The organism is Rhizobium sp. WSM1328, assembly GCF_057653715.1.
In genome coordinates this window covers 4,534,727-4,647,363 of record NZ_CM172788.1, presented here as the reverse complement: position 1 = coordinate 4,647,363, position 112,637 = coordinate 4,534,727, and the positions used below count along the sequence as shown (strand labels likewise).

Annotated in this window: 110 protein-coding genes and 2 tRNA genes (1 of these 112 cut by a window edge); 65 read left to right on the top strand and 47 right to left on the bottom strand. The window is 61.7% G+C overall.

Going from position 1 to position 112,637, the window contains the following annotated elements:
• The 3 genes from AC2444_RS22940 to AC2444_RS22930 all read right to left on the bottom strand — a co-directional run.
• Positions 1–805 carry the 5' portion of an EamA family transporter gene (locus AC2444_RS22940; protein ID WP_012759777.1) on the bottom strand. The gene continues 107 nt to the left of window position 1, outside the view, so 805 of the gene's 912 nt are visible here — the first part of the coding sequence; its start codon is at positions 803–805; the stop codon falls past the left edge of the window.
• 72 nt (positions 806–877) lie between these two features.
• Positions 878–1,453, bottom strand: a complete 576-nt coding sequence (gene recX / locus AC2444_RS22935) for a recombination regulator RecX (protein WP_012759776.1) — start codon at positions 1,451–1,453, stop codon at positions 878–880.
• A 9-nt stretch (positions 1,454–1,462) separates the two neighbouring features.
• The gene (locus AC2444_RS22930; protein ID WP_012759775.1) at positions 1,463–2,488 is read right to left on the bottom strand and encodes a histone deacetylase family protein; all 1,026 of its coding nucleotides are present in this window, start codon (positions 2,486–2,488) and stop codon (positions 1,463–1,465) included.
• Positions 2,489–2,621: 133 nt separating this feature from the next.
• Here AC2444_RS22930 and AC2444_RS22925 point away from each other — a divergent pair, with 133 nt between their 5' ends.
• Positions 2,622–3,233 carry an HAD family hydrolase gene (locus tag AC2444_RS22925; protein ID WP_012759774.1) on the top strand — a complete coding sequence of 204 codons (612 nt, stop codon included), beginning with the start codon at positions 2,622–2,624 and terminating at the stop codon, positions 3,231–3,233.
• Between the two features lie 15 nt (positions 3,234–3,248).
• Here AC2444_RS22925 and AC2444_RS22920 read toward each other — a convergent pair whose 3' ends face one another.
• A complete protein-coding gene (locus AC2444_RS22920) occupies positions 3,249–3,767 on the bottom strand; it encodes a GNAT family N-acetyltransferase (protein ID WP_012759773.1) in 519 nt (172 codons plus the stop codon).
• A 24-nt stretch (positions 3,768–3,791) separates the two neighbouring features.
• Positions 3,792–4,358 carry a helix-turn-helix domain-containing protein gene (locus AC2444_RS22915; RefSeq protein WP_012759772.1) on the bottom strand — a complete coding sequence of 189 codons (567 nt, stop codon included), beginning with the start codon at positions 4,356–4,358 and terminating at the stop codon, positions 3,792–3,794.
• A 151-nt stretch (positions 4,359–4,509) separates the two neighbouring features.
• Here AC2444_RS22915 and tenA point away from each other — a divergent pair, with 151 nt between their 5' ends.
• The 4 genes from tenA (at position 4,510) to AC2444_RS22895 (ending at position 7,705) form a co-directional block, all read left to right on the top strand.
• On the top strand, positions 4,510–5,208 hold the full coding sequence (tenA, locus tag AC2444_RS22910; RefSeq protein ID WP_012759771.1) for a thiaminase II: 699 nt from the start codon (positions 4,510–4,512) through the stop codon (positions 5,206–5,208).
• Positions 5,209–5,284: 76 nt separating this feature from the next.
• Positions 5,285–7,117 (top strand): translation elongation factor 4, encoded by a 1,833-nt coding sequence (gene lepA, locus AC2444_RS22905; RefSeq protein WP_012759770.1) that lies wholly within the window; start codon positions 5,285–5,287, stop codon positions 7,115–7,117.
• A 58-nt stretch (positions 7,118–7,175) separates the two neighbouring features.
• The gene (locus AC2444_RS22900; protein WP_012759769.1) at positions 7,176–7,406 is read left to right on the top strand and encodes a type II toxin-antitoxin system CcdA family antitoxin; all 231 of its coding nucleotides are present in this window, start codon (positions 7,176–7,178) and stop codon (positions 7,404–7,406) included.
• Entirely contained in the window at positions 7,406–7,705 is a 300-nt protein-coding gene (locus tag AC2444_RS22895; RefSeq protein WP_012759768.1) for a CcdB family protein, read from the top strand. Before AC2444_RS22900 ends, AC2444_RS22895 begins: the two co-directional genes overlap by 1 nt.
• A 2-nt stretch (positions 7,706–7,707) precedes the next feature.
• Here AC2444_RS22895 and AC2444_RS22890 read toward each other — a convergent pair whose 3' ends face one another.
• The 3 genes from AC2444_RS22890 to AC2444_RS22880 form a co-directional block, all read right to left on the bottom strand.
• Positions 7,708–8,160: a GFA family protein gene (locus tag AC2444_RS22890; RefSeq protein WP_012759767.1), complete on the bottom strand. Its 453-nt coding sequence runs from the start codon at positions 8,158–8,160 to the stop codon at positions 7,708–7,710.
• 84 nt (positions 8,161–8,244) lie between these two features.
• Positions 8,245–8,793, bottom strand: a complete 549-nt coding sequence (locus AC2444_RS22885) for a sugar O-acetyltransferase (RefSeq protein ID WP_012759766.1) — start codon at positions 8,791–8,793, stop codon at positions 8,245–8,247.
• 11 nt (positions 8,794–8,804) lie between these two features.
• Positions 8,805–9,581 (bottom strand): type 1 glutamine amidotransferase, encoded by a 777-nt coding sequence (locus AC2444_RS22880; RefSeq protein WP_171815707.1) that lies wholly within the window; start codon positions 9,579–9,581, stop codon positions 8,805–8,807.
• A gap of 90 nt (positions 9,582–9,671) precedes the next feature.
• Here AC2444_RS22880 and AC2444_RS22875 point away from each other — a divergent pair, with 90 nt between their 5' ends.
• Complete coding sequence (locus tag AC2444_RS22875) at positions 9,672–9,965, top strand: Rdx family protein (RefSeq protein ID WP_003544579.1); 294 nt, start codon at positions 9,672–9,674, stop codon at positions 9,963–9,965.
• 9 nt (positions 9,966–9,974) lie between these two features.
• Here AC2444_RS22875 and AC2444_RS22870 read toward each other — a convergent pair whose 3' ends face one another.
• Entirely contained in the window at positions 9,975–10,394 is a 420-nt protein-coding gene (locus AC2444_RS22870) for a BA14K family protein (RefSeq protein WP_012759764.1), read from the bottom strand.
• 169 nt (positions 10,395–10,563) lie between these two features.
• Here AC2444_RS22870 and AC2444_RS22865 point away from each other — a divergent pair.
• The 8 genes from AC2444_RS22865 (at position 10,564) to AC2444_RS22830 (ending at position 16,748) form a co-directional block, all read left to right on the top strand.
• Positions 10,564–10,650 (top strand) — tRNA-Leu (locus tag AC2444_RS22865).
• Between the two features lie 237 nt (positions 10,651–10,887).
• Complete coding sequence (locus AC2444_RS22860) at positions 10,888–11,172, top strand: hypothetical protein (protein ID WP_012759763.1); 285 nt, start codon at positions 10,888–10,890, stop codon at positions 11,170–11,172.
• A 515-nt stretch (positions 11,173–11,687) separates the two neighbouring features.
• Positions 11,688–12,461 carry a glucose-1-phosphate cytidylyltransferase gene (rfbF, locus tag AC2444_RS22855; protein WP_012759762.1) on the top strand — a complete coding sequence of 258 codons (774 nt, stop codon included), beginning with the start codon at positions 11,688–11,690 and terminating at the stop codon, positions 12,459–12,461.
• Positions 12,452–13,516: a CDP-glucose 4,6-dehydratase gene (gene rfbG, locus AC2444_RS22850; protein ID WP_012759761.1), complete on the top strand. Its 1,065-nt coding sequence runs from the start codon at positions 12,452–12,454 to the stop codon at positions 13,514–13,516. The genes rfbF and rfbG overlap by 10 nt, the downstream gene beginning before the upstream one ends.
• Positions 13,513–14,748 carry a class I SAM-dependent methyltransferase gene (locus AC2444_RS22845; protein WP_012759760.1) on the top strand — a complete coding sequence of 412 codons (1,236 nt, stop codon included), beginning with the start codon at positions 13,513–13,515 and terminating at the stop codon, positions 14,746–14,748. Before rfbG ends, AC2444_RS22845 begins: the two co-directional genes overlap by 4 nt.
• The gene (gene rfbC / locus AC2444_RS22840) at positions 14,745–15,287 is read left to right on the top strand and encodes a dTDP-4-dehydrorhamnose 3,5-epimerase (RefSeq protein ID WP_012759759.1); all 543 of its coding nucleotides are present in this window, start codon (positions 14,745–14,747) and stop codon (positions 15,285–15,287) included. Before AC2444_RS22845 ends, rfbC begins: the two co-directional genes overlap by 4 nt.
• Entirely contained in the window at positions 15,284–16,522 is a 1,239-nt protein-coding gene (locus tag AC2444_RS22835; protein ID WP_012759758.1) for a glycosyltransferase family 2 protein, read from the top strand. Before rfbC ends, AC2444_RS22835 begins: the two co-directional genes overlap by 4 nt.
• A gap of 76 nt (positions 16,523–16,598) precedes the next feature.
• The gene (locus AC2444_RS22830) at positions 16,599–16,748 is read left to right on the top strand and encodes a hypothetical protein (RefSeq protein WP_157628347.1); all 150 of its coding nucleotides are present in this window, start codon (positions 16,599–16,601) and stop codon (positions 16,746–16,748) included.
• Positions 16,749–16,756: 8 nt separating this feature from the next.
• On the opposite strand, the gene AC2444_RS22825 is transcribed toward AC2444_RS22830, so the two are convergent.
• Positions 16,757–17,335, bottom strand: coding sequence for an acyltransferase (locus tag AC2444_RS22825; RefSeq protein WP_012759757.1), 579 nt, complete (start codon positions 17,333–17,335; stop codon positions 16,757–16,759).
• A gap of 82 nt (positions 17,336–17,417) precedes the next feature.
• Positions 17,418–18,170: a cephalosporin hydroxylase family protein gene (locus tag AC2444_RS22820; protein WP_012759756.1), complete on the bottom strand. Its 753-nt coding sequence runs from the start codon at positions 18,168–18,170 to the stop codon at positions 17,418–17,420.
• Positions 18,171–18,455: 285 nt separating this feature from the next.
• Here AC2444_RS22820 and AC2444_RS22815 point away from each other — a divergent pair, with 285 nt between their 5' ends.
• Complete coding sequence (locus AC2444_RS22815) at positions 18,456–19,604, top strand: DegT/DnrJ/EryC1/StrS family aminotransferase (RefSeq protein ID WP_012759755.1); 1,149 nt, start codon at positions 18,456–18,458, stop codon at positions 19,602–19,604.
• A 32-nt stretch (positions 19,605–19,636) separates the two neighbouring features.
• On the top strand, positions 19,637–20,395 hold the full coding sequence (locus AC2444_RS22810; protein WP_012759754.1) for a cephalosporin hydroxylase family protein: 759 nt from the start codon (positions 19,637–19,639) through the stop codon (positions 20,393–20,395).
• 330 nt (positions 20,396–20,725) lie between these two features.
• Here the strand turns inward: AC2444_RS22810 and AC2444_RS22805 are convergent, their stop codons facing one another.
• Positions 20,726–21,058 (bottom strand): hypothetical protein, encoded by a 333-nt coding sequence (locus tag AC2444_RS22805; RefSeq protein ID WP_012759752.1) that lies wholly within the window; start codon positions 21,056–21,058, stop codon positions 20,726–20,728.
• 59 nt (positions 21,059–21,117) lie between these two features.
• Positions 21,118–22,731 (bottom strand): GumC family protein, encoded by a 1,614-nt coding sequence (locus AC2444_RS22800; protein ID WP_012759751.1) that lies wholly within the window; start codon positions 22,729–22,731, stop codon positions 21,118–21,120.
• 134 nt (positions 22,732–22,865) lie between these two features.
• Between AC2444_RS22800 and AC2444_RS22795 the strand changes: the two genes are divergently transcribed.
• From AC2444_RS22795 to AC2444_RS22740, 12 genes are all read left to right on the top strand, one after another.
• Positions 22,866–23,915 carry a glycoside hydrolase family 5 protein gene (locus AC2444_RS22795; RefSeq protein WP_012759750.1) on the top strand — a complete coding sequence of 350 codons (1,050 nt, stop codon included), beginning with the start codon at positions 22,866–22,868 and terminating at the stop codon, positions 23,913–23,915.
• Positions 23,916–23,917: 2 nt separating this feature from the next.
• Entirely contained in the window at positions 23,918–25,189 is a 1,272-nt protein-coding gene (locus AC2444_RS22790; protein ID WP_012759749.1) for a hypothetical protein, read from the top strand.
• A gap of 45 nt (positions 25,190–25,234) precedes the next feature.
• Positions 25,235–26,254, top strand: coding sequence for an acyltransferase family protein (locus tag AC2444_RS22785; RefSeq protein WP_012759748.1), 1,020 nt, complete (start codon positions 25,235–25,237; stop codon positions 26,252–26,254).
• A 215-nt stretch (positions 26,255–26,469) separates the two neighbouring features.
• Positions 26,470–27,354: a formyltetrahydrofolate deformylase gene (gene purU / locus AC2444_RS22780; RefSeq protein WP_012759747.1), complete on the top strand. Its 885-nt coding sequence runs from the start codon at positions 26,470–26,472 to the stop codon at positions 27,352–27,354.
• A gap of 113 nt (positions 27,355–27,467) precedes the next feature.
• Complete coding sequence (locus AC2444_RS22775) at positions 27,468–30,389, top strand: aminotransferase (protein WP_012759746.1); 2,922 nt, start codon at positions 27,468–27,470, stop codon at positions 30,387–30,389.
• A gap of 521 nt (positions 30,390–30,910) precedes the next feature.
• Positions 30,911–31,105: a hypothetical protein gene (locus tag AC2444_RS22770; RefSeq protein ID WP_003544544.1), complete on the top strand. Its 195-nt coding sequence runs from the start codon at positions 30,911–30,913 to the stop codon at positions 31,103–31,105.
• A gap of 228 nt (positions 31,106–31,333) precedes the next feature.
• A complete protein-coding gene (locus tag AC2444_RS22765) occupies positions 31,334–32,329 on the top strand; it encodes a P1 family peptidase (RefSeq protein WP_012759745.1) in 996 nt (331 codons plus the stop codon).
• A 114-nt stretch (positions 32,330–32,443) separates the two neighbouring features.
• A complete protein-coding gene (locus tag AC2444_RS22760; protein ID WP_012759744.1) occupies positions 32,444–33,364 on the top strand; it encodes a LysR substrate-binding domain-containing protein in 921 nt (306 codons plus the stop codon).
• 149 nt (positions 33,365–33,513) lie between these two features.
• On the top strand, positions 33,514–35,043 hold the full coding sequence (locus tag AC2444_RS22755) for an ABC transporter substrate-binding protein (protein WP_012759743.1): 1,530 nt from the start codon (positions 33,514–33,516) through the stop codon (positions 35,041–35,043).
• Between the two features lie 274 nt (positions 35,044–35,317).
• Positions 35,318–36,265, top strand: coding sequence for an ABC transporter permease (locus tag AC2444_RS22750; RefSeq protein ID WP_012759742.1), 948 nt, complete (start codon positions 35,318–35,320; stop codon positions 36,263–36,265).
• A 3-nt stretch (positions 36,266–36,268) separates the two neighbouring features.
• The gene (locus tag AC2444_RS22745) at positions 36,269–37,132 is read left to right on the top strand and encodes an ABC transporter permease (protein ID WP_012759741.1); all 864 of its coding nucleotides are present in this window, start codon (positions 36,269–36,271) and stop codon (positions 37,130–37,132) included.
• Positions 37,133–37,168: 36 nt separating this feature from the next.
• The gene (locus AC2444_RS22740) at positions 37,169–38,560 is read left to right on the top strand and encodes an amidase (RefSeq protein ID WP_012759740.1); all 1,392 of its coding nucleotides are present in this window, start codon (positions 37,169–37,171) and stop codon (positions 38,558–38,560) included.
• Here AC2444_RS22740 and AC2444_RS22735 read toward each other — a convergent pair whose 3' ends face one another.
• The 3 genes from AC2444_RS22735 to AC2444_RS22725 form a co-directional block, all read right to left on the bottom strand.
• Complete coding sequence (locus AC2444_RS22735; protein WP_012759739.1) at positions 38,561–39,418, bottom strand: C40 family peptidase; 858 nt, start codon at positions 39,416–39,418, stop codon at positions 38,561–38,563. It abuts the gene before it with no gap.
• Between the two features lie 11 nt (positions 39,419–39,429).
• Positions 39,430–39,780: a MarR family transcriptional regulator gene (locus AC2444_RS22730; RefSeq protein ID WP_003544522.1), complete on the bottom strand. Its 351-nt coding sequence runs from the start codon at positions 39,778–39,780 to the stop codon at positions 39,430–39,432.
• A 170-nt stretch (positions 39,781–39,950) separates the two neighbouring features.
• Positions 39,951–41,342 carry a leucyl aminopeptidase gene (locus AC2444_RS22725; protein WP_012759737.1) on the bottom strand — a complete coding sequence of 464 codons (1,392 nt, stop codon included), beginning with the start codon at positions 41,340–41,342 and terminating at the stop codon, positions 39,951–39,953.
• 144 nt (positions 41,343–41,486) lie between these two features.
• On the opposite strand from AC2444_RS22725, the gene AC2444_RS22720 reads away from it, so the two are divergent.
• Positions 41,487–42,323: a tetratricopeptide repeat protein gene (locus AC2444_RS22720; protein WP_012759736.1), complete on the top strand. Its 837-nt coding sequence runs from the start codon at positions 41,487–41,489 to the stop codon at positions 42,321–42,323.
• 48 nt (positions 42,324–42,371) lie between these two features.
• Here the strand turns inward: AC2444_RS22720 and AC2444_RS22715 are convergent, their stop codons facing one another.
• From AC2444_RS22715 to AC2444_RS22670, 10 genes are all read right to left on the bottom strand, one after another.
• Entirely contained in the window at positions 42,372–43,004 is a 633-nt protein-coding gene (locus AC2444_RS22715) for a LysE family translocator (protein WP_012759735.1), read from the bottom strand.
• Positions 43,005–43,201: 197 nt separating this feature from the next.
• Positions 43,202–44,188, bottom strand: coding sequence for a type II secretion system F family protein (locus tag AC2444_RS22710; RefSeq protein WP_012759734.1), 987 nt, complete (start codon positions 44,186–44,188; stop codon positions 43,202–43,204).
• A 15-nt stretch (positions 44,189–44,203) separates the two neighbouring features.
• Positions 44,204–45,211, bottom strand: coding sequence for a type II secretion system F family protein (locus AC2444_RS22705; RefSeq protein WP_012759733.1), 1,008 nt, complete (start codon positions 45,209–45,211; stop codon positions 44,204–44,206).
• Between the two features lie 5 nt (positions 45,212–45,216).
• Positions 45,217–46,692, bottom strand: coding sequence for a TadA family conjugal transfer-associated ATPase (locus tag AC2444_RS22700; RefSeq protein ID WP_012759732.1), 1,476 nt, complete (start codon positions 46,690–46,692; stop codon positions 45,217–45,219).
• A 132-nt stretch (positions 46,693–46,824) separates the two neighbouring features.
• Entirely contained in the window at positions 46,825–48,102 is a 1,278-nt protein-coding gene (locus AC2444_RS22695; RefSeq protein ID WP_012759731.1) for a CpaE/TadZ family protein, read from the bottom strand.
• A gap of 14 nt (positions 48,103–48,116) precedes the next feature.
• Positions 48,117–48,872: a CpaD family pilus assembly protein gene (locus AC2444_RS22690; RefSeq protein ID WP_080518567.1), complete on the bottom strand. Its 756-nt coding sequence runs from the start codon at positions 48,870–48,872 to the stop codon at positions 48,117–48,119.
• Entirely contained in the window at positions 48,869–50,368 is a 1,500-nt protein-coding gene (locus tag AC2444_RS22685; RefSeq protein ID WP_012759729.1) for a type II and III secretion system protein family protein, read from the bottom strand. The genes AC2444_RS22690 and AC2444_RS22685 overlap by 4 nt, the downstream gene beginning before the upstream one ends.
• A 10-nt stretch (positions 50,369–50,378) precedes the next feature.
• Entirely contained in the window at positions 50,379–51,194 is an 816-nt protein-coding gene (gene cpaB, locus AC2444_RS22680) for a Flp pilus assembly protein CpaB (protein ID WP_012759728.1), read from the bottom strand.
• Between the two features lie 110 nt (positions 51,195–51,304).
• Positions 51,305–51,817 (bottom strand): A24 family peptidase, encoded by a 513-nt coding sequence (locus tag AC2444_RS22675; RefSeq protein WP_012759727.1) that lies wholly within the window; start codon positions 51,815–51,817, stop codon positions 51,305–51,307.
• A 124-nt stretch (positions 51,818–51,941) separates the two neighbouring features.
• Positions 51,942–52,130 (bottom strand): Flp family type IVb pilin, encoded by a 189-nt coding sequence (locus tag AC2444_RS22670; protein ID WP_012759726.1) that lies wholly within the window; start codon positions 52,128–52,130, stop codon positions 51,942–51,944.
• A 380-nt stretch (positions 52,131–52,510) separates the two neighbouring features.
• Here AC2444_RS22670 and AC2444_RS22665 point away from each other — a divergent pair, with 380 nt between their 5' ends.
• The 7 genes from AC2444_RS22665 (at position 52,511) to AC2444_RS22635 (ending at position 58,033) form a co-directional block, all read left to right on the top strand.
• A complete protein-coding gene (locus AC2444_RS22665; protein ID WP_003544493.1) occupies positions 52,511–52,921 on the top strand; it encodes a pilus assembly protein N-terminal domain-containing protein in 411 nt (136 codons plus the stop codon).
• 113 nt (positions 52,922–53,034) lie between these two features.
• Positions 53,035–53,670 carry a TadE/TadG family type IV pilus assembly protein gene (locus AC2444_RS22660; RefSeq protein ID WP_041935612.1) on the top strand — a complete coding sequence of 212 codons (636 nt, stop codon included), beginning with the start codon at positions 53,035–53,037 and terminating at the stop codon, positions 53,668–53,670.
• Entirely contained in the window at positions 53,670–54,251 is a 582-nt protein-coding gene (locus tag AC2444_RS22655; protein WP_012759724.1) for a TadE/TadG family type IV pilus assembly protein, read from the top strand. The genes AC2444_RS22660 and AC2444_RS22655 overlap by 1 nt, the downstream gene beginning before the upstream one ends.
• A gap of 178 nt (positions 54,252–54,429) precedes the next feature.
• Positions 54,430–55,650: a phosphopentomutase gene (locus tag AC2444_RS22650; protein ID WP_012759723.1), complete on the top strand. Its 1,221-nt coding sequence runs from the start codon at positions 54,430–54,432 to the stop codon at positions 55,648–55,650.
• Positions 55,647–56,615 (top strand): adenosine deaminase, encoded by a 969-nt coding sequence (locus AC2444_RS22645; RefSeq protein WP_012759722.1) that lies wholly within the window; start codon positions 55,647–55,649, stop codon positions 56,613–56,615. Before AC2444_RS22650 ends, AC2444_RS22645 begins: the two co-directional genes overlap by 4 nt.
• 93 nt (positions 56,616–56,708) lie before the next feature.
• A complete protein-coding gene (upp, locus tag AC2444_RS22640; protein ID WP_012759721.1) occupies positions 56,709–57,338 on the top strand; it encodes a uracil phosphoribosyltransferase in 630 nt (209 codons plus the stop codon).
• Between the two features lie 125 nt (positions 57,339–57,463).
• Positions 57,464–58,033, top strand: coding sequence for a TIGR02281 family clan AA aspartic protease (locus AC2444_RS22635; RefSeq protein ID WP_012759720.1), 570 nt, complete (start codon positions 57,464–57,466; stop codon positions 58,031–58,033).
• A gap of 6 nt (positions 58,034–58,039) precedes the next feature.
• Here AC2444_RS22635 and deoA read toward each other — a convergent pair whose 3' ends face one another.
• The 9 genes from deoA to AC2444_RS22590 all read right to left on the bottom strand — a co-directional run bounded on the left by deoA (position 58,040) and on the right by AC2444_RS22590 (position 66,726).
• Positions 58,040–59,347, bottom strand: coding sequence for a thymidine phosphorylase (gene deoA / locus AC2444_RS22630; RefSeq protein ID WP_012759719.1), 1,308 nt, complete (start codon positions 59,345–59,347; stop codon positions 58,040–58,042).
• A gap of 1 nt (position 59,348) precedes the next feature.
• Positions 59,349–60,125 (bottom strand): deoxyribose-phosphate aldolase, encoded by a 777-nt coding sequence (deoC, locus tag AC2444_RS22625; protein WP_012759718.1) that lies wholly within the window; start codon positions 60,123–60,125, stop codon positions 59,349–59,351.
• A 114-nt stretch (positions 60,126–60,239) separates the two neighbouring features.
• On the bottom strand, positions 60,240–61,040 hold the full coding sequence (locus AC2444_RS22620) for a purine-nucleoside phosphorylase (RefSeq protein ID WP_012759717.1): 801 nt from the start codon (positions 61,038–61,040) through the stop codon (positions 60,240–60,242).
• Complete coding sequence (locus AC2444_RS22615; protein ID WP_003544464.1) at positions 61,037–61,426, bottom strand: cytidine deaminase; 390 nt, start codon at positions 61,424–61,426, stop codon at positions 61,037–61,039. The genes AC2444_RS22620 and AC2444_RS22615 overlap by 4 nt, the downstream gene beginning before the upstream one ends.
• A 1-nt stretch (position 61,427) precedes the next feature.
• Positions 61,428–62,399 carry an ABC transporter permease gene (locus AC2444_RS22610; RefSeq protein WP_012759716.1) on the bottom strand — a complete coding sequence of 324 codons (972 nt, stop codon included), beginning with the start codon at positions 62,397–62,399 and terminating at the stop codon, positions 61,428–61,430.
• A gap of 10 nt (positions 62,400–62,409) precedes the next feature.
• Positions 62,410–63,513 (bottom strand): ABC transporter permease, encoded by a 1,104-nt coding sequence (locus AC2444_RS22605; protein WP_012759715.1) that lies wholly within the window; start codon positions 63,511–63,513, stop codon positions 62,410–62,412.
• 7 nt (positions 63,514–63,520) lie between these two features.
• The gene (locus AC2444_RS22600; protein ID WP_012759714.1) at positions 63,521–65,032 is read right to left on the bottom strand and encodes an ABC transporter ATP-binding protein; all 1,512 of its coding nucleotides are present in this window, start codon (positions 65,030–65,032) and stop codon (positions 63,521–63,523) included.
• An 88-nt stretch (positions 65,033–65,120) separates the two neighbouring features.
• The gene (locus AC2444_RS22595; RefSeq protein ID WP_012759713.1) at positions 65,121–66,113 is read right to left on the bottom strand and encodes a BMP family lipoprotein; all 993 of its coding nucleotides are present in this window, start codon (positions 66,111–66,113) and stop codon (positions 65,121–65,123) included.
• Between the two features lie 295 nt (positions 66,114–66,408).
• Positions 66,409–66,726 carry a hypothetical protein gene (locus AC2444_RS22590; RefSeq protein ID WP_003555860.1) on the bottom strand — a complete coding sequence of 106 codons (318 nt, stop codon included), beginning with the start codon at positions 66,724–66,726 and terminating at the stop codon, positions 66,409–66,411.
• Positions 66,727–66,955: 229 nt separating this feature from the next.
• Here AC2444_RS22590 and AC2444_RS22585 point away from each other — a divergent pair.
• Positions 66,956–67,045: transfer RNA gene (locus AC2444_RS22585), tRNA-Ser, on the top strand.
• A 103-nt stretch (positions 67,046–67,148) separates the two neighbouring features.
• Here the strand turns inward: AC2444_RS22585 and AC2444_RS22580 are convergent.
• A complete protein-coding gene (locus tag AC2444_RS22580; RefSeq protein WP_012759712.1) occupies positions 67,149–67,625 on the bottom strand; it encodes an Lrp/AsnC family transcriptional regulator in 477 nt (158 codons plus the stop codon).
• 41 nt (positions 67,626–67,666) lie between these two features.
• On the opposite strand from AC2444_RS22580, the gene AC2444_RS22575 reads away from it, so the two are divergent.
• The 3 genes from AC2444_RS22575 to AC2444_RS22565 all read left to right on the top strand — a co-directional run bounded on the left by AC2444_RS22575 (position 67,667) and on the right by AC2444_RS22565 (position 69,392).
• Positions 67,667–68,287: an RBBP9/YdeN family alpha/beta hydrolase gene (locus AC2444_RS22575; RefSeq protein WP_041935611.1), complete on the top strand. Its 621-nt coding sequence runs from the start codon at positions 67,667–67,669 to the stop codon at positions 68,285–68,287.
• 242 nt (positions 68,288–68,529) lie between these two features.
• Entirely contained in the window at positions 68,530–68,739 is a 210-nt protein-coding gene (locus tag AC2444_RS22570; protein ID WP_012759710.1) for a KTSC domain-containing protein, read from the top strand.
• Positions 68,740–69,152: 413 nt separating this feature from the next.
• Complete coding sequence (locus AC2444_RS22565; RefSeq protein ID WP_012759709.1) at positions 69,153–69,392, top strand: CrpP-related protein; 240 nt, start codon at positions 69,153–69,155, stop codon at positions 69,390–69,392.
• Here AC2444_RS22565 and pncB read toward each other — a convergent pair.
• The 7 genes from pncB to AC2444_RS22530 form a co-directional block, all read right to left on the bottom strand.
• On the bottom strand, positions 69,374–70,678 hold the full coding sequence (gene pncB, locus AC2444_RS22560; protein ID WP_012759708.1) for a nicotinate phosphoribosyltransferase: 1,305 nt from the start codon (positions 70,676–70,678) through the stop codon (positions 69,374–69,376). The two genes, AC2444_RS22565 and pncB, sit on opposite strands and share 19 nt — an antisense overlap.
• 187 nt (positions 70,679–70,865) lie before the next feature.
• The gene (locus AC2444_RS22555) at positions 70,866–71,213 is read right to left on the bottom strand and encodes a hypothetical protein (RefSeq protein ID WP_017995701.1); all 348 of its coding nucleotides are present in this window, start codon (positions 71,211–71,213) and stop codon (positions 70,866–70,868) included.
• Positions 71,214–71,300: 87 nt separating this feature from the next.
• Positions 71,301–72,260 carry a 2-hydroxyacid dehydrogenase gene (locus tag AC2444_RS22550; RefSeq protein ID WP_012759706.1) on the bottom strand — a complete coding sequence of 320 codons (960 nt, stop codon included), beginning with the start codon at positions 72,258–72,260 and terminating at the stop codon, positions 71,301–71,303.
• An 8-nt stretch (positions 72,261–72,268) separates the two neighbouring features.
• Complete coding sequence (locus tag AC2444_RS22545; protein WP_012759705.1) at positions 72,269–73,906, bottom strand: ABC transporter ATP-binding protein; 1,638 nt, start codon at positions 73,904–73,906, stop codon at positions 72,269–72,271.
• Positions 73,903–75,051: an ABC transporter permease gene (locus AC2444_RS22540; protein WP_012759704.1), complete on the bottom strand. Its 1,149-nt coding sequence runs from the start codon at positions 75,049–75,051 to the stop codon at positions 73,903–73,905. The genes AC2444_RS22545 and AC2444_RS22540 overlap by 4 nt, the downstream gene beginning before the upstream one ends.
• A complete protein-coding gene (locus AC2444_RS22535) occupies positions 75,051–76,139 on the bottom strand; it encodes a microcin C ABC transporter permease YejB (protein ID WP_012759703.1) in 1,089 nt (362 codons plus the stop codon). The genes AC2444_RS22540 and AC2444_RS22535 overlap by 1 nt, the downstream gene beginning before the upstream one ends.
• Positions 76,140–76,289: 150 nt before the next feature.
• Positions 76,290–78,122, bottom strand: a complete 1,833-nt coding sequence (locus tag AC2444_RS22530) for an extracellular solute-binding protein (RefSeq protein ID WP_128449202.1) — start codon at positions 78,120–78,122, stop codon at positions 76,290–76,292.
• A 265-nt stretch (positions 78,123–78,387) separates the two neighbouring features.
• Between AC2444_RS22530 and mepA the strand changes: the two genes are divergently transcribed.
• From mepA to AC2444_RS22500, 6 genes are all read left to right on the top strand, one after another.
• Positions 78,388–79,464, top strand: coding sequence for a penicillin-insensitive murein endopeptidase (mepA, locus tag AC2444_RS22525; protein ID WP_128449204.1), 1,077 nt, complete (start codon positions 78,388–78,390; stop codon positions 79,462–79,464).
• A 126-nt stretch (positions 79,465–79,590) separates the two neighbouring features.
• Positions 79,591–79,971 (top strand): methylglyoxal synthase, encoded by a 381-nt coding sequence (locus AC2444_RS22520; protein WP_012759700.1) that lies wholly within the window; start codon positions 79,591–79,593, stop codon positions 79,969–79,971.
• A 17-nt stretch (positions 79,972–79,988) separates the two neighbouring features.
• Positions 79,989–81,014: a glucokinase gene (locus AC2444_RS22515; protein ID WP_012759699.1), complete on the top strand. Its 1,026-nt coding sequence runs from the start codon at positions 79,989–79,991 to the stop codon at positions 81,012–81,014.
• 150 nt (positions 81,015–81,164) lie between these two features.
• Complete coding sequence (locus AC2444_RS22510) at positions 81,165–82,952, top strand: ABC transporter ATP-binding protein (protein ID WP_012759698.1); 1,788 nt, start codon at positions 81,165–81,167, stop codon at positions 82,950–82,952.
• A 15-nt stretch (positions 82,953–82,967) separates the two neighbouring features.
• Positions 82,968–83,792 carry a 4-hydroxy-tetrahydrodipicolinate reductase gene (dapB, locus tag AC2444_RS22505; protein ID WP_012759697.1) on the top strand — a complete coding sequence of 275 codons (825 nt, stop codon included), beginning with the start codon at positions 82,968–82,970 and terminating at the stop codon, positions 83,790–83,792.
• Positions 83,793–83,813: 21 nt separating this feature from the next.
• On the top strand, positions 83,814–84,449 hold the full coding sequence (locus AC2444_RS22500) for a 2,3-bisphosphoglycerate-dependent phosphoglycerate mutase (RefSeq protein WP_012759696.1): 636 nt from the start codon (positions 83,814–83,816) through the stop codon (positions 84,447–84,449).
• A 39-nt stretch (positions 84,450–84,488) separates the two neighbouring features.
• Here AC2444_RS22500 and phnF read toward each other — a convergent pair whose 3' ends face one another.
• Positions 84,489–85,226, bottom strand: coding sequence for a phosphonate metabolism transcriptional regulator PhnF (phnF, locus tag AC2444_RS22495; RefSeq protein WP_012759695.1), 738 nt, complete (start codon positions 85,224–85,226; stop codon positions 84,489–84,491).
• 118 nt (positions 85,227–85,344) lie between these two features.
• Here phnF and phnG point away from each other — a divergent pair, with 118 nt between their 5' ends.
• The 14 genes from phnG to phnN all read left to right on the top strand — a co-directional run bounded on the left by phnG (position 85,345) and on the right by phnN (position 97,518).
• Positions 85,345–85,821: a phosphonate C-P lyase system protein PhnG gene (phnG, locus tag AC2444_RS22490; RefSeq protein WP_012759694.1), complete on the top strand. Its 477-nt coding sequence runs from the start codon at positions 85,345–85,347 to the stop codon at positions 85,819–85,821.
• On the top strand, positions 85,821–86,429 hold the full coding sequence (gene phnH, locus AC2444_RS22485; protein WP_012759693.1) for a phosphonate C-P lyase system protein PhnH: 609 nt from the start codon (positions 85,821–85,823) through the stop codon (positions 86,427–86,429). Before phnG ends, phnH begins: the two co-directional genes overlap by 1 nt.
• Positions 86,430–86,433: 4 nt before the next feature.
• Positions 86,434–87,540, top strand: coding sequence for a carbon-phosphorus lyase complex subunit (locus AC2444_RS22480; protein ID WP_012759692.1), 1,107 nt, complete (start codon positions 86,434–86,436; stop codon positions 87,538–87,540).
• Positions 87,537–88,412, top strand: coding sequence for an alpha-D-ribose 1-methylphosphonate 5-phosphate C-P-lyase PhnJ (locus AC2444_RS22475; RefSeq protein ID WP_012759691.1), 876 nt, complete (start codon positions 87,537–87,539; stop codon positions 88,410–88,412). The genes AC2444_RS22480 and AC2444_RS22475 overlap by 4 nt, the downstream gene beginning before the upstream one ends.
• Complete coding sequence (gene phnK, locus AC2444_RS22470; protein ID WP_003544413.1) at positions 88,409–89,185, top strand: phosphonate C-P lyase system protein PhnK; 777 nt, start codon at positions 88,409–88,411, stop codon at positions 89,183–89,185. The genes AC2444_RS22475 and phnK overlap by 4 nt, the downstream gene beginning before the upstream one ends.
• Positions 89,186–89,211: 26 nt before the next feature.
• Positions 89,212–89,919, top strand: a complete 708-nt coding sequence (gene phnL / locus AC2444_RS22465) for a phosphonate C-P lyase system protein PhnL (RefSeq protein WP_012759690.1) — start codon at positions 89,212–89,214, stop codon at positions 89,917–89,919.
• The gene (locus AC2444_RS22460) at positions 89,916–90,533 is read left to right on the top strand and encodes a DapH/DapD/GlmU-related protein (protein WP_128449206.1); all 618 of its coding nucleotides are present in this window, start codon (positions 89,916–89,918) and stop codon (positions 90,531–90,533) included. Before phnL ends, AC2444_RS22460 begins: the two co-directional genes overlap by 4 nt.
• Positions 90,534–90,650: 117 nt before the next feature.
• Positions 90,651–91,502: a phosphonate ABC transporter ATP-binding protein gene (phnC, locus tag AC2444_RS22455; RefSeq protein WP_041935610.1), complete on the top strand. Its 852-nt coding sequence runs from the start codon at positions 90,651–90,653 to the stop codon at positions 91,500–91,502.
• Positions 91,503–91,588: 86 nt separating this feature from the next.
• Positions 91,589–92,494 carry a phosphonate ABC transporter substrate-binding protein gene (gene phnD, locus AC2444_RS22450; protein ID WP_012759687.1) on the top strand — a complete coding sequence of 302 codons (906 nt, stop codon included), beginning with the start codon at positions 91,589–91,591 and terminating at the stop codon, positions 92,492–92,494.
• Between the two features lie 128 nt (positions 92,495–92,622).
• Positions 92,623–93,582 carry a phosphonate ABC transporter, permease protein PhnE gene (phnE, locus tag AC2444_RS22445; protein ID WP_012759686.1) on the top strand — a complete coding sequence of 320 codons (960 nt, stop codon included), beginning with the start codon at positions 92,623–92,625 and terminating at the stop codon, positions 93,580–93,582.
• Between the two features lie 7 nt (positions 93,583–93,589).
• Entirely contained in the window at positions 93,590–94,933 is a 1,344-nt protein-coding gene (gene phnE / locus AC2444_RS22440) for a phosphonate ABC transporter, permease protein PhnE (RefSeq protein WP_012759685.1), read from the top strand.
• A 140-nt stretch (positions 94,934–95,073) separates the two neighbouring features.
• Positions 95,074–95,769 (top strand): DUF1045 domain-containing protein, encoded by a 696-nt coding sequence (locus AC2444_RS22435; protein WP_012759684.1) that lies wholly within the window; start codon positions 95,074–95,076, stop codon positions 95,767–95,769.
• Between the two features lie 13 nt (positions 95,770–95,782).
• A complete protein-coding gene (locus AC2444_RS22430; protein WP_026157533.1) occupies positions 95,783–96,922 on the top strand; it encodes an alpha-D-ribose 1-methylphosphonate 5-triphosphate diphosphatase in 1,140 nt (379 codons plus the stop codon).
• Positions 96,919–97,518, top strand: coding sequence for a phosphonate metabolism protein/1,5-bisphosphokinase (PRPP-forming) PhnN (gene phnN / locus AC2444_RS22425; RefSeq protein WP_012759682.1), 600 nt, complete (start codon positions 96,919–96,921; stop codon positions 97,516–97,518). Before AC2444_RS22430 ends, phnN begins: the two co-directional genes overlap by 4 nt.
• 113 nt (positions 97,519–97,631) lie before the next feature.
• Here the strand turns inward: phnN and AC2444_RS22420 are convergent, their stop codons facing one another.
• Complete coding sequence (locus AC2444_RS22420) at positions 97,632–99,977, bottom strand: DNA translocase FtsK (RefSeq protein WP_012759681.1); 2,346 nt, start codon at positions 99,975–99,977, stop codon at positions 97,632–97,634.
• A 254-nt stretch (positions 99,978–100,231) separates the two neighbouring features.
• Positions 100,232–103,231, bottom strand: a complete 3,000-nt coding sequence (gene polA, locus AC2444_RS22415) for a DNA polymerase I (RefSeq protein WP_113546637.1) — start codon at positions 103,229–103,231, stop codon at positions 100,232–100,234.
• Between the two features lie 544 nt (positions 103,232–103,775).
• Here polA and AC2444_RS22410 point away from each other — a divergent pair.
• Complete coding sequence (locus AC2444_RS22410; RefSeq protein WP_003544385.1) at positions 103,776–104,192, top strand: MarR family winged helix-turn-helix transcriptional regulator; 417 nt, start codon at positions 103,776–103,778, stop codon at positions 104,190–104,192.
• 118 nt (positions 104,193–104,310) lie between these two features.
• Here AC2444_RS22410 and AC2444_RS22405 read toward each other — a convergent pair whose 3' ends face one another.
• Entirely contained in the window at positions 104,311–106,650 is a 2,340-nt protein-coding gene (locus tag AC2444_RS22405; RefSeq protein WP_012759679.1) for a bifunctional diguanylate cyclase/phosphodiesterase, read from the bottom strand.
• Positions 106,651–106,864: 214 nt separating this feature from the next.
• On the opposite strand from AC2444_RS22405, the gene AC2444_RS22400 reads away from it, so the two are divergent.
• The 4 genes from AC2444_RS22400 (at position 106,865) to AC2444_RS22385 (ending at position 112,585) form a co-directional block, all read left to right on the top strand.
• Positions 106,865–108,253: a dipeptidase gene (locus tag AC2444_RS22400; protein WP_012759678.1), complete on the top strand. Its 1,389-nt coding sequence runs from the start codon at positions 106,865–106,867 to the stop codon at positions 108,251–108,253.
• Positions 108,254–108,641: 388 nt separating this feature from the next.
• A complete protein-coding gene (locus tag AC2444_RS22395) occupies positions 108,642–109,316 on the top strand; it encodes an SH3 domain-containing protein (RefSeq protein ID WP_012759677.1) in 675 nt (224 codons plus the stop codon).
• Between the two features lie 504 nt (positions 109,317–109,820).
• Positions 109,821–110,042: a hypothetical protein gene (locus AC2444_RS22390; RefSeq protein WP_012759676.1), complete on the top strand. Its 222-nt coding sequence runs from the start codon at positions 109,821–109,823 to the stop codon at positions 110,040–110,042.
• A gap of 203 nt (positions 110,043–110,245) precedes the next feature.
• Complete coding sequence (locus tag AC2444_RS22385) at positions 110,246–112,585, top strand: transglycosylase domain-containing protein (protein WP_012759675.1); 2,340 nt, start codon at positions 110,246–110,248, stop codon at positions 112,583–112,585.
• Positions 112,586–112,637: the final 52 nt, after the last annotated feature.

The window sequence follows — 112,637 nt, the reverse complement described above, 5'->3', positions numbered from 1 at the left end:
CGAGAGCGCCGAGCGCCGGTTCGAGGCTCATCAAGATGCCGAATGATGCCGACGGCATGCGCCGCAGCGCCACCATCTCCAGCGCATAGGGCAAGAGCGGCACAAGAATGGCAAGGCCGAGAACCTCGACCAGTCCCTTCAGCGTGAAAGCGCCCCCTGTCTCGGCAAGACCGAAAGGAGTTGCGACGAGGCCGGCAACGAGCAGTGACATCGAGAGACCTTCCAGCCCCTTGAAGGCGGCGCCGACCTTCTTCGTCAGCAGAATATAGACCGCCCATCCCACAGCCGAGCCGAGGGCGAAGAGGACGCCTGAGGAATTGCCGACCCAGCCTTCGCCGTCATGGGCGAGGAAGAGAATGCCGGCCGCAGCGATCAACGGCCAGGTGAGCCGCCAGGTCAGGCCATAGCCGAAGACGGCGACCGAGAGCGGCCCAAGAAAATCGATGGCGATCGCCAGACCGAGCGGCAGCCGCTGGATCGCAGCGAAGAAGCAGAGCGTCATGGCAGCCGTCGTCGTGCCGAGCAGCAATGTCGCCCGCCATTGGGCGCCGCTATAACGCAGCACCGAAGGCCTGATGACGGCGGCAAGGATGATCGCCGCGAAAGCAAGCCGCAGCCAGGTGGCGCCGGCAACGCCATAGGTCGCAATGGCTGACGAAGACAGTGCCGCGCCGAACTGGATCGACGACATCGACATCAGGCACATCGCGACACCGGCCGCCAAGCCGCCCGAAGCCGACGATACGCCCGGCTGCGCAATCAAGGCTGCGCTATCCGTGCCGGTCTCGATATTCTTGATGTCCATGTGGCCCCCGATCCTGGCGCGGTTCTAAGCCGAAGACGGGGGAGAACCAAATTCAATCTTTTCATGCCGGGATCAAGAGCGCTGATGCTGAGGCACCAAAGATCGGCCGGCGAGGATGACCTCTTCCGCGTCTTCGAAGCTCATGTCGAAGATCTTCCTGCCGATATCGAAGCTGAAGCCGTTGCGGGCGAAAGCCGAAAGCTCTTTGGCCTTTCGCTTTTCGTCAAGCTCGACCCGGCGGAAGGGGCCGAAGGCGCGCTTGCGGGCAAATATCGCTGCGGCATAGAGATCGTCAGCCTCTTCAAGTGCAGCCCCAACCTTGTCGCTGGAGACGCCCTTGGCAGCTAGCTTCTGGGCGATCGCGCGCTTCGATTTACCGCCGCGCACGGCAGAGCGCGTGCTGATCTCCGCATAGGCGCTGTCGTCGAGCACCTTGTTGTCATAGGCAAATTTGACCGCGAAATCGGCGATGGCCTTGAGTTGCGCCGCGCTGATATCCTCGAATTTCTCCTTCGCCTTGCGGCTGATGGCGTCAAACAGCTGCTTTTCCGTCATCATCCGTCGCTCCAGGCGATAGATAGCGGAGTTGCGCGCCCAGCTCAGCATGCGGGATGTCGGGATATCGGATGGAACGGTCTCGTCGGTCATCGGCGGTGATCAGGCTTCCAGACCCTTGAGGACGTTGGCGACGTTAAGGCCGATCTCCGGCACGCCGTAACCGCCCTCCATGCAGGCGAGCACCGGCAAGCCGGTGGCTGATATCATCGCGCCCATGCGGGTGAAATCGTCCGAGGTGAGGCTGAAGAAGGAGATCGGATCGCGCTCGAAGGTATCGACGCCGAGCGCCACGACGACCGCCTCGGCGCCGAATGTCTTGATGCGGGTGAGCGCATCGGCAAGGGCCGAAGACCAGACATCCCAAGGCGTGCCCGGCGGCATCGGATAGTTGCGGTTGCTACCTTCGCCCTCGCCCTCGCCTTCCTCGTCGGCATGGCCGAGGAAATAGGGAAAGGCATGCATGGGATCACCATGCAGCGAGGCGGTGAAGACATCGCCGCGGCGATAGAAGATATCCTGGGTGCCGTTGCCATGGTGGAAATCGACATCCAGCACCGCGACTTTCCTCGCACCGCTATCGAGCAGCCGCTGTGCCGCGACGCCCGAATTGTTGATGAAGCAATAGCCGCCGAAGAGATCGATGCCGGCATGGTGCCCGGGCGGGCGGCAGAGCGCGAAGGCGAAGCGATTGCCCTGCGTCAGCCAGTCGGCGCCTGATATAGCACAGCGCATGGAAGCGATCGCCGCCTCGTAGGAGCCCTTGGTGATCGAGGTATCGGCGGCATTGGCGTAGTGGCCGATCGCGCCGACGATATTGTCGGGTACACGCTGGCTGGTGCGGCGAACGGCAAAGGAATTGGCGATCGCCTCGCCGGTGAAACCAGCCGCCACCCAGCGGTCCCATACGGTGGCGAGAAAATCCAGATAGGCGGGATCATGTACTTTTCGAGCCGTTTCCAGTCCGTGCGGATCGGGCGCCACGACGTCGGTGAAGCCCGCCTGCTTGACCGCCGCAAGAATCCATTCGGCGCGGAACGGCGCCTCGAAGGGCGTCACCAGTTGGCCGGCGTGCAGCTCGGTCCTGGCATCGCGCAGCTTGTGATCTTCGGAATAGATGACGCGCATTTCAGATCTTGCCCTTGATTGACAATGGAGATTTACACGGCTCGGCCCCGACAAAAAAGCCGCGCGACCTCTTGATCGTCTGGAATAATGACGCCACCTTCGCCGGTGATTTGAGAACGAGGAAATTTTCCGCATGAAAGTGCTGATGGTCGATGTCGACGGCGTGCTCATTCATGGTCGCCCGACCGATGGCCTGCCTCTCTTCACCTATCTCGAGCGCGATCTCGGGCTGCGCCTCGACCTGCTGCAGCAGGAATTCTTCCAGACCCACTGGGGCGATATCATCATCGGCCGCGCGGCGCTGGAGCCGAGGCTCGCCGGCGTTCTCGCAAAGATCGCGCCCCACCTCAGCGCTGAAACGCTGATCGACTACTGGTTCGAAAACGATTCCCGCCTCGATCGCAATCTGCTGGAAGAACTCGCCGCTCTCAGGCAAAGCGGCATCACTCTCCTGCTGGCGACCAACCAGGAGCATAGGCGGGCGCGCTACCTGATGGAGCAGATCGGCCTTAACGCACATTTCGACGACATCATTTATTCCGCAGCACTCGGGCACAGCAAACCTTCGCCTGACTTTTTCCGAATGGCGACCGAGCGGGCCGGCGTGCTGCCCGGCGAAATCGCTTTCATTGACGATATGGCGGTGAATGTCGAAGCGGCGCGGCAATTCGGCTGGAATGCCGCGCAATGGACGGCGGGCGCGACGCTTGGCGGCGCGTTTCCGGTCTTCGCCAGGCCGGCATGAGCGGGACCGGCGCAATCAGGCGAGCCGTTTGTAGAACAGGGTGGTGGCGCAGAAGCCGCCTTCCGGCCACAGCGCATAATCGGGGATGACGCCGACGCGCTGCCAGCCCAAGCGCGGATAGATCGCCTCGGCATCGCTGCCGGTTGCCGTGTCGAGCACGAGCAGGGTCTTGCCGCGGCTTGCTGCCTCGCGTTCGGCGGCATCCATCAGCAGCCGGGCGAGCCCCCTGCCGCGGGCCGAGCGATGCACCAGCAGCTTCTTCAGATCGCCGCGATGCGGCTGGTTCGGCATCTGCGCGGCACCCACCTGGACGGTGCCGACGATCCTGCCGTCGAGTTCAGCGACCAGTAGCAGATTGCCGCCGGTGGCAACGGCATCGGCGACATCACACCAATAGGGCTCGGCGTCCTCAGGCCCATAGGGCTGCATGAAGCCGACGGAGGCACCGCCCGCGACGCAATCGACAAGCACTTGCGAAAGGGCCGGAACGGCAGCGCGGGCCTCCTCGGCGGAAAGGATACGAATAGCGGGCATACTGTTCTCCTGAAATGAAAGCTGTTATCGGCCGCCGCGATCGAGCACGACGCAATAGCGTGCCGGCATATTGCCGGGATTGTGGAAGACGTGACCCTCGCCGACCGGCATGAAGAGGCAATCCCCCGGGCGCAGCCGGTAGACAGTCTCAGCCGCCGTCATCTCCAGCTCGCCGTCGAACAGCCAGATATGCTGCGTCATGCCATGGACGCTCGCATGCGGGGGGAAGCTGACGCGGGCGCCGGCCGGGAATTCAACCTCGACGATATCGACATCCGAAGCCGTGCCCGGGGGTGAAACAGACCGGCGCATATATCCCGTCTCCGGATCGCGCCAGACCTGCTGTTCCTGCCTCCGGGCGAGCGGCGAGGCCTGCCCGTCTTCCGCAAAGAAGGCCGACAGCGACAGGCCAAGCGCGGCGCAGATCCTGGCCAGCAGCGAGGCGGTCGGGCTCGCCTCCGCCCGCTCGATGCGCGAGATCATCGCCCGGCTGACGCCGGAGGCCGCAGCAAGATCATCGAGCGTCAAAGCCTTTTCCTGCCGCAGCGTGCGGATGCGGATGCCGATCGCCTGTTCGAGTTCCGGTTCCATTTTCCCGTCCAATTTACCAGTCCAATGATTCCACTATAAGAGAAATACATTATCTGATAATGGAATCAAGTGCCTACGAAAAGCGGCCAAACGCGCCTTGCTTTCGCCGCTGCGCCGTCCATATATGGCGGCGTAATCCGAGGAGAGAGTGATGGACGCCAGCACGCAGAGCACGGAACTGACGGGAAGCTTCACGGCTGCCGCCTGGGACAGGATCGCGCCGATCATGGCTGAAATCGAGGCCTTGCCGCTGCTGCAGCGGCTTTCGGACGGCACGCTACCGCCGGAGGTTTTCCGCCATTACATCCTGCAGGATGCGCTCTACCTCAAGCATTATGCGCGATGCCTTGCGATCGTCGCGGCCAAGGCACCCGACAATGCGCAGGTCCTGCGCTTCCTCGGTTCGGCACAGAAGGCAATCACCGTCGAGCAGGGCCTGCATGCCGGCTTCCTCACCCAGTTCGGCATCACGTCTGCCGACGTCACATCAGCCGAACCCTCGCCTGCCGGCTTTGCCTATACCAACTTCCTGCTTGCCACCGCCTATCACAGCTCCTACGCGGTGGCGCTGTCCTCCATCCTTCCCTGCTTCTGGATCTACTGGCATGTCGGCGAAGCGATCAAGAACCGGCCTGCTATCGAAGGCAATGCTTTCCAGGCCTGGATCAACACCTATGGCGATCCGCAATTTGCCGCCGGTGCCCGCGAAGTGATCGCGCTGACCGACATCGCCGCCCGCGCCGCATCGCCGGTGGAGCGGGCGCAAATGACCGATGTCTTCGTGCGCGCCTCGCAATATGAATGGATGTTCTGGGATTCGGCCTGGCGGCTGGAGACGTGGCCGGTCTGATCGGCGCCCGGCACAGGACGAAATAGCGTAAACAGCAGGATAATTACCGCTTTGCGGCAGGGGGCGGCGCTGCTATATGGCGCGCATGAGCACCAATTCCACCACTCCGCTGTCCCATATCCGCAACTTTTCGATCGTGGCCCATATCGACCACGGCAAATCGACGCTGGCCGACCGCCTGATCCAGACGACGGGCGGCCTTGCCGAGCGCGAAATGTCCGAGCAGGTGCTCGACAATATGGATATCGAGCGCGAGCGCGGCATCACCATCAAGGCCCAGACCGTGCGCCTGCATTACCAGGCGAACAACGGCGAGAAATACATTCTCAACCTGATCGACACGCCCGGCCACGTCGACTTCGCCTATGAAGTCTCACGGTCGCTGTCGGCCTGCGAGGGCTCGTTGCTCGTCGTCGACGCCAGCCAGGGCGTCGAAGCGCAGACGCTTGCCAACGTCTACCAGGCGATCGACAACAACCACGAGATCGTCACCGTCCTCAACAAGATCGACCTGCCGGCCGCCGAACCCGACCGCATCAAGGAACAGATCGAGGAGGTGATCGGCATCGACGCTTCGGAGGCGGTGCTGATTTCGGCAAAGACCGGCCTCGGCATTCCCGATGTGCTGGAAGCGATCGTCCACAGGCTACCGGCGCCGAAGAGCCCCGGCGGCGAAAAGGCGCCGTTGAAGGCGCTGCTCGTCGACAGCTGGTACGACGCCTATCTCGGCGTCATGGTTCTCGTCCGCGTCATCGACGGCGTGCTGACCAAGGGCCAGACGGTGCGGATGATGGGCACCGATGCGAAATACCAGGTGGAGCGCGTCGGCGTGCTGACGCCGAAGATGGTCAATATCGACCGCCTCGGCCCCGGCGAGATCGGCTTCATCACCGCCTCGATCAAGGAAGTGGCCGATACCCGCGTCGGCGACACGATCACCGAGGACAAGCGGCCGACGGCCCAGGCGCTGCCGGGCTTCAAGCCGGCGCAGCCGGTGGTGTTCTGCGGCCTCTTCCCGGTCGACGCCGCCGATTTCGAGGATCTGCGCGCCGCCATGGGCAAGCTTCGCCTCAACGACGCCTCCTTCTCCTTCGAAATGGAATCGTCGGCGGCTCTCGGTTTCGGCTTCCGCTGCGGCTTCCTCGGCCTGCTGCATCTGGAAATCATCCAGGAACGGCTGGAGCGCGAGTTCGACCTCGACCTCATCGCCACCGCACCCTCGGTCGTCTACAAGATGTTTATGACCGACGGCACGGAGCGCGAGTTGCACAATCCGGCCGACATGCCCGATGTCGTCAAAATCTCGGAAATCCACGAGCCGTGGATCCGCGCGACAATCCTGACACCCGACGATTATCTCGGCAGCATCCTGAAGCTCTGCCAGGACCGGCGCGGCATCCAGATCGAGCTTACCTATGTCGGCACGCGTGCGATGCTGACCTACGACCTGCCGCTCAACGAAGTCGTCTTCGATTTCTACGACCGGCTGAAGTCGATCTCGAAGGGTTATGCCTCCTTCGACTACACGCTGACCGACCACCGCGAGGGCAACCTCGTGAAGATGTCGATCCTCGTCAACGGCGAACCGGTCGACGCGCTGTCGATGATGGTGCACCGGACGGCCGCCGAAAAGCGCGGCCGCGACATGTGCGAGAAGCTCAAGGAGCTGATCCCGAAGCACATGTTCAAGATCCCGATCCAGGCGGCGATCGGCGGCAACGTCATTGCCCGCGAGACGATCTCGGCGCTGCGAAAGGACGTGACCGCGAAATGCTACGGCGGCGACGCTACCCGCAAGCGCAAGCTGCTCGACAAGCAGAAGGCCGGCAAGAAGCGCATGCGCCAGTTCGGCAAGGTGGAAATTCCGCAGGAAGCGTTCATCGCAGCGCTGAAGATGGGCGACGAATAACGCTTCTCAACGGTATTTTATGCGCATATCATCTGCGCATAAAATTGAGGAGATCGTTATGGCTCAGCAGACGAGAAAAGCAGCGAACCTGTCTCTTGACGAAAATCTGGTCTCCCAGGCGCGCGCGCTTCAGATCAACATATCCCGGGCGGCGGAAGACGGCATCGCACAGGCCATAAAGGCGGAGCGCGAGCGGCTTTGGCGTATCGAGAACGCTGAGGCTATCCGTCTGGAAAACGAATATGTTGAAAAGCACGGCTTGCCCTTCGCCAAATACCGTCAGTTTTAATGGCACGCTTTCACGTCTATCGCCTTAAAAGCGGAAATCTCCTGGCCATCGATCTTCAAGCCAATCTGCTTGACGATCTGCCTTCGCGCGTCATGGTTCCGTTGCATCCAGTACAGGAACTGAGCTGGTCGATCTCGCGACTGAACCCACGCTTTCCTATTGAGGGTGAAACCTATGTGATGGCCACCCAGCGCATGGCATCGGTCCCGACCGCGGAAATTGGAAAAGTGGTGGCGGATCTATCGGGCAAAAGCGATGCCATCATCGGCGCCACGGACTTTCTCTTCCAGGGCTTCTGAGATCAACTTCGCGCCATATACTCCTTCACCAGCCCCTCATAGGCCTCCATCTCGGGCAACGCCTCGTAGCTGTGCACCGCGCCAGTCTCGGCGAAGGACAGTTTCTCGCTCGTCCATGTCTCGATGAAGGGGGTGAACCAGCTCGGATCGTCGAGCATGGTCGCGCGCAGATTGACGAACCAGTCCATGCCTTCCGGCCGGGTGAACATCCAGCTCATGCAATGCGGGCAGAAATAATGCTTCGTGATGCCATGCAGGCCGCCGATCACCGGCTCGCCTTGGGTCACCTCGAAGCCTTCGCTCGGGATGGCCGCACTCAGCGAATAGGCGCTTGATGTCATCTTCTGGCACCCGGTGCAATGACAGGCCATGGTGAGCAGCGGCGGGGCGCTGATCTTCAACCGCACCCGGCCGCAACGGCAGCCGCCTTCGGTGGGTAAGGTTCGCTCGCTCATGATGTCCTCCCGTTTTGCCTTTTGATCTAGCGGAACTTTCGTCGCTGTCGAGATGGCGAGGTCATCGCGGCCGCTTTGCCGGCGTTATCGGATGCGGGCTGGATTGCCGACCACGGTTGCGCCGGCCGGCACATCCCTGGTCACCACTGCACCGGCGCCGACGATCGCACCGTCGCCGATCGTGACGCCGCCGAGGACGATGGCGCTGCCGCCGATCCAGACGTCATTGCCGATCGTCACTGGCCGGGCGATCTCGATGCCGGTGCTGCGCAGTGCCGGCTCCTTGTGATGCTCGGCGCAATAGATCTGCACTCCAGGGCCGAACATGCTGCGATCGCCGATGCTCACACGGCCGGAATCGAGAATGGTGCAGCCGGCATTGAAATAGACGCGTTCGCCGAGAGTGATATTGATACCGTAGGAGCAGTGAAACGGCGCTTCGATGAAGACATTGAGTGCTGCATGCGCAAAGAGCGCCCTCAGGGCCGGCGCGACGGCGCCACGCTCATCCGGCGGCAGCGTGTTATGCGCGTGGACGGCTAAGCGCGCCTGCCGGCGCAAGAGATCAAGCTCGTCATCGAGGCAGCAATACCATTCGCCCGCCGCCATCTTCTCGCGTTCGCTGGCCGGCATCGCATCACCCCTCAAGCCGAGGCCTGCGACAGCATTTCGACCTCTTCCCGCTCGATCAGGCTGACCCAGGCGCGTGCGATGGCAAGGCCCGCGGCATCGGCTGCACCGGCGTGTCTTGCCGCCAGTTCGGCATGGTTCTCCAGCCAGCCCGGCGCAATGCGCGCGATCGTATCGGGAAATTCGGCCTTCCATTGCGCGACGACCTCCGAATTGGCCTCGAAATGGAACTGGGTGCCATAGACGGCGCGGCCGATGCGGAACGCCTGGTTCTCGGCAACGGGGCTCGAGGCGAGGCGCACCGCACCCTCAGGCAGGGAAAACGTGTCGGCATGCCATTCGAAGATGGTGAATTCGCCGCCAAGCGCCGACAGCAGCGGATCGGCCCGGCCCTCGGCGGTGACGCCGATCCCGTGCCAGCCGAATTCGCGGGCGGCGCCCAAGAGATTGTCGGCGCCATAGGCGCGGGCAAGGATCTGGCTGCCGAGGCAGATGCCGAGCACCGCCTTGCCGGCATCACCGAAGCGGCGCGTGAGCCGGACGAGTTCCGGCAGATAGGGGTGGGTTTCGTCATCCAGCGCGCTCTGCTCGCCGCCGAGAACGACCAGCGCGTCATGGCCCGATATATCTTTCGGCAGGATGCCATCCTGCCATACCCGGAACCATTCGATCTCCGCGCCCGCCTCTTCGAGAGCAGCGGCAAGCGCGCCGAGGCCGGTATTCCGCATGTTTTCGATGACTGCGACGCGCATGGGCTCTTCCTGGTATGGCCGATCACGGGAAGAGACCATGGCGGAAGGCGGTGCGCAAGACGCTTGTGAGAGGGCGATTGCGCGCACGCGCCACAGGGCTTAAATCTCAGCAAACGAAAGGATATCGCCATGACCGAAAAAGCCCGCGTCACGATCCTCTACTGCACCCAGTGCAACTGGCTGCTGCGCGCTAGCTGGATGGCGCAGGAGCTGCTGCATACCTTTTCCGACAGCCTCGGCGAAGTGGCGCTGATCCCCGCCACCGGCGGCAATTTCGAGATCCGCGTCAATGGCGATCTGATCTGGGAGCGCAAGCGCGACGGCGGCTTTCCCGGGCCGAAGGAGCTGAAACAGCGCGTCCGCGACATCGTCGAGCCCGGCCGAGATCTCGGCCATGTCGACCGCGCCTCGCTCGAAAGCTGATCACGACGATCATCGGTAGGGCGAGCGGCAGGTCTTGTAGATGCCCTCATACGTCAGGAAACGATCCGTCCTCGGATTGTAGGAACGGTATTCGTTGCTGCACCAGGCAGCATGGCTGTTCATGTCACGCGGCTTCGGCTGCACCCTTTGCACCGGTGGCGGATCATAGGTCAGCTGCGGCCGGCCGGCAGCGCCCGGCCGGTAATAAGTTGGCCCCGCGCCGCGTGGACGGTAGTTCGGCTGGACATAGGCGGGACGATGCCATTGCTGCGGCCCGAAACCGAAGCAGCCGCGAAAATCGCAGAGCGTCGACCCCGTGTTCAACGGCCCAATCCCCGGCTTGCCCAGCTTCAGCGAATCAGCCCCGGCGATGGCGGGCGCGAGAATGGCGAGAAGGCCGGCGAGCAGAAGCGTGCGGGGAGCAAGCATGAGGCATTCCTTTCGGGTATTTCCCTTATATAGGGCGCACCAGCCGGAGCGCTATGCCCGCCCTCCGGCGCTCCCGCCCATGTGATCGGCTGCTTTTTCACTAACTGTCAGAAAAACTTCAAAAACCCAGTTGACAGTCAAGAGCCACCCCCTTACATCGCTCTCCGTCGCCCAGATGGCGGAATTGGTAGACGCGCCAGCTTCAGGTGCTGGTACCCGAAAGGGTGTGGAGGTTCGAGTCCTCTTCTGGGCACCATTCCATTCTTGATCGCTACCAAGATCAAGGAGTTAAGCCTTTTCAGCTAGAGTTGCGCAGGTGCGTTGCAACAAAGCCCGTCGCGATGCGATCAAAGGCTTGTTCGCTCAATAGCTCCCAAGATCTCTCCGAAGCCCTCATTTCTAGATGTTTATTCCTGCCGCTCTTGATAGCTGGCCTGCATTGACTCCCTCACTCTCAAATGCGAACATAAAGCGAACATATGGAGTCTTGCTGATGATCCGATTCGCCACAACCCCAGCCAGCACCCCCGAGCCTATAAAGGCCCGCGAGGTGTCAGCTGCCAAGCCGGCCATTGAAATGCCGCCGCCGAAGCCGGTCATTGAGGTAGCCGCTGCGGGGCCTGCGGCCGGTCTGCTGGTGCCCAGCTCCGTGGCAGACGAGCTCGGCTCCGACACTCGGCCGAAAACCACCAAGCCAGCACGCCGTGCGGCAACAAAGCGTAAGCCCAAGGTCGTCGAGGCAGACGACGCTTCCCTCCAGCTTCGTCTGGAGGCATAACCGCACACGATCCGGCCAAGGTTTGGCGGCGCGGGGGGACTCCCACCATAATCTATATAGCACTTCGGAATCCCGAAATTGGCTGCGGGATTGAAATCATTGGATGTTTCTCCACGGCGACAGCCCGCGAAAGGCGTCGAATTTCGGAATCCCGAAGCGGGGGAATTTCGGGTTCCGAAGTGGGATTTTTTCTTCCCGCCGACGCGCCCGCCTTTGTCGGCAGCAATTGGCGGGCAGTATCTGACGCTCTCCTATCAGGATCAGCCGCTTTCCGTTCGGATGAATTGGGCCGCTTGGTGCTCCTCGTAAAACTGGAAGGACGTGCCTTCGGCCATTACTCAACGCATGGCCTGCGACACGCGCGGCTGCCCGTTCCGACACCCCCGCAAGCCTCGCACAAGAACGAAATCGGATACCGAGACAAGGATGAACATACGGCCGTTCCGCCTGTAAAGAGCCGGGCGGCTCTGAGGGTGGTCGGGAAACCTGACTAGACACTCTGGAGTTCGCTTGGGATGAAAGTCGTAATTCTCGCCGGTGGCCTTGGCTCTCGTCTTGCCGAGGAGACCAGTATCCGACCCAAGCCTCTGGTCGAAATCGGCGGCATGCCGATCCTCTGGCACATCATGAGCATCTATGCCCATCACGGGCTCAATGATTTCATCATCTGCGCAGGCTACAAGGGCTATTTGATCAAGGAATATTTCGTAAACCTTGTTCTGCACCACAACGACATCACCGTCGACCTCGCCTCCAACAGCATCAACTATCACGGCGGCACACGACCGAACTGGCGCGTGACCGTGGTCGATACCGGCATGCATTCGATGACCGGCGGCCGTCTCGGGCGCATTCGCGACCATCTGACGCCAAGCGAACCCTTCTGCATGACTTATGGCGACGGCGTCGGCGACGTCGATATCGCCGCCGAAGTCGCGTTCCATCGCAGCCATGGCCTCAAGGCGACGATGTGCGCGGTCACTCCGCCCGGACGTTACGGCGCCACGAATATCGAGGGGCAGTTCATCACCTCCTTCATCGAGAAGCCGAGGGGCGACGGCCAGCGCATCAATGGCGGCTTCTTCGTGCTCGACCCGTCGGTGGTCGATCTCATCCCGGGCGACGACACGATCTGGGAAGCCGGACCGTTGGAATGGCTCGCCGCCAACAACGAGCTCGCCGCCTTCAAGCATGATGGCTTCTGGCAGCCCATGGATACGCTCCGCGAGCGCAACCACCTGGAAGAGCTCTGGAATTCCGGAAAGGCACCGTGGAAACTATGGGCCTGACGGACTTCTGGAACGGGCGGCGGGTTTTCCTGACCGGACATACCGGCTTCAAGGGATCGTGGCTTTCCCTGTGGCTGGAGCGGCTCGGCGCTGAGGTTACCGCGGTGTCGCTGGTGCCTGAGACCGAACCATCGCTCTATCGGAAGCTTGCTCCCTGGGACGATCGCGGCCATCACATCGTCGATATCCGCGACGCCGAGGCGGTTCTTAATCTCTCCAGGCGCTTCCAACCGGAGATCGTCATCCATATGGCGGCGCAGGCTCTGGTGCGGCGTTCTTATGAGAACCCGGCCGAGACCTTTTCGACCAACGTCATGGGAACGGCAAATGTTCTCGACGCGGTCAGGCAGACGCCCTCCGTCAAGACCGTGCTGGTCATCACCTCCGACAAGGTTTACGCCAATAATGGCAGCGGCATACCCTTCGTCGAGACCGATGTGCTCGGCGGCAAAGATCCGTACAGCAACTCCAAGGCCTGCACCGAACTCGTCTGCCAGAGCTACCGCGACAGTTTCTTCAAGGGGCGCGATCTCAGGCTCGCCACGGTCCGCGCCGGCAATGTCATCGGCGGCGGCGACTGGTCGAAGGACCGGCTGATCCCGGATTTCATCCGCGCTTTCGAAGGCGGTGAACCGATCATGCTGCGCTATCCCGCGGCGATCCGCCCCTGGCAGCATGTGCTGGAGCCGCTTGGCGGTTATCTGAGCTTCGCTGAGGTGCTGACGCAGCAGCGCGGCAGGGATCTGCCGGATGCACTGAATTTCGGTCCGCATCCCGAAAGCTTCGCCACTGTTTCCGAACTCGCCGAAGCGCTCGGACGCGCGCACTGCGTCGAAGACGTGTGGCGGCTTGCGCCAGGCGAACATCTGCCGGAAGCTCCGGCGCTGACGCTGAGCTCGGCGCTTGCGCTCGACACCATCGGCTGGCGCCCGCGGCTCAGCCTGCAACAGACAATCGACTGGACTGCCGCCTGGTACAAGGCCAACCGCGAGGGCGTAGACATGCGCGCCTTCTCGCTCGGCCAGATCGCGGCATATGAGGAAACAGTATCATGACAGCGCACAATTGCCGGTTCTGCAACGCTCCGCTGAAGCATCGTTTCGTCGATCTGGGTTCGACGCCGCTCGCCAACGCCTATCTGACGGAAGAGCAGCTCAACAAGCCGGAGCCCTCCTATCCGCTGCGCGCCTTCGTCTGCTCTGAATGCTGGCTGGTGCAGGCCGATGCCTTCGTTCCGCCGGAGGATATCTTCAGCCACTATGCCTATTTCTCCTCCTACAGCGACGGCTGGGTGGAGCATGCCCGCCAGTTTACGATCATGGCGCGCAAGCGCTTCGGTCTCAGCGAGACATCGCAGGTGATCGAGGTGGCGAGCAATGATGGCTACCTCCTCAAGCATTTCGTCGAAGCCGGCGTGCCGGTGCTCGGCATCGAGCCGGCCGAGAACGTCGCGGAAGTGGCACGGCAGATCGGCGTTCCCACGGAAGCGCGCTTCTTCGGCAGGGAAACCGCTGCCGATCTCGTCTCCCGCGGCCTTGCCTCCGACATTGTCATCGGCAACAACGTGCTGGCACATGTGCCCGACATCAACGATTTCGTCGGCGGACTTTCGGCCGTACTGAAGCCGGACGGCGTCGTCAGCGTCGAATTCCCGCACCTTTTGCGGCTGATGGAAAATATCCAGTTCGACACTGTCTACCACGAGCATTTCTACTATCTGTCGCTGCTCGCCGTCGAAAAGGTCTTCGCGGCGCACGGCCTCAAGATCTTTGACGTTGAAGAATTGCCGACCCATGGCGGGAGTCTCCGCGTGCTTGCCTGCCGCGCAACGTCCATGGTTCACGCAATCGGCCGCGGACTTGCCAAGGTCCGCACCGATGAGGCAGCCGCCGGTTTCGACAAGGTTGAAACCTACGAAGCTTTCCAGAGCCGCGTCGCACCGATCAAGAATGGGCTGCTCGCCTTCCTCGCGGAAGCCAAACGCAGCGGCAAGAAGGTCGCCGCCTATGGCGCTGCCGCCAAGGGCAACACGCTGCTGAATTTCTGCGGCGTCGGCACCGACCTCATCGAATATGTCGTCGACCGCAATCCGCACAAGCAGGGGCATTTCCTGCCGGGGAGCAAACTGCCGATCTACGCCCCGGAGAAGATGGACGAAACGCAGCCGGATTACGTGCTCATCCTGCCTTGGAACATCAAGAACGAGGTCATTGCGGCCAACAGCAGGGTCGGTGCCTGGGGGGGACGCTTCGCGGTCGCCGTGCCGGAACTGACGGTGCTCGGTTGAAATTCCTTCCGACCGCGGTTTCGGGCGCCTTTGTCGTGGAAGTCGACGCGCGCTCCGACGACCGGGGAATGTTCGCACGAACCTTCGACGCGCAGACCTTTGCGGCGCAAGGTCTCGTCCCCGTCTACCCGCAGTGCAATATCTCGCAGAACCACAAGCGCGGGACGCTGCGCGGTATGCACTACCAAGCCCAACCGCGGCCGGAGATCAAGCTGGTGCGCGCCACGCGCGGCAGGGTATTCGACGTGGCTGTTGATCTGAGGCCGGATTCGCCGAGCTATCTCAAATGGGCCTCCGTCGAGCTCGATGCTATCAGGCACAATGCCTTCTACATACCTGCCGGATGCGCGCACGGCTTTCTGACGCTCGAGGATAATTGCGAGCTCTTCTACCAGATGTCGGAAGCCTATGTGCCGGAACTTGCCCGTGGCGTCCGCTGGGACGATCCCGCCTTTTCCATCGGCTGGCCGTTCCCGCCGAGCATCATCAGCGAGCGCGACGCAGCGCTTGACAGCTACGGCCAGGAGACAAGCCTTTGAGCGGTATCAAACTCAGCATCTGCATCCCGACCTATAACCGCGAAGCCTATCTCAGAAACGCGCTGACCTACTGCGAGAACGATTACAAGTTCGACTTTCCCTTCGAAATCGTGATCTGTGACAATGCCTCCACGGATGGCACGCAGCAGGTGGTCGAGGAATTCATCGCCCGCGGGCTGCCGATCCGCTACTACAAGCGTGAAACCAATGCCGGCGCCGCGGCAAACGTCACGAGCGCTCTGCGCCTCGGCAAGGGCGAATACCTCATCTATCTCGCCGACGATGACATCCTGATTGCCGATGCGGTGGCCGAAACCATCAGATATCTCGACAACAATCAGGAGGTGACCTGCGCCCATGCGCCGTGGTTCCTCTACGACGAAGTCGCCAAAACCGACATCACGAAGTTCTACAATGTCAACGAGGATCGGAAGTTTCCGCAGGGAAGTTTCGGCGACGTCTTCCAGTATATCTGCGAACGCCACATCTTTCCGGAAATCGCGATCTACCGCTCGTCGACCCTGCGGTCGGCCTGGATCCCGCGGGAATTCTGCTTCTATCCGTTCCCGTTCCTTGCGCATTTCCTCGATCAGGGCGCGGTCTCCTTCCTGCAGCGCCCGTTCTACCGTTCCATCGCCAATTCGGCGATCGTCCGCGACCGTCCGCAAGAAGGCACCAACGACGTCATGACGAGCTGGGATCGCTATCGCGGCGGGCTTGAATATTTTCTCTATACGGGAGCCAGGCGCGGGGCGCTGAACCTGACGCCCGAGACGCATCTCAAGTATGACGAGATGTGCAAGATCTTCACTCTCAATCGCATGGCGGTCGCCTTTCGCTTCTGGGCGGAGCGCAAGAACTTCATCAAGGCCTATGAACTCTATACCCGCATCATGTGGGGCGGGATGCTCGACCACCCGGAAATTCGCAGTTTCCGTGAAAGGCTGCCCCTGATGGTCGCCATCCAGACGCTGGTGAGCGAAGTGAATTCGGCAATCGGCATCGATACGCTGCTTCTCGGCGGTTTCCCGGAAATCACCGCGCTCGAAGGCCTGATGCGCGAACTCGGCCTCAGCGAAAAGGTGAAGGTGACGGTGAAACTCAGCGGCAGTCCGCTGGAAAGCACCGCCGTCTTCGTCAGCGCCGACAACGACCGGGAGTATTTCGTAGCACTCGGCTACCTGCCCAATCTCGTGTTCCACCAGCACGATGTCGCCCGGCATATCATCATGTGAGCCTCGCGCCAGTTTCAAAAACTAGCGTCGTGGCGGGCGCCTGCGTTTTGATTTCAATTCAACAGAAATTAGCGGCATGACAGACAGGATCTTCTACACCAAGCCTTCGATCACCCAGCTCGAAACGGATTATGCTGCCGATGCCGCCGCCACCGGCTGGGGCGCGAGGTTGCCGTCCACAATCTCGACCGCTTCAGCGCGTGGATCACGCTCTGCGGGGCGATAGCTTGCCTATCAGGCCTGTGATGCTCGCAGTTCTTTCTCAAGGATCAGAAGATTTTGAGATCTATCGCGTAAACGCCTGACGGGGATACCAGCGTATACTCCCCATGCAGGGAGAGACTTATTTACGAGAGATAGGCTACCTACAGAACTTCCCTCCTCAATTGTTACCTTAGGCAAAACGACCGAGTTGGAGCCGATAATCACATGTTTGCGGAGGACGACTTTCCCAGCAGGGCCGCCAATAAGATGGCGCGGCAGAGTCGGGTTGGTCATCTTTTCACCCGTGTAGTCATCGCTTGAGGTGTAGATTTTGACACCTGGTGCCAAACCCGAAAAGTCCTCCATGACGAAGCCGTCACTCCCAGATATATAACACTGTGACGCGATGTGCACATTACATCCAATCTCAACGTGTTCCCTACTTGCCACAATGATGGTGAAATCATCGATCCGCGCGTCATCCATGATGGAGATATTCTCCACGAAAAAAAGTCCGGCGGTTCTTTTAATCTTTACGTTCGACCCAAGATGCCGGAACGGCAGGGATCTTAGTTCAGTCTCGTCGTAAAATGTCGAGCCTAAATGCATCCGATACCTCCATACTCCGTCGGCCCCAAAGTACGTCGACTAATCGACGAGAATTTTTGATTTGATCGCATCAATCGCATGCTTAGGACCGCACACATCGAAGATAGCCGCCCGGAGAACTGGAGAGAACGAGCTTTCCATTGATGATGGTATCCAACTCGAAACGATCCGTTTCCTGCAAGTAATCATTGAGGGCAACCAAGGGCTCATCGCCAGGTAAGAGAACCTTGGAGCGTTTGGTCGGGACCTGGGAAGGTTCGTAACGGCCAAGGATCGTATCGGCAACGACGAGATACTGGCCGTCTGTCACCAGCGGCGCGTAATTGCGTAATTCATCCAGTACATGCGCCTTGCTATGATCGCTGTCGAGAATGACCATGACCGAGGCCCCTTCAGGGATAGACGCCTTGACCTTCGCCATGGTTTCGGCGGAGGTGGATGGCCCTTCGATCAGTTCGACGCGATGCGCCATCGGATGGGATTCGATCGCCTGACGGTTATGGGCGCGAATGTCGATATCTACGCCGACCACCTTGCCCTTGCCAATCAGTTGTAGCATGGCAGCCTGGAAGATCATCGATCCGCCACGCGCCACGCCCGTCTCAACGATCACGTCTGGCTTGGTGGCCCAGATAACTTCCTGGGTGGCCATCACATCGGCGGGCATTTGGATGATTGGCATGCCCATCCAAGACCACAGATAGGAATAGTCGTATTTGTCCAGGCTCACCAGAGTATCGAGCGTCTGACGGAAGACATCCGTGTCACGACCTAGAGCGAGGCTCATTTCGCGCTTGCTGGCCTCGAACTCCTGCCTATCATCCTTGGTGGTCATGAACTTTACAAACCTTCCTACCTGAACAAGTGGCGCATTTGCGGCGGACGTCCTTGCGAAGGGCAAGCGGGCACAAATGTCTCATTTTCCATCTTTCATCGGAACCTTATGTGAGGCTGGAGCGATCACGGTCAACAGCGTAGCACTCGGGCTACCTGCCCAATCTCGTGTTCCACGAGCACGATCTCGCCCGGCACATCATCATGTGAGCCTCGCGCCAGCTTCGAAAACTAGCGTCGTGGCGGGCGCCTGCGTCTTGATTTCAATTCAACAGAAATTAGCGGCATGACAAACAGGATCTTCTACACCAAGCCTTCCATCACCCAGCTTGAAACCGATTATGCCGCAGATGCGGCAGCGACCGGCTGGGGCGCACACTGCTACGACTACATCAACCGCTTCGAACGCGACTTCAAGACCTATCTCGGCAGCGGCTTCGCCATCGCGACCTCGAGCTGCACCGGCGCCATGCACATGGGCCTGGCCGCGCTCGGCGTCGGCGAAGGCGACGAAGTGATCCTCGCTGACACCAACTGGGTCGCCACCGTCTCGCCGATCGTCCATCTCGGCGCCAAGCCGGTTTTCGTCGACGTGCTGCCGGATTCCTGGTGCATCGATCCGGGCGAGGTCGAGCGCCATATCACGCCGAAGACGAAGGCCATCATCGCCACGCATCTCTACGGTAATCTCTGCGACATGGACGCACTGCTGGAGATCGGCAAGCGGACGGGCATTCCGGTGATCGAAGATGCGGCCGAAGCGGTCGGCTCCGTCTGGCACGGCCGCCGCGCCGGCTCGATGGGCGCCTTCGGCACCTTCTCATTCCACGGCACAAAGACATTGACGACGGGCGAAGGCGGCATGTTCGTCACCAACGACGCCGCGCTTTACGAACGGGTGCTGACGCTCAGCAACCACGGCCGAGCGCGCGGCCAAACCAAGCAGTTCTGGCCCGACGAGATCGGCTTCAAGTACAAGATGTCCAACATCCAGGCTGCCATCGGCTGCGCACAGCTCGAACGCATCGAAGAGCTCGTCGCCCGCAAGCGGGAGATCCTCGCGGCCTATATGGTCCGGCTTTCCGCCCTGCCCGGCATCTCGATGAACCCGGAATATAGCGGCACGATCAACGGTGCGTGGATGCCGACCGCAGTCTTTCATCCGTCGACGGGTACCACCCGCGAGATGATGCAGCAGGCCTTCGAGGCCGCCAATATCGACGCGCGCGTCTTCTTCTATCCCCTCTCCAGCCTCTCCATGTTTGAGGATCGGCCACAGAACGTGAACGCCTGGAGCATTCCGGGCCGCGCGATCAACCTGCCCAGCTATCACGACATGAGCGAAGCCGATATCGACCGGGTGGCGGCAACGCTGCTCGATGTGGCGGCCGGGCGGATCTATCACAACAGCACAGCATTGCGGCAGTCGGTCTAAGACAGCCCTACAGCGAAGGACAAAGAATAGTCATGACCACGAAGGACGATCGTCTCGAATTCGAAGCCCACAAGCGGGAAATGTCGCTTGCGCTCGGCAAGGATGAGGCAAGTTTCCAACAATCGCTGAACACGCTGATCGGGCTCGACAAGTTCGACTATTCCTATCTCTGGTCATGGATGGGCGTACCGATCATCCAGCTTCCGGTCGATATCCTGGCGACCCAGGAAGTCATCTGGGCGACCAAGCCCGATGTCATCATCGAAACCGGCATCGCGCGCGGCGGCTCGCTGATCTTCATGGCGTCGATCCTCGCCGCCATGGGCAACGACGCGGCCAAGGTTGTCGGCATCGACATCGACATCCGCGCCCATAATCGCGAGTCGATCGAATCCCATCCGATGTCGAGCCGCATCAAGATGATCCAGGGCGGTTCGGTCGACGACGACGTGCTTGCCGCCGTGAAGGCCGAGATCCCGCCGGGGGCCCGGGTGATGGTGGTGCTCGACAGCGACCATTCCTACGAGCATGTTCTGGCGGAATGCCGCGCCTACGGTCCGCTGGTAACGGAAGGCTGCTACCTCGTCGTCGCCGACACGTTCATCGGCCACCTGACCGAGGAACAGGCCTTCACAAAGCGCTCCAAGGTATGGCTGCGCGGCAATGAGCCGCTGAAGGCCGTCACCGACTATCTGGCGGAAACCGACCGCTTCGAAGTCGATCCGGTTCTGAACGGCAAGCTCGTGCTGTCCTCCTCTCCGGGCGGCTACTGTGTCTGCCGCAAGGCGTGAGCGGAATCAGGGATAGTCGTTCATGGCGCAGGTCGATATCGTCAGTCTCAAGGACAAGTCGGATCCGGCCAGACGGCTCCGACTTGGGTCGAAACCGCCGCGTTGCACGTCTTCTGCCACAATGAAAAAGCGATCGGCCTATAAAAGCGGCTGGGCTTTGCGGCAGCCGAAAGCCTGCCGCTGCGGCGCGCGGAGGAAGGGGGCATGGTCAAGTATTCGATCGTCGATCGATCGGAAGCGAATGCCGGCTTCGACTATCTCAGGATGGAGCTTCCGATCGAATGTTTCAGACAGGCGCATCCATCGGCTTTGCTGACCGCCTGAAACCCCTCACCGCACCGGCTGATAGTGGCCGCGGAGCGGAACCTTGTCGTCCATCGAGATGAAGCCGTCGCGTTCGCAGACATACATCAGCGTCGGCATGCCGCCCGAACGGAAGATCTCGTCATAGCGGCGGCGGATCTGCACGGTTTCGGTGCGGCAATTGTAGGATTCCTCTTCCTTCTTGTCCGGCTGCGCCTTGACGCCGGGAAGACCTTTGTAGGGATAAAGAGGTTGAACGCCCGGATCGACGGATTTCGTCCAGTCGACGGCAAAGGCGGACGCCGGGGCGAGGCTCGAGACGGCAACGAGCAATATCAGAAGCATCATCATTGGCCGCATGGGAACTCTCCTGCCGGCAATAGGCCGCTTCCCCGATGTAGGAAAACCGACGACCGTCATCAAGCGGCCGCAGCGGGAGACTTCCTGAAATAACTTCTGATGACGGGATGGCTGAAGAGGCCGGCGAGAATCGCAAAGCCCGCGCCGACGACGAAACCGGCGAGAAAACCGCCGATGACGCCGGCAACCAATAGAATCGTCTTTCCGGGACCGTCTCCCTTGACCGGCGGCTCGGCCGGCGAAATGACGCGAATGTTACTCCGGTTGAAGTTTTGCTCCTCGCTCGTCTGGCTAGAGCGTTTCAGCACCGTCTCGTAAATATCGCGCGCCGCCGTCGCCTTGCGCTGCAATTCGTTCAATTCCACCTGCTTGTCGGAGGTACTCGCCTGCAACGCCTTCTGCACGGCAAGTTCCTTGGCGATGCTGTCCTCGGCGGCCTTTGCCTGCTCGTATTCGCCCCTTGCCGAGGTGACGAGACGCTGCAATTCGCCCTTGATTTCGCCGCCAATGCTCTGCAGCGAGGAGCGGGCGGCCTGCAGGCGCGGATGACGCGTGCCCATCTGGCTTTCGAGGCTGCCGACGGCGGCGGCCTGGGTGGCATATTGCTGACGCAGGCTGACGAGCGGCGAGGTGACGCCGCCCTCCGCCTGGTTGCCGGCGACGATGTCCTCGACGCGGAGGTTGGCGACGGCATCGGCGCGCGCCTTTGCCTGGATGGTCTTTTCCTGTGCCGTCACCAGCATCGTGTTCAGCGAAACGAGCCGCTGATCGGAAATCAGGTTGCCCTCGGTCGCGGCCATGTCGTTGTCGGCGCGGAAGGTTTCGACAGCCTGCTCGGCCTCCAGCACCTTCTGGCGCAGGTCGTTGAGGCGACCGTCGAGCGTTGAGGAGGTATTTTCGTAGATGCCGTTCGAGGCACTGTTCTCCTCCTCGGTGAAGGAGGTGACGACCTGGTTGGCAAGCCTTGCGGATTTTTCGGGATCGTTGGTCGTGGCGGCAAGCGAGACGACATAGGTGCTGGCCTCACGGGTGATGACCAGCGCCTTCTGCAGAGTGCCGATCACGGCGGCGCCATCCGTGCGGCCGCCGGTGAATTCGGGATCTTGGTCGAGCTTCATGGCTTCGGCGACGCGGCGCAGCACATTGCCCGAGGTCAGGATCTGCACCTGGCTGTCGATCAGCGCCGAGATCATTTCCGGCGAGGGACCCGACGATTGCGCGCCGGCATCGGCAAGGCCGATCTGGCGCGGATCGAAATAGAGGCTGCTGATGGCGGTGAATTTCTGGGCGATGCGCGGCGCCACCGCCCCGCCGGCGAGGGCTCCGAGAAGCGCCAAACCCAGCACGATCAGTCGCCGGCTCCAGATCGCGGCGATACTGGAGCGGAGGTCGAGAAGCGGTGCGGCCGGCGCGGACTCTGCATTCGGCGGCGCGTCCGCGACAGGCTGTCTTGCAGGCTGAGGCTGAGGTGCCGGACGCTCATATTGGCGGGTTTCCGCAATGCTTGCCGGCGGCACGAAGGGGGGCGGGGCAGGTTCGGGCGATGGCCGGACGAAATCATCCGGGCGGACGACGGGACTGCGCATGCCCACGCCTTCCGGCGCAGTCTGAGACGGCTCAAAACTGCGCCAGCCAGGGAGCCGGCTTATCCTGTTCCTGTCATACTGGTTCATACGCGCACTCGTGTCCCGCCCAGCGTGAAAGACTGAAGCCGAGGTGCCGATACTTTAGAAATTCTTAGCTAACGGACCGTTAAAATAACGTCAGCGACGCCGATGTTGCGATTTGCCGCGATTGCGAGGATGCCATGAGGACGACACGACATCTGACAGCGCTGCTGTTTGCGGCCGCTCTCACCCCGTCGCCGGTCCTTGCGGCTGAGGCCCCTTGCTACCGCGGCGTCAATTTGTCCGGCGGTGAATATGGCGAGCGCGGCGGCATCTACGGCACCAACTACACCTACCCGAGCGAAGACACGATCGGCTATTTCGCCAAGAAGGGCATGACGATTATCCGGCTGCCCTTCCGCTGGGAGCGGCTGCAGCCCGCACTCGGCGGGCGGCTCGACGAGGATGAGCTCAAGCGGATCAAAGATACGATCGGCCTGATCCGCAAGCACGGCATGGCGGTTCTGCTCGACCCGCATAATTTCGGCTATTACGACAAGACCCAGGTCGGCACAGCGCCGGCGACGGATGCCGCCTTCGGTGACTTCTGGGCAAGGCTCGCCGTCGAATTCGCCAATCAGGACGGCGTTCTCTTCGGCCTGATGAACGAACCGCACGACATCAAGGCGACCGACTGGCTGGATGCGGCCAATGCGGCGATCCGCAGCATCCGCGCTGTCGGCGCGCGCAACCTCATCTTGGTGCCGGGCACCGCCTGGAGCGGCGCGGGCAGCTGGGAAAAGGATGTGATCGGCGGCGCCAACGGCACGGTGATGCTCGGTGTGCGCGATCCGCTCAATTTCTACGCCTATGAGGTCCACCAGTATCTCGATGCCGATTCCTCCGGCACCCATCCGACCTGTGAAGGTGCGTCCGCCGCGGTCGCGGCGATCAACGGCGTTACCGCCTGGTTGAAGCAGAACCACAAGCGCGGTTTTCTCGGCGAATTTGGCGCCTCCACCGACAAGGACTGCATGAGCGGGCTGACCGAAATCTACGCCACCATGTCCGGCAATAGCGATGTGTGGCTCGGCTGGTCCTACTGGGCGGCCGGCGATTGGTGGCCGGCGGACGAGCCGTTCAACGTCCAGCCGCGCAAGGGCCCTGAGCGGCCGCAGATGCGGCTTCTTGCCGAGGCGGCAAAAGCCGGTGCCGGCATTTGCTCCGCCGTCAAACCCGCGGGGAAATGAGCATGGCGGTCGTCGATCAGAGGACAGCGACATTCACTGTGGCCGGCACTGTCGCCGGCAGGGCATCGCGCACCGATCATACGGTGCTCTGGCTCGGGCTGCTCTCCGTGCTCTACAACGGCATTCTCGCCTTCATCAACCACAACATTGTGCCGCTCTCGATGACGCATGTCGCCGCCAGCGAAGGCCTGATCATGGCGAGCGCCATCATCTATATCCTGCACAAGGGGATCTACGAGACCGATCTGCCGGCCTTCCTGTTCCTGCTGTTCACGCTCGTCGTGACCATCTATGTCAGCGTGCTCAACCGCATGCTGTTCATCGATCACTTCCGCAACGTGCTGATCATCTTCTGCTTTACCGGGCTCGGCGGCTGGAGCAACGAGAAAACGATGAAGCTCGCCTTTCGCTGGGCAAGTCTTGCCGTCATGATCTTCCTGATCTTCGAGATCGTCAGCGTGCCGTTCTATGTCAGCATCGTCCACCCGTCCGATTATTTCGCCAATACGCGCGGGCTGCTGCCGCTGAGCTACAATACGACGGGCCTCTTCCAGAACGCGCTCGGCTTTCCCGAGCGCTTCTCTTTCGGCATCATCGACCACCGTTCCTCCTCGATCTTCCTCGAGCAGGTGTCGCTCGCCAATTTCTGCGGCGTGATCGCGGTCTACCTGATTTCGATGTGGGAGAGGCTTGGCCGCTGGGACCGGTTGCTGATGGTCGGCACGGCCGTGCTGATCCTGGTGACGAACGACACGCGCACGATGCTGATCTTCTGCTGTGCCTGCATCGTCGGTTACTTCGTCTTTCCGAAGATCCCGAAGAATTTCAATCTGGCGCTGATGCCGCTGATCGTCGCCGCCGGCTTCCTCGTCTACGTGATGAAACCCAACGCGACGGGCGACAATTTCACCGGCCGCATCAATCTGACGATGAAGAAGATCATGGAGCTCGATCCGCTTGCCATCCTCGGGCTTTCGGTCGACCGGGTCGCCGAATTCGCCGACAGCGGCTATGTCTACCTGATCTACGCGGCGACGATCTTCGGCGTCATCGCCTTATGGCTGTTCGTCTGCCTCTTTCCCGCCGGGCGCACGGCGGCGCAGCGGCGCTGCGCCCATTCACTTTCTCTTTTCATTTTTCTGAATATGATGATTGGGGGAACCGCGGTCTTCTCGATGAAGATCGCCGGTCTCCTGTGGTTCGTCGTCGGATATATGCGTTTCCACGACAGCCCGCGCATCCGGCAGGGTCGTCCGGCAGATGTATTGAGTTGACCGCAGCGGCGCCTGTCCGCGCGAGCCCGAGGGAGCACACGCTCGATGCTTGTCCAGCTTCAATATCTGCGCGCCATCGCGGCGCTGATGGTCGTCTATTTCCACGCGGTATTGCAGCTTGCCAAGGTCAATCCCGCGGTCGACGCCACCGCCTTCGTCTATGGCGAAACCGGCGTCGACATCTTCTTCGTCCTGAGCGGCTTCGTGATGTGGCTGACGACGAGCGGACGAGCGATGAGCCCGGTCGATTTCGCCCGGCGGCGCATCAAAAGGATCGTGCCGCTCTACTGGCTGGCGACGCTGTTTTCGGCGACTGTGGCGCTGGTCGCCCCGTCATTGCTGAAATCGACGGTGTTCGACCTGCCGCATCTCATCGCCTCGCTGTTCTTCCTGCCATGGGCCAATCCCGCCGATCCCAGCACGATCACACCGGTGGTCGTTCCCGGCTGGACACTGAATTACGAAATGTTCTTCTACTTCGTCTTTGCGCTTCTGCTGCCGCTACAGGAAGCTCGCCGCATCCCGGCGATGTTTGCCGTCTTTGCCGTCATCCTGATCGCCTGTCGGCTGCTGCCGGAAACGACGGCGACCCGGTTCTACCGCGAACCGATCATGCTGGAGTTTCTCGCCGGTGTCGTGCTCGGCTGGCTCTACGGACAGAAGGTGCTTCTGCCGAACCGCTGGGCTTGGGCGGCCCTTGCCATGGGCTTTGCGTTTCTGTTCATCAACGAGGCGCTGATGCCACCGGAAAGCCGGTTCTATGCCTGGGGAATCCCGGCGATCTTCATCGTCTACGGCGCGATCTCCATCGATTTTTCCAGGCTGCCGGTAGTGGGATGGCTGAACTATCTCGGCGACTGCTCCTATAGCATCTATATCACCCACGCCTTCACCCTGGCTTTTCTCAGGGTCGCCGCGGACCGTCTGCCGATCGGCATCCTGCAGCAGCCGGTGCTCTTCGTGATGCTCTCGCTGGTGCTCTCGTCGATCGGCGGTGCGATCATCCATGAGATCACCTCGCCGCGCCGCCGGAAGGTTGCGGTGGCGAGCCGGCCGCCGGCCTAAAACGCTAGAAGGCGAGATTACGCATCCAAGCGGCGCTGACGGTACAGTTTTTCGCGCAACTTCTCCTAAGCTTCAGACTTGGCAATGAGAGAACTTGCGCAAAGGTGATGGTTTCTCTTGCAATTTGTCGCATGAATGAAAGTGCGCCGGCCTGTTCGCGGTCCGGGCTTTGATCTAAGCACGGCGGCGGCCTTGGAGAGGGAAGAGGGAAAGACATGACAAGTTACGTATTGACGGTATCCTGCAAATCGACGCGCGGCATCGTGGCGGCGATTTCGAGCTATCTGGCAGACAAGGGCTGCAACATCGTCGACAGCTCGCAGTTCGACGATCTCGATACCGGCAGGTTCTTCACGCGCGTCAGCTTCATCTCCGAGGAAGGCGTGCCGCTTGCCGAACTCAAGGAAGGCTTCGAGCCGATCTGCAAGCGGTTCGCCATGGATGCCGAGATCCATGACGGCAGTGCCCGCATGAAGGTGCTCTTGATGGTGTCGCGCTTCGGCCATTGTCTGAACGACCTGCTTTACCGCTGGAAGATCGGCGCCCTGCCGATCGATATCGTCGGCGTCGTCTCCAACCATTTCGATTACCAGAAGGTCGTGGTCAACCACGACATTCCCTTCCACCACATCAAGGTGACGAAGGAGAACAAACTGCAGGCTGAAGGCCAGATCATGGATATCGTCGAACAGACCGGCACCGAGCTGATCGTGCTGGCGCGCTACATGCAGGTGCTTTCGGATGCGATGTGCCAGAAGATGTCCGGGAAGATCATCAACATCCACCATTCCTTCCTGCCGAGCTTCAAGGGCGCCAACCCTTACAAGCAGGCCTATCAACGCGGCGTGAAGCTGATCGGGGCGACGGCGCATTACGTCACCGCCGATCTCGACGAAGGCCCGATCATCGAGCAGGACACGGCGCGTATCACCCATGCGCAGTCGCCCGACGACTACGTCTCGATCGGCCGCGATGTCGAAAGCCAGGTGCTGGCGCGCGCCATCCATGCGCATATCCATCACCGCACCTTCCTGAACGGCAACCGCACCGTGGTCTTCCCGGCAAGCCCCGGCGGCTACGCCTCCGAACGCATGGGCTGAGCGCAGCCCTGCATCTCTTTTGCTGGCAAACGACAATCCCCGTTGCCTGCCAGCGGCAAGTACTTGATTATCTCATTCAATAGGTAATCGAATCATGCTGCGGGAGGGGTGTCATGACCGACGAGGCGCTTGTTGATCGCATGGCGCTGCCGCGCCCCGATGTGACCGCCACTGATGCGGAAGAGATCCTCCTTGCTCATTACAGCCTATCCGGCACGCTTGCCGAACTCGGCAGCCAGCAGGATCGAAACTATCGCGTCGATAGCGAGAGGGGTCGCTACGTCCTGAAGATCTGCCACGCCGCCTACGATATCCGTGAGCTCGAAGCACAGAATGCGGCGATCCGTCACCTCAAAAGCCGGCAAGATGCGCCGCGCGTTCCGAAGGTGATCCCCACCAATGAGGGGCGGGAGATCGTCGTCCTTACCGTGCGCGGGCAGGGCTATCAGGTCCGGCTGCTGGAATATCTGGAAGGCGAGGGGCTGACGGAGCTGACCTATCTAGCGCCGGCTTCCGTGGCGGCGCTGGGCGCGCTCTGCGCCAGGCTGGCGCAGGCGCTTGCCGATTTCAACCATCCCGGTCTCGACCGCAGCCTGCAATGGGATCTCAGACGGGCAGGTCCCGTTGCCGTGCAGCTGCTTTCGGCCATCACCGACAGTGCGGCGCGCGACCGGATCGCCAAGACCATGGTGATGGCCGTCCGCCGCATCCAGCCGTTGGCGCCGGCGCTTCGGCTACAGGCCGTGCATCACGACGTCACCGGCGACAATGTCGTCGGCCACCGTGACGCCCATGGCCATATCATCCCCGACGGGGTGATCGATTTCGGCGACATCATCCGCGGCTGGCTGGTCGGCGATCTCGCCGTCACCTGCGCTTCGCTGCTGCATCAGGCCGATGGCGACCCCTTTCATATTCTGCCCGCCGTCACCGCCTATCAGGCGATCTATCCGCTGAGCGAGGAGGAACTGAAGGCGCTCTGGCCGCTGATCGTCGCACGCGCGGTCATTCTCGTCGCCAGCGGCGAGCAGCAGATTTCGGTCGATCCCGACAATGACTATGTCCGCGACAATCTCGACCGCGAGCGGGCGATCTTCGATACGGCGATGTCGGTTCCCTTCGATCTCATGGAAGCCGCGATCCTCAAGGCAGCCGGCGTAGATGTCACCGCGCCGGAAACATCGGGATGGCTGCCGTTGCTGCCCGACATCGATCCCGCCGGGATCGCCTATGTCGATCTTGGGGTACGGAGCCCGCATTTTTCCGCCGGCAACTGGCTGAATACGGACATGGACTGGCGGCTGCTTGCCCGCATGGCAACCGAAAACGGTACGGCAGCGACGCGCTACGGCGAATATCGGCTTTCCCGCGCGGGAACCGCGAAGGGACAGGCGACCTGCGCTCTGCATGTCGACATATGCCTTGCCGCAGGCAGCGCGATTGCCGCGCCCTTTGCCGGCCGCATCGGCTGGAAGGACCAGCATCTGACGCTCGCCAGCGATACGATGACCCTGCATCTCGACGGGCTCGACCTCTCCGTCGAGGATGGAGCCGAGATCGCCGCCGGCGATTCGCTCGGCACTGTTTTCGGAGAGGCGTCGTCGCTCGGCGGGCTGCGCGTCCAGCTTTGCAGCGTCGCCGGTCTCGAACCGCCGCTTTTTGCGACGCCGCGCACGGCGGCGGCCTGGTCGGTGCTCTGCCCTTCGCCTTCGCTGCTTCTCAGCCCGCAAGCGGATGCGCCGCAACCTGAAACCGCCAAACTCTTCGCCAGGCGGCGGGCGCATCTCGCAAGGCCGCAGAAGAATTATTATGCGGCGCCGCCGCAGATCGAGCGCGGCTGGAAGGAGCATTTGTTCGATGTCGAGGGCCGCGCCTATCTCGACATGGTCAACAACGTCACCATTCTCGGCCATGGCCATCCCAAGCTCGCGGCGGCGATCAGCGCGCAATGGCTGCGGCTCAACACGAATTCGCGCTTTCACTACGCCGCGATTACAGAATTTTCCGAACGCCTCGCCGCCCTGTCGCCGGATGGGCTCGATGCGGTCTTCCTGGTCAACAGCGGCTCGGAGGCGAACGATCTGGCGCTTCGGCTGGCGCAAGCCCATAGCGGCGCGCGCAACATGCTCTGCCTGCTCGAAGCCTATCATGGCTGGTCAGCGGCGAGCGACGCCGTCTCCACCTCGATCGCCGACAATCCGCAGGCACCGACCACCCGGCCGGACTGGGTGCATACCATCGTTTCGCCGAACACCTATCGCGGCGACTTCCGTGGTCCCGATACGGCAGCGGATTATCTCGGCATGGCGACGCCGGTGCTGGAGGCAATAGATGCTGCGGGCGAAGGCCTTGCGGGCTTCATCGCCGAATCGGTCTACGGCAATGCCGGCGGCATTCCATTGCCGGAAGGCTATCTCAAGGAGCTCTATGCGCAGGTACGCGCTCGCGGCGGCGTCTGCATCGCCGACGAAGTGCAGGTCGGCTATGCCAGGCTCGGGCACTATTTCTGGGGCTTCGAGCAGCAGGGCGTCGTGCCTGATATCATCACCGTCGCCAAGGGCATGGGCAACGGCCATCCGCTCGGCGCCGTCATCACCACGCGGGAGATTGCGCAATCGCTGGAGAAGGAGGGCACTTTCTTTTCCTCCACCGGCGGCAGCCCCGTCAGTTGCATCGCCGGCATGACGGTGCTCGACATCATGGCCGAGGAAAAGTTGCAGGAAAATGCCCGGGCGGTCGGCGATCATCTGAAGGCGCGGCTCGCCGCGCTGATCGACCGCCATCCGATTGCGGGCGCCGTGCACGGCATGGGCCTCTATCTCGGCCTCGAATTCGTCCGCGACAGAACGACGCTGGAGCCGGCGACGGAAGAGACGGCTGCAATCTGCGACCGGCTTCTCGACCTCGGCGTCATCATGCAGCCGACCGGCGATCACCAAAATGTGCTGAAGATCAAACCGCCGCTCTGCCTCAGCATCGACAGCGCGGATTTTTTCGCGGACACGCTGGAGAAGGTGCTCGAAGAAGGCTGGTGACACAGGGCTTCCAGCATTAACCAAATCGGTCATTTCGAGGCATTTCGATTTTTAATGAAACGGGCCATTGCCTCATACAGCAAGGCTTCTTATGTCTGCCGCTGTGATCGATCGAAGTTCGATTCTGTCATGCGAATTTAACGAAGAGCTGATATGTTTCTTTCTGTAAGTTCGGGCTGTGACGGAATGAATTTTTTCGGATCGTCGATATTTTGACACGTTTCGGAATATGTTTCTGACAGGCTATCAGGTAATCTCTACCAAGTTAGTGGATTATAGAAGACAGCCTTCACCGGCCCCGGGCTCTACCGGGACCACTCAAGTGCAACGCCAACACAAGGAACGAGCATGATAGACATCGATATTCTCGCCGATCTCCTTGGGCGATCTGTGCTTGGCAATGACCGTCCGGGCGCCCTCTCCCGCCCGAACTGTCGAATGTGACGTTCGTCCTCCTTTCAACGGTACCAGACAAGTCAATTCGCCATGGCTGCGCATGTCGCGCGGCAGGAGTTCTATCTATGAAGAAGCAAGTTATCGAATATGCAGGCGTTCCCGTCGGGATCGTCATTCCCGATGAAGATCGGCTGAAGTTCATCGCCGTGAAATTTCATGTCCACGACCTCGACGAGCAGCGTTTCGGCTCGCCCGATGAGGTGCGGTTGGCCATCCATGACCTGATGACCCGCCGTCATCCGAAGCCGCTTCATGCCTGAGGGCATGAGGCCGCGATTAGCATTCGCGGCTTTTCCCGATGTCCGACCGGTCCCGCCACATGGGGCCGGTCTTGTTTTTTGAGGGCATTGCAGCGCCGCGCGTCTTTATGAACGCGCAAAGGCTGTAACACTTTGAATTGCTGCATAATTTTGTCCTTAAATCGATTCCGATTTAAGGAATTATGCAGTACAGTCCTACCGGCCGCCTTCCCGCATAAGGATCCGCCCTTGCCCGATCTTCTCAATCTCATCACCGATATCGAAGGTCTTTCCATCGGCCATGCGACCGACCTTGCGCTCGGTTCCGGCGTCACGGTCATCGTCTTCGACGAACCGGCCGTCGCATCCGGCACGGTGCTCGGCGGTGCGCCGGGCGGGCGCGACACCGGCCTGCTCGATCCGTCGATGACCGTCAATGCCGTGGATGCCTTCGTGCTCTCCGGCGGCTCGGCTTTCGGGCTGGATGCCGCCGGCGGCGTGCAGGCGGGCCTGCGCGAGCGCGGCCGCGGCTTTGCCGTCGGGTCGGTGCGCATCCCGATCGTGCCGCAGGCGATCCTGATGGACCTGCTGAATGGCGGCGACAAGGATTGGGGCCTTCACTCCCCCTATCGCGACATGGGCTATACGGCACTGCAGGCTGCGGCCAAGGGCACATTCGCGCTCGGCACGACAGGTGCAGGCACAGGGGCGACGACGGCCACCGTCAAGGGCGGGCTCGGCTCGGCCAGCGCCGTCAGCAGCACCGGGCATCGCATCGCGGCGATCGTCGCAGTCAATGCGCTCGGCTCCGCAACGATCGGCGACGGGCCGCATTTCTGGGCAGCACCTTTCGAAAAAGACGCGGAATTCGGCGGGCTCGGCATGCCTGATGTGGCCGACCACCGGATGCGGCTCAAGGGCATGAACACGCCGGCAACGACGATCGGCGCGGTGGTGACCGACGCGCAGCTGACGAAGGCCGAGGCGCACAGGCTTTCGCTCGCCGGCCATGACGGCCTTGCCAGGGCACTGCTGCCAGCGCACCTGCCACTCGACGGTGATACCGTCTTTGCCGCTTCGACGGCCAAGCATCGAAGAGACGACATGGCGAGCCTGATGGAGCTTTGCCACCTTGCGACCATCGTCATGGCGCGGGCGATCGCCCGTGGCGTCTACGCGGCGACCGCCCTTCCGGTCGAGGGCGCGCAAATGGCATGGCGCGACCGCTATCCGAATGGTCGTTGACTGAGATCTTTGTTTTTATCCATGTCGTTGTCCCAAAACCGCTGCGCACTTTTGGGCGACATGCTTTAGGGTCGGAACCGGAACCCCAACGTGCCGAAAGGCGGAGAGACGTGAATGCAGATCCGGGCGCTGATGTATTTCGACGAGCTGGTCAGGACCAATTCTATGCGCCAGGCGGCCGAGAATCTCAATGTCGCGCCGACGGCGATCAGCCGGCAGATCGAGAACCTCGAATATCATTTCGGCGCGCCGCTCGTCGAACGCAGCGCCCGCGGCGTCAAGCTGACGGCCGCCGGCGAACTGCTTGCCGCCCGCGCCGGCCGGACGTTGCGCGAGCTCGATCATGTGCAGCAGCTGATCGAAGACCTGAAGGGCCTGCAGCGCGGCCGTGTCAGCATCTATGCCAATGGCGCCACCGTCGCCAATCTGCTGGCGCCGGCGCTTGCCGAATTCAGCCTGAAATATCCGAAGCTGCGTTTTACCGTGACGATCACCAGCGCGCGGCAGGCGGTGGATGCCGTCAACAGCGCCGAGGCGGATATTGCGGTGACGCTGTTTGCGCCACCGATGTCCGGCACCAAGGTGCGGCTACGCTCCGAGATCGCCTATGATCTCATCGCCACGCCGCAGCATCCGGCCGCCGCGCATGCCGAGATCCCGCTAAGGACGCTTGCCGACTACGCATTGGCGCTGCCGGATCAATCCTTCGGCTTCCGCCAGGCCTTCGACGCGCTGTTCGAGAAGGAGGGGCTGAGCCTCGATCCCGTCTTCGTCACCAGCTCGCTCGAAATGCTGAAGGAACTCGTGCTTAGCGGGGCTGCGGCCACGCTGCTGCCAGCACTGACCGTCCGCCGTGAGATCGAAGCGCGTCAGCTCCTTGCCATTCCACTCGCCGGCAAGACCGGCATCCGCACCCATGTCGATCTCTGCGTCGCGCCGGACCGGCAGCTGTCTTTCGCGGCGACGAAACTCCTCGATTTCATCGAGAGGTTCATGCGCGAGCGCACGAGCCGTGCCGCCGAGACGAAAGACTGACGCTTCGAGCTTGCATTGCCCGCGGATTTGCGGTGTAGCTTTTTCGGCTACACTGAGCACACAAAATCGTCATTGTGTGTGCACTGACATAGTGCCACTCTATTCGCAAAAGGGCCTGCCATCGCAGCGTGGCCAGACAAGGGAACATGATGATCAAGTTTTCGCTTGCGCCTTCAGCGCGTTTCGCCCGGCGGCTTTCGCTCGGTGCCGCACTTTCGGCCGGCCTGGTGATGACGGCGATGACGCCGGCCGAGGCGGCAAAGACTACCCTCAATCTCGGCATGAGCGTCGAGCCGGCCGGTCTCGACCCGACGATCGCAGCACCGGTCGCGATCGGCCAGGTGACCTGGCAGAACGTGTTCGAAGGGCTGGTGACGATCGACCAGTCCGGCAAGATCCAGCCGCAGCTGGCAAAAAACTGGGAGATCTCTCCCGATGGCCTGACCTATACGTTCAAGCTGCAGACCGGCGTCAAATTCCATGACGGCGAGGCCTTCGATGCCACTGCCGCCAAGTTTTCGCTCGACCGTGCCCGTGGCGCCGATTCGGTCAATCCGCAGAAGCGCTTCTTCGCTTCGATCGCCTCGATCGATACGCCGGATGCCGAAACGCTGGTGCTGCATCTCTCTGCGCCGACCGGCAGCCTGATCTACTGGCTCGGCTGGCCAGCCTCTGTGATGGTCGCACCGAAGACGGCTGCCGACGACAAGACGACGCCAGTGGGGACCGGCCCCTTCAGTTTCGCCAGCTGGGCGAAGGGCGACAAGGTCGAACTCACCAGGAATGCCGATTATTGGAACAAGGATGCGGCCGCCAAGCTCGACAAGGTGACCTTCCGCTTCATCGCCGATCCGCAGGCGCAGGCGGCAGCGCTGAAATCCGGCGATCTCGATGCCTTTCCGGAATTTGCCGCGCCTGAGCTGATGAGTTCTTTCGACGGCGATGCGAGGCTCGTCACCAAGATCGGCAATACCGAGCTCAAGGTCGTTGCCGGCATGAACACTGCCAAGAAGCCGTTCGACGACAAACGCGTCCGCCAAGCGCTGATGATGGCGATCGACCGCAAGACGGTGATCGACGGCGCATGGTCGGGCCTCGGCACGCCGATCGGCAGCCACTACACGCCGAACGATCCGGGCTATCAGGACATGACAGGCGTGCTGCCTTACGACGTCGAGAAGGCGAAGGCGCTGCTTGCCGAAGCAGGCTACCCCAACGGTTTCACCTTCACGATCAAATCGCCGCAGATGGCTTATGCGCCGCGCAGCGCCCAGGTGATGCAGGCGATGTTTGCCGAGATCGGCGTGACGATGAATATCGAGCCGACGGAATTTCCGGCGAAATGGGTCCAGGACATCATGAAGGACCGCAACTTCGACATGACGATCGTCGCCCATGCCGAACCGCTCGACATCGACATCTATGCGCGCGATCCCTATTATTTCAATTATAAGAACCCCGCTTTCAACGCGCTGATGAAGAAGGTTCAGGAGACGACCGATCCCGCCGCGCAGAATGCGATCTATGGCGAAGCGCAGAAGATCCTCGCCGAGGACGTGCCGGCGCTCTACCTCTTCGTCATGCCGAAACTCGGCGTCTGGGACAAGAAGCTGAAGGGCCTGTGGGAGAACGAGCCTATCCCTTCCAACGTGCTGACTGGTGTTTCCTGGGACGAGTGAGAGGGGTAGGTCAGGCGCGATGTGATGAGGTGATGGCCTTGGCGCCGGAAGCAGAACAGTCGGATATGGTCGACTCACGCGAACCTCTCGCTCCCTCATTCCTGTGCTTGTCACAGGAATCCAGTGCGCCCAAGTCCTTGGGCGCGGGAGAACCAGCTACTCATCGCATGAGAGTTATTCACGGCGCAGACGCCCCGTGGCTGGATTCCTGTGACGAGCACAGGAATGAGGGCGGGCGGGGGAGCCGCCAGGCCACATCGAAAGCGTGGCACGCATGATCCCACTCCTCGCCCGCCGCTTCGCCGGTCTCATCGTCACGCTCGTCGTCGTCTCGCTGCTGATCTTCGCCGTCATGGACCTTCTGCCAGGCGATCCCGCCTCGATCATGCTCGGCACCTCGGCAACGCCGGAGACGCTTGCGGCGCTGCGTCACAGTCTCGGCCTCGAGCAGCCGCTGCTGCTGCGTTACGGGCAATGGTTGATCGGCGTGCTATCAGGCGATCTCGGCAATTCCCTGACCTATGGCGTACCGGTCGCGGGGTTGATCGTCGAGCGGCTGGCGGTAACGCTGCCACTGGCGCTGATGGCGATCGTGCTTTCGGTGGCGATTGCCCTGCCGCTCGGCGTGCTGGCCGCCTCGCGCCGCGGCGGTGTCTTCGACATCATGGTGACGCTGTTTTCGCAGATCAGCATCGCCGTGCCCGCCTTCTGGGTGGCGCTGCTGTTGATCATCCTGTTTTCGACGATGCTCGGGCTGATGCCGGCCGGTGGCTTCCCGGGCTGGGGCGCCGGCCTGCTGCCGGCATTGCAGGCGCTGGTTATGCCCGCCGTCGCGCTGGCGATGCCGCAGGCGGGTGTGTTGACGCGGGTGGCGCGCTCAGCGGTGCTCGACACGATGCACGAGGATTTTGCCCGCACTGCCGTCGCCAAGGGGCTTTCCCGCAGTGCGGTGCTGTGGCGGCATATCGTGCCGAATGCGCTGATCCCCATCCTGACGATGATCGGGCTGCAATTCACCTTTCTCGTCGCCGGCGCGGTGCTGGTTGAAAACGTCTTCAACCTTCCCGGCCTCGGACGGCTCGCGCTGCAGGCGCTCTCCCAGCGCGATGTCATCGTCATGCAGGATGTCGTGCTATTCTTCGCAGGCCTTGTCATCGTGATGAATTTCATCGTCGATCTCTCCTATCTGGCGATTGATCCCAGGATGAGAAAGGCGGCCTGAAACATGGTACCGATCGCATCGACCGCCATTGCCAGCCGCCGCCGGATCTTTAGACTTAGCCGGCGAATGAACCTGATTTCAGGGACTGTGATCATCGGGCTGCTGGTCGCCGTCGCGCTGCTGTCGCTCGTCTGGACGCCGCTGCCGCCGGCGAAAATGCAGATCATCCACAAGCTGCAGCCGCCGCTTGCCTTCGGCCTGCTCGGCACGGACCAGTTCGGCCGCGACGTGCTTTCGATGCTGATGGCAGGTTGCTGGAATTCACTGTCAATCGCCATCACAGCGGTTATGATCGGCGGGACGCTGGGTTCGATATCAGGTATTTCGGCGGCGGCGATCCGCGGTCCTTTCGAAGCCCTGCTGATGCGCATCTGCGATGTCATCTTTGCGCTGCCGCCGATCCTGTCCGCCATGATGCTCGGCGCCTTTCTCGGGCCAGGGCGGTTCACCGCGATCACGGCGATTGCCGTCTTCATGATCCCGGTCTTTGCCCGCGTCACACTCGCGACCTCGCTGCAGGCCTGGAGCCGCGACTATGTGACGGCGGCGCGCGCCATCGGCAATACGCGACTGACGATTTCGCTGCGCCATGTGCTGCCGAATATCATCAGCCAGATCATCGTGCATGGCGCGATCCAGCTGGGGCTGGCGATCCTCACCGAAGCGGGTCTTAGCTTCCTCGGGCTCGGCATGGCGCCGCCGGCGCCGACCTGGGGCCGGATGCTTGGCGATGCGCAAACCTATCTGGCGCTCGCCCCCTGGCTGGCGATCCTGCCCGGTCTTGCCATCGCGCTCACCGTCTTCGGCTTCAACATGCTCGGCGACGGTTTGCGCGATCTGCTCGACCCGCGCGAGGCAAGCCGCTGATGTCCTCCCAAGACGAAGAGCCCGAAAGACCATGCCATGACCGAAACCGACCTTACCATCCGCGAACTCAGGCAACGCTTCGCCGATAAGAGCCTCTCCCCCCTGGAATACTGGCTGTCTCTCGAGGATCATATAGCAGCCTGGGAGCCGTCGATTTCGGCACTCTACCTCTACGATCCGGAATCGGCGCGCGCGCAGGCGAAAGCGTCGACGGAGCGCTGGGCGAAGGGAGAAACGCTTGGCTCCCTCGACGGCATCCCGGTGACGCTGAAGGAACTGATAGCCACGAAGGGCCAGCCGGTGCCATCAGGCACGAGAGCGGTGGAACTGAGGCCCGCGGACGCCGATGCGCCGGCCGCCGCCCGGCTGCGGGAAGATGGCGCGGTGATCTTCGCCAAGACCACCTGCCCCGATTACGGCATGCTTTCCTCCGGGCTTTCGAGCTTTCATCCTCTCAGCCGCAATCCCTGGAACACCACGCAGAATCCCGGCGGATCGAGTGCCGGGGCTTCCGCAGCGGCGGCGGCCGGCTACGGACCACTGCATATCGGCACCGATATCGGCGGTTCGGTGCGCCTTCCCGCCGGCTGGACCGGCATCTTCGGCTTCAAACCGAGCCATGGACGCATTCCGGCCGATCCCTATTATGTCGGGCGCTGCGTCGGGCCGATGGCGCGCACCGTCGAGGATGCGGCCTTTTCGATGGCGACGCTGTCACGGCCGGATTGGCGCGACGGCACCAGCCTGCCGCCGAACGATTTCGACTGGATGGATCTCGACATCGACCTGTCGGGCATGAAGATCGGGTTGATGCTCGATGCCGGCTGCGGCCTTGCGGTGGACGACGAGATCAGGGCCGCGGTGGAAGCGGCGGCGAAACAATTCGAGGCGGCCGGCGCGACCATTCTATCGGTCCAGCCGGTGCTGACGCGCGCGATGCTGGATGGCCTCGACAATTTCTGGCGGTCCCGGTTCTGGGGCGATATCGCGGATCTCGACGACAACAGGCGCGACAGCATCCTGCCCTATATCAGGGATTGGGCGATGGGCGGCGCCGACATCAGCGGCGTCGATGCGGTCAAGGGCTTCAATCAGACGATCGAGATGCGCAAGAGCTGCGGACGGCTGTTTACCGAGGTCGACGCCCTGCTTTCGCCGACCAATCCGATCATCTCCTATCCGGCCGAATGGGCATCTCCGACCAATGATCCGGCACTGCCGTTCGAGCATATCGGTTTCACGGTGCCGTGGAACATGTCGGAGCAGCCGGCCGCCTCGATCAATTGCGGTTTCTCCCGATCGGGCATGCCGATCGGGTTGCAGATCGTCGGGCCGCGCTTCGACGATATGCGGGTGCTGAGACTGTCGAAAGCCTTCGAGGACTGGACGGGCGGAGTGAGATCCTGGCCGCAGCCTCCGATCGGCTGATCAGCTGATCGGGCGGCGATAGCCGGTCGGTTGCTCGTAGAGCCAGCCGATGCGCTCGACCGCGGCCTCGAAATTCTCGCGCGCCACCGTCATACTATGACCGTTGGCGTGGAGGATGGTTTCCGGATCTTCGAAGACGGCGACATGGCCCTTCCAGAAGACCAGGTCGCCACGGCGGATTTCGGAGCGATCGATCGGCTGGCCGAGGCCGGCCGCCTGCAGGTCGGTATCGCGCGGCGCAGCTCTGCCCGTCATCAGCATCGCCAACTGGACGAGGCCGGAGCAATCGATGCCGAGGCCGGAACGCCCGCCCCAAAGATAGGGCGTTTCCAGGAAACGGGCGACGATCTCCACATAATCGGCGCCATCGAGCGCGCCGATCGGCTGGACGTGCTTGGCGAATATCGCAGTTCCGTCCTCGAGCACGACATAGCGATTGCCGCGCGCCTCCGCCTCGCTGGCGACGTGGACGCGGCTTCCCATCGACAGGATGGCCTGGTGGGGCTTGCGCAGTTCCGGTTCCGGATAGAGGAAGGTGCGCTGCACGGTGACGATATGGGTCGGCGCCGGCCGGCCTTCCAAGAGCGCGTCTGCCTTGACATAGCCGACATACCCGTCCGAAGCGGCTTTCACCCAGCACCAGCCGCCGGCGCGATCGAAAACCGTCACATCCTCGCCGAGAAGCAGTTCCGTATCGATTCCGCGGGCAAGGTCCGGTTCAGGGCGCACGGCCAGGACAGGAACGGCGACACGCGCCGGCGCGCCTTCCGTAAAACGTGACGCCTCAACCTTGCCTTCGAGCCCCGCTTCCGCGAGATCAGACCTGTAAGCATGCAGGCGGCGGTCGAGCATCGTCATTCGCATTCCTTTCAGATCGGCAGCCGGCGAGCCTGATCTCGGATGAGATCGCCGAGCTTTTCCAGGTAGAGCGCACCGCCGACGGTGCGCTTGATGATCACGTTGCGCCGGTCGGCATCGTCACGCACACGATCGACCAGGCCCATCTCACCCATCGTATCCAAGGCGCGGGTAATGACCGGCTTGGTGACATCAAGCGTGGCGGCAAGCCCGCGCACCGTGTGCGGCGGCGGCACCAGATAAATATGCAGCAGGATCGCCATCTGACGCAACGTCAAATCGCGGTCATCGTGGCGGACCTGATCGAGCGCCGCGCCATGCCAGAGCCCCAGCGCCTGCGAGGCGGTCAGTTCGATCGGCACGGCCCCTCCGGAAGATCGTTACGCTAACGTTCCATTTTCCGGCAGTTGCTGTGGACATGCAAGAGGCGCTGGAAATTGCTGTCCGGCAAGGTGAATAAAATTTTAACGATCGGCAGCGAGGCGCAACGCGTGAACACGCGGCGCGCCTCAACGCTTTTCTGCGGATGGCGTCAGCGCAGGCTCTCGCGGATATGGTGAAAGAGTGCGCGGATCGCCTGTGCCTCGCCGCCGCCCGGCGAATGCGGCCGTTCGGACGGAGCCCAGCCGAAAATATCGAAATGCACCCAGCTCTTCGCCTTGCTGACGAAACGCTTGAGGAAGAGGGCCGCGGTGATCGCCCCCGCCATGCCACCGGCCGGCGCATTGGTGAGATCGGCGAATTTGGTGCGGATATCCTTTTCGTAGCCGGAATAGAGCGGTAGGCGCCAGAGCGGATCATCGGTTTCCAGGCTTGCTTCGGTCAGGTCATGCGCCAGATTGGCGTCGTCGGTGAAGAAGGGCGGGAGATCCGGGCCAAGCGCAACGCGGGCAGCGCCGGTCAGCGTCGCCATGTCGATCAAGAGCTCGGGCTCTTCCTCGTCGGCATAGGCAAGCGCATCGGCAAGGATCAACCGGCCTTCAGCGTCGGTATTGTCGATCTGGACGGTCAGGCCCTTGCGGCTCCGGTAGATGTCGCCGGGGCGGAAGGCATTGGACGAGATCGCGTTTTCGACGACCGGAACGATAACGCGCAGATCGACCTTCAGCTTGGCGTCCATGATCATCAGGGCAAGCCCCATGACATTCGCCGCGCCGCCCATGTCTTTCTTCATCAGCAGCATCGAGGCGGCAGGCTTGATGTCGAGACCGCCGGTATCGAAGCAGACACCCTTGCCGACGAGCGTCACCTTGCGATGACCCTTCTTGCCCCAGCGCAGCTCAAGCAGGCGCGGCGCATCGGCGCTGGCGCGGCCGACGGTATGGACCAGCGGAAAGTTCTGCTTGAGCAGGTCGTCGCCCGATATAACCGATATCTCAGCCTTGTAATGTTCGGCCAGGCCACGGAAAACGGCCTCGAGCTGGTTCGGCCCCATGTCGTTCGTCGGTGTATTGATCAGATCGCGGGCGAGAAAGACGCCGGCAAGCTGGCGCTTGATATCGGCTGCGTCGGCATCGCGGGGGATCATCAGCGTCGCCGCCGGCGACTTTTCGGATTTGTAACGGTCGAAACGGTAGCTGCCGAGCCCAAAGCCGAGGGCCAGGCGATTTGCCGTCAGCGGCGCGGTCTCGATGTGCCAGTCGCCGGCCGGCAGCGCACGGGCGAGCCTGCCGGTGATGTAAGGCTGCTCGGATGGATTGGTGCCGAGGCCGTAAAGCGCGCCGCCGAGATGGCCTTCGGCCGTCGGGATCAGCAGCAGCGACCCGCTTTCGGCCTTGTAGCCTGCCCTGCGCGCCCAATTGAGCGCGATCGGATCGATCGTGCCGGTCTCGATATGGGCAGGCGTAACGGCAAAGATCGGCAGCGTCGAACCGCCCTTCGTGTTGAAAGGAGTCGGTCTCTCGATAAACTGATAGGGGGCCATGATTGTCCTTCGGCGGTCGCAAGGAATCGTTCCTTAACGGTCTGTTAGGGTTAACAGACTATTGCTGGAGCGAAGATTACGCGTCAAACCTTTCCCTGTTCCGCTTCGAGGTCAGGCGCCGATTTCGGAATCCAGGAACGCGCCATGCCTGCCTCGCTCACCACCACATTCACGAATCGTATCCTGCAGGGCGCTGCGGCATCGCTGCTCGTCCTGGCACTCGCCGGTTGCTCGACGACCAAGGACCGGATGACAACGGGCTCGGTCCCGAAACTCACCAAGCCGGTCGAAGAGATGGACGCGATCGAGCTGCGCTCAGCGACGGACCGGCTCGGCCAGGCCTATGAAAAGAACCCGCGCGATCCCGTCACCGGCGTCAACTACGCCAATCTGCTGCGCATGAACGGTCGCGACACGCAGGCGCTCGCCGTCATGCAGCAGGTGGCGATCGCCAATCCCGCCGACCGCAACGTGCTGGCCGCCTACGGCAAGGCGCAGGCGGCGGCCGGCCAGTTTCAGCAGGCGCTCGACACGATCGGCCGCGCCCAGACGCCCGACCGTCCTGACTGGAAGCTGATCTCCGCCCAGGGCGCGATCCTCGACCAGATGGGCCGGGCAAGTGATGCCCGGCAGCGCTACCGCGACGCGCTCGACATCCAGCCGAACGAGCCCTCCATCCTTTCCAACCTCGGCATGTCCTACGTGCTGACCGGCGATCTGCGCACGGCCGAAACCTACCTGCGTTCCGCCGCCAGCCAGCCGACTGCCGACAGCCGCGTCAGGCAGAACCTTGCCCTGGTCGTCGGCCTACAGGGGCGTTTCCCGGAAGCCGAGCAGATAGCCCGGCGCGAACTTTCGCCGCAGCAGGCCGATGCCAATGTCGCCTATCTCAGAGGCATGCTCTCGCAGCAGAATTCCTGGCAGAAACTCGCCGCCAAGGACAAGACGCCGCAAGCAGCAGGCGACAGCAACACCAACTGACCGAATCATGTCGTCGGAAAGGCTTACGCCTTCAGACAGATCCTGATCTTAGCGGGCGCTCAGGCCTGAAAGAATGAGACGCAAACCCAGGCCGCCCATGACGGCACCAGCGGCCCGGTCGATCCAGCCCTTGGCGGCAAGATAGAGGCGCCGCGGATGGCGGGCCGAAAAGGCGAAGGCCACGATCGAATACCACCCCGCCTCCACGGCAAAGACGCCGAGCGGCAGCGCGACGATGAGATCGAGCGGCACCGTCCTCGGCAGAAGTGCCGCAAAGAGGCTGGCATAGACGATGATGGTCTTCGGGTTGCTGAGCTGGGTCAGCAGCGCATTCATGAAACTCAATCTCAGCGCGCGGTTGCCGTTGACGGTGTCAGAGACTTCGAGCGGCTGACCGGCACTCCTCCAGATATTGACGGCGATATAGACGAGATAGGCGCCGCCTGCGATCTTTAGCAGGACATAGAGCCATTCGAACTGAGACAGCAGCGCCGTCAGCCCGGCAAGCGCCAGCACGGCAAAAACGACACCGCCGGCGCCCATGCCGAGTGCGGCCGCAAGGCCATCCAGCCTGGAACGCGAGATGGCGATCCTGGAGACGACGACGAAGCTCGGCCCAGGGCTCATCGCGCCGACCGCCAAGGCTGCCAAGATGCTGATGAAAATGCCCGCAGAAGACATCGGAGACCTCTCTTTTGGATTGAACGCGCGCCAGGGGCACTGCGGTTGCATCCGCTTGCCGATGGTCGTCCGTCCCGTTTACCAGCTATGCCGGTGCTGGTCACGCGTGTTTGAAGGCTCCGGATCGGCCGACGGTCTTTGAGGCAACATCGTCTTCTGCCGAAAGCGGCATCCGCTTTCCGGCGCCGGCGCAACCGTCAGAACTTGTCTGCCACCTGAATGCCGGCCGGACCGAGAATGACGGCGATCAGCACCGGCAGGAAGAACAGGATCATCGGCACCGTCAGCTTCGGCGGCAGGGCGGCAGCCTTTTTTTCCGCCTCGTTCATGCGCTCGTCGCGTCCTTCCTGGGCAAGAACGCGCAGCGCCTGTGCAACCGGCGTACCGTAGCGATCGGCCTGGATCAGCGCCTGAGTCACCGATCGAACCAGCTCGATCTGGGTGCGCGTGGCAAGATTTTCGAGCGCCGCACGGCGATCCGGCAGGAAGGAAAGCTCAGCCGTGGTCAGCACCATCTCCTCGGCAAGCGCCGGCGACTGCTCCCCGAGCTCTTCCGACACACGGCGCATCGCGGCCTCGATCGAGATGCCGGATTCAACGCAGATCAGCATCAGGTCCAGCGCATCCGGCCAGGCGCGCTTGATCGAGTGCTGGCGCTTGCCCATGCGGTTCGAGATGAAGATATTCGGCGCGTAGAAGCCGAGATAACCGACGCCGATGACGGCGAAGAGGCGGATCGGCGTGCCCTTTTCGGCGAGATTGCCGAGGCCGAAGACCCAGACAGCGGCAAGCGTCAGGAACAGGAAAGGCAGCAGGAAACGCGCCACCAGGAAGGTATTCAGCGCATTCTCCGATCGGAAGCCGGCGGCACGCAGCTTGTTGACCGTGTTTTCGTCGACCAGCGCCTTGCGCAGGTTGAAGCGCTCGACGATCTGACGGACCGAGCGGTTGTTCTGGTTCCTGAGCGAGGCCTTGCCGGCGCCGGTTTCCGTGTTCATGCGGGCGCGTTCGCGGGCACGGATCTGCTCGCGCTCCGTGGAAACAGCCTTCATGCGCTTGTTCAAATCGCCGCGCTCGAAAAAGGGAATGGCGATCGTGTAAAAAGTGGCGAAGACGGCAATCGCGACGAAGAGGGCGATCAGCATGCTCGGATTGGTTAGCGTTGCGGCAAGATCCTGCGACATGGTGCGTCCTTCCGGCTAGATGTCAAAATTGACCATGTTGCGCATGACGAAGATGCCGATCGACATCCAGATCGCCGAGACACCCATGATAAAATGGCCGCGCGGATCGGTGAAAAGGATCATCATGTAGTTCGGCGACGTCATGTAGACGAGCGTCGCGACGATGAAGGGCAGAGCCCCGATAATGACGGCCGACGCCTTGGCTTCCATCGAGAGCGCCTGGACCTTGGCCTTCATCTTCCTGCGCTCACGCAGCACCTTGGAGAGGTTGCCGATCGCTTCCGACAGATTGCCGCCGGCCTGCGACTGGATGGCGATGACGATGGCGAAGAAGTTGACTTCCTGGAGCGGCATGTGGATCGTCATGCGCGCGCAGGCGTCGGGGATACTCAGGCCTACCTGCTGCGCCTCGATCACCCGCAGGAACTCGCTCTTGACAGGCTCGGTGCCTTCGGTGGCAATAAGGCGGATCGCATCGTTGAGCGGCAGGCCCGATTTGATTGAGCGCGTAATAACGTCAAGCGCATTGGGGAGTTCGTTCAAAAACTTGGTCTGGCGGCGCTTGATCAGGAAGCCAACGACCCAGCGCGGCAGGCCGAGACCGGCGACGACGGCGATACCGACCATGACCATCCACGATGCGCCGACGACCAAGGCGACGAGAAGCAGCATGGAGGCGAAGACGGCGCTGATGAGATAGAATTTCGCCGCCGTGATCGTCAGGCCGGCCTGCACCAGCCGCGCCTTCATCGACACGGTCTTCTTGGTCTTTTCGTGCTGGCGCTTTTCCAGATCCTTCAGATTGTCCTGCACCGATTTACGGCGCTTCGACAGCTCTTGCACCCGGTCACGGGCAGCCTTGACCTTGACCCGGTCGCTTTCGGCCGATTTGACGCGATTGATGCGGCTTGCCGATTTCTTGTCGGCCTCGATCTTCGAAAACAACAGGGCATAGGCGACCGCCGCCGCGGAGACGGCGGCGAGGACGACGATTGCCAATACTATCGGATCGAACCCGAACATCTCGCCTATTCCTTCGTTTTCGCTTCCATCGCGTCGAGGGCGGCGGCAAGACGCTTTTCCTCGTTGAAGTAGCGGGCGCGATCCCAGAAATGCGGCTTGCCGACGCCGGTCGACATGTGCCGGCCGATCAGGCGGCCATTCGCATCCTCGCCATCGATCTCGTAGCGCATCAAGTCCTGGGTGATGATGACGTCGCCTTCCATGCCGATCACCTCGGTGATCTGGGTGATGCGGCGCGAACCGTCGCGAAGGCGTGCCGCCTGAATGACGACATCGACCGAGCTGGAAATGATCTCGCGCACCGTCTTTGCCGGCAGGGTAAAGCCCCCCATGGCGATCATCGATTCAATACGGCTCAGGCATTCGCGCGGTGTGTTGGCGTGGATGGTGCCCATCGAACCGTCGTGACCGGTGTTCATCGCCTGCAGCAGGTCGAAAACTTCAGGTCCGCGCACTTCGCCGACGATGATGCGCTCGGGACGCATACGCAGGCAGTTCTTGACGAGATCGCGCATGGTGATCTCGCCCTCGCCTTCGATATTCGGCGGGCGCGTTTCGAGACGCACGACATGCGGCTGCTGCAGTTGCAGTTCGGCCGTATCCTCGCAGGTGATGACGCGTTCGTCCCTGTCGATATAGTTGGTGAGGCAGTTCAGAAGCGTGGTTTTACCCGAGCCGGTGCCGCCTGAAATGACGACATTGCAGCGCACGCGCCCGATGATCTGCAGCACGGTTGCACCTTCCGGCGTGATCGCGCCGAAACGGACGAGCTGATCGAGGGTCAGCTTGTCCTTCTTGAACTTGCGGATGGTGAGCGCCGGCCCGTCGATCGACAGCGGCGGCGCGATGACGTTGACGCGCGAGCCATCCGGCAGGCGGGCGTCGCAGATCGGGCTCGATTCGTCGACGCGGCGGCCGACCTGGCTGACGATGCGCTGACAGATCGAGAGAAGCTGTGCATTGTCGCGGAAGCGTATTTCCGATTCGATCGTCTTGCCGCCGACTTCGATGAACGTCTGACCGGCGCCGTTGACCATGATGTCGGCGATGTCGTCGCGCGCCAGCAACGGCTCCAGCGGGCCGTACCCGAGGACGTCGTTGCAGATATCCTCGAGCAGTTCTTCCTGCTCGGAGATCGACATCGCAAAGTTCTTGATGGTGATGATGTCGTTGACGATGTCGCGGATTTCCTCGCGGGCGCTTTCGCCGTCGAGCTTGGAAAGTTGCGAGAGATCGATCGTGTCGATCAGCGCGGAAAAGACCTGCGCCTTGGTGTCGTAATATTCATCGGTGCGGGCCGGGCGCTTGCGCTGCGGCGTCTGCATCGGCGGCGGCGTCACCTGCTGGCGTGCGGACTCGCGCGAGGGTTCGACCAGAATGGAGGGGGAAGAGGCCGCAGGGGCGGCGGCCGGAGCCGGCGGCGGAGGAGCAATCGCCCCCCCGACCTTTCCGGAACCCTCATTTCCGCGTTTTCCAAACATGCCACTCGATCCAATCTGCTCGTTCTAGAGCATTTCCCGATCTCTCCGAGTCATGGAAATGCTCTATCTGTTCGTTTTCACGCAATTGCGGACGCAAAGCCGCTTCCCGCTTTTGCTGGAATTGCTCATCGTCTATTTGCGCTTTAGGAGGCCCAGCAGGCCGCCCTTCCTCGCCTTCTTGATCGCGACACGGCCGGTGACGATGTGCGATATCTGCGAAAAGGTTTCCGCCGTCGGCGACTTCGGGTCGACTTCCGAGATCATCCGGCCACTGTTGGCGGCGTTGCCGAAAAGATGGATGTCGAAGGGAATGATCGCGATCGGATCGATCTCCAGCGGCTCACAGAAATCCGACGGCGAAATTTCCGGCCGTTTCGGCATGCCGACCTGATTGAGGATGAGATGCGGCGGCCGGTCGTTCGGCCGCATCTTGCGCAGCGCGTCGAGCATATTCTTGGCGTTGCGCAGGTTGGCGAGATCGGGAACCGCTGCGATGACCACCTCGTCGACGCTCGACAGCACCGAGCGCGTCCATTCCGACCATGCATGCGGGACATCGAGCACTGTGACGGGCGCGCTGCGCTGCAGAACATCGAGCACCGGCTGGAAGGCCTGGCCGTCGAAATCATAGGCACGGTCGAGCAGCGAGGGTGCGGCAAGCAGCGACAGATGCTCGGAGCATTTCGTCAACAGGCGGTCGAGGAAGACCTCGTCGAGACGATCGGGTGCGAAGACCGCTTCAGCGATGCCCTGGGCCGGATCCTGGTCGAAATCGATGTTCGCCGTGCCATAAGGCAGGTCGAGATCGGCGAGGATCGTCTCGGTGGAGAAGAGATTGGAAATGCCGAAGGCGCAATTATGCGCGATGGTCGAAGCGCCGGTGCCGCCCTTCGAGCCGATGAAGGCGATGCTGCGGCCAAGCGGCTCGGCTTCCGGATCGACGAAGATCGAGGCCATCGCCGCAAGGATATCGGGCATGGCGACGGGCTGGACCATATATTCGGAAATGCCGTTGCGGATGAGTTCGCGATAAAGCCCGATATCGTTGTAATAGCCGATAATGACGACCTTGGTCGTCGGATCGCAGACGGCGGCGAGCGGTGCGAGTTCGCCGAGCAGGTTCGCGGCATTCGCCTTGGTCTCGAGGATGATGAGGTTCGGCGTCGGGGCGCCGGAAAACATATTGGCGGCAGCGGCGATGCCGCCGCTGGTGATGCGCATGCTGACTTTCGCGACGCGCCGATCATTGGCGCAGCGTTCCATGACATGCTGCAGGACCTCGCTCTCGCAGAAGGCGTGGACGGAGATGCGCGGCAACGGCCGCATGTTTTCCAGATCCGCCATGCGCACCGCCTCCTCGGCGTTGCGAAGCTCGCTGGGGTTTTTGATTTCGTATTCGATCGCGCTCATCGTCCCGTTCCGCCTCAGAAGCTGCTGTCGCTGCCGACATCTTCGATTGTCGATGTCGTCGTGCGGTATTCCTGGATGGCATTGTTGCGCCGCTGTGCGTCGATCGGGGTCATGCCGCGGGGTGCCACCAGATCCTCCGGATTGGCAATCTGGGCGGCAAGGTTGTTCTGTGAGGCGCAGCCGAAATTATAATAATTCTGGTTGGTCAAATCGTTCGAGATGTCCTTCGGCCACTGACCGCATTGCGTGGTGACCGCGGTGGTGCCGGTAAAGCTCAGCCGGATCGGCGCCGCATCGCCGGGACCGGCGGCGGCATAGGAGGTGTTGACGATTTTCGAGCTTGCGATCCCCCTCGATGTCAGCTCGGCACGGACCTGATTGCGCAGCTGATAGGCTGCCGCCGAATTCGGCGAGCCTTGCGGAGACAGCACATAAACCGGCCCCGAGGCGCGCGAGATGTAGTTTGTGGCAAAGCCGCGGATGAGGTCGCGCTGGGCGATGGTCAGGCGGCGATCGGTGGAGGCGACGGGTATATCCACCGTCTGCTCCGCCTCCGTGACGATGATCGGGTGGCGGGCGCGGTAATCGTCCGGAATGCCGCCGGTCGTCAGCTGGTCATGCGGGCCGGCGCATCCGGAAAGGATTGCCATCGACATGGCGGCCATCGCAAAAAACGCCTTCGAGATTCCGAAGCGGGGTGTCGTCGCAATCATATGGGCCATCGCCTGATCTCTGTTTTCTGCCATTGCTGCCGATCGTGCCCCGCTCATTTGTAGATGAACCCGATCGAGCCGTGGAACTGCGCGTCTGCAACGGGCGCCTCGCGGCGGCCATAGACCTTGTTGACACGGTTGAGGAAGAAGGTCGCACCGTCGTTCTCAGGGCTGAAATTGTCGTCCGGCCGGTTGAGCTGGTTGCGCGCCACCGGGCGCACCAGATAGGGCGTGGCGATGATGACGAGCTCGGTTTCCTGACGCTCGAAACCCTTCTGGCGGAAGAGCGTCCCGAGTAGCGGGATCTTCGAGACACCGGGCGTGCCGCCCATCGTCTGGGAAACATTGTCGCGGATAAGGCCGGCGAGCGCGATCGAGCCGCCCGAAGGCAGCTCCACCGAGGTTTCCGCCGAGCGGCGCTGATAGGTGGCGTTGCCGCTGCCGGCCACCGGTTCGGAGACGTTGGTCTTGATCTGCAGGCTGATGCGGCCCGATGACAGCACGACCGGTTTGAAGGCGAGGCTGATACCGTAGTTAAACGGTACGACGGTGACATTGCCGTCGCTGTCGGTCGTCGAATAAAGCTGCTGGCCACCGGAATTGAAGGTCGCGGCCTGGCCCGATATCGCCGTCAGCGTCGGTTCTGCGAGCGTCTTGACGACCTTGGCCTGTTCCAGCGCGTTGAGGTAGGTCGAAATGTCGTATTTGCCGATCGAGCTCTTGAAGAGCGCCGCCAGACCGCCACCGACCGTCGACGCGGCGCTGTCGGCGCTGGGACTGCCGAGCTGAGCGACCGTCATGCCGGAAGAATTGGAAACCAGATTGTCGAAGCCGAGCTGCTTCAGCACCTCGCGGCGGACCTCGGCGATCGTCACCTTGAGGGTGACCTGGTCCTCGCCCTCGATCTGCAGCAGGTTGACGACCTGCGAACTCTGGCGACCTTCGGCAAAAAGCGCCACAGAGCTGTCGCCGCCGGTGCCGGATGCCGTTTCGGTTCTGGTCGTCGCCTCGCCGCCCTTCAGGAAGACCTGTGCCAGATCGGCGGCCTGTGTGGCATCCTGCGGCGTGCGCACGGTGCCGGTCAGCACGATGTTGTCGGAGACGATTTCGACGTTGATGTTGGAGTCGGGAATGAAGCGGCGGAGATTGACTTCGAGGCCGGAGACGTCGCGCTCGATCTCGATGTCGAGATTGACGATCTCCTGTCCACCGGCGCCGAAGACGAAGATATTCGTCTGGCCGACCTTCTTGCCGAACAGGTAGATGCGCCGCGAGGTGCGGGTCACGGCATCAGCCATGGTCGGATCGGAGACGAGGATATCATGCGCATCCTCCGGCAGATCGACAACGACGGCCTTGTTGAGCCCGAGCTTCAGCCGGCGATGGGCATTGGAGCCGGTCTGCGAGATCCGGACCAGGCTATCGGAATCGGCGCGCGCTTCGCCTGCACCGAAGAGTGGGGCGAAAGAGGCCGGCACCATACCAGAGGCGCCGATTGCCAGCGAAAGGCAACCTGTCAGGAGAGGTCCGGCGCGCCGCGTTGAATTGCCCATTTGCACGTCCTTACTCCGCCTTCGGCGCGGCGCCCGCATCCGTGACGATGGCGCCCGATTTGATGACCTGGATGATCGCACTGCCGTTGTCGCCGCTCAGCAGATAGTCGGCGGCGCTGGTATCCTGCTCCTGCGCATCGGCGACCGAACGCAGCGCGAGCGACAGCCGGTCCGCCATCTGCTGGGCGACGGCAAGAACCTTCGTTTGATCGGGCGTAAGCTCGAGCGTCGCGGTCGTGCCGACCACCGATTTCGAGCCGTCGTCCTTTTCCTGGATCTGCTGGTCGATGGCGAGGACGCGGACATTGCTCAGCACGGTTTCGGTGATGAGCTTGTCGGCCTCCGCGCCCTTGCGGACCATGATGACGTCGACGCGATCATTCGGCAGGATGAAACCGCCGGCGCCCGTTGCCACCGATATCTCAGTCGCGACGGCGCGCTTGCCGGCCGGCAACAGCGAGGAGAGGATGCGGCTGCTGGAATCGGCGATCTTTTCCGGCCGGATCGGTTCACCTTCGAAGATCGGCAGACGCACGACGGCGCCCTGCAGATCCTTGATTGCATCCGGCTTGTCGGTTTCGGTGATGAGGCCGGGAACGACGCCGCCCTGCGGCCAGGCCATCCAATGCACCGCCTGGTCATCCAGCCTTGCGCCGACCGACAGATTGCCGCTCGAGACGAGGATGTTGACGGTCGGTTCCTTCTCGACGACCGAGCGGACCTGGGTAACGACACCGCCGCTGCCCGCCATTTGCATTGCCAGGAGGCCGGCGAGGCCGGCTGCCACCACGGCGACAGCTAGGATTATAAGGCGAGCCGGTTTCATCGATCATTCCTCAGGGCACGATATGTTCGCCCTGTAGAATGCTCAGCAATTGGTATAATTATGGTTAATGGAACGCTTACATTTTAAGTTAACGGGCATTTAAAATGCCGTTATTTCAGGCTTTCCAGTGCCGCGAGGAACAGCGGCGAGGAAGGGAAGGCCATGAAGCCGCCGATTGCGATCGCGATGCCGTAGGGGATCTTCTTGGCGAGCAGGACCGAGTTCGGCACTGGCAGGCCGATGGCGAGAATAGTATTGGACTGCGTTCTCACCAGCAGGATGAGCAAGGTGATGAGACCGCCGATCGCGGCGACATCGGTCATCAGGAAAAGCAGCGATTCATTCAGACCGAACCAGAGCGCGGTGGCGCTCAACAGCTTGGCATCTCCGCCGCCCATCACATTGAATGCAAAGAGAGCAAAGCAGGCGCTGAAGACGATGGCGGCGCCGGCAAGATGCATGCCGATCATTTCCAGTCCCAAGCCGGAGAACGGCGCGAGGACGAGGAAAGAGGCGGTCAGGATCACGGAAATGCGGTTCGGGATCGTCATGGTGAACAGATCCGAGAACGCCGCCATGGCGAGGCAGAGTGGCAGTATCAGGAAAACTGCAGCTGCGATCATGCGTATATCCGATCAAGACATGATGCGAAAAGGCTCACGGCTGTTCAGCCTGTGAGCCCGCTCGGATAGTTCGGCCGGAGAAAATCCGGCCGGCATATGCGAATGCCGTCACGCAACAGCTATCTTAGCTGCCGCTCGCGGTGACCGAGGTGTCCATCTTGGTGCTCAAGCCGTTAAACACGTTGCCGATCTTGCCGCCAAGGCTCGTTGCGCCGGTGATGAGCGCTACGGAAATGAGGGCGGCGATCAGTCCGTATTCGATTGCGGTCGCGCCGGATTCGTCCTTCAGAAAACGGCTAAAAAGCTTGGTCATGGTAACTCCTAACTCCAGTTGATGTTCAGCACGTCCGCCAACTGTTTGCCGTTGATCGGATGACTGCAACCTAGCGAATGGCCGTTTCCATCGGCTTAAGGAAAAGAGTTAACGACATGTGAACGAGACAACAGGCCTTTGTAGAGTCAGTATTTTCTTACGCGCTTACCTCAATATTTAACAATATTCCTGATATAACCGCAGCATTCATCCGGAAATAGCACAAATTCCGCTTCCAACCGAGGCGTGCGCCGCCCAGAGACCGTACCAAATCGGAGCATTGCGCTTCATCCTGGAACAGAGCGGTAGGCTTAAGGCTTCGTTCACCATTTCTTTCCATTCTATGCGGATATTGCGCTGTGATCATGAAAGAGGACCCAATGTCATCGAGCGGCAAAACCATTTTCTTTGCCGGCATGATCGCCGTTTTCGGTATTTCGGGAGTTTCCGCGGCCGCAGACGATGACATGCTGCGCGTCTATATGGATCACGCGCGCGTCTTGAAACTCGACCGCCCCGTCAGCAAGGTGATTGTCGGCAATGCCGCAGTCGCCGATGCAACGGTCGCCGACGCCAAGACCATCGTGCTGACGGGACGCAGCTTCGGCACCACCAATCTGGTGCTTCTCGATGCCGACGGCAATGCGATCCTCGACGAACGCATCCTGGTGTCGATCGACGAGGGCAATACGGTACGCGTCTACCGGCAGACGCAGCGCTCCGTGCTGTCCTGCACGCCGAATTGCGAGCAGCATGCGCAGCAAGCGGCCACCGCGACCGCCTCACCCTGAGTATATTTCGGAGCTTCCTCGGCCATTCGTTAAAATCCTCGTGTCAGGTTGAAACGGAAAATCAACGAACGGACCTTAGTCTGACGACTGAGAATGTCGCTCGGGTCCAGGCAATGATGACAATCGATCAGCAGACGGATAAGGGGCGCGCTGTTGCGCCGTTCCGCTTCTTACGGTTTCGCGGTCTCGCCCGCTCACGCGAGGGTGCTGCGGCGATCGAATTCGCGCTGCTCGCCATTCCCTATTTCCTGGTGATTTTCGCAATCCTCGAAACTTTCGTCGCCTTCGCCGCCGAAGAACTTGTCTCCAATGCTGTCGATACGATGAGCCGCCGGATGCGAACCGGGCAGATCACCTATAATCTCGGCCGCACGACCGATATGAACCAGGCGCAGTTCCGGCAGGCTTTCTGCGATGAGATCTCGATCCTGATCCGCTGCTCGGCGAGCGAAGTCGCTACGCCGAGCAAGCTCTACGTGGATGTGCAGACGTTCAGCACCTTTTCGGCCATTCCGACGACGATCCCCAAGCTTTCCACCGACAAATATGCCGACATCAACACGGCGGCCTTCAAATATGCGCCGGGCGGCGCCGGCACGATCAATATGCTGCGCGCCTACTACCGCTGGGAAATCACCGCGGATCTGGTCCGACCTTACATCACCACGATACGTCCCTCCGACGGTTCGATGCCGCGGCAATATCTGATCGTCGCGACCGCGGCCTTCCAGAATGAGCAGTATCCATAATGGCGTTGCGCAACCCGTTCACCAGACTGGTCCTGACGGTGCGGCGGCTGGCCCGCGACCGCAGGGGCGCCGGCGCGATCGAATTCGCGATCCTCTTTCCCGTGCTCGTGATGCTCTATATCGGCGCTTTCGAGATCACCGTCGGCCTCAGCGTCAGCAAGCGCGTGACGCGCGCCGCAGGAACGGTGGCCGACCTCGTCACCCAGCAGCAATCCGTCACCAAGAGCGCGCTCGCGCAGATGCCGTCGGTCGCAACGGCGATCTTCGTGCCCTACAACTCCACGTCGCTGACGCTGAAGATCACCGGGATCACCATCGATGCCGGTGCCAATGCGAAGGTGCTCTGGTCCTGGGCGAAGGATGGGACGGTGCCCTATGCCAAGAACACCACGGTGAGCAACGTGCCAGCGGATATGAAGACGGCGAACAGTTTCCTGGTCCGTACCGAACTCAGCATCCCCTATACGATGTTCCTGTTTGCCCCGAACTTCATGCCGGATGGCATGCGTACGATCACCATCAGCCGCAGTTATTTCTACCGCCAGCGGCAAGGCGACTCGATCCCCTGCGGCGACTGCTGACGACCGCCTCCTGCTCCTCTCTGCTGCATAGCAGCAATTCAAAGTGTTACAGTGTCCTTTGCGCGTCTGAAAAAGACGCGCGGCGCTGTAATTTGCCAAGCCGGCCGCAGCATTATATGGCTGGATTTCAGCCGCCTCCGATATTGCAGAGGCCGCGATCGGCTCTCTCGGGTGTAAAATGGCGCGTGCCTTTCTTTTCGTTCTGGATTCCTTCGGCATTGGCGGGGCGCCGGATGCGGCGGCCTATGGCGACGAGGGCGCCGATACGCTCGGCCATATCGCCGAGTTCTGCGCAGCCGGAGCCGGAGACCGCGCCGGATTGCGCGAAGGGCCGCTTTCCCTGCCCAACATGTCGGAACTCGGGCTCATGCAAATCGCGCGATCCGCCTCCGGCCGATTTCCGGCCGGCATGCCCGTCCCGGAGAAGGTTTATGGCATTTATGGCGCTGCGACCGAAATCTCCCGAGGCAAGGATACGCCGTCGGGTCATTGGGAAATCGCGGGAACACCGGTCAGTTTCGATTGGGGTTATTTCCCGATAGAGGGCGACGCCTTTCCTGCCGAATTCATCGAGGCGCTATGCAGAGAGGCTGACGTGCCCGGCATCCTCGGCAACTGCCATGCTTCGGGAACGGAGATCATCGCCCGGCTCGGCGAGGACCATATCCGCACCGGCAAGCCAATCTGCTACACCTCTTCGGATTCCGTCTTTCAGGTCGCGGCGCACGAGGAGCATTTCGGCCTCGATCGTCTGCTCGCCTTCTGCCGTTTGGCCCGGGGGCTGCTCGATCCCTACAATATCGGCCGTGTCATCGCCCGGCCCTTTATCGGCCAGTCCGCCTCTACTTTCCAGCGCACGGGAAACCGGCGCGACTTCTCCGTGGTGCCGCCGGAGCCGACGCTACTCGACCGGCTGATCGAGCACGGCCGGCATGTGCATGCTGTGGGAAAGATCGACGACATCTTCGCGCATCAGGGCATTTCCAAGGTCATCAAGGCGAACGGAAACGAGGCGCTGATGGATGCGTCCCTCGCGGCGCTCGACGAGGCTGGGGACGGCGATCTCGTTTTCACCAATTTCGTCGATTTCGACATGATCTACGGTCATCGCCGCGACGTGCCGGGTTATGCAGCCGCACTCGAAGCCTTCGATGCGCGCTTGCCTGAAGTCCACAAGAAACTGAAGCCCGGCGATCTCGTCGTGCTCACCGCCGATCATGGCTGCGATCCGACCTGGCGCGGCACGGACCATACGCGCGAGCGTGTGCCTGTCATCGCTTATGGCCCCGGCATCCGGTCGCGTTCGATCGGCGTGCGCCGCAGCTATGCCGATATCGGCGAGAGCATCGCCCGGCATCTCGGCATCCCGGCCGGGCCGCACGGAAGGAGTTTTCTGTGACATCGCATTTGAAGAAGGTCGAACTGCACTGCCATCTGGAGGGTGCAGCACCGCCGGCTCTGACCGCAGCGCAGGCGCAGAAATATGGCGTCGACATCAGCGCACAGCTTCGCGACGGTGCCTATGTCTGGCATGATTTCGCAAGCTTCCTCGAATGTTACGACAAGGTTTCCGAGGTCTACAAGACCGAGGAGGACTATGCGCTTCTGACCGAAACCTATCTCGACGAACTCGCCGCCATCGATACGATCTACAGCGAGCTCATCGTTTCGCCCGACCACGGCAAGCGCATCGGGCTCGGCGCCGATGCCTATATATCCGGTATCTGCGAAGGCATCCGGCGGGCCAGGGAAAAGAACGGCATTGAGGCCCGGCTGATCGTCACCGGCGAGCGGCATTTCGGTCCGGAGAGCGTGATTGGTGCTGCCGAATATGCGGCAAAGGCCGGCAATCCCCTGATTACCGGCTTCAATCTTGCCGGCGAGGAGCGCATGGGGCGCGTCGCCGATTATGCCCGCGCCTTCGATATCGCCCGCGAGGCCGGCCTCGGGCTGACCATCCATGCCGGCGAGGTCTGCGGCGCCTTCAGCGTCGCCGATGCGCTCGATGCGGTGCGCCCCTCGCGCATCGGCCACGGGGTGCGCGCCATCGAGGATGTCGATCTGGTCAAACGGCTTGCCGATCTCGGCACCGTGCTCGAGATCTGCCCGGGCTCCAATATCGCCCTCGGGGTCTTTCCGGATTTCGCCTCCCATCCGCTGCGCCGGCTGAAGGACGCGGGCGTCCGGGTGACGATCAGCTCGGACGATCCGCCTTTCTTTCATACTTCGCTCAAGCGGGAATACGAACTTGCCGCCGGGACCTTCGGTTTCAGCGACGCCGAGATCGATGCCATGACGCGCACGGCGATCGAAGCCGCCTTCGTCGACGATGAGACACGCAAGGCCCTGCTCGCCCGAATTTGAGGGCGAGAGGCTGGGGAAGATTGGCCGCCACTCTTGCGGTCTGGCCGATTTCCGTGAAAGAAACATTCGATAGAAAGAATGAAAGGCTTCCCCATGGACGGCGTCACAGTCATCGATCATCCGCTTGTGCAGCACAAGCTCACCATCATGCGGCGCAAGGAGACATCGACGGGAAGTTTCCGGCGCTTGCTGCGCGAAATCTCGACGCTGCTCTGTTACGAGGTCACCCGCGATCTCGAACTGACGATGGAAACGATCGAGACGCCGCTGCAGACGATGGAATCGCCGATCCTCGAGGGCAAGAAGCTGGTCTTCGCCTCGATCCTGCGCGCCGGCAACGGACTGCTCGAAGGCATGCTCGATCTCGTGCCGTCCGCCCGCGTCTCGCATATCGGCGTCTACCGCGACCACGAGACGCTGCAGCCGGTCGAATATTACTTCAAGGCGCCGGAGGACGTGGCCGAGCGGCTGATCATCGTCGTAGACCCGATGCTTGCGACCGGCAATTCCTCGATCGCGGCAATCGACAAGCTCAAGGAACGCGGCGCCCACAATATCCGCTTCCTCTGCCTGCTTGCCGCCCCGGAAGGCATCCGCAACTTTCGCGCCGCGCATCCCGATGTTCCGGTCTTCACCGCGTCGATCGATAGCCATCTCAACGAGAAGGGCTATATCGTGCCCGGTCTCGGCGATGCCGGCGACCGCATGTACGGCACCAAGTAATTTCAACCTTCTTTTACCAAATCGAAAGACTTTGCGGCCCGGTGGTTCAAGCCGGGCCTTTTGTCGTCGATATTAGCAACTTATCAGCACTTGAGGTTTAGGAAGCCTGAAGCATGAGGCCCTGCATGATGCCGGGTTTATACAGGAAGGATTTCTGTTTCATGCTCGTGCGTACCGTCCTATTCGCCAGCATCGCCGCGGTGCTCGCCACACAGGTGCCTTCCTTCTTCGGAAGCACCAGCCAGCAGCCTGCTGACGCTCTCTCCGCCAATTACGCATCGACCGAAAGCGATGAGGCCGCAGTACCCGCGCCCGTCTCTGGCAGCAATGCGATCCGGCTGCAGGCCGATGCGCAGGGCCACTATACCGGCAGCTTCAAGATCAACGGCAAGCCGGTGCAGGGCCTGATCGATACCGGCGCCACCTATGTGGCGCTCAACGAGACGCTGGCCCGCCGGCTGGGCTTCACCGCCAACCAACTCGATTTCCGTTACGGGGTGAACACTGCGAACGGCCAGACGAAGGCCGCGCATGTGACACTCGACCGGGTCGAAATCGGCGGCATTCGCGTGCGCGATGTCGAAGCCTTCGTCCTGAGGGACAATGCGCTGACGACGACGCTGGTCGGCATGAGTTTCCTGCAGAAGCTCGCCTCCTATTCCGTCGCCGACGGTTCGCTCAGCCTCAAGCAGTAAACCGCGTCAGATCAGGCCCGCAATCACCGGTGTCAGCTCCGGCTTGTCCTCGGTGATGCGGTAATGCATGGCAAGTGCCGCAGCCGCCCGCTCCGCCGCGGCTTCGTCAGCAGCATGAACCAGCGCGATCGGTTCGCCCGCGTTTACGCGGGTGCCAAGCGGCAGGAGTTCGGAAAAGCCGACGCGATGGTCGATCCGGGCCGCCGGATGGCGTCTTCCGCCGCCAAGGTCGATGACACTGATGCCGACACCGCGCGCATCGCAGCCGGCAAGCCAGCCGGACCGGGCGGCCGGGACAGGCTTTTCCACAGGCGCCCTGACTAGATATCGGTCGGGATTTTCGATGAGATCGGCCGGGCCGCCGAGCATCGATACCATACGCGCGAAGACTTCCGCCGCCTTTCCCGACGACAAGGCCCGCCGCGCCATTCCTTCAGCTTCATCAGGCGAAGCGGCGATACCGGATTTCACCAGCATCTCGGCGGCGAAGGCAAAAACGACGATATCAAGCCGCGTGTCTCTTTTCCTGCCTGCCAGGAAGTCCAGGCAGTTGCGCATCTCGACCGCGTTGCCGGCACTGTCGGCGAGCGGCTGGTTCATGTCGGTGATCAGGGCCGAGGTCTTCACGCCTGCACCATTGGCCACCTCGACCAGCGACTGCGCGAGGATCTCCGCCTGGCCGCGATCGGCCATGAAGGCGCCATTGCCGACCTTGACGTCGAGCACCAGCGTCTCGAGCCCCGCCGCAAGTTTCTTCGAGAGGATCGAGGCGGTGATGAGGGGAATGGAATCGACCGTGGCGGTTACGTCGCGCACGGCATAGAGCCTGCCGTCGGCGGGCGCCAAGGTCCCGGTCTGGCCGATGATGGCGCATCCCGCCTCCTTCACGACCTTGTGGAACAGGTCAGCATCCGGGGTGATCAGATAGCCGGGAATGGATTCGAGCTTATCCAGCGTGCCGCCGGTATGGCCGAGGCCGCGCCCGGAGATCATCGGAACGGCGAGGCCGCAGGCAGCGGCGATCGGCGCCAGCATCAGCGAAACATTGTCGCCGACGCCGCCGGTCGAATGCTTGTCGGCGATCGGGCGGTCGATATCGGCCCATTGCAGCCTGTCACCGGAATCGGCCATCGCCAGCGTCAAGGCCACGATTTCGGCCCGCGACATGCCCTTGAACCAAACGGCCATGGCGAATGCGCCGATCTGGCCTTCCGACAATCGACCGGCAGCGAGTGCCGCGATGAAGGAGCTGATATCGGCGGCGGCGAGTTCGTCGCCATCGCGCTTACGCCGAATGATCTCCTGCGGAATCATTTCAGTAGCTCGACGCTGCAGCCGGTGCCGACTGCGTTCCACTTAGAACCGCCAGGATATCGTCGAGCAGGTCGGAAGCGCCGAAGCGGAACGTCGACGGCATCGCCCAGTCCGGTGTCATGATGGTTTCGGCAAGGCTCAGATAGAGTGCGGCATCGCTCAGCGAGCCGATGCCGCCGGCCGGCTTGAAGCCGACCTTGCGGCCGCTTTCGCGGATAGCGCGGATCATGATGTCGGCGGCTTCGAGCGTCGCGTTGACGGCGACTTTGCCGGTGGAGGTCTTGATGAAATCGGCGCCAGCTTCGATGGCGAGTTCGGAGGCACGGCGGATCAATGCCGCATCCTTCAGCTCGCCAGTCTCGATGATGACCTTCAGAAGAACGGGGCCAGCGCATTCGGCGCGCACGGCCTTGACCATATCGGTCACCGCCTTCTCATTGCCGGCCAGCAGCTTGCGGTAGGGGATGACTAGATCGATCTCATCGGCGCCATCGGCAATCGCCTCGCGGGCTTCAGCGGCGACATCGGCGACTTCCATATCGCCGGAAGGGAGGTTGACGACGGTCGCGATACGCACGGCGTGCCCAGTGCCAAGGATATTGCGGGCCTGAGCGACGAACCGCGGCCAGATGCAGATCGCGGCGCTAGTGCCGTAGGGCGTCTGCGCACGGGCGCAGAGCGCGTCGATCTGCGCCTCGGTGCAATCATCCCTCAAATTGGTGAGATCGAGAAGAGAAAGGGCGACAGCCGCCGTCTCCCGGTTGGAATGGCTATTCATCTTCGCTTCCTCTAGAGCATGATGCCGAAAAGTGTGAGCGGTTTTCGGACGACATCATGCTCTAACTCCTTAATGTAGAACAGGATTTAGATTTTAGGCCGACCCGGCCTAAAATCATCCTGTTCCAGCCGCAATCATGTCTTTCAGGATGGCGGCGAGACGGGCGCCGCCGATGGGCGCCATGTCCTTGGTTTCTTCATGGCTGAGCTCATTGCCGGTCATGCCTGCCCCATAGTTGGTGATAACGGAGGCGGCTGCAACCCTCAGGCCCAGCATTCTTGCGATAATGACCTCGGGCACCGTCGACATGCCGACTGCATCGGCGCCGAGGATGCGCGCCATGCGGATTTCGGCCGGCGTTTCAAAGCTTGGGCCGGAGAACCACATATAGACGCCTTGCGCCAGCTCGATTTTAAGCTTTGCCGCTGCCCTCTGCATCGCTGCGGCAAGCCCGGCATCATAGGCGTTGGTCATGCCCACGAAACGGTGATCGCTTTCCTCGCCGATCAGCGGGTTCATGCCGGAATAGTTGATGTGGTCGGTGATCTGCATCACCGAACCAGGCGGCATGTCGTCGCGCAGCGATCCGGCCGAATTGGTCAGGATCAGCGCTTCGACGCCGAGCGCCTTCAGCACCTCAATCGGCAGGCGCATGGCGTTGGCATCGCCCTTCTCGTAATAATGCACGCGGCCGGAGAGCATGACGACAGGCACGCCGCCGAGGCGGCCGGCGACGACTTCGCCAGCATGTCCGGAGACGGCGCTGACGGGAAAGCCCGGCAGGTCGCGATAGGGAACACGAACGGCGCCGTCCAGCTCACCGACGAGGGATCCGAGACCGGAGCCGAGGACGATGCCGTGGCGCGGCTTGATCCCGCCGAGCAGTGCCGCGAGCAGGTTGACCGTCGCCTTCATCCGAGTTCAGTCTCGAAGCTGAAGGGAAGAAGCTCTTCCATCGTCATGGTCTTCTTGACGCCCGCTTCATCGCAAAGGTAGATCTTCGTCTCCTTGGAGGCGAATTCGGAGATCTTCTGACGGCAGCCGCCACAGGGCGGGCAGAGCGGCAGTTTCTCGGCAATGACCGCCATTTCGACGATCTTCTTCGCGCCGCCCATGATCATCGCGCCGATCGCCGTCGGCTCGGCGCACCATCCTTGCGGGAAGGAGAGATTTTCGATGTTGGCGCCGGTATAGACCTTGCCGTCTTCGGCGCGGATCGCCGCGCCGACCGGGAATTTCGAATAGGGCGCATGGGCAAAGGCCATGGCGCCGCGGGCGGCTTCGAACAGATCGTGAGACATATCAACGCTCCTTCGTATAGGGCACGCCACCGGCTTTCGGCGGGGTCGCGACGCCGATGAAGCCGGCAAGCAGGACGCAGGTCAAGACATAGGGCAGCGCCTGGAAAACCTGAACCGGCACTTCGCCGATCAGCGGCACCTGCTTGCCCTGCATGAAATTTGCCAGCGCATCGAGGAAGCCGAAGAGTAGGCAGGCAAACATGACGGGTACCGGCTTCCACTTGGCGAAGACGAGAGCTGCGAGCGCGATATAGCCCTTGCCGGCCGACATGTCCTTGATGAAGGCTGCGGACTGGGCGATGGCCAGATAGGTGCCGGCAAAGCCGCAGAGGATGCCGGCGCACATGACGGCGCGGTAACGCAGCCAGGCGACCGAGATGCCGGCCGTATCGACCGCGCCCGGATTTTCGCCGACGGCGCGCAGCCGCAGGCCGAAACGTGTGCGGTAAAGCACCCACCAGGAAAACGGCACGGCGAGAAAGGCGAGGTAGGTGAGGACATTGTTGCCCGATATGACGTTGGCATAGAGCGGGCCGATGATCGGTATGTCGCGGGCAGCATCGGCGCCCGGCAGGATGATCGGCGCAAAGCGCGACTCCGGCGCCAGCTGCGGCGTGCGTCCGCCCTGGCCGAACCAGGCCTGACCGAGCACGATGGTGATACCGGCGATGAAGAAGTTGATGGCGACACCGGAGACAATCTGATTGCCGCGGTTGGTGATCGAGGCAAAGCCATGCACCAGGCTCAGCGCCACCGAGCAGAGGATGCCGGCACCGAGGCCGAGCCAGGCCGAATCGGTGAGATAGGCAACGCAGGCGGCGGCAAAGGCCGAGCCCAGCATCTTGCCCTCGAGGCCGATATCGAAAATGCCGGCACGTTCCGAAAACAGACCGGCAAGGGCGGTGAAGATCAGCGGTATCGACAGGCGGATGGTGGAGGCTAGAACGCTGATAAAGATGTCGTAATAGTCCATCGCCCGCTCCTTAACCGCGCTTGAATTGCTGATAGAGGCGCACCATTGCCGGCCGGAACATATATTCCAGCGCGCCGGCAAAGAGGATAACCAGACCCTGGATGACGAGGATCATCTCGCGGGTGATATTCGGCATTTCGAAGGAGATCCAGTCGCCGCCCTGGTAGAGGATACCGAAGAGGATTGCCGCCAGGATGATGCCAAGCGGATGATTGCGGCCCATCAGCGAGACGGCGATGCCGACGAAGCCGGCGCCGCCGACGAATCCCACCTGCAGGCGCGCGGAGGCGCCCATAACCGGATTCAGCGCCATCATGCCGGCCAGCGCGCCGGAGAGCATCATCGCGATCATCACGATTCGTGCGTAGGGAATACCGGCATATGAAGCAGCTGTCGGGCTGACGCCCAGCGTGCGCATCTCGAAGCCAAGTTTCGTGCGCCAGATTAAGAGCCAGACGACGTAGCACATAACCAGCGCAATGATGAAAGAGACATTCAACGGGGCAGCACCCAGCTTTGTCCCGAATATTTCCATCAGCCATGTTAGCTTCGGCAACTGCCCACCCTCGAGGAATGTGCGTGTTTCCGGCGCCATTTTGCCGGGCACGATCAATACGTGCACCAGCAGGTAGTTCATCAGCGAGGCGATGATGTAGTTGAACATGATCGTCGTGATGACGATATGGCTGCCGCGCTTTGCCTGAAGCCATGCCGGTATGAAGGCGGCAACCGCGCCGAAGAGTGCAGCGCCGACCACCGCAACCGGCATCGTCACATACCATGGCACGTAATTATCGAGCGAAAGCGCCACCAAAGCACAGCCGAGGCCGCCCATGTAGGCCTGGCCTTCGGAGCCGATGTTGAAGAGACCTGCATGGATTGCCACTGCGACGGAAAGGCCGGTGAAGATGAAGCTCGTCGCGTAGAACAGCGTGAAGCCGATGAATTCGCCATTGCCGAGCGCACCCTGGATCAGCAGCGACAGCGCATCGAGCGGGCTCTCGCCGATCAGCCAGACGACGAAGCCGGAGATCAGGAAGGCGACAGTGAGGTTCAAAAGCGGGATAAGGCCGTAGTTGATCCAGTTTGGTAGCGGAACGGAAGCGGTGCTCATAAAGGCCTCACGCGGCAATGCCGGCCATCATCAGGCCGAGGGTCTGTTCACCGGCATCGGGCGTCTTCTCGCCGACGATATGGCCGGCAAACATGACAAGGATACGGTCTGAAAGGGAGCGGATTTCATCGAGTTCGACGGAGACGAGCAGGATCGCCTTGCCCGCGTCACGCATTTCGATGATCCGGCGGTGGATGAATTCGATGGCGCCGATATCGACGCCGCGTGTCGGCTGGCCGATGATCAGCATCTTCGGATCGCGTTCGATCTCGCGGGCGACAACGATCTTCTGCTGGTTGCCGCCGGAGAAATTCGCCGTCTTCAGCCGCGGGTTCGGCGGGCGGATGTCATATTTCTCGATCTTCTCCATCGCATCCTTGCGGATCGCTTCGAGATCGAGCAGCGGGCCTTTGCTGTAGGCCGGGCGGCGATGATAACCGAGCACGGAATTTTCATATTCCTCGAATTTCAGCACCAGGCCCATATGGTGACGATCCTCTGGAATATGAGCGAGCCCTAGATCACGCAGGCGGGCAGGGTCGGCCTTGTCGATCGTCTGACCGTCGAGAAGGATTTCGCCGGAGGTTGGCTTGCGGATGCCGGCAATCGCCTCCAGCAATTCGGACTGGCCATTGCCGGCGACACCGGCGATGCCGACGATTTCACCGGCGCGCACGTCGAAGGAGACGTTGTCGACCATGGTGACGCCGCGATTGTCCTTGACTGTAAGGTTTCGGACGGACAGGACGGCGGCTTGCGGGTTCGCCTCGCCCTTCTGCACGCGCAGTAGCACACGGCGACCGACCATCAGCTCGGCGAGCTCCTCCACCGTCGTTTCCGACGTCTTGCGGGTCGCGACCATCTCGCCGCGGCGCATGACCGAGACCGTATCGGTGATCGCCATGATCTCGCGCAGCTTGTGGGTGATGAGGATGATCGTCTTGCCCTGGTCGCGCAGTACCTTGAGGATGCGGAAGAGGTGATCGGCCTCCGCCGGCGTCAGCACGCCGGTGGGCTCGTCGAGGATCAGGATCTCGGCGCCGCGATACATGGCTTTTAGGATCTCGACACGCTGCTGCAGGCCGACCGGCAGCTCCTCGATCAGCGCATCGGGATCGACCTCCAGGCCATATTCCGTTTCCAGCCGCTTGAGCTCGGCGCGCGCCGAGGCGACGCCCCTGGCCAGTAGCATGCCGCCTTCCGCGCCAAGCATGATGTTCTCGAGCACCGTGAAATTGTCGACCAGCATGAAGTGCTGGTGCACCATGCCGATGCCGGTGGCGATGGCCGCCTGGCTGTCGCGGATGGTGACGGGATTGCCGTTGACCCGGATCTCGCCGCTGTCGGCATGGTAGAAACCATAAATGATCGACATCAGGGTCGATTTGCCGGCGCCGTTTTCGCCGATGATGCCGTGGATCGTCCCCTTGGCAACGGTAAGGTTGATGTCCTTGTTGGCATGGACGGCACCGAATTTCTTGTCGATGCCGACAAGCTCGATAGCGGGCTTATCTGTCACTGCAGACTCCAAATAAGAAAAGGGCGTATGGCGAAAATCCCCTCCGCCATACGCCCGATCTCAATCGTCGATCACATTCGGGCGCGGATCACTTCGGGCAAGCGCTGTCCGAGGTGTAATCGTGAACCTTGACGGTTCCCGCGATGATGTCGGCCTTGGCCTTGTCGACAGCAGCCTGCATTTCCGGCGTGATCAGCGATTTGTTATGCTCGTCGATCGCAGCGCCGACACCGTCTTCCTTGACGCCGAGCGCCTGGACGCCACCGGTGAACTTGTCGTTCTTGGTGTCGTTGTAGGCATTGTAGACGGCGAGGTCGACGCGCTTGACCATCGAGGTCAGGACCGAGCCCGGATGCAGATAGTTCTGGTTGGAGTCGACGCCGATCGACAGCTTCTTGTTGTCGGCAGCCGTCTGCAGAACGCCGAGACCGGTGGCACCGGCTGCCGCATAAACGACGTCGGCGCCCTGGTCGATCTGGTTCTTGGTGAGCTCGCCGCCGCGGACCGGGTCATTCCAGGCAGCGCCCGTGGTGCCGGTCATGTTCTGGAAGACCTCGATATCGGCCTTGACGGAACGTGCGCCCTGCTCGTAGCCACATTCGAACTTGCGGATCAGCGGAATATCCATGCCGCCGACGAAGCCGACCTTGCCCGACTTCGACGCCATGCCGGCGAGAACGCCGACGAGGTAGGAGCCTTCTTCTTCCTTGTAGACAACCGAGCGGACGTTCGGCTTGTCGACGACGGAGTCAACGATGATGAACTTGGTATCGGGGAATTCGGCTGCAACCTTCTCGATGGCCGAGGTCCAGGCAAAGGAAACGGCAACCACCGGATTGAAACCGCGGCTGGCGAAGTTGCGGATGGCCTGTTCGCCCTGGGTGTCGCCCGTCGGCTCGAAGTCGCGATAGGCAATGCCGGTCTCGGCCTTGAACTTCTCGGCGCCGTTATAGGCCGCCTCGTTGAAGGACTTATCGAACTTCCCGCCGGTGCCGTAAACCAGCGCCGGCTTGACGTCGGCAGCAAGCGCCGTCGTCGACATGGCAGCCACGGCAAAGAGAGTGAGAAGGGATTTTTTCATTGTGCAGCCCTGTTGTTGCTATTCGTTAGGGGTCCTCCCGCAAGCCCTTTTCGGGCATGTCTGCGGAACCACCGACCTCCCCCCGGAGGCCTGGCTGCGTGCATCCTTGCATGGCTCACGGAAAAATTCACCAGAAATTTTTCAGCTGGTAAAGATTTGCAGCGATTGCCGAAAATCAGCTCTTCGGGGCTGATTTTTGGACATTCTCTCCATCAGAATGCGGATTTTCTAGCCAATCCGGCGGCAAATGCCGACGCAGCAGAGGGGTGACAGCCAACCGGATTAACTGCGTTTTTTATGCGGTGAAGCGACCGGCCACCGGCGGCTTCTTGTAGCCGATCATCCACAGAAGCAGCGCGATCACCAGGAAAACGGCAAAGGCCGGCTGGAGCATCAGCCACTGGAAGATGACGGTGTAGAACCGCGGGTGGATATAATAGGAAAGGGAGGATTGCAGTGACGTCAGCGTTGTCGGGCTGACATCCTGCCAGGCATCGGAGATCGGCGTCATCACCACGGAGGACGCCGCAACCGATTGGATCGAATCGATGGTCCCGGCAATAACGGCCGCCGCAAGCGCGACAAGACTCGCCAGACGCAACAGGAAACGCATCAATTCCTCCGACGCTCGATATGCCGGACAATTCCGGCCGGCCGCGCCATTCTCCACCTTAGAGAATTACATAGTCGTCGATGAGGTGAAGCACAATGGAGTGGCCGAGGCGAGTTTTATCGCAAGAAGTCAAAAAACTGTTAGATTTCGGTTGATCGACAAAAATTCATCGGTATATATCGCGCCGTTCCGACGATTTGCTCCTATCCGGGCGCGAACGCCAAAAAAAGGACAGGTGGCCGAGTGGTTTAAGGCGCACGCCTGGAACGCGTGTGTACGTGAAAGCGTACCGTGGGTTCGAATCCCACCCTGTCCGCCATATCCCTCGTTTTTCAATATTGATTCAAACCGTATCGAGAGCGGGACGCGGAAGCATTTTTGACGGCACGCTTCGATAGAACAAGCCGGTCGTCCGCATAGTCTCAAACTCGCTGCAGCAGGGCGCGTCCAATCGGCTTCGGATTCTCGCCGCGCAACACCAGAGATGTCGTCACGGCTCCAAAACGCGCGATCGTGTCAACGATCGTTTCCAGCTCTCCCGGCGACGGAACCAGCACCTTCAAAAGAAAACAGTCCTCTCCGGTGAGGCGCAATACTTCCATGACCTGCGGCATCTCCGCGAACTGTTTCAGACAGGGTTTGATATGCTCATGCGTCGTGCGCAAGCGAAGCACCGCCATCATTCCGATTCCCAAAGCGGTGGGGTCGATACGGGCGGAATAACCGACAATGATGCCGCGGTCTTCCAGCCGCTTGACGCGTTCTGATGCTGCCGGCTGAGAGAGCCCGACCCGTCGACCGAGTTCGGAAATCGCAATGCGTCCATTTTCCTGCATCGCTTCGATAATTGAAATATCGGTTGGATCGAGCAGTACCCGATTGTTTTCCTGAAAAGCCATGGGATCACCTTGAAATCATCGGAGAGGGACGCGGTTTTCCGATGATCATTTATTCCGAAGCAAATGAAAATGCACCATTTTCACCTGCACGGATGATCAGAGGAAAAGACATGAAGGACATCATCATATTGCCGGGGATTGGCGGTTCGGGCGAGGCTCATTGGCAAACACGCTGGGAAAGGTCGAACCCGGACATGCGGCGTTTTCAACCAGCCGATTGGGAAAAACCCGACCTGGCGGACTGGATTTCAGCCATGGAGCGCGCCGTCGGCGCGTCGGCAACGCCTCCCCTGCTGGTCGCCCACAGCCTTGCCTGTCTGCTGGTCGCTCATTGGCAGCAGGTTTCTTCGCTTGCCGTTGCCGGAGCGTTTCTTGTGGCGGTCCCGGATCCGCAGTCAGCGTCATTCCCTGCGGAGGCGGCCGGCTTCGCAGACGCGCCATCGCAAAAGATGCGCTTCCCCACTCTGATCATCGCAAGCGCCGATGATCCCTTCGGCACGCTCGACCATGCGCATGCGCGAGCGGATCTGTGGGACAGCGGCCTTGTCGCGATCGGTCCTTTCGGCCATATCAACGGGCAAAGCGGCCTTGAGGACTGGGGCCAGGGAAAGGCCTTGCTGACGGCGTTCTCCGCCGGATTGGCAAGATCTGATCGGGGTTGATCTTGTTTTCGAGTTCACTATCAAATGGCTCAACGGGCCGTTGCCTGTGCTGGATGCGTCGAGACGGAGCAACGAAATGCTCCGCTCGCAAGCGTGCGTTCGAGGCTCTCGAACCCATCGCTCCGATGGCGCTACGAGGTTTGAAGCGTCGAAAGATTCCTGAATTTTTACCATGCGGCTTCACCGCGTCTTTGCACGTTTGGGTTTACCGTCTGCCAAAATCAAAAACAGAGGTAAAACAGGTGGAAGAACTTTCGGTAAAGTCGAAGATCATCAAATCCGTCTATTTCAGCCAGGAAGACGGACGGCTCAGGATTTGTTTCAAGAATGGCGAGGAACGTCTATTTGCAGGTGTTCCCTCCTCGGAAGTGCATGCGATGACGGTGGCGCCGTCTCCCGGCCATTATTATCTCGACCGGATCAGAACCCGGTTTCGCAGATTGGCAGCCTGAAAAACCCGAAGGATAGCTTGTGCGAAATCGGGACATGGCCGGTGGATATTAACCGGCTGTTAGCCCTCGATATCATCTGGGTTGGATCGCCTCTGCCGGAAAGCGGCAACTTGTCGGCGCTGCCGGCCTGTTTAAGGTCGACCAGCCGGGAGGCTCGGCGGCGGACCCCAGCCAGGAAGTCGAGCCTCCCCGTCACGGGTGCTAGTGGACCGTGATGGTGAAAGGCATGGACGGCTCTCGGACGCCGCCATGCTCTGCTTGTCTGATGAAATGCCCCGGAACGGCTGCGACCTCATCATCCCCTCAACTAGCGAATTGGGGCTAATCCTGTGAACAACCCGAATTGCCGCATCCGGACTCGACAATGCTTTATTAGCATGATTGCATAAATCGGGATAAAGACGGGGGTAATGATGTTCGAGAATCTGCTTGAGATGCAGGAGCGTGGCGCACGGGATCGTGCGCGTGGCCGCAGCCTGGCCGACAATCCGATGTCGAAGCCGGATATCCTGCCGATCACTGATTTTCAGGAATGGTACTCGATGTTCGACGCCTGGCGCTTCGGTTGGTCGATCGAGGATGCGATGGCGGGGCACATCAATATGCCCCGGGATAGCGGCACATTGGCCCAGACCTACACCAGAACCGTCTGATCAATCCTGTCCTCGGCGCCGAAGAATTTCAGGTAGCGTTCGACCTCGGCCGGGTCGCCGGTCGCCTTCTGCGGGTTGTCGGAGAGCTTCACCGCCGGACGGCCGTTGGCGTCGCTGACCTTGCAGACGACGGAGATTGGGTTGAGGCCGGAGATCTCGATCGGCGCGCAGCCGGAAAAATCGTTCGTCAGGTTCGTGCCCCAGCCGAAGCTCATGCGCACGCGGCCTTCGAAATGCCGGTAGGTATCGATGATGGCGTCGACATCGAGGCCGTCGGAGAAGATCAGCAGCTTCTGGCGCGGATCGCGGCCCATCTTCTTCCACCAGTCGATAATCTTCTCGCCGCCTTCGATCGGCGGGGCGCTGTCCGGGCGGAAGCCGGTCCAGTCCGCGACCCATTCCGGCGCATCGCGCAGGAAGGCGGCGGTGCCGAAGGCATCCGGCAGGACGATCAGAAGGTTGCCGCCATAGAGCTTGTTCCAGTCACGCAGGATCTTGTAGGGCGCGTTGCGCAACTGCTCATCGGTTTCGGCAAGGGCGGCGGCCACCATCGGCAGCTCGTGGGCATTGGTGCCGACGGCCTCGAGATCGGAATCCATCGCCAGCAATACATTGCTTGTACCGGCAAAGGCCGGGCCGATGCCTTCCTTCAGTGCCTCGACGCACCAGCGCTGCCAGAGGAAACTGTGGCGGCGGCGGGTGCCGAAATCGGAGATGCGCAGGCCCGGCAATTCCTTCAGCCGTTCGACCTTCGACCACATCTTCGCCTTGGCGCGGGCATAGAGCACATCGAGGGTGAAGGGACCGAGCGCCTTCATCGCCGAGCGCGACCGCAGCTCGTTGACGATGGCAAGCGCCGGGATTTCCCACATGGTGGTTTCCTTCCACGATCCGTGGAAATCCAGCACATATTGCCCGTCCTTCTTCGACAGCTCGTATTCGGGCAGCTGGAAATTGGAAAGCCAGGCGAGGAATTCCGGTTCGAAGATCTGGGCGCGGCCGTAGAAACTGTTACCCGCAAGCCAGATCATCTCCTTCTTGGAGAGCCTCAGCGTGCGGGCATGATCGAGCTGCTCGCGCAATTCGCCTTCATCGAGCTCATCGGCGAGACGCACCCGTTTGGTGCGGTTAATCAGGGTGAAGGATGCGTTCACATCAGGATAAAGCTTCCAGATCATCTGCAGCATCAGGAGCTTGTAGAAATCGGTATCGATCAAGCTGCGGATGATCGGATCGAGTTTCCAGGCGTGATTGTAGACGCGTCTTGCGATATCGGTCCTGGCCATGAAATTCCTGCCCCTGTCCACTCCGGTCAGGTGCTGCCAAATTCCCGGGTATTACCAAGTTCCGGGCCGGCGCACGAAACCGGCTCGTGCGCCTTCTTATCGAAAAATCGACGGACAAAGTCCAGACAAAACAATAAACGCCCCGCCGCAGTATGGCGGCGGGGCGTGAATATAGTTTTGGCGACGATTATTGGGCCGGAGCTGCGGGCGCCACATTCGGAGCGGCCGGCGTGGTGTTCGGCGTTTCGGTTGGAACGGCAGTGCCGTTCTGTAGCGCCGGCGCGGGGGCCGGAGCGGGCTGCTGCGACTGAAGCTGCTGGCCTGGCTGCTGCGGCGCCACCTCGTTCGCCTCGCGCTTACCCCAAATCTCGACCGGTATCCACACCACGAAAGCAAGCACCAGCGCGACGATTAGCACCGTCAGGATGCGATAGCCCGTGCGTCCCTGCCTTGCCTTCACGGGCGGGATCAGCTCTTCCTTGTGAAGCTTGCCGTCGGACTTTTCCCAGCGTGTTTCCGTCTGATGCGCCATCATCGTCTCCTTCCGCTGTCTTAACCGGCCTCGCCGGCCGCAAGAATTTCCGCAAAGGAAACGGGTGGCTGTCTGGAAGGTTCCGAAAGCTCAATAGCCGGCGGCGCGGTCGACCATGAATTGCAGCGGCTCGCCACGCTCGAAACGGGCGATCTGCGTCTCGACATGACGGAACAGCGCGTTTTCTTCGGAGACTGCCGCGTCGTGCGGCGTGAGGAAGACGTTCTGCAAGTCCCACAATGGGTTGTCTGATGCAAGCGGCTCCGCCTCGAAGACATCGAGCGAAGCGCCGCCGAGGATACCGTTACGGATGGCGGAAACGATATCGGCCTCGACCTGGCTCTTACCGCGGCCGGCATTGATGAAGACCGGTTGCCCGAGCGCACCGTTGCGGCGCAGCTTCGCAAACAGCCCGGCGTCATAGAAACCTGATGTTTCAGGCGTCAACGGCAGCAGGCCGACGAGGATGTCGGTGCTTGCGAGAAAGCTGTCCAATTCGCTGGCGTCGAAGGTTTCGACGCCGTCGATCTGTTTGCGGCTGCGCGACCAGCCGATGACGTTAAAACCAATCACTCTCAGCTTGGCGACCGCGTCCTGCCCGAGAATGCCGAGACCCATGACGCCGACCGTCACCTCAGCCGCCTCCGGCGCGATCAGCTTGGCCCATTCACGTTGCCGCTGGTGGCTGTCATGGGCGTATTGCCCGCGCAGATGCATCAGGCATTGCATGACCACCCATTCACTCATGCGCGTCGTCAGGCTGCGGTCGACAAAGCGGACGATTGGGATCTCGGGCAGGCCGGCCATGCCGATGATGTGGTCGACGCCGGCGCCGCCTGAGAAGATCACTTTCAGGTTCGGCGCCCGCGCGAAAAGGTCGGCATCCGGTTTCCACAGAAGCGCGTATTCGACCGCGCGGAGATCGCGTGCCTGATTGGCCGGATCGGCGAGATTGATGCTGCCGCGGTCGGCAAACGCCGTCTTCAGCACGCGGGCGACGCCTTCGTGATTGAACTTGATATCGACGAGAACGGGAGGGCTTGCGGGCATGATCTTCTTTACTGCTGCACGGCGGGCGTCGGCACCGCCTCGATGTTGAAAGCGGCGGCCATCAGCGCCCTGGTGTAATCATCCTTCGGCGCGCGGAAGATTTCCGAGGACGGTCCCTGCTCCACCACCTTGCCGAAACGCATGACGATGACGTCGTTGGCGAGCGCCTTCACCACTTTCAGGTCGTGGCTGATGAAGAGATAGGCGAGATCGTGCTTCTTCTGCAGATCGCGCAGCAAATCGACCACCTGCGCCTGCACGCTCATGTCGAGCGCAGAGGTCGGCTCGTCGAGCATGACGAAGCGCGGCTTCAGCACCATGGCCCGGGCGATGGCGATGCGCTGGCGCTGGCCGCCCGAGAATTCGTGCGGATAACGCCAGCGGGTCAGCGGATCGAGACCCACCTCCTCCAGCGCCCAGCAGACGCGCTGGTCGCGTTCTTCTGCGGTCAGCGACCGCTCATGCACCTTCAGCCCTTCGGCGACGATATCGCCGACGGACATGCGCGGGCTCAGCGATCCGTAGGGATCCTGGAAGACGACCTGCAGCTGGTTGCGCAACGGCCGCATCTCATTGAATGAATAGCCAGCTATGTCCTTGCCGACGAAGGCGATCCGCCCTTGCGAGGAAATCAGCCGGGTGAGCGCCAGGCCGAGCGTGGTCTTGCCCGAGCCGGATTCGCCGACGACGCCGAGCGTCTGGCCGGCGCGCAGCGAAAGATCGATGCCGTCGACCGCCTTGACGTGATCGACGACACGGCGCATCAGCCCAGCCTTGATCGGGAACCAGACACGGATATCCGAACCTTCCATCACCATCGGTTTCGACGGATCGGCGAGCGGCGGCTCGCCGCGCGGTTCGGAGGCAAGGAGATGCCGGGTATATTCATGCTTCGGATTGGCGAAGACGTCCTCGACGGTGCCGGTTTCGACGATCCTGCCCTTGGTCATGACGCAGACGCGATCAGCGAATTTGCGGACGATGCCGAGATCATGAGTGATGAACAGCATCGACATGCCGTGGACGGCTTTTAACTGCCGGAGCAATTCGAGGATCTGCGCCTGCACGGTGACGTCGAGGGCGGTGGTCGGCTCGTCGGCGATCAGCAATTCCGGCCGGTTGGCGAGCGCCATGGCGATCATGACGCGCTGGCGCTGGCCGCCTGACAGTTCATGCGGATAGGCCTTCAACCGCCTCTCCGGCTCGCGGATGCCGACCTGGTTCAGCAATTCCAGCACGCGCTCACGCGCCGGCTGGCCGGTAAGGCCCTGATGCAGGGCGAGGATCTCGGCGATCTGCTTCTCGATCGTATGAAGCGGATTGAGCGAGGTCATCGGCTCCTGGAAGATCATGGTGATGTCGTTGCCGCGCACTTCACGCAGTTCCCGCTCCGACGCCTTCAAGAGGTCCTTACCCTTGAAGAGGATTTCGCCGGAGGGATGGCTTGCCGAGGGATAAGGCAAAAGTCGCAGGATCGAGTTGGCCGAGACCGACTTGCCGGAGCCGGATTCGCCGACGAGCGCCACGACCTCGCCTTTGGCGATATCGAAGGAGATGTGATCGACGGCGAGCGAGGTCTCGCCGCCCTGATGAAAGGCAACCGAGAGATCGCGGACGGAAAGCAGCGGTTCTGTCATGTCACTCATTGAAACGTCTTCCTCGGATCGAAGGCATCGCGCACGGCTTCGCCGATGAAGATCAGCAGGGAAAGCATGATCGACATGGCAAAGAAGGCCGTCAGCCCGAGCCACGGCGCCTGCAGATTGGTCTTGCCCTGAGCGATCATCTCGCCGAGCGAGGGGGAGCCCGGCGGCATGCCGAAGCCGAGGAAATCGAGCGAGGTCAGCGTCGTGATCGAGCCGGAGAGGATGAAGGGCAGGAAGGTCAGCGTCGCGACCATGGCGTTCGGCAGCAGGTGCCGCCACATGATGGTGCGATTGTTGACGCCGAGCGCGCGGGCGGCGCGGACATATTCGAAATTGCGGGCGCGCAGGAATTCGGCGCGCACGATGCCGACGAAACCGACCCAGGAGAACAGCAGCATGATGCCGAGCAGCACGAAGAAGCCGGGCGGCAGGAGTGCGGCGATGATCAGCAGGATGTAGAGCACCGGCATCGACGACCAGATCTCGATGAAGCGCTGCAACAGCAGATCTGTCCAGCCGCCGAAATAGCCTTGCACCGCACCGGCCGTCACGCCGATGACCGCCGAGCAGATGGTCAGCACCAGGCCGAAGAGCACCGATATGCGAAAGCCGTAGATGACGCGCGCCAGCACGTCTCGCGCCTGGTCGTCAGTGCCGAGCCAGTTGAGATTGCCGAGGGTGCAATCCGGATCGTTCACCCCTTGCGGATAACCGGCGCAACGCTCCTCCTTCGTCATCAGCCAGAAGGGAGCGGTGGGGGCCGAATGCGGAATGTTGGAATTGACCGAGCGGTAGGAATAGCGGATCGGCGGCCAGATCATCCAGCCATTGGCATTGATCTCGTCCGTTATGACCGAGGAACGGTAGTCGGTTTCGGCCAGGAAGCCGCCGAACTTCTCCTCGGGATAATCGACGAGGACAGGGAACAGGATCTCGCCCTTGTAGGAAGCGATGATCGGCCGGTCGTTGGCGAGGAACTCGGCAAACAGGCTGAGGATAAACAAGACCATGAACAGCCACAGCGCCCAGTAACCGCGGCCGTTCGCGCGGAAATTCTGCCAGCGGCGAATGTTGGTCGGCGAGAGCAGGCCTTTGCGCGGCGGCTTGACGGGCGTCGTGACAGCGGGATTTGCGGCGGCGTCCATCAGACATCCCTCCGCTCGAAATCGATGCGCGGATCGATCCAGGTGTAGATCAGGTCGGAAACCAGGCTGACAACGAGGCCGAGCAGCGAGAAGATGTAGAGCGTGGCGAAGACGATCGGATAATCCCGGTTGATGACCGAGAGATAGCCGAGACGGCCGAGGCCATCGAGCGAGAAGATGTTTTCGATCAGCAGCGAGCCGGTGAAGAAAGCGGAAATGAAGGCGCCGGGAAAACCGGCAATGATGATCAGCATGGCGTTACGGAAGACATGGCCATAGAGCACCTGCCGCTGGTTCAGGCCCTTGGCGCGGGCGGTGACGACATATTGCTTCTTGATCTCCTCGATGAAGGAATTCTTGGTCAAAAGCGTCGTCGTCGCAAAGGCGGACAGGGAAAGCGAAATCAGCGGCAGAGTGAGGTGCCAGAAATAATCGAGCGGCTTCTGCCACCAGGCCAGCTGGTCGAAATTGTCGGAGACCAGGCCACGCAACGGAAACCAGTCGTAGAAGGAGCCACCGGCGAAGAGCACGATCAGGAGAATGCCGAACAGGAAGCTCGGGACGGCATAGCCGACGACGATGACGCCTGACGTCCAGACGTCGAAGGTCGATCCGTCCTTGACCGCCTTGCGGATGCCGAGCGGGATGGAAATGGCATAGGAGAAGATCAGGATCCAGATGCCGAGCGAGATCGACACCGGCAGCTTTTCTTTAACGAGTTCGAGCACGGAGGTGTTGCGGAAGAAACTCTCGCCGAAATCGAAGCGGATGTAATTCCACATCATCTCGCCAAAACGGGTCAGCGGCGGCTTGTCGAAGCCGAACTGCTTTTCGAGCTTGGCGATCAGTTCCGGGTCAAGCCCCTGGGCACCGCGATATTTCGAGCCTTCATCGCTGCCGCCGCCGCTGAGAAGATCGCCACCGCCAGACAGGCGCTGGTCGGCACTGTCGGCCTGACCGGTCAATTGGGCGATCACCTGCTCGACGGGGCCGCCGGGCGCGAACTGGATGACGATGAAGGAAATCGCCATGATGCCGACGATGGTCGGGATCATCAGAAGCAGGCGGCGAAGGATATAGGCGCCCATCAGCCTTCAGCCTCCGGCAATGTTTTTCCTGTCTGCCTGCCGTCGAGTCTCATGCCGCTCAATCCGTCAGCCTTCCCTTGCCGGCCCTGCCGGCTTGTCGTGATTCGCTCGTGCCATTTGGAGCCGAGGGCCCCTGCATTGCAAGCCCGCTCATTTTGCCGAGGTCGACCACCAGGCATCGGGGAAGCCAAGGCTGTAGGCCGGAAACTCGGCCGGATGCGTGACCGTGTTCCAATAGGCGATGTTATAGGTATCGCGGTAGAACAGCGGGATGACGTAGTGATTTGCAAGCAAGACCCGATCCATGGCCTTGATTGCTGCGATCTGCTCGCCGCGGTTCGGCGCGAAGATAATCATGCGAATGAGCTCATCAACGGCTTGGTTGGCAATGCCGGCATAATTGCGGGAACCCTGCTGATTGACCGAACCGGATCCCCAATAGTCGGCTTGTTCGTTGCCCGGATTCATGGTCTCCGCCCAGACATTCCAGATCATATCGTAGTCGAAGCTGCGTTCACGATTGACAGATTGCGACGCATCGACTGTCCGGATCCGCGCATCGATGCCGATTTTCCTGAGATTGTTGGCATAGGGCACCGCCCAGCGCTCCAGCATGGGGCTCGACAACAGGATCTCGAAACTCATCGGCTGGCCAGTCTTGGTATTGACCATGCGATTGCCCTTGAGCTCCCAGCCGGCTTCTTTGAAAAGCGCAATCGCCTTGCGGAGGTTGTCGCGGCTCTTTTGCGGATTGCCGCCGACGGGATTGGTATAGGGCGTGGTGAAGACTTCGGGCGGAACCTTATCCTTCATGCCCTGCAGAATTTCCAGTTCTTTACCCTGCGGCAGGCCGGAGGAGGCGAGTTCGGTATTCCAGAAATAGCTGTCGATGCGTTTGTAACTATTAAAGGCAACGGTGCGGTTCAGTTCCTCAAAATCCAGACCGTAGTTCAGCGCCTCGCGGACCCTGATGTCCTTGAAGAGGTCACGTCGCATGTTGGGCACGAGAGCTTGCATGATGCCGGTGGCGCGCAGGGGGTTTGCAACCTCCTCTTTTTTGACACGCCCTTCCTTCACCGCGGGAAAATCATATCCCGTCGCCCAGCGGGCAGCCGTGGTTTCCTGCCAGTAGTCGCTGTTGCCAGCGCGAAAGGCCTCGAACTCGACATCCCGATCACCGAAATAGGTGTAGTTGACGTTGCGGAAATTGTTCTGGCCGACATTCACATTGAGGTCCTTGCCCCAATAGTCGTCACGCAATTCATAACGGATCGTTGCGCCAGGCGAGAAGGAAGCGATCTTGTACGGCCCCGAACCCATCACGGGCTCCAGCGTCGTTTTAGAAATGTCGCGCGGCTTGCCATCCGGTCCGGGCGCTTCCCACCAATGCTTCGGCACGACCATCAACTGGCCGAGAATATTCGGCAGTTCGCGGTTGTTCTTCTCATCGAAGGTGAAGGTGACGTCACGCTCGCCGGTCTTTTCCGCTTTGACAACGTGGTGGTAATAGTTCGAGGCGAGGGGATTTAATTCCTTGGTCTTGTCCAGACTGAAGATGACGTCTTCCGGCGTGACCGGCTGACCATCCGCCCATTTCGCTTCCTTGCGCAGGCGGAAGGTCGCGCTTGAGACGTCAGCGGGAAAAGACAATCCCTCGGCAAGCAGACCGTAGGAGACGAGCAGCTCGTCGTCGGCGGGCTTCATCAACGTGTCGTAAACGAGCGTCAGGCCCACTGCCGCCTGGCCTTTGGCGAGCAGCGGGTTGAAGGTGTCGAAGGCGCCGCTTGCGGAGAGGCGCAGATCTCCGCCTTTCGGTGCATCGGGATTGACGTAGTCGAAATGCGCAAAGCCCGGCTTGTACTTCATCTCGCTGATGACCGAGCTTCCGATCTGAAAGGGCTGGTCCTGACCCGTTGCCGACATTGGCGCCAGAGCACCCGCAAGCGATAGAAACAAACCGATCTTCGACCACAGAGCCGCCATTCACGCTTTCCCCTGATTATTGATGGGTTCGACAATACGAAAAATACCGGCGAAAAACAGGAGAGAGTTTGGTTTTTGCCGGGCGCGCGAAATTTTGAGCCATCGGGCCTGGGTCAAGGCGTGGCGTCTTCGAGCCGCCTGAGCCGCTGCGGCGATCCGTCACCGCCGCTTGCCCGCATCGCCAGCCAAAACATCGATTCACCAAAATTGCTTTTCACGATAGATTCGATTGCAAATCACTTCGGCAGCGGTTCAAGGGAACAGTATGGCTTTCGGCTTCGCTCAGGCTTTCAGGACATTCGGCAAACTGACGCTTGCCGGCGCAATCGGCGCAAGCCTTGCCGCCGGCGAGGTCGGCGCCCAGCAGAAGACGCCGAGCCCGGGCAGCGCCAAGGGGCAATTCGGCGCCGTCGGCCTGCCGACGCAGGGACCGGCACAGCCGATCGGTTTTTACGCAAAGGGCTGCATGACGGGTGCGGCGGCGCTGCCGACCGATGGACCGACCTGGCAGGCGATGCGACTTTCGCGCAATCGCCGCTGGGGCAATCCGGCGATGATCGCGATGCTCGAACGTCTTTCGCAGGACGGGGTCAAATATGCCGGCTGGCCGGGCATTCTCGTTGGCGACATTGCGCAGCCGCGTGGCGGGCCGATGCTGAACGGCCATGCCTCGCACCAGATCGGTCTTGATGCCGACATTTGGTTTACGCCGATGCCCACGCGCCGCATGACGGCCGAGGAGCGCCAGGATCTGCCCTTCACCACCATGCTGCAGAAGGGCAAGTTCCTGACCGTCGACCCCAAGGTGTGGACGCAATCGCACGCGCGGCTGCTGATGCTGGCGGCAAGCTATCCCGAGGTGGAGCGCATTTTCGTCAATCCGGCGATCAAGAAGAAGATGTGTGATACGTGGACCGGCGACCGCACCAATCTCGGCAAGCTACGGCCGGAATACGGCCATGACTCGCATTTCCACATTCGCATCAAGTGCCCGCCAGGAGCCAAGGGATGCACGCCGCAGGCCCCGGTCGTTGCCGGCGACGGCTGCGACAAGTCACTCGCCTGGTGGTTCACGCCGGCGCCCTGGGCACCGCCGAAACCGCCGAAGCCCGGCGCCAAGCCGCCGAAGCCGCCGCGCGAGATGATGGTCTCCGACCTGCCCAAGGCCTGCGCCGCCGTGCTCGATGCTACTTCCGTCGCCTCGATGCAGGCCGCCACCTATGGCGGACCTTCCGCCGCCAGCGCACTCACCGCCGCGCCGGCCGCAGCGCCTGCCGCCGCCGACGACGGGGCTTTGCCCGATGTCGGTCCGGTTCCGAACGACAAGCCGGCGATACAATGACCAAACCTTGGGACCAAACTCTGGGGCCGACCCCTGGGACCGAGGCCCGGTATACGCTGTCTTTCAAATCGCAAATTCTTGGTATAAAGCGGTCAAATCGATTGAATTTCTCGGGCGGAGGGGTTGATGGCCGGCGGCAAATGCCTTGCATTGATTGCGCATGACCAGAAGAAAGACGACATGGCGGATTTCGCCCGCGCCAACCGGGACGTTCTCTCCCATTGGAAGATCGTCGCCACCGGCACCACCGGCGGGCGCGTGCTCGACGCCGCCCCCGATCTCCACGTCACGAGGCTGAAAAGCGGGCCGCTCGGCGGCGACCAGCAGATCGGCGCCTTGATTTCGACCGGCGAGGTCGACGCCCTGATCTTCTTCGTCGACCCCTTGACGCCGATGCCGCACGATGTCGACGTGAAGGCGCTGATGCGTCTGGCGATCGTCTACGATATTCCGATGGCGCTCAACCACGCGACCGCTATAAAACTTCTTCCCACACTCGAAGCCTGATCAGCACGGAACCGGCCATGCCAAAACCGAACAACAGCATCGCTCCGCAGCCTTTCCCGATCCTGATCGGCGATATCGGCGGCACGAATGCCCGCTTCTCCATCCTGACCGATGCCTATGCCGAGCCGAAGCAGTTTCCGAACGTGCGCACGGCGGATTTCGCCACGATCGACGAAGCGATCCAGCAAGGCGTGCTCGACAAGACCGCCGTGCAGCCGCGCTCGGCGATCCTCGCCGTCGCCGGCCCGATCAACGACGACGAGATCCCGCTGACCAATTGCGACTGGGTGGTGCGGCCGAAGACGATGATCGAGGGCCTCGGCATGGAGGATGTGCTCGTCGTCAACGATTTCGAGGCGCAGGCGCTGGCAATCGCCGCGCTTTCGGATGAAAACCGCGAACGCATCGGCGACGCCACCGGCGACATGATCGCCTCCCGCGTCGTGCTCGGACCAGGCACCGGCCTCGGCGTCGGCGGGCTTGTGCATGCCCAGCACAGCTGGATCCCGGTTCCCGGCGAAGGCGGCCATGTCGATCTCGGGCCGCGCAGCAAGCGCGATTATGAAATCTTCCCGCATATCGAGACGATCGAAGGCCGCGTTTCGGCCGAGCAGATCCTCTGCGGGCGCGGCCTCGTCAACCTCTACCATGCCATCTGCGTTGTCGACGGCATCCAGCCGACGATGAAAGATCCCGCCGACATCACCTCGCATGCGCTTGCCGGCAGCGACAAGGCAGCCGTAGAGACCGTCTCGCTGTTTGCCACCTATCTCGGCCGCGTGGCGGGCGACATGGCGATGGTGTTCATGGCGCGCGGCGGCGTCTATCTGTCCGGCGGCATCTCGCAGAAGATCATCCCGGCGCTGAAGAAGCCGGAATTCCGCATCGCCTTCGAGGACAAGGCGCCGCATACGGCGCTGCTTCGCACCATCCCGACCTATGTGGTGACGCATCCGCTGGCAGCGCTTGCCGGGCTTTCCTCCTATGCGCGGATGCCGGCAAATTTCGGCGTCTCGACCGAAGGCCGCCGCTGGCGGCGCTAGGCCCGGCACGCAAAGCAAATAGAGCGTCCTTGGCGTGCCCTATGCGGGCGCGCGGCGCTCTAGCCAAACCGGTCCCAACTCTTTATAGACCCCGGCAAATGTGCGCGTCGCCTTCGCGGGGCGCTTGGTCCGAGACAGGAAACCTCATTTTTGGAAGCGGCGGAAAGCAGAACGCAGAGCGTCAGCAGCGATACCGTAACCGGTATCCTGAAGCGCATCATCGCTGAAAACGGCCGCGACCATCTGTGGGGCTATGTCTTTGCGATCGCCTGCCTCATCGTGGTGGCGCTTTCGACGGCGTTCACCGCCTGGATCATGCGGGCGATCATCGACGAGGCCTTCGCCAATCGGCGCGCCGACGTCGTCTGGATCATCTGTCTTTCGATCTTCATAGCCTTCGTGCTGCGCGGTTTTGCGAGCTACGGTCAGGCGGTGGCGCTTTCCAAGGTCGGCAACGATATCGTCGCCCGCTACCAGCGCCGGCTCTATGCGCATCTGATGACGCTTTCGGTCGGCTTCTTCAGCGAGGCGCGCTCTGCCCATATCGCCGCGCAGGTGAGCCAAAACGTCAGCGGCATCCGTGACGTGCTCAACCTGACGATCACCTCGACAGTGCGCGACCTGCTGACCTTTGTTTCGCTGCTCGCCGTGATGATCCTCCAGGATCCGCTGCTCAGCCTTGCCGTGTTCATCATGGCCCCACCGCTGCTCTATGCGCTGCGTTATGTTTCCAAGCGGCTGCGCTCGGCCACCCGCGAGGCCGTACATCTGAACAGCCACGTTCTCGGCGCCATGCAGGAGACGATCCAGGGTATCGCCATCGTGAAAGCCTTCACGATGGAAGAAGAGCTGGAACGGAAGGTCAACAAACTCATCAAGGGCGCCGAAAGCCGGGCGAACCGGATTGCCCGGCTTTCCGAACGCACTTCTCCTCTGACGGAAAGTTTCGCGGGCTTTGCCGTCGCCAGCGTGCTTGCCTATGCCGCCTACCGCTCGATCTATAACAATGTGCCGCCAGGCGCCTTCTTCTCCTTCGTCACGGCGCTGCTGCTTGCCTATGATCCGGCCCGCCGGCTTGCCCGCCTGCAGGTGCAGATGGAGCGCGCCGTCGTCAATGCGCGGATGATCTACGAATTGCTCGACATGGAACCGCGCCAGCGCGACCTGCCGGATGCCCGGCCGCTGACGGTGACGCAGGCAAGGATTGAATTCCGCAATGTGTCATTCGCCTACGGCAATGAGAGCGTGCTCAGCGGCGTCAGTTTCATCGCCGAGGGCGGTGCGACCACCGCACTTGTCGGTCCCTCCGGCGCCGGCAAATCCACCGTCATCAGCCTCATTCCGCGCTTCTACGATCCGCGCGAGGGCGAAATCCTGATCGACGGACAGGACATCGCCCACATCACCAAGAAGTCGCTGCGCCAGCAGCTCGCCTATGTCTCGCAACAGCCCTATCTTTTCGAGGGCACGATCCGCGACAATATCCGCTATGGCCGGCCGGAAGCGACCGATGCCGAGGTGGAAGAGGCGGCACGCCTTGCCTATGCGCATGACTTCATCTCGGCACAGCCGCAGGGTTACGAGACACCGGTCGGCGAAAACGGCGTGACGCTTTCGGGCGGCCAGCGCCAGCGGCTGTCGATCGCACGCGCCCTGGTGCGCAATGCGCCGATCCTGCTTCTCGACGAGGCGACCTCGGCCCTCGACACCGAATCCGAAGCAGCCGTGCAGAAGGCGCTCGACGAAGCGATGAGCGGACGCACCGTCGTCGTCATCGCCCACCGGCTTTCGACCGTGGTGCGGGCCGACAAGATCGTCGTCATGCAGCAGGGCCGCGTCGTCGAGGAAGGCAATCACGAGACGCTTGCGAAGGTCAGCGACGGTCTTTACGCTCGCCTCAACAACCTGCAGAGGCCTTCGGCCTCCGATTCAAACTGAATTGGTGAGACTGACATGAGCGATGCTGCGATGAAACTGGTGGTGGTTGGCGCAGCAGGACGCATGGGGCAGACGCTGATCCGGCTCATCCATTCGATCGATGGCGTGACGCTGCATGCCGCGGTCGAGCGTGCCGGCTCGCCCTTCGTCGGCAAGGATGCCGGCGAGATCGCCGGTCTCGGCCCGACCGGTGTCATCGTCGGCGACGATCCGCTCAATGCCTTTCTCGATGCCGAAGGCGTGCTCGACTTCACCTCGCCCGCTGCAACAGTAGAATTCTCAGGCCTCGCCGCGCAGGCCCGCATCGTCCATGTCATTGGCACGACGGGCTGTTTACCCGACGACAATGCCAAGATCGCCGCAGCGGCCCGCCATGCCCGCATCGTCAAGTCGGGCAATATGAGCCTCGGGGTCAATCTGCTCAGCGTGCTCGCAGAGCAGGCAGCGCGTGCGCTCGATCCTGATGACTGGGATATCGAGATCCTGGAAATGCACCACAAGCACAAGGTGGATGCGCCTTCCGGCACCGCCCTTCTGTTCGGCGAGGCCGCGGCAAAGGGGCGCAGCATCGATCTGGCCGCGAAGTCGGTCCGGGTGCGCGACGGCCATACCGGCGCCCGTGAAGCGGGCACGATCGGCTTTGCGACGCTGCGCGGCGGCTCCGTCATCGGCGAGCATTCCGTGCTTTTTGCCGGCGAAGGTGAAATCGTCACCCTATCGCACAGTGCGGCCGACCGCTCTATCTTCGCGCGTGGCGCCATCAAGGCGGCCCTTTGGGCACGCGACAAGAAGCCGGGTCTCTATTCCATGCTCGACGTGCTCGGGCTTTCTTCCTCATAACGATACTACGGAGGCATATTCATGAGCGGTACCCTCGTCCTCGTTCGCCACGGCCAGAGTGACTGGAACCTGAAGAATCTCTTCACCGGCTGGAAGGATCCCGATCTGACCGAGCTCGGCGTCCAGGAAGCTAATGCAGGCGGGGCTGCGCTCGCCGAATACGGGATTAAATTCGACGTCGCCTATACCTCGGTGCTGGTGCGCGCGCAGCACACGCTGAAGCTCATCCTCGACAAGGTCGGCCAGCCCGATCTCCAGACGATCCGAGACCAGGCGCTGAACGAGCGCGACTACGGCGACCTCTCCGGCCTCAACAAGGATGATGCACGCGCCAAGTGGGGCGAGGAACAGGTGCATATCTGGCGCCGTTCCTATGACGTGCCGCCTCCCGGCGGTGAAAGCCTGCGCGACACCGGCGCCCGCGTCTGGCCCTACTACCTCACCGAAATCCTGCCGCGCGTCCTCAGAGGCGAAAAGGTGCTGGTTGCCGCACACGGCAATTCGCTGCGCTCGCTGGTGATGGTGCTCGACAAGCTGAGCAAAGAAGGCGTGCTCGCCCTCAATCTCGCCACCGGCGTGCCCATGGTCTACACGCTGAAGGCGGATTCCACCGTCGCTTCCAAGGAAGTGCTCGGCGACATGTCCGGCGCACATTGATCTCAGCTGATCTTTCCCCGCTTCGGCGGGGAAAGGCGCTCAATTCTCGATGGTGAACTGTACCCGGTCGGCCGCGAAGCGGCTGATCGAATATTGCACCGGCACACCTTCAAGATCGGTATTCATCGCCTTGGCGATCAGCAGGATCGCGCCGGGAGTGAGTTCGAGGTCGGCCATATCGGCTGCACTCGCATGGGCGGCCGTCACTTCGGTCGTCGCCCGGACATAATCCGGCAGGCCGAGTTCGGCGAAAGCCTTGGTGATCGATTCCGCCGTCCGGTAAGCCGCACCGATACCGGCAAAGCGTTCGGCGGGAAACCAGCTCGTCGCCCTTGAAACCGGCCGCTTGTCTGCCTGGCGCAGCGTTTCCAGGCGGATCACCTGATCTCCTTGCTTCAGGCCCAGCCAGCGGGCGATCTCGGCACTCGCTTCCTCCTTTGCCTCATCGAGCAGAAGGCCGCGCATTTCACGCGCCTGATCGCCGATGCCGGCGGTGAAACGCGTGCGCCGCGTGATCGGGAAATTCAGCCGCTCCTTGCGCTCGATCAGCGTGCCGCGACCTTGTACCGCGCGGACGATACCCTCCTGCGCCAGCGCCGCCAGCGCACTGCGCACGGTATGCCGGTTGACGCCAAATTGCAGCGCCAGCATGGTTTCCGGCGGCACCATTCCCGTTTCGTCATAGGCGCCGCTGCTGATCGCCTCGCGAATCCGATCGGCGATCTGGCGCCAGAGCGCCACGCCGGTTTGCCTTTGCACCTGCTTCAATCCCGCCATTCCGCCCCTGCCCACCCATTTACACTCACGATGTCACACGCTTGTCACGACATCGATTTAGAGCTAAATGTATCTTGTATGGTTGTCTATATCAATAGACATTTTAAGGGAAGCGGCGATGATATCAGCGGACAGCAAAGCCCCTGCGTCACAGACGGCATCCGGGCGCAAACGCGCCGCCGATCTGCTGGCGCGCGCGGAACGCAGCGAACTCTTGGCGGTCTTCGATGCGTTGCCGGAAAAGCCTGTGGCTCATCAGGTGCGCGGACCGGAGACCGGGCTGGTGATGGTGCGCGGACGCATCGGCGGCGGCGGCGCTCCCTTCAATCTTGGCGAAGTGACGGTGACGCGGGCGACGGTCCGGCTCGACTCCGGTTCGGTCGGCCATGCGCAGGCGCTCGGCACCGACCGCGAGAAGGCCAGGCTTGCGGCGATCTTCGACGCGCTCTGGCAGGAGGAAGCGACGAAGGACTTCGTCGAACAGGCCCTGCTTTTGCCGATCACTGAGCGGATCGCCGATGCCGAACGCCGCAAGGCGGACGAGACGGCGGCAACCCGCGTCGATTTCTTCACCATGGTGCGGGGAGACAACTGATGGGCCTGAAGACAGAAGCTTTGACCGGCGGCTTTGCCGAGCCGGTCTTCCATGCCCAAAGCGTCTTCAAGATGCTGATGGACGGTATGGCCCGCCCCGGCACGATCCAGACTGTTCAGCCCGATGTCGCTCCGCCGGCACCGCTCGGCATCGCCGCCGGCACGATCGCGCTGACGCTTTGCGACCACGACACACCCGTCTGGCTTTCCCAGGGACTGGCGAAATCGGCCGTGCCGGAGTGGCTCGGCTTCCACACCGGCGCGCCGTTGACCAGCGAAAAGGCCGAGGCGCGTTTTGCCTTCACCGAGGCCGGCACCGCACTTTCCTCCTTCGGCCTCTTTGCATCCGGCACGCAGGAATATCCCGACCGCTCGACGACCCTCATCATCGAGCTCGCCGAACTTGAGGGCGGCCGCAGGCTGGCGCTGATGGGTCCGGGCATCCAGAGCGTAGCGGAGATGACGCCTATCGGCCTGCCGGAGACTTTCCTGCGGCTCTGGACTGAGAACCGTGCGCTCTTTCCGCGCGGCGTCGACATCGTGCTGACATCGGGCAGACGTTTCCTCTGCCTGCCGCGCACCACCAAGATCACAGCAACGGAGATCTGAGCTCATGTATGTTGCCGTCAAGGGTGGCGAGGCCGCCATCGCCAATGCCCACCGCCTGCTCGCCGACCGCCGCCGCGGCGACCGTTCGCTGCCGGCGATCGGCATCGAACAGATCGTGGCGCAGCTGGCGCTCGCCGTCGACCGTGTCATGGCCGAGGCCTCGCTTTTCGATCGCACGCTCGCAGCCCTTGCCATCCGCCAATCGCGCGGTGACATGATCGAGGCGATCTTCCTGCTGCGCGCCTACCGAACGACGCTGCCGCGTTTCGGCTATTCGAAGCCGCTCGACACGGCTGATATGACGATCGAACGCCGCATCTCGGCGACCTACAAGGATCTGCCGGGCGGCCAGCTTCTTGGGCCTACCTTCGACTATACCCACCGCCTGCTCGATCCCTCGCTACTTTCGGACGAGGCGGTCGAGACGCCCGCTCAGCGCGCCGCCGAGACCGGCCGCGTCATGCGCGTCTCCGAGATCCTCGGCGAGGAAGGCCTGATCGAGGCCGACGGCGACATGCCGGAAGACCACGAGATCGGCGACTTGACCCGCGAGCCGATGGAATTCCCGATGACCCGCGATCTGCGCCTGCAGGCGCTTGCCCGCGGCGACGAGGGCTTCCTGCTGGCGCTCGGTTATTCCACCCAGCGCGGCTACGGCCGCAACCACCCCTTCACCGGTGAAATCCGCATCGGCGACGTCGAGGTGGAATTCGACGTGCCGGAACTCGGTTTCGCCGTCTCGCTCGGCACGATCCAGATCACCGAATGCCAGATGGTCAACCAGTTCAAGGGTTCGGCCAAGGCGCCGCCGCAATTCACCCGCGGCTACGGCCTGGTCTTCGGCCAGAGCGAGCGCAAGGCGATGGCGATGTCGCTGGTCGACCGGGCGCTTCGCGCCGAAGAGCTCGGCGAGGATATCACCGCACCGGCACAGGATGAGGAATTCGTTATCTCGCACTCCGACAACGTCCAGGCGACGGGCTTCGTCGAGCACCTGAAGCTTCCGCATTATGTGGACTTCCAGGCCGAACTCGATCTCGTCCGCCGTATGCGCCGCGAATTCGAAGCCGCCCGCAACGGTGGCGAAGACATGAAGGAAGCCGCCGAATGACCGATCTGGCCAGCTACAACTTCGCCTATCTCGACGAACAGACCAAGCGGATGATCCGCCGCGCCATCCTGAAGGCGATCGCCATTCCGGGTTACCAGGTGCCCTTCGCCTCGCGCGAAATGCCGATGCCCTATGGCTGGGGCACCGGCGGCGTGCAGGTGACGGCCTCGATCATCGGACCCGATGACGTGCTGAAGGTCATCGACCAGGGCGCCGACGACACGACCAACGCCGTTTCCATCCGCGCCTTCTTCCAGAAGGTCGCCAATGTCGCGGTGACGACGCATACCAAGGATGCGACGATCATCCAGACGCGCCACCGCATTCCCGAAGAAAAGCTCGGGGTCGGGCAGGTGCTCGTCTACCAGGTGCCGATCCCCGAGCCGCTGCGCTTCCTCGAGCCGCGCGAAACCGAGACGCGCAAGATGCACGCTCTCGAAGAATACGGCCTCATGCATGTGAAGCTGTACGAGGATATCGCCCATAACGGCCGCATCTCACGGACTTACGCCTATCCGGTGAAGGTCCACGGCCGCTATGTCATGGACCCGTCGCCGACGCCGAAATTCGACAATCCGAAGATGCATATGTCGGATGCGCTGCAGCTCTTCGGCGCCGGGCGCGAGAAACGCATCTATGCGGTTCCGCCCTATACCGACGTCGTCAGCCTGGATTTCGAGGATTATCCCTTCGATATCCAGCGTTTCGATAAACCCTGCGCCCTTTGCGGTGCGGAGGAAGTCTATCTCGACGAGGTGGTTCTCGACGACAAGGGCGGGCGGATGTTCGTCTGCTCCGACACCGATCATTGCGAAGACCGCCGCGCGCACGGACATGCCGGCGAGATGCTGGCCCGGGAGGCTGCAGAATGAGTGATACCCCGCTTCTCAAAGTTCACGACGTTTCAAAATTCTACGGCAACCGCATCGGCTGCCGCGACGTCTCCTTCGAGCTCTGGCCCGGCGAAGTGCTCGCCATCGTCGGCGAGTCCGGCTCCGGTAAGACGACGCTGCTCAACTGCCTCTCCACCCGGCTGCTGCCGAGCACCGGCAGCGTCGAATATCACATGCGCGACGGCAGCTACCGCGATCTCTACCGCATGAACGAGGCCGAGCGACGTTTCCTGATGCGCACCGACTGGGGCTTCGTGCATCAGAACCCGGCAGACGGCCTGCGCATGACCGTTTCTGCCGGCGCCAATGTCGGCGAACGGTTGATGGCGATCGGCGACCGGCATTACGGCAAGATCCGCGCTTCAGCGATCGACTGGCTCGAACGCGTCGAGATCGACGCCGACCGCATCGACGACCAGCCGCGCGCCTTTTCCGGCGGCATGCGCCAGCGATTGCAGATCGCCCGCAACCTCGTCACCGGCCCGCGCCTCGTCTTCATGGACGAGCCGACCGGCGGCCTCGACGTCTCGGTGCAGGCGCGCCTGCTCGATCTCGTGCGCGGCCTCGTCAACGATCTCGGCCTCTCGGCCATCATCGTCACCCACGATCTCGCCGTCGCCCGCCTGCTTTCGCACCGGATGATGGTGATGAAGGACGGCTACGTCATCGAACACGGGCTCACCGACCGCGTGCTCGACGACCCGCGCGAACCCTATACGCAGCTGCTCGTCTCCTCGATCCTGCAAGTCTGAGGCCCAAAACCAAGGAAGAAGAAATCATGGCAACGCCCCTCGTCGTTTCCGAAGTCTCGAAGAGCTTCACCATGCATCTGCGCGATGGCATCAAGTTGCCCGTCGTCTCCGATGTCGCCTTCTCGGTCGCATCGGGCGAATGCGTCGTGCTCGGTGGCCCATCGGGCATCGGCAAGAGCTCGCTGCTCAAGATGATCTACGGCAATTATGCCGTCGACACCGGCCAGATCCTCATCCGCCACGACGGACGCATCGTCGATCTCGCCTCCACCGATCCGCGCACCGTGCTCAACGTCCGCCGCAATACGCTCGGCTATGTCAGCCAGTTCCTGCGCACCGTGCCGCGCGTCGCGGCGATCGACGTGGTTGCCGAACCGCTGGTGGCACGCGGTGAGGACGCCGTCACGGCACGGGAAAAGGCGGGCGACCTGCTCGCCAGGCTCAATCTGCCGGAAACGCTCTGGCAGCTTCCGCCCGCCACCTTCTCCGGCGGCGAGCAGCAACGCGTCAACATCGCGCGCGGTTTCATCACTGAGCATACGATCCTGCTTCTCGACGAACCCACAGCCTCGCTCGACGCCAGGAACCGCGCCGTCGTCGTCGGCATGATCGCGGAAAAGAAGAAGGCGGGTGTGGCCCTTCTCGGCATCTTCCACGACGAAGAAGTGCGCGAAGCCGTCGCCGACCGCATCCTCGACGTCCAGCAATTCTCACCCAGAAAGATCGCCGCATGAGCCGCAAGCTGGGTATCGAGCCCTATTTTCATGAGACGGCAACCGTCAGCGATTCCACCTTCGGGCGCTATACCGAGGTTTCCGAACGCTGCCGCATCAGCGAGGCCACGTTCGGCGACTATTCCTACATCATGCAGGATGGTTCCGTCTGGTGTGCGACGATCGGCAAATTCGTCAATATCGCCGCCGCCGTGCGCATCAACGCCACCAACCATCCGACCTGGCGCGCGACGCTGCATCATTTTACCTATCGCGCCGCCGACTACTGGCCGGACGGCGACATGGAGACGGACTTCTTCGCCTGGCGGCGGGCAAACCGCGTGACGATCGGCAACGACGTCTGGATAGGCCACGGGGCGACGATCCTGCCCGGCGTCAACGTCGGCAACGGCGCGGTGATCGGAGCCGGCGCCGTCGTGTCTAAGGACGTCGCGCCCTATGCGATCGTCGGCGGCGTACCGGCCAAACTCATCCGCGAGCGCTTTCCAAGAGAGGTCGGCGAACGGATGGACAGGCTTGCGTGGTGGGACTGGGAGCACGACCGGCTGCGCCAGGCACTCCAGGATTTCCGCAACCTGAACGCGGAAGATTTCCTGTCCCGTTACCCCGGTTAAACCCCCGATATAGGGGCGGAGAATTGTGACAGGACTTACACAAAAACGACATGCGAGGTTCATCAAGCGGGACTAATGCGATGCTGACCAAAGCCTGGATCGCAAGGGAAGAGCATGATGTTCGAGCTGAAGAATGTCACACGTCGTTTCGGAAAAAAGCTCGCCGTCGATTCCGTCACGCTCGCCATTCCCCAGGGCCAGATGGTCGGCATCATCGGCCGCTCCGGCGCCGGCAAGTCGACGCTGCTGCGCATGATCAATCGCCTTCAGGAGCCGAGCTCCGGCTCCGTTCATTTCGCCGGTGTCGAGGTCTCCGGGCTTCGCGGCCAGGCGTTGCGCAACTGGCAGCGCGACTGCGCGATGATCTTCCAGCAGTTCAACCTGGTGCCGCGCCTCGACGTTCTCACCAATGTCATGCTCGGCCGCCTCAACCACCGCTCGACGCTGATGAGCCTGCTCAACATCTTCACCCGCGAGGAACGTGTGCATGCCATCGCGGCACTCGAACGTCTCGGCATCGAGCAGACGGCGCTGCAGGCAGCCGGCACGCTTTCCGGCGGCCAGCAGCAGCGCGTGGCGATCGCCCGGGCGCTGTTGCAGAACCCGAAAATGGTTCTCGCCGACGAGCCGATCGCCTCTCTCGACCCGCTGAACGCCAAGATCGTCATGGATGCGTTGCGCGACATCAACGAGCGCGAGGGCATCACCGTCATCACCAACCTTCACACGCTCGACACCGCCCGCAACTATTGTGAGCGCATCGTCGGCATGGCCGGCGGCCGCGTCGTCTTCGACGGCAAGCCCGCGGAACTGACCGCCGAAGCGGTGAAGGAGATCTACGGGACGGACAAGGACGGCGCCGGCATCGATGAAACGGTGACCTCGACATCAATCAATATCGCCCCTGAGCGGGCAGACAATCAATCCGCCGGCACACAGCCGCTGGCGCTGGCGCTGGCCGGCCTCTGAGAGAGGCAGCCGCGATCGAGCGCCCGCGTCAAGGGCACACTTCTTCGTAACGGGAAGGCCGGGGACACCGGTCAATAGGAGAGAACATGTTGAAGAAAGCACTCTTTGCGGCAACGGCGCTCTTCGCGCTCGCCGGCGCTGCCCACGCTGCAGACCTCAAGGAATTCCGCATCGGCATCCTCGGCGGCGAAAACGAAACCGACCGCCTGCGCAACTATGCCTGCCTTGCCGACCACCTGAAACAGGAATTCGGCTTCGAGAAGGTTTCGCTCTTCCCGGCCGCCGACTATGACGGCGTGATCCAGGGCCTGCTCGGTGGCACGCTCGACTTCGCCGAACTCGGCGCCTCCGGCTATGCCGCCGTCTACATCAAGGAGCCGAAGGCTGTCACGCCGATCCTGACGACGCAGCAGAAGGACGGCTCGACGGGCTATTACTCGATCGGCCTCGCTCTGAAGTCCTCCGGCATCAAGTCCATCAAGGACGCCAAGGGCAAGAAGCTCGGCTACGCCGATCCTGATTCCACCTCCGGTTACCTCGTTCCGCTGACGCAGATCCCGAAGGACACGGGCATGCCGAACGACAAGTTCTTCGCCTCGACCCAGTTCAACGGCGGCCACGAGAACAACCTTCTCGCTGCCTATGACGGCAAGGTCGACATTGCCGTCGACGATAGCTCCGGCATCGGCGACTTCAAGGACGGCTACACCTCCGGTACCTTCCGCAAGGAAGTCGACAAGGGCGCCGTCGATCCGAACAAGCTGGTCGAAGTATGGCGTTCGCCGCTGATCCCGAACGGCCCGCTCGTCGTTCGCAACGCTCTCGGCGAAGAGTGGCAGACGAAGCTTGCAGCCTTCTTCACGGCTCTGCCGGAAAAGGACCACAAGTGCTTCGCCGCTGTCGAAGGCGGCGACTACAAGGGTTACGCCCCCGTCAAGCACGACTTCTACAATGCCGTCGTCGACGTCCGCAAAGCTGCCATCGGCGGCTGATGGGGTTTTTCGAATGCAGGGCGGCCGGAAACGGCCGCCCTTTATCTTGTGACTAGAACTGTGCGCGTCCTTTCGAGAGCCGCAAAGGACGCTGAAGCACTTTGAATTGCGCAGTAGGCGAGGCGTTGATGACTATTGCCAATACACAGCCGCAGATGCAGAGCACCAAGGAGATCGGCACCGCCTGGGACCGGATGGTCGCCAAGCGCCGCTTCTATACCGTTCTCGGCCTGGTTATCCTGATTGCGGCTTTCGTCAGCTCTGTCCGCTTCGCCGATGAGAGCAATGCCGGCCATTTCTTCGACCGCCTGCCGCATCTCTTCGACTTCCTGAGCTGGCTCATCCCCAAGGATTGGCACGACGTCTGGCGCGCGCTGTTTGATATAGCGAGCGTCAACGACAAGGGCGGCGAGGAATTCAATTTCGACAGGGGCCGCGTCTATGTCTGGGGCGCCTTCTACATTCCCGAATATTTCGAGCTAATGATCGTCACGATCAACGTCGCGTTGATTTCGACCATCATCGCCTTCGTCTTTGCCGTCCCCTTGAGCTTCTTTGCCGCTCGCAACCTGACAAATTCATGGCCGCTGCGCATCGTCACCAAGCGGCTGATGGAATTCCTGCGCGCCTTCCCGGAAATCGTCATTGCCGGGCTGTTTTCGGCGATCCTGTCGATCGGGCCGGTCGCCGCCATCATCGCCATCACCCTGCACACGATCGGCGCGCTCGGAAAACTCTTCTACGAAGTGGCCGAGAATATCGACATGAAGCCGCATGAGGGCATGAAGGCCGTCGGCGCCAACTGGTGGGAGCGTATCCGCTTTGCCGCCCTGCCGCAGGTGTTGCCGAATTTCACCTCCTATGCGCTGCTGCGCCTTGAGATCAACGTGCGCGCCTCGACCATCATCGGCGCCGTCGGCGGCGGCGGCATCGGCGAGGAGCTGAAGCTTTCGATTTCGCGCGGCTTCGGCGCCAAGACGGTGGCGCTCGTTCTCCTGCTGTTCGTGACGATCGTCGCCGTCGACCAGTTCTCCGCATGGCTGCGCCGCCGCCTTGTCGGCGAGCACGCCTTCCTCCTGCAACATTGAGGCCGCCATGACGGTGATCGACGCAAACCGCATGCACGAGATAGAAACGCGCTATCCGGAATATTTCCACCGGTCGTTCCGCCAGCGTTTCGGCGGGCTGATGATCCTCATCGCAACGCTGCTCTACAGCCTCTATGCCGTCTGGTTCTTCGACTTGCCCAAGCTTTTCGCCGAAGCGCATTGGGAGCGCGTCGGCATCTATCTCAGCCAATGGGTGAGCTACGATGTCCAGCCGGAATTCCGCATCGAGGATGACGGCTCGATCGACATCCGTTATCCGCGTTTCTCGCCGCTCGGCGACAATCCGCATCCGGACTGGCTGGTCAACAACCCCGACGGCAGCATCACCGTTTCGATCAGCGGCACCAGCCGCAGCGTCACCGTCTCGAAGAGCGAGACGATCGTGACCGCGCATGGCGTCAGCGTCCCGGTGGACGTTTCGAGCGGTGCGCCGAAAGTCGTCGGACCCGTGCCCGGCTGGATGACTGTTTATGACGACAACGTGCTGGCCGATCTCGGCTTTGCCGGCAATGTCAGCATTTCCGTCGACCGGGTGAAGATCCGCAAACGTTTCATCGGCTGGGCGAATTTCATCTTCGACACGCAATCATCCTTCTTCGACAAGCCGGTCGGCGAGGTCGTCAGCCTCATCGTCTCCGGTCCGCGCATCAAGCCCGACCAATCCAACCTGTCGCTCGCCTTCGACGATATTTGGAACAACAGCGAATGGCAGCACGGCGACGTCTGGACCAAGCTTTTCCAGACGATCGTCATGGCATTCCTCGGCACGCTGCTCGGCTCGCTTACCGCCTTCCCGCTCGCCTTCCTGGCAGCGCGCAACATCACGCCGAACCGCCTGTTGAACCAGATCCTGAAGCGCTTCTTCGATTTCCTGCGCTCGGTCGACATGCTGATCTGGGCGCTGTTCCTGACGCGCGCCTTCGGGCCCGGCCCGCTTGCCGGCAGCGGTGCGATCTTCCTCACCGAGACCGGCACGCTCGGCAAGCTCTATTCCGAAGGCCTCGAGAATATCGACAACAAGCCGCGGGAAGGCATCAAATCAACAGGCGCTCAGACCGTGCTCGTGCATCGTTATGGCATTATGCCGCAGATCGTTCCCGTCTTCGTCAGCCAGACGCTCTACCAATGGGAATCGAACGTGCGCGGCGCGACTATTATCGGCGCTGTCGGCGCCGGCGGCATCGGCCTCAAACTGTGGGAGGCCATGCGCACCAATGCCAATTGGGAAAACGTCGCCTACATGGTCATTCTGATCCTGATCGTCGTCTTCATTTTCGACACCGCCTCGAACGCGTTGCGCCACCGGCTGATGGGCACGAAAGCCCACTGATCCATCCGTCAAAGCAGTGTCGGCGTTGCCGCCATCATCATTCTGTCACGGAAATCTTTTAGCCGGGAGCCTGCTTGCGGTTCGCCGCCAAATCACTGCACAGTGCCCTCCCCGTTTGGACGATCTCCAGGATAAAAGCCTTGCGCTACGCTCTCTATTTCTCGCCGCCGAAGGATGATCCCCTGACCGGCGCGGCCTCGCTCTGGCTCGGCCGCAATGCTTTCACCGGCGAGACCTATCCGGCACCGGAATATGAGCAACTGGGTGCTGCAGAACAGTTCGAGCTGACCGCCGACCCCCGCCGCTACGGCTTTCATGCCACGATCAAGGCGCCGTTTTCGCTCGCCTCTTCCGTCACCGAGAAAGATCTCATGACCGTTGCCGAGGATTTTGCCCAGCGCACGCAAGCCTTCGAGATTCCTGAACTCGTACTTGGCCAGCTCGGCCGTTTTTTTGCCCTCGTTCCCGGTTCTCTTCATCAACCTCTTCAGGATTTCGCCGCGAAGGTGGTAAGGTCCTTCGAACCGTTCCGCGCAGCGCTTTCCGAGGCCGATATGGCGCGGCGCAATCCGGAGAAGCTCAGCGACAGCCAGCGCGCCCATCTGCAGCGCTGGGGTTATCCTTACGTCATGGAGGATTTCGGCTTTCACATGACGCTGAGCGGCCAAGTGCCCGAGACACGCGCCGCAGTGATGAAAGCGATCCTGACCGAGCGGTTTGCCGATTTCACCGGCCGGCCGCTTTCGATTTCCGGCCTTGCCGTCTTCATCGAGGAGACGCGCGGCGCCCCATTCAAAGTTCATTCCTGGCTGCCGCTTGCCGGCGCCAAAAGCTGAAAGACCTGACGACATGAGCAAAGAGACCGTGTTTTCCAACGCCCGCATCGTTCTCGAGGACGACATCCTCTCGGGCTCGATCCTCATCCGCGACGGGAAGATCGCCGACATCTCCGGGGGTAACTCGGTAGCCGGCGAAGATTTCGAAGGCGACTACGTCATTCCCGGCCTCGTCGAGCTGCACACCGATCATCTCGAAGGCCATTATCAGCCGCGCCCCGGCATTCGCTGGAACAAGACCGCCGCCATCCAGGCGCATGACGCCCAGATCGTCACCTCAGGCATTACCACGGTGTTCGACTGCCTGCGCATGGGTGCGGACGAGGACGGCGGCTTCGAACATGGCGAGATGCGCGAGATGGCCGATGCCATCCAGTCGGCAGAGACGGAAGGCAGGCTGCGTGCCGAGCACCTGCTTCATTTGCGCTGCGAGGTCTCGGCCGACAATGTGCTCGAACATTTCGCCGACTTCGAAAACGACCGGCATGTGCGGCTCGTCTCGCTGATGGATCATGCGCCCGGCCAGCGTCAGTTCCAGACGATGGATCAATATATCTTCTACTACCAGAAGAAGCGGGGCCTCAGCGACGAGGCCTTCGCCCGTTTCGTCGCCAAGCGCCAGGCAGAATCGGCGCGTAATTCGACGCCACACCGCAACGCCATCGCCAAGGTCTGCGCCGAGCGCGGTATCACCGTGGCAAGCCATGACGATGCGACGCTCTCGCACGTCGACGAGGCGATCGACAACGGTGTGCGCTTGGCCGAGTTCCCGACCAGCTTCGACGCCGCCCGGGCGTCGCACGGACATGGCATGAGCGTGCTGATGGGCGCGCCGAACATCGTGCGTGGCAAATCCCATTCCGGCAATATCGCCGCCCGCGACCTTGCCGAGATGGGGGTGCTCGACGTGCTTTCCTCCGACTACGTACCGCTCAGCCTGCTGCATGCGCCGTTCATCCTCGCCGACGAGGTCGAGAGCATCAGCCTGCCGAAGGCGATCGCCATGGTGACGTCGACGCCCGCCCGCACCGTCGGCCTCGATGACCGCGGCCGGATCGCGACGGGGCTGCGCGCCGATCTCGTCCGCGTCCACCGTTCGCACGGCGTGCCGGTGACACGCTCCGTATGGCGCCAGGGACGCCGTGTCGCATGACGATGTCGCACGAACCCCACGCAGGAGCCGGAGCCGAGCGCGGCATCATGGTCGTCGTCGTCGGACCGAGCGGCGCCGGCAAGGACACGCTGATGAACCTCGCGGCCCGGCGTTTCAAGGGCCGCGACAATGTGCACTTCGTCCGCCGCGTCATCACCCGTCACCGTGACGCCGGCGGCGAAGACCATCTTTCCGTCTCCCTCGAAGGTTTTGCCGCCATGGAGCAGTCAGGCTCCTTCGCCGTCTGGTGGGAAGCGCACGGGCTGAGATACGGCATTCCGGCCGAGGTCTCGGTGGCGCTGTCGAGAGGCCATGTCGTCGTCGCCAACGGCTCGCGCTCGGCACTTCACCGGTTCCAGGCAGCCTTCCCGCGGCTGAAGGTCATCAATGTCACCGCCCGCCCTGAGGTGCTCGCCGGCCGGCTGGAGGCGCGCGGCCGCGAGACGCATGAAGATATCATGGCCCGGCTTGCCCGCGGACCGCTGACGGTGCGCGGCGAATACGACGTGGTGGAGCTCGACAATAGCGGCTCGCTCGAAGAGGCCGAGCAGAAGATGATCGAAATCCTCGACGGATTGCTGACCAAGGCGCCCTGACGAGCGGCTGCAGACATTCACGAGGTGCCAGGAGCCCCCTCACCCTGCCCTCTCCCCGAGGGGAGAGGGGATGTCGGAGCAAGCGGCGTACTCCTTCCGCGCCTTCGCCAGAATTACTCGCCGTCGCCCCGTCCCGAGACGATCTCGCGCTTGCCGACATGGTTGGCCGGGCCGACGAGGCCTTCTTTTTCCATGCGCTCCACCAATGAGGCGGCACGGTTGTAGCCGATGCCAAGGCGGCGCTGGATGTAGGAGGTCGAGCATTTCTTGTCGCGCATGACGACCTTGACAGCCTGCTCGTAGAGCTCGTTGCCATCCTCGGAGGCCATGGCGCTCTTGTCGAAGACGGCGCCGGCTTCTTCCTCTTCCGTCTCTTCCTCCTCATCGGCGGTGACGGTGTCGAGATATTCCGGGCGGCCCTGGGTTTTCAGGTGGGCAACGACCTTTTCGACCTCGACATCCGAGACGAAGGGTCCGTGGACGCGGGAAATCCGCCCGCCGCCCTGCATGTGCAGCATATCGCCCTGACCGAGCAGCTGCTCGGCGCCTTGTTCGCCGAGAATGGTGCGGCTGTCGATCTTCGACGTCACCTGGAAGGAAATGCGGGTCGGGAAGTTTGCCTTGATCGTGCCGGTGATGACGTCGACCGACGGACGTTGTGTCGCCATGATCAGGTGGATGCCGGCGGCGCGCGCCATCTGGGCGAGGCGCTGGATCGCACCTTCGATGTCCTTGCCGGCGACCATCATCAGGTCGGCCATCTCGTCGACGATGACGACGATATAAGGCATCGGCGTCAGGTCCAGCGCCTGGCTTTCCTCGATCGGAGTGCCGGTTCCTTTGTCGAAGCCGACCTGGACCATGACATGGATGGTCTCGCCCTTTTCGCGGGCCTGTGCCATGCGATCGTTGTAACCGTCGATGTTGCGGACACCGAGGCGCGACATCTTGCGATAGCGCTCTTCCATTTCGCGCACGGCCCATTTCAGCGCCATGACCGCCTTCTTCGGATCGGTGACGACTGGCGTCAGCAGATGCGGGATGCCGTCATAGACGGACAGTTCGAGCATCTTCGGGTCGACCATGATCAGGCGGCACTGTTCCGGCGTCATGCGGTAGAGCAGCGACAGGATCATCGTATTGATGGCGACCGACTTGCCGGAACCGGTGGTGCCGGCGACAAGCAGATGCGGCATCTTGGCGAGCTCGGCAATGACAGGCTCGCCGCCGATGGTCTTGCCGAGGCCGAGCGCCAGCTTGTAGCCGCTCTTCTCGAAATCCTGGCTCTCGATCATCTCGCGGAAATAAACGGTTTCGCGCGTGACATTCGGCAGTTCGATGCCGATGACGTTGCGGCCGGGCACCACGGCAACGCGAGCCGAGAGCGCCGACATTGAGCGGGCGATATCATCGGCAAGGCCGATGACGCGCGACGATTTCACGCCCGGCGCCGGCTCGAATTCATAGAGGGTGACGACAGGGCCGGGGCGGACATGGATGATTTCGCCCTTGATGCCGAAATCTTCCAGCACGCTTTCCAGAAGCCCGGCATTCTGCTCCAGCGTCTCTTGCGACATGATCTCGCCAAGGCGTTCCGGCGGTTCCTGCAACAGGGCACGCGGCGGGAATTCATAGCCGGATGCGTCGATCCTTTCGGGCCTCACGGCCAGCCGCGGCGACGGCAGGACCGCGGCGACGGGCGGCGTGCGCTGCGGCGCCGGCGCTGCCTGAGGGGCTGATGCAATTTGAGGGGCTGGCGCGACCTGAGTGGCTGGCGCAGCCTGAGGTGCCAGCATGACCGGTGCCTCGACAATAATGCGCCTGGGCTTTTCCAGGGACGGGGCGGCCGCAGGGCGCGCGGCAACCTTCACGGAGACCGCGGCGGGCTGCGGGGCCGGGCGGGAGACGACGGGAGCGGGGGCCGGCCGGCCGGGGCGCCATTCCATAATCCGGAACAGCGACGTGATCGATTCGGGCGAGGTCTCGGTCTTCGGGAACGATATCAACGGCGGCGCGCGAACCGGCTCTGCCTCTTCGAAGGCCATAACTTCCCAGAAGGCGAAATCCGAAATGGAGGAAAGCTCGGCGCTGGCGCGGAAAGCCGGCGCGCCGGCCTCATCAAGCAAAGGTGACTGCTGCAGTTCGATCCTGTGCGGTGCTGCGGAAATTTCGTCCGGCTCCGGCAGATAGATATCGAACGGCACGTCGACGGCAACCGGCTCTATCCGTATTGCCTGCTGTCCAATCTGCGAATCATCGCGAACGGGCTCATTCGGCGCACGCCGCCTGCTGATCAGCGTTTCCGGCGTGCGGGTGAAACGCACATTCGGCGCGAGGGAAAAGTTGCTCTGCCAGATGGGTGCCGCCGGCTTCTCCCCTGGGTTTTCCTCCGGAAGGTCCGTTTCAATCTCGCTGGAAAAATCTCCGGCATCCGTCAAATTGGTTCTAGGAAAACGCATGCGTCCGCTACTCACTCATGCTTTGCAAATTACGACCCTACCGGGATAGAAAAGGAAGGTTAATAAGTTCCTTCCTGCCGTATCGTTCCGATACGCCCCCTTGGGATAAATCGCTGCAGTTTCAATGAGTTCTGGCAGTGAGAAAAATCTTTGCCAATTTTGGGGAGGTGCTCTGATCGCTCCTCGCGCTTTAGGCTTTATTTCCGCGCAAGTCGTTGTCGCAAAGACCGCCGCACAGTTTTGCGCGACATGCTTTAGTGCGCCTCGTCCCAATTGGTGGCGGCGCGGGCATCGACCCTCAGCGGCACGCGCATTTCCAGCGCCGGCATGGTGGCGTTTTCCATGACCGAGACGATGACCGGCATCGCCTTTTCGACATCCTCGTCCTCGACCTCGAAGATGAGTTCGTCATGCACCTGCAGCAGCATGCGGACGCGATCGGCAAGGCCGACTTCAACAAGCGCCGGCTCTATCTTGATCATCGCCCGGCGGATGACGTCGGCAGCCGAGCCCTGGATCGGCGCGTTGATCGCCGCACGCTCGTTAAAGGCACGCACGGATGGATTGGAAGAGCGGATTTCGGGATAGTTGATGCGGCGACCGAAGATCGTTTCGACATAACCCTTGTCGCGCGCCATGGCCTTTCGGCTTTCCATATAATCGCGGATGCCGGGGAAACGCTCGAAATACTTCTTGATGTAGTCGCCGGCTTCCGAACGCTCGATCGAAAGCTGATTGGCAAGCCCGAAGGCCGAGATGCCGTAGATGATGCCGAAATTGATCGCCTTGGCGCGGCGGCGCACCTCGCCCGGCATGCCTTCCACCGGCACGCCGAACATTTCCGACGCCGTCATGGCATGGATGTCGACGCCATCTTCGAAGGCCTTGGTCAGCTGCGGGATTTCGGCCACATGGGCAAGCACGCGCAGTTCGATCTGGCTGTAGTCGGCGGAGATCAGCTTGTGGCGGGGCGTCGAGATGAAGGCGGTGCGGATCTTGCGGCCTTCTGCGGTGCGCACCGGAATATTCTGCAAGTTCGGCTCGGACGATGACAGGCGTCCCGTGGTCGTCGATGCCAGCGAGTAGGAGGTGTGGACCCGCTTTGTCTCGGGGTGAACGTAACCCGGAAGCGCGTCGGTATAGGTGGATTTCAGCTTGGTGACCTGGCGCCAGTCGACGATCTTGCGCGGCAATTCGAAACCGGCGGCGGCCAGATCCTCGAGCACCTGGGCGGAGGTGGACCATTGGCCGGTCTTCGTCTTGCTGCCGCCGGAAAGGCCCATCTTGCCGAACAGGATATCGCCCAGCTGCTTCGGCGAACCGATATTGAAACGCTCGCCGGCCAGCACGTAGATCTCGTCCTCCAGCCTTGCTGCACTCTGGGCCAGCTCGCCGGAGAGGCGCGACAGGATCTGCCGGTCGACGGTGATGCCGCGCGCTTCCATGCGCGCCAGCACCGGCAATAGCGGCCGCTCCAGCCGTTCATAGACGCTGGTCAATCCCGCCGCCGCCAGCCGGGGCTTCAGCACCAGCCAGAGGCGCAACGTCACCTCGGCATCTTCGGCGGCATAGTGGGTGGCGCGGTCGATATCGACCAGATCGAAGGTGACGTTCGCCTTGCCGCTGCCGGCCACGTCCTTGTAGGGAATCGGGGTATGGCCGAGGAATTTTTCCGAGAGCGGGTCCATGCCATGCGCGCCGGTGCCGGCATCGAGCACGTAGGAGATCAGCATCGTGTCGTCGAAACTCCTGGTCTCGATGCCGTAGCGCTTCAACAGCAGGTAGTCGTATTTCAGGTTCTGGGCGACCTTGAGAACCGCTTCGTCCTCCAGCAATGCCTTCAGTCGTGGCAGAGCATCGCGCATCGGGATCTGGTTTTCGGCAAGGCCGCCGCCGAGCAGATCGCCGACGCCGTTCTTGTGGACGAGCGGCACATAGGCGGCACGGATCTTCGTGCCGGTGGGATCGGCGGTATTGTCGGCGATCGCCAGCGAAAAGCCGACAAGTTCGGCCTGCATCGCATCCAGCGACGTGGTCTCGGTATCGAAAGCAACGAGGCCGGTGACGCGTGCATCGGCAATCCATCGGTCGAGTGTCGCCAGGTCGCGGATCGTGACATAGGCCGAATGATCGAAGGGCAGCGTCGCAAAGACCTCGGCCCGCGCCTTGGCAAGATCGGCGGGCGAAAAGGCGCCTTCGACCGCGGTCTTCGCCTTTGCACGCGGCGGCACCGGCACGGATTCGCCGGAAACGTCGGGGATGCCGCCGGCAACAGGCTCGGGCGCGGCCGCATCGAGATCCGGGCCGCGGGCCGTCTCACCCCATTCGACACGGACGATCGCCGGTTCGATGGCGCCGGCATCGCAATTGCAGGCTTCGGCGACGCGGCGCGTCAGCGTGGTGAATTCCATCGTCTTGAGGAAGCCGATCAGCTTCGGACCGTTCTGCGGTTCCAGCACCAGCGCGTCGAGATCGAGATCGAGCGGCACGTCTATGCGCAACCGCACGAGGTCGCGCGAGAGCCTGGCCATGTCGATATTGGCGAGGATCGTCTCACGGCGCTTGACCTGCTTGATCTCGGTGGCGCGTTCGAGCAGCGTATCGAGATCGCCGTATTCCTCGAGCAGCTGGGCGGCGGTTTTCGGACCGATGCCGGGAATGCCGGGAACATTGTCGACTGAATCGCCGGTCATCGCCTGCAGGTCGATCATCTTTTCCGGCGGCACGCCCCATTTCTCGATGACATCGGGAATGCCGATCTGCTTGTCCTTCATGCTGTCATACATATGGACATTGGGGCTGACGAGCTGCATCAGATCCTTGTCGGAGGAGACAATGGTGACATCGGCGCCGGTCGCTTCGGCCTGGCGGGCATAGGTGGCGATGATGTCGTCGGCCTCGAAGCCTTCGGTCTCGATGCAGGGCAGATTGAAGGCGCGGGTCGCCTCTCTTATAAGGCCGAATTGCGGGATGAGCTCTTCAGGCGGGGCGGAGCGGTTCGCCTTGTAAGCGTCGTAGAGATCCTTGCGAAACGTCTTGGCGGAATAATCGAAGATGACGGCAAGATGTGTCGGCGTGACGCCGACATCGGTATTGCGCGCATCCCTCAGCAGTTTCCACAGCATGTTGCAGAAACCGGACACGGCGCCGATCGGCAGGCCGTCGGTCTTGCGGGTCAGCGGCGGCAATGCATGAAACGCCCGGAAGATGAATCCGGAACCATCGACTAGGAAGAGGTGATCGCCTTTTTTCATGCGTGCATGGATAGCGCGGGCATGGGACGAGGTCCATATGGAGTTCGGCATAAAGTTCGGCGCGCGAAAAGGTTTATGGCGCTCGGAGCGTCACACAGCGCCGCGCGTCTTTTCGGACGTGCAAAGGACGCTGAGCACTTGGCTTTGCTGCATAATTTTATCCTTCCATCGATTCCGATCTCAGGAATTGTGCGGCAGGAATTCCGGCTCACCAAACTGTTACCGATTTGTAACGATCGCCCTCCCTTGAAAAACCACATTCTGAGCCACAAATCCATGTCACCGGCGCTTGATCGCGTCGCGGGTCTGATTACCGGCTTGTCCCCCGCCGCGTCAGGCTTGGACAAAGGCCTTATCCCCCTCTCCGGGCCTTTGTCCCCACTTTAAAGTCGCCATGGCCAACCTCCAGGCCATGGCGACTTTTGTTTTTCCAGGCACTCGCAATTATCATCACGGCTTGCATGTTTAGGAGCATCGTATGCGATTTGTTGCATTGTCTCCGGCATGGTTTTGAGCCTAATTTGCAATCATGGGATTTAACCGCATGGATTCGGGAGCCTACCTTGCCAGCCAGCTGGCGAAGGGTTTTGCCCGCTCGCTGCACCAGCGCGCGGTCGGGCTCGGTTTTTCTCCGGGCCAGTTCCCCATTCTGCTGGAACTCTGGGCCGAGGACGGGCTGACCCAGAAACAGCTTCTCGAGCGAGTCGATATCGAGCAGGCGACCATGGCCAATACGCTTTCGCGCATGGTCCGCGACGGGCTGATCGAGCGCCGGCCGCATCCATCCGACAAGCGGGCGCAACTGCTCTTCCTGACGCCGAGGGCGCGCGCCATGGAGGCCGAGGCGATTGAGACCGCGCGTGAGGCCGATCTTGCGCTGTTTAAAGGTTTCCGGGTTTTCGAACGCGAGCTGACGCTTGAATATATCCGCCGGCTTCTGGAAAACGCCAAGGCGCTCTGACCACTGCATAATTCCTTAAATCGGAATCGACAGCGTCCTTTGCGCGTCTGAAAAGACGCGCGGCGCTGTAAGATCACTCGCCAGCACCCTGTGCGCGTCGCAGCGACGGCACGCCGGTTTAGATCTGCGCGGTCAGCACGTTTTCGTGGGCGGCAAGCTTGATGCTCGGCTCGATATCCGGCTTGCCGAGTAAAAGGCCCTGTACTTGCGTGCAGCCTTCCTCGACGACGATCCGGCGCTGCATCTCGGTTTCCACGCCCTCCGTCACGACAGGCATGCCGAGGCTATGACCAAGGCCGATGATGGCGCGCACGATCGAGCGCGCCGCCGCATCATGTTCCAGCACGCCGGTGAAACTGCGGTCGACCTTGATCTTGTCGAAAGGGAATGAACGCAGGTTGGAAAGCGAGGAAAAACCGGTGCCGAAATCATCCATGACGATGTGCACACCGAGCTTGTGCAGCCGCAGCAGCGTCGTCATTACCCGGTCGCGATCGCGAATGAGGGCCGCCTCGGTGATCTCGAGCTCCAGCCGGCTGGGCGCAAGCCCGGTTTCGGCGAGAATCGCCTCGATCCGCTCGCAGAGGTTCGGCAGCATGAATTGCACCGGCGAGAGATTGACGGCGATCATCAACGGCAGCGGCCAGCGCACAGCCTCCCTGCAGGCCTGCTGCAACACCCATTCGCCGAGTTGGACGATCGAGCCGCTTTCCTCGGCGATCGGGATGAAGATATCGGGCTCGGTCAAGCCGTGACCTGGCCGGTTCCAGCGCATCAGGGCCTCGTAGCCACCGATCTCGCCGCTCAGCGCATCGAGGATCGGCTGATAGCTGACATGGATCTGGTTGCGGACGATCGCATGGCGCAGTTCGCTTTCGATCTGGCGGCGGTTCCGTGCCGCCTTATCCATTTCCGCGTCGAAGAAACAGACCTTGCCGCGACCGTCATGCTTGACGCGGTAGAGTGCAGTATCGGCATTGTTGCAGAGTTCTTCAGCAGCCATGCCATCCGCGGGATAGAGTGCGATGCCGACACTGACGCCGACGGCGGTCGGGTCACGTGCCGTGTCCATCTCGGCGGCGAATTCGCCGAGGATATCAGCCGCAAGCTTTTGCGCCGCCGCCGGCTGCTGCCCGGCGAGCTGAATGATGGCGAATTCATCGCCGCCGAGGCGGGCGATCGTATCGCTCTCATCGGCCACGCGGCGCAGGATCGAGGCGACCTTACGGAGAATGCGGTCGCCTTCAGCATGACCGAAGATATCGTTGACGGCCTTGAAGCGATCGAGGTCGAGATAGAAGAGGGCAACCTCGCTGTTCTTTCGTTCGGCCATCTGCAGTGCCTGCCGGATGCGGGTATCGAACAGCGACCTGTTCGGCAAATCGGTGAGCACGTCGTGGTGGGCGAGATGCTCGATCATCTCCTCGGCCTGCCTGCGCTCGGTGAGATCACGCACCGCCAGCACCTCACAATTATGCCCGCGATAGACGATCCTGCTCGTGGTCACTTCGACGGCGATCTCCCTGCCGTTCCTGGTGTTGAGCAGCGTCTCGCTGGATCTGTTCTGCCCAGTCCCCTGAACAGCGGTCAAAACAGCCGAGGGCGCCTTACCGGCAAGACCGGCAAGCTTCCAGCCGGAAAGCCCCTGGAAGCGTTCATTGGCATCGATGATCCGGCCTTCCCGCAGAATCAGCAGCCCTTCCTGCGAGGCATTCGCGAGCCCCCTCAGATCCGTCAGGTGGCTTTCGACAAAGACCACGGCGAGCGCAATCAGAATGAGCATCGTTGCCGCCACCACGACGATCGCAGCAAGCAGGCTGGCGTCGAGCACCGTTGCCGGAACCTCTTTCCCGAGATCCGGCACGAGCGTGATGCTAGCCATCGAGATGAAATGGAGCGCGCAGATCGCAAGGACGAAAGTGATTGACGAGGCGAGGAGCCGCCGCAGTCCCTTCAATTGGAAAAAGGTGTGGAAGGCGGCGCTCGACAACAGCGCTCCTGCGAGAACCGCACTCAGCGTCATGAAGGGATCATAAAGGATGACCGCCTGCGTTTCGATCGCCTGCATGCCGGTCAGGTGCATGGAGGCGATGCCGAGCGCCATCAGGACCCCGCCGCGGATACGAGAAAACCTGCCGCGGCTTTCCGAAGCGACGAGGATCGCCGCCCACGAACCGACAACCGACAGGAGGAAAGAAAGCGTCGTCAGGCCCAGTTGGTAGCCGATCGGCATGCCGCCGTCATAGGCCAGCATCGCGATGAAGTGCGTTGCCCATACGCCGGTGCCAAAAGCGAAGGCCGAGGCGCCGATCCAGAGCTTGCGCCGCCCGGCATCGCATTCCTGGGCACGGGAAAGCAGCAGCATAGCCGCCATAGCGCCGACCAGGCAGACGGCGGCCGCCGCAAGCACCAGCCGCCAATCGTGGTTGTCCCGAATACATGTAATGACCGAAAACATCTGCCCCTCGCACAGCTGAATTCGGTCAGGCTATTTAGCTTGTGCTAAATAACGGTAAATTGAATTAGAATTCTCGTTTATATTATCCAGCAAATCTTCTTGATATTAGTCTATGCCCCGCCGGTCTTTCGCGCCGCCGATTTTTTGTTTTTCCGCCTCGCCTGCCTTTCTGGTTTGGTCTATCGTCCGGCCGAATTTCAAAAAGGAGTCGAAAATGACCGATGTACGTCAGGTGCTTGCGCGCGCGGATCAGAACCTTCCATCGAGCCTCGACAAGCTGTTCGAGCTTCTGCGGATCCAGTCGATATCCACCGATCCCGCTTTTAAAGCCGAATGCCGAAAGGCTGCGGAATGGCTCGTCGCTTATCTCGGGACGCTCGGCTTTATGGCCTCGGTGCGCGATACGCCAGGCCATCCGATGGTCGTCGCCCATCATGCTGGCGCGTCCGCCGATGCGCCGCATGTTCTCTTCTACGGCCATTACGACGTTCAGCCGGTCGACCCAATCGAACTCTGGGAAAACGACCCCTTCGAGCCATCGATCAAGGATGTCGGCGAGGGCCGCAAGATCCTGACCGGCCGCGGCACCTCCGACGACAAGGGCCAGTTGATGACCTTCGTCGAGGCTTGCCGGGCCTATAAGGAGATCAACGGCGCGCTTCCCTGCCGCGTCACCATCCTCTTCGAGGGCGAGGAGGAGTCCGGCTCGCCGTCCCTGAAGCCCTTCCTCGAAGCCAATGCCGCCGAGCTCAAGGCCGATTATGCGCTGGTCTGCGATACCGGCATGTGGGACCGCGACACGCCGGCGATCGCCGCAGCGCTGCGCGGCCTCGTCGGCGAGGAAGTGGTCGTGACGGCCGCCGACCGCGACCTGCATTCCGGTCTCTTCGGCGGCGCGGCCGCCAATCCGATCCATATTCTCGTCGAGGCTCTTGCCGGCCTGCATGACGAGACGGGCCGCATTACGCTTGACGGTTTCTATGAAGGCGTCGAGGAAACGCCTGAAAACATCAAGGCGTCATGGGAGACGCTCGGCAAGACCGCGGAGAGCTTCCTCGGCGAAGTCGGCCTCTCCATTCCATCCGGCGAAAAGGGCCGTTCGGTGCTGGAACTCACCTGGGCGCGGCCGACCGCCGAAATCAACGGCATCTGGGGCGGTTATACCGGCGAAGGCTTCAAGACGGTGATCGCCGCCAAGGCTTCGGCCAAGGTTTCGTTCCGTCTCGTCGGCACGCAGGATCCGGCCGCCATTCGCGAGGCCTTCCGCAGCTATATCAGCGCGAAGATTCCCGCCGATTGCTCGGTCGAGTTCCATCCGCATGGCGGCTCGCCGGCGATCCACCTCTCCTATGATTCACCTGTTCTGACCAAGGCCAAGAACGCGCTTTCCGACGAGTGGCCGAAACCCGCCATTGTCATCGGCATGGGTGGGTCGATCCCGATCGTCGGAGATTTCCAGAAGATGCTCGGCATGGAATCGCTGCTCGTCGGCTTCGGCCTCAGCGATGATCGCATCCACTCGCCGAACGAGAAATACGAACTCGTCTCCTACCACAAGGGCATCCGCTCCTGGGTGCGGATTCTTCAGGCGCTCGCCGCCTGAACAGACGTGGCTCGCCTTGCAAGCCGGCGCTCTAGCAAAATCGCAAGAAACAAAAAGGCCGGTTCGACCCGGCCTTTCGTCATCCGCTCACCTCAGTGCCAGTTCATCCGTGGTCAAAGAGCAAGCGGGTATTGCAACGAGATTGCCGCCGAAAGGTTAACGAACCGTTAACAAAGCCCGACAGCACCACTCGCGGCTCCAAGGCGCTGACAGACATTCGCCGTTCAAGCTGCGTTCATCGCGAGCGACATATAAGCCATTGAAAGATAAGGTGAATGATAGCCCCTTACACCTGCGGGCGATCGCTCTGTCTTTTGTTTCAATGGCATATGCCAAGGAAACGCGGCCAAGCGCTGCCTGAAAAACGTGCCAACAAGGACTGAGAAGCGTGAAAAATCTCATCGTTAAAATCGCAGCCGCCGGCATGCTTATGCTGGCTCCCGCCATAGCGCAGGCTGCCGAGGGCTATTCGACGGCGAACGTCAACATGCGTGCCGGTCCGAGCACCCGATATCCTGCCGTTACCGTCATACCCGCCGGTTCCTCCGTCGAGATCCGCGGATGCCTTTCCGACGTCAACTGGTGCGACGTGGAATTCTACGGCGGCCGCGGCTGGGTTTCCGGCCAGTATGTGCAGGCCCTCTACCAGCAGCGCCGCGTCTATGTCGGCCCGCAATATTACCGTCCGCTCGGCATTCCGATGATTCGCTTCAGCGTCGACAATTATTGGGACCGTTACTACCGCAACCGCGATTTCTATCGCGACCGTGACCGCTGGAGCCGCGGCCCGGATTATTACTACCGCGACCGCGACAATCGGGATCGGGATCGCGACCGAGATCGGGATAACCGGGATCGCGACCGTAACTGGCGCGAGCGGGATGGCGACCGAGATGGGCGCGACCGCGATCACGACTGGCGCGGCGACAATCAAAGGGACGATCGGCAACGGGACGATCGGCAAAGAGGTGAACGGCAGAGGGACGACCGGAGAGGCGATGATCGCAGGCCGGACCGCAGGGACTTTGATTGCCGCCCCGGCGATCCCTCCTGCGACGAATGAAACAGAAAGGGCACGGCAGCGCCGTCCTCTTTTGAGGTTTGCCAAGCCAAAGGGAAACACCCAAGAAAAAGCCCGGCGCTCCCTTGGGAGGGATGCACCGGGCCTGATGTCGATCGGCGCGCGTTGAGGGGAGACGGCCGATCATTCGCGGGACGTGAGGGGTTGTCCCGCTTCTCCATAAACAATCGCGAAGCCTATTGGTTCCGCCTGCTGCATAATTCCTTAAATCGGAGCGTCCTTTAGGCGTCTCGAAAAGACGCGCGGCGCGGTAATGTATGTCGTATCGCACGTAACTCACGCCACAGACTTCGGGCCTTTGTTTTCACGACGCGCGCCGCTTCGCCGGCGAGCGCAAGACAGGCGCCGCGGGGGAAGCATCGATCCCCGAATGCGGTCACCGACAATTTGATGTGAAGCCATCGCGAGGCTCTTGTTTTGCGGAATTCTTTAATGCAGTTTTGTGAAGTTGCGGATTGATTTTAATCCGTTCGAGGCTGGACCCTGATGACGCAAGACTACCTGGCTTTCTTCGGGCTTTTCGCCCCTCGGGCAGCCGCCATAGATGTTACCGTTTGGCATAAACATAACACACTCCTGCCTGTACGCCTTACCGATGGGGCGAACCTCAACCCTTCCGGCCAGATCTGGCGTCGCTTTCATCTGGGCGAGTGGGAATATAAGCAGGACCCGGAAACGCTCGACGATTACGAGGCCCGGCAGTTCTGAAGGCCAATACTGTCGCCCGGCGCGATATGCTTTACTTTCCATTGTTAACACCCCGTTAAATCGCCGCATTTACAGTTCAGTCGGGTGATCACGGTGCCTGCTGCAGCGCGCTTTGTGCGTCTGGAAAGACGCGCGGCGCTGCAGAAGAGGATCGTTATGCGAAGTTGGCTTCGCGATCGAACATGGGGTGTGACCGGTCCGCGATGGCAGGCAGAGGCAGATCAGGCGACAGAATAGAACCCTCCTTCAGCGGCCGCCCGGCGCGCGACGATGACGAATTCTCGCTCGATGCCGACGATCGCATCGCCGGAGGCCGATCTCAGCGCCGCGGCGGCTCGAAACCCCCGCCGCAACGCGCCGCCCCCCGGCGGCGGCGCGAGCCGCGGGAGCGTGAAGGCGGCGTTTTTTTCGGCTTCCTGCGCCGTGTGATCTACTGGTGCGTCGTGCTTTTCATCTGGGCCGGCATCGGCGTTGCCGGGCTTGTGGTCTATTATGGCTCGCGCATGCCGAGCGCCAGCACATGGGCAATCCCGGAGCGGCCGCCGAACGTCAAGATCACCGCCGTCGACGGTAGCGTCATCGCCAATCGCGGTGCCACCGGCGGCGAGGCGCTGTCGCTCGAAAACATGTCGCCCTATATTCCGGAAGCCGTCATCGCCATCGAAGATCGGCGTTTCTATTCGCATTTCGGCGTCGATCCGCTCGGCCTCGGCCGGGCTGTCGTGACCAATCTCACGGCTGGTCACATGGTGCAGGGTGGCTCGACGCTGACGCAGCAGCTTGCCAAGAACCTCTTCCTCTCCCCCGAGAGAACGCTGGAACGCAAGGTGCAGGAAGTGCTGCTGTCGCTCTGGCTGGAGCAGAAATACACCAAGGACCAGATCCTTGCCATGTATCTCAACCGGGTGTTCTTCGGATCGAACGCCTATGGCGTCGAGGCCGCCTCGCGCCGGTACTTCAACAAATCGGCGCGTGACGTAAACCTCGGCGAGGCCGCGGTGCTGGCCGGCCTGCTCAAGGCGCCGTCGCGGCTTTCACCGGCCCGCGATGCCGATGCGGCGAATGCCCGCGCCCAGCTCGTGCTCGCGGCGATGCGCGAGCAGGGTTTCATCACCGATTCCGAGGTCAAGACGGCGATGTCGCAGACCCCGGCTTCGGCCAAGAGCTACTGGTCGGGCGCCGGGCACTATGTCGCCGACATGGTGATGGACGAGCTGCCGGGTCTGATCGGCGACGTCAAGGAAGACGTCATCGTCGATACGACCATCGACAAGTCGCTGGAAAAGAAGGCCGAGCAATCGCTGGTCGACGTACTGGACAAGGAGGGCGGCAAGCTCGACGCCTCGCAGGCGGCCCTCGTCTCGATCGACGGCACCGGCGCGATCCGAGCGCTCGTCGGCGGCAGGGATTATGCGACGAGCCAGTTCAACCGCGCCGTCAAGGCCAAACGCCAGCCGGGTTCCTCGTTCAAGCCCTTCGTCTATGCCGCAGCACTCGAGAAGGGGCTGACGCCGTATTCGGTGTTCAACGACGCGCCGATCCGGATCGGCGACTGGACGCCCGAAAATTACGAAAAAAAATACAATGGCGAAGTGACGCTGGCGACCGCGCTTGCCAAATCGCTGAACACGGTGGCTGCGCAGCTGGTGATGTATGACGGGCCGGATCAGGTGATCAAGCTTGCCCACCGGCTCGGCATCGAAAGCGAGCTGCAGCCGAATGCCTCGATCGCGCTCGGCACGTCCGAAGTGTCGCTGATGGAACTCACCGCCTCCTATGCCGCCTTCATGAACGGCGGCTACAAGGCGACGCCGCACGTCATCCGCCGGGTGACGACGGCCGAGGGCAAGGTTCTCTACGAAAATACCTATGACAGCCCGCCGCGCGTGCTCTCCGAGCAGATCGTCGCCCAGATGGATACGATGATGATGGGCGTCATCGAGAGCGGCACCGGGAAAAGCGCCAAGATCCCCGGTTGGCAGGCGGCGGGAAAGACCGGCACGACGCAGAATTCGCGCGACGCGCTCTTCGTCGGTTTCACCAGCAACCTGACCACGGGCGTCTGGTTCGGCAATGACGACGGCAAGCCGATGAAGAAGGTGACCGGCGGCGGCTTGCCCGCCAAGGCCTGGAAGGAATTCATGATCGCCGCCCACAAGGGTCTTTCGCCGGCACCTCTCTTCGGCAACGGCCAGTTGATCGCCGATCCGAACAATGGTCAGCCAATGGCTGAGGCACCGGGCAATGGGCAGTTGGGCAGCGGGCAACCGATGACGGCCGAAGCGCCGCCTTCGACGATCGGCGGCATTATTTCCGGCGTCTTCGGCGGCGACGACAATGCAAACCGCTATCCGCAAGCGCCTGCCCGGCAGCAAGGGGCAAGCTTCGGCAATGGCGGCCCGGTTCCGCCCGCAGACATTGCCGAAGGCGGGGGTCCGAACTATGAGGGCATGGTTCCACCCGGCGATGTCGGGGGCGCGCAGACAACCTCTTCCGTCCAGCCGCGGCGCACGACGCTGCTCGATCTGATCATGGGCCAGTGAGATCTTTGCTGCATGTCCGGCACACGCCCGATGCTTTAAAGCGCGCCGCAAT

Excerpts from the sequence above, each read along its gene's own strand:
- recX (WP_012759776.1), bottom strand. The coding sequence starts at position 1,453 with ATGACCGACGAGACCGTTCCATCCGATATCCCGACATCCCGCATGCTG.
- AC2444_RS22565 (WP_012759709.1), top strand. The coding sequence starts at position 69,153 with ATGTTCGAGAATCTGCTTGAGATGCAGGAGCGTGGCGCACGGGATCGT.
- AC2444_RS22430 (WP_026157533.1), top strand. The coding sequence starts at position 95,783 with ATGAGCAAAGAGACCGTGTTTTCCAACGCCCGCATCGTTCTCGAGGAC.
- AC2444_RS22700 (WP_012759732.1), bottom strand. The coding sequence starts at position 46,692 with ATGTTTGGAAAACGCGGAAATGAGGGTTCCGGAAAGGTCGGGGGGGCG.
- AC2444_RS22460 (WP_128449206.1), top strand. The coding sequence starts at position 89,916 with ATGAGCCGCAAGCTGGGTATCGAGCCCTATTTTCATGAGACGGCAACC.
- pncB (WP_012759708.1), bottom strand. The coding sequence starts at position 70,678 with ATGGCCAGGACCGATATCGCAAGACGCGTCTACAATCACGCCTGGAAA.
- AC2444_RS22775 (WP_012759746.1), top strand. The coding sequence starts at position 27,468 with ATGACCGACGAGGCGCTTGTTGATCGCATGGCGCTGCCGCGCCCCGAT.
- AC2444_RS22420 (WP_012759681.1), bottom strand. The coding sequence starts at position 99,977 with ATGCGTTTTCCTAGAACCAATTTGACGGATGCCGGAGATTTTTCCAGC.
- AC2444_RS22785 (WP_012759748.1), top strand. The coding sequence starts at position 25,235 with ATGCTTGTCCAGCTTCAATATCTGCGCGCCATCGCGGCGCTGATGGTC.
- AC2444_RS22820 (WP_012759756.1), bottom strand. The coding sequence starts at position 18,170 with ATGACCACCAAGGATGATAGGCAGGAGTTCGAGGCCAGCAAGCGCGAA.
- AC2444_RS22795 (WP_012759750.1), top strand. The coding sequence starts at position 22,866 with ATGAGGACGACACGACATCTGACAGCGCTGCTGTTTGCGGCCGCTCTC.
- AC2444_RS22660 (WP_041935612.1), top strand. The coding sequence starts at position 53,035 with ATGATGACAATCGATCAGCAGACGGATAAGGGGCGCGCTGTTGCGCCG.
- AC2444_RS22385 (WP_012759675.1), top strand. The coding sequence starts at position 110,246 with ATGGCAGGCAGAGGCAGATCAGGCGACAGAATAGAACCCTCCTTCAGC.
- AC2444_RS22540 (WP_012759704.1), bottom strand. The coding sequence starts at position 75,051 with ATGGACGCCGCCGCAAATCCCGCTGTCACGACGCCCGTCAAGCCGCCG.
- AC2444_RS22760 (WP_012759744.1), top strand. The coding sequence starts at position 32,444 with ATGCAGATCCGGGCGCTGATGTATTTCGACGAGCTGGTCAGGACCAAT.
- AC2444_RS22690 (WP_080518567.1), bottom strand. The coding sequence starts at position 48,872 with ATGAGCGGGGCACGATCGGCAGCAATGGCAGAAAACAGAGATCAGGCG.
- cpaB (WP_012759728.1), bottom strand. The coding sequence starts at position 51,194 with ATGAAACCGGCTCGCCTTATAATCCTAGCTGTCGCCGTGGTGGCAGCC.
- phnN (WP_012759682.1), top strand. The coding sequence starts at position 96,919 with ATGACGATGTCGCACGAACCCCACGCAGGAGCCGGAGCCGAGCGCGGC.
- AC2444_RS22615 (WP_003544464.1), bottom strand. The coding sequence starts at position 61,426 with ATGTCTCACGATCTGTTCGAAGCCGCCCGCGGCGCCATGGCCTTTGCC.
- phnC (WP_041935610.1), top strand. The coding sequence starts at position 90,651 with ATGTTCGAGCTGAAGAATGTCACACGTCGTTTCGGAAAAAAGCTCGCC.
- AC2444_RS22475 (WP_012759691.1), top strand. The coding sequence starts at position 87,537 with ATGACCGATCTGGCCAGCTACAACTTCGCCTATCTCGACGAACAGACC.
- AC2444_RS22740 (WP_012759740.1), top strand. The coding sequence starts at position 37,169 with ATGACCGAAACCGACCTTACCATCCGCGAACTCAGGCAACGCTTCGCC.
- polA (WP_113546637.1), bottom strand. The coding sequence starts at position 103,231 with ATGAAAAAAGGCGATCACCTCTTCCTAGTCGATGGTTCCGGATTCATC.
- AC2444_RS22720 (WP_012759736.1), top strand. The coding sequence starts at position 41,487 with ATGCCTGCCTCGCTCACCACCACATTCACGAATCGTATCCTGCAGGGC.
- AC2444_RS22875 (WP_003544579.1), top strand. The coding sequence starts at position 9,672 with ATGACCGAAAAAGCCCGCGTCACGATCCTCTACTGCACCCAGTGCAAC.
- AC2444_RS22685 (WP_012759729.1), bottom strand. The coding sequence starts at position 50,368 with ATGGGCAATTCAACGCGGCGCGCCGGACCTCTCCTGACAGGTTGCCTT.
- tenA (WP_012759771.1), top strand. The coding sequence starts at position 4,510 with ATGGACGCCAGCACGCAGAGCACGGAACTGACGGGAAGCTTCACGGCT.
- AC2444_RS22715 (WP_012759735.1), bottom strand. The coding sequence starts at position 43,004 with ATGTCTTCTGCGGGCATTTTCATCAGCATCTTGGCAGCCTTGGCGGTC.
- AC2444_RS22520 (WP_012759700.1), top strand. The coding sequence starts at position 79,591 with ATGGCCGGCGGCAAATGCCTTGCATTGATTGCGCATGACCAGAAGAAA.
- AC2444_RS22590 (WP_003555860.1), bottom strand. The coding sequence starts at position 66,726 with ATGCGTTTCCTGTTGCGTCTGGCGAGTCTTGTCGCGCTTGCGGCGGCC.
- AC2444_RS22650 (WP_012759723.1), top strand. The coding sequence starts at position 54,430 with ATGGCGCGTGCCTTTCTTTTCGTTCTGGATTCCTTCGGCATTGGCGGG.
- rfbF (WP_012759762.1), top strand. The coding sequence starts at position 11,688 with ATGAAAGTCGTAATTCTCGCCGGTGGCCTTGGCTCTCGTCTTGCCGAG.
- AC2444_RS22735 (WP_012759739.1), bottom strand. The coding sequence starts at position 39,418 with ATGACGATGCTCGACCGCCGCCTGCATGCTTACAGGTCTGATCTCGCG.
- AC2444_RS22895 (WP_012759768.1), top strand. The coding sequence starts at position 7,406 with ATGGCACGCTTTCACGTCTATCGCCTTAAAAGCGGAAATCTCCTGGCC.
- AC2444_RS22810 (WP_012759754.1), top strand. The coding sequence starts at position 19,637 with ATGACCACGAAGGACGATCGTCTCGAATTCGAAGCCCACAAGCGGGAA.
- AC2444_RS22755 (WP_012759743.1), top strand. The coding sequence starts at position 33,514 with ATGATCAAGTTTTCGCTTGCGCCTTCAGCGCGTTTCGCCCGGCGGCTT.
- AC2444_RS22745 (WP_012759741.1), top strand. The coding sequence starts at position 36,269 with ATGGTACCGATCGCATCGACCGCCATTGCCAGCCGCCGCCGGATCTTT.
- AC2444_RS22930 (WP_012759775.1), bottom strand. The coding sequence starts at position 2,488 with ATGCGCGTCATCTATTCCGAAGATCACAAGCTGCGCGATGCCAGGACC.
- AC2444_RS22620 (WP_012759717.1), bottom strand. The coding sequence starts at position 61,040 with ATGAAGGCGACGGTCAACCTGCTCGCGGCACTGCTCGGCGGGATCAAG.
- phnD (WP_012759687.1), top strand. The coding sequence starts at position 91,589 with ATGTTGAAGAAAGCACTCTTTGCGGCAACGGCGCTCTTCGCGCTCGCC.
- AC2444_RS22830 (WP_157628347.1), top strand. The coding sequence starts at position 16,599 with ATGACAGACAGGATCTTCTACACCAAGCCTTCGATCACCCAGCTCGAA.
- AC2444_RS22725 (WP_012759737.1), bottom strand. The coding sequence starts at position 41,342 with ATGGCCCCCTATCAGTTTATCGAGAGACCGACTCCTTTCAACACGAAG.
- AC2444_RS22555 (WP_017995701.1), bottom strand. The coding sequence starts at position 71,213 with ATGATGGCGCATCAGACGGAAACACGCTGGGAAAAGTCCGACGGCAAG.
- mepA (WP_128449204.1), top strand. The coding sequence starts at position 78,388 with ATGGCTTTCGGCTTCGCTCAGGCTTTCAGGACATTCGGCAAACTGACG.
- AC2444_RS22605 (WP_012759715.1), bottom strand. The coding sequence starts at position 63,513 with ATGAGCACCGCTTCCGTTCCGCTACCAAACTGGATCAACTACGGCCTT.
- phnL (WP_012759690.1), top strand. The coding sequence starts at position 89,212 with ATGGCAACGCCCCTCGTCGTTTCCGAAGTCTCGAAGAGCTTCACCATG.
- AC2444_RS22480 (WP_012759692.1), top strand. The coding sequence starts at position 86,434 with ATGTATGTTGCCGTCAAGGGTGGCGAGGCCGCCATCGCCAATGCCCAC.
- AC2444_RS22815 (WP_012759755.1), top strand. The coding sequence starts at position 18,456 with ATGACAAACAGGATCTTCTACACCAAGCCTTCCATCACCCAGCTTGAA.
- AC2444_RS22710 (WP_012759734.1), bottom strand. The coding sequence starts at position 44,188 with ATGTCGCAGGATCTTGCCGCAACGCTAACCAATCCGAGCATGCTGATC.
- AC2444_RS22925 (WP_012759774.1), top strand. The coding sequence starts at position 2,622 with ATGAAAGTGCTGATGGTCGATGTCGACGGCGTGCTCATTCATGGTCGC.
- AC2444_RS22675 (WP_012759727.1), bottom strand. The coding sequence starts at position 51,817 with ATGATCGCAGCTGCAGTTTTCCTGATACTGCCACTCTGCCTCGCCATG.
- AC2444_RS22800 (WP_012759751.1), bottom strand. The coding sequence starts at position 22,731 with ATGAACCAGTATGACAGGAACAGGATAAGCCGGCTCCCTGGCTGGCGC.
- AC2444_RS22885 (WP_012759766.1), bottom strand. The coding sequence starts at position 8,793 with ATGCCGGCCAGCGAACGCGAGAAGATGGCGGCGGGCGAATGGTATTGC.
- phnE (WP_012759685.1), top strand. The coding sequence starts at position 93,590 with ATGACGGTGATCGACGCAAACCGCATGCACGAGATAGAAACGCGCTAT.
- AC2444_RS22890 (WP_012759767.1), bottom strand. The coding sequence starts at position 8,160 with ATGAGCGAGCGAACCTTACCCACCGAAGGCGGCTGCCGTTGCGGCCGG.
- AC2444_RS22400 (WP_012759678.1), top strand. The coding sequence starts at position 106,865 with ATGACCGATGTACGTCAGGTGCTTGCGCGCGCGGATCAGAACCTTCCA.
- AC2444_RS22655 (WP_012759724.1), top strand. The coding sequence starts at position 53,670 with ATGGCGTTGCGCAACCCGTTCACCAGACTGGTCCTGACGGTGCGGCGG.
- AC2444_RS22915 (WP_012759772.1), bottom strand. The coding sequence starts at position 4,358 with ATGGAACCGGAACTCGAACAGGCGATCGGCATCCGCATCCGCACGCTG.
- phnK (WP_003544413.1), top strand. The coding sequence starts at position 88,409 with ATGAGTGATACCCCGCTTCTCAAAGTTCACGACGTTTCAAAATTCTAC.
- AC2444_RS22845 (WP_012759760.1), top strand. The coding sequence starts at position 13,513 with ATGACAGCGCACAATTGCCGGTTCTGCAACGCTCCGCTGAAGCATCGT.
- AC2444_RS22860 (WP_012759763.1), top strand. The coding sequence starts at position 10,888 with ATGATCCGATTCGCCACAACCCCAGCCAGCACCCCCGAGCCTATAAAG.
- AC2444_RS22880 (WP_171815707.1), bottom strand. The coding sequence starts at position 9,581 with ATGGTCTCTTCCCGTGATCGGCCATACCAGGAAGAGCCCATGCGCGTC.
- AC2444_RS22825 (WP_012759757.1), bottom strand. The coding sequence starts at position 17,335 with ATGCATTTAGGCTCGACATTTTACGACGAGACTGAACTAAGATCCCTG.
- AC2444_RS22410 (WP_003544385.1), top strand. The coding sequence starts at position 103,776 with ATGGATTCGGGAGCCTACCTTGCCAGCCAGCTGGCGAAGGGTTTTGCC.
- AC2444_RS22550 (WP_012759706.1), bottom strand. The coding sequence starts at position 72,260 with ATGCCCGCAAGCCCTCCCGTTCTCGTCGATATCAAGTTCAATCACGAA.
- AC2444_RS22770 (WP_003544544.1), top strand. The coding sequence starts at position 30,911 with ATGAAGAAGCAAGTTATCGAATATGCAGGCGTTCCCGTCGGGATCGTC.
- AC2444_RS22500 (WP_012759696.1), top strand. The coding sequence starts at position 83,814 with ATGAGCGGTACCCTCGTCCTCGTTCGCCACGGCCAGAGTGACTGGAAC.
- deoA (WP_012759719.1), bottom strand. The coding sequence starts at position 59,347 with ATGATTCCGCAGGAGATCATTCGGCGTAAGCGCGATGGCGACGAACTC.
- AC2444_RS22705 (WP_012759733.1), bottom strand. The coding sequence starts at position 45,211 with ATGTTCGGGTTCGATCCGATAGTATTGGCAATCGTCGTCCTCGCCGCC.
- AC2444_RS22670 (WP_012759726.1), bottom strand. The coding sequence starts at position 52,130 with ATGACCAAGCTTTTTAGCCGTTTTCTGAAGGACGAATCCGGCGCGACC.
- AC2444_RS22750 (WP_012759742.1), top strand. The coding sequence starts at position 35,318 with ATGATCCCACTCCTCGCCCGCCGCTTCGCCGGTCTCATCGTCACGCTC.
- AC2444_RS22790 (WP_012759749.1), top strand. The coding sequence starts at position 23,918 with ATGGCGGTCGTCGATCAGAGGACAGCGACATTCACTGTGGCCGGCACT.
- AC2444_RS22390 (WP_012759676.1), top strand. The coding sequence starts at position 109,821 with ATGACGCAAGACTACCTGGCTTTCTTCGGGCTTTTCGCCCCTCGGGCA.
- AC2444_RS22545 (WP_012759705.1), bottom strand. The coding sequence starts at position 73,906 with ATGAGTGACATGACAGAACCGCTGCTTTCCGTCCGCGATCTCTCGGTT.
- AC2444_RS22695 (WP_012759731.1), bottom strand. The coding sequence starts at position 48,102 with ATGAGCGCGATCGAATACGAAATCAAAAACCCCAGCGAGCTTCGCAAC.
- AC2444_RS22595 (WP_012759713.1), bottom strand. The coding sequence starts at position 66,113 with ATGAAAAAATCCCTTCTCACTCTCTTTGCCGTGGCTGCCATGTCGACG.
- phnE (WP_012759686.1), top strand. The coding sequence starts at position 92,623 with ATGACTATTGCCAATACACAGCCGCAGATGCAGAGCACCAAGGAGATC.
- AC2444_RS22535 (WP_012759703.1), bottom strand. The coding sequence starts at position 76,139 with ATGGGCGCCTATATCCTTCGCCGCCTGCTTCTGATGATCCCGACCATC.
- AC2444_RS22870 (WP_012759764.1), bottom strand. The coding sequence starts at position 10,394 with ATGCTTGCTCCCCGCACGCTTCTGCTCGCCGGCCTTCTCGCCATTCTC.
- AC2444_RS22665 (WP_003544493.1), top strand. The coding sequence starts at position 52,511 with ATGTCATCGAGCGGCAAAACCATTTTCTTTGCCGGCATGATCGCCGTT.
- upp (WP_012759721.1), top strand. The coding sequence starts at position 56,709 with ATGGACGGCGTCACAGTCATCGATCATCCGCTTGTGCAGCACAAGCTC.
- AC2444_RS22580 (WP_012759712.1), bottom strand. The coding sequence starts at position 67,625 with ATGGCTTTTCAGGAAAACAATCGGGTACTGCTCGATCCAACCGATATT.
- AC2444_RS22515 (WP_012759699.1), top strand. The coding sequence starts at position 79,989 with ATGCCAAAACCGAACAACAGCATCGCTCCGCAGCCTTTCCCGATCCTG.
- AC2444_RS22530 (WP_128449202.1), bottom strand. The coding sequence starts at position 78,122 with ATGGCGGCTCTGTGGTCGAAGATCGGTTTGTTTCTATCGCTTGCGGGT.
- phnG (WP_012759694.1), top strand. The coding sequence starts at position 85,345 with ATGATATCAGCGGACAGCAAAGCCCCTGCGTCACAGACGGCATCCGGG.
- dapB (WP_012759697.1), top strand. The coding sequence starts at position 82,968 with ATGAGCGATGCTGCGATGAAACTGGTGGTGGTTGGCGCAGCAGGACGC.
- AC2444_RS22575 (WP_041935611.1), top strand. The coding sequence starts at position 67,667 with ATGATCATTTATTCCGAAGCAAATGAAAATGCACCATTTTCACCTGCA.
- AC2444_RS22920 (WP_012759773.1), bottom strand. The coding sequence starts at position 3,767 with ATGCCCGCTATTCGTATCCTTTCCGCCGAGGAGGCCCGCGCTGCCGTT.
- AC2444_RS22635 (WP_012759720.1), top strand. The coding sequence starts at position 57,464 with ATGATGCCGGGTTTATACAGGAAGGATTTCTGTTTCATGCTCGTGCGT.
- rfbG (WP_012759761.1), top strand. The coding sequence starts at position 12,452 with ATGGGCCTGACGGACTTCTGGAACGGGCGGCGGGTTTTCCTGACCGGA.
- lepA (WP_012759770.1), top strand. The coding sequence starts at position 5,285 with ATGGCGCGCATGAGCACCAATTCCACCACTCCGCTGTCCCATATCCGC.
- phnH (WP_012759693.1), top strand. The coding sequence starts at position 85,821 with ATGGGCCTGAAGACAGAAGCTTTGACCGGCGGCTTTGCCGAGCCGGTC.
- AC2444_RS22900 (WP_012759769.1), top strand. The coding sequence starts at position 7,176 with ATGGCTCAGCAGACGAGAAAAGCAGCGAACCTGTCTCTTGACGAAAAT.
- AC2444_RS22405 (WP_012759679.1), bottom strand. The coding sequence starts at position 106,650 with ATGTTTTCGGTCATTACATGTATTCGGGACAACCACGATTGGCGGCTG.
- phnF (WP_012759695.1), bottom strand. The coding sequence starts at position 85,226 with ATGGCGGGATTGAAGCAGGTGCAAAGGCAAACCGGCGTGGCGCTCTGG.
- AC2444_RS22805 (WP_012759752.1), bottom strand. The coding sequence starts at position 21,058 with ATGCGGCCAATGATGATGCTTCTGATATTGCTCGTTGCCGTCTCGAGC.
- deoC (WP_012759718.1), bottom strand. The coding sequence starts at position 60,125 with ATGAATAGCCATTCCAACCGGGAGACGGCGGCTGTCGCCCTTTCTCTT.
- AC2444_RS22610 (WP_012759716.1), bottom strand. The coding sequence starts at position 62,399 with ATGGACTATTACGACATCTTTATCAGCGTTCTAGCCTCCACCATCCGC.
- purU (WP_012759747.1), top strand. The coding sequence starts at position 26,470 with ATGACAAGTTACGTATTGACGGTATCCTGCAAATCGACGCGCGGCATC.